Annotated in this window: 112 protein-coding genes, 1 tRNA gene, 3 pseudogenes and 1 riboswitch (1 of these 117 only partly in view); of the genes and pseudogenes, 99 read left to right on the top strand and 17 right to left on the bottom strand. The window is 63.7% G+C overall.

Features of this window, described 5'->3' with window-relative positions; genetic code table 11:
* From rpoB to recQ, 4 genes are all read left to right on the top strand, one after another.
* Positions 1-3,705, top strand: the 3' portion of a protein-coding gene (gene rpoB, locus B0G62_RS25495) for a DNA-directed RNA polymerase subunit beta (protein WP_103706969.1). 402 nt of this gene lie to the left of the window's left edge; the window shows 3,705 of its 4,107 coding nt (coding positions 403-4,107); its start codon lies beyond the left edge, outside the window; its stop codon occupies positions 3,703-3,705.
* Between the two features lie 21 nt (positions 3,706-3,726).
* On the top strand, positions 3,727-7,977 hold the full coding sequence (rpoC, locus tag B0G62_RS25490) for a DNA-directed RNA polymerase subunit beta' (protein WP_103706968.1): 4,251 nt from the start codon (positions 3,727-3,729) through the stop codon (positions 7,975-7,977).
* A 294-nt stretch (positions 7,978-8,271) separates the two neighbouring features.
* Entirely contained in the window at positions 8,272-8,598 is a 327-nt protein-coding gene (locus B0G62_RS25485; RefSeq protein ID WP_103706967.1) for a hypothetical protein, read from the top strand.
* Positions 8,599-8,740: 142 nt separating this feature from the next.
* Positions 8,741-10,588 (top strand): DNA helicase RecQ, encoded by a 1,848-nt coding sequence (gene recQ, locus B0G62_RS25480; protein WP_103706966.1) that lies wholly within the window; start codon positions 8,741-8,743, stop codon positions 10,586-10,588.
* 19 nt (positions 10,589-10,607) lie between these two features.
* Here recQ and B0G62_RS25475 read toward each other — a convergent pair whose 3' ends face one another.
* Positions 10,608-11,633: a P63C domain-containing protein gene (locus tag B0G62_RS25475; protein WP_103706965.1), complete on the bottom strand. Its 1,026-nt coding sequence runs from the start codon at positions 11,631-11,633 to the stop codon at positions 10,608-10,610.
* Positions 11,634-11,998: 365 nt separating this feature from the next.
* On the opposite strand from B0G62_RS25475, the gene rpsL reads away from it, so the two are divergent.
* The 35 genes from rpsL to dsbD all read left to right on the top strand — a co-directional run bounded on the left by rpsL (position 11,999) and on the right by dsbD (position 33,937).
* Positions 11,999-12,379 carry a 30S ribosomal protein S12 gene (gene rpsL, locus B0G62_RS25470; protein WP_027821136.1) on the top strand — a complete coding sequence of 127 codons (381 nt, stop codon included), beginning with the start codon at positions 11,999-12,001 and terminating at the stop codon, positions 12,377-12,379.
* Positions 12,380-12,564: 185 nt separating this feature from the next.
* Positions 12,565-13,035, top strand: coding sequence for a 30S ribosomal protein S7 (gene rpsG / locus B0G62_RS25465; RefSeq protein ID WP_006053291.1), 471 nt, complete (start codon positions 12,565-12,567; stop codon positions 13,033-13,035).
* A 150-nt stretch (positions 13,036-13,185) separates the two neighbouring features.
* Positions 13,186-15,288, top strand: coding sequence for an elongation factor G (fusA, locus tag B0G62_RS25460; protein ID WP_103706964.1), 2,103 nt, complete (start codon positions 13,186-13,188; stop codon positions 15,286-15,288).
* Positions 15,289-15,379: 91 nt separating this feature from the next.
* A complete protein-coding gene (gene tuf / locus B0G62_RS25455; RefSeq protein WP_017333531.1) occupies positions 15,380-16,570 on the top strand; it encodes an elongation factor Tu in 1,191 nt (396 codons plus the stop codon).
* 138 nt (positions 16,571-16,708) lie between these two features.
* A complete protein-coding gene (gene rpsJ / locus B0G62_RS25450; RefSeq protein WP_017777154.1) occupies positions 16,709-17,020 on the top strand; it encodes a 30S ribosomal protein S10 in 312 nt (103 codons plus the stop codon).
* 199 nt (positions 17,021-17,219) lie between these two features.
* On the top strand, positions 17,220-17,879 hold the full coding sequence (rplC, locus tag B0G62_RS25445) for a 50S ribosomal protein L3 (RefSeq protein ID WP_027819356.1): 660 nt from the start codon (positions 17,220-17,222) through the stop codon (positions 17,877-17,879).
* Complete coding sequence (gene rplD, locus B0G62_RS25440; RefSeq protein WP_027819355.1) at positions 17,879-18,499, top strand: 50S ribosomal protein L4; 621 nt, start codon at positions 17,879-17,881, stop codon at positions 18,497-18,499. The genes rplC and rplD overlap by 1 nt, the downstream gene beginning before the upstream one ends.
* Positions 18,496-18,810 (top strand): 50S ribosomal protein L23, encoded by a 315-nt coding sequence (rplW, locus tag B0G62_RS25435; RefSeq protein ID WP_027819354.1) that lies wholly within the window; start codon positions 18,496-18,498, stop codon positions 18,808-18,810. The genes rplD and rplW overlap by 4 nt, the downstream gene beginning before the upstream one ends.
* Positions 18,811-18,812: 2 nt before the next feature.
* Positions 18,813-19,640, top strand: a complete 828-nt coding sequence (gene rplB / locus B0G62_RS25430; protein WP_103706963.1) for a 50S ribosomal protein L2 — start codon at positions 18,813-18,815, stop codon at positions 19,638-19,640.
* 10 nt (positions 19,641-19,650) lie between these two features.
* Positions 19,651-19,926, top strand: coding sequence for a 30S ribosomal protein S19 (rpsS, locus tag B0G62_RS25425; RefSeq protein WP_027797286.1), 276 nt, complete (start codon positions 19,651-19,653; stop codon positions 19,924-19,926).
* A 12-nt stretch (positions 19,927-19,938) separates the two neighbouring features.
* The gene (gene rplV / locus B0G62_RS25420) at positions 19,939-20,268 is read left to right on the top strand and encodes a 50S ribosomal protein L22 (protein ID WP_004199272.1); all 330 of its coding nucleotides are present in this window, start codon (positions 19,939-19,941) and stop codon (positions 20,266-20,268) included.
* 11 nt (positions 20,269-20,279) lie between these two features.
* Positions 20,280-21,071, top strand: coding sequence for a 30S ribosomal protein S3 (gene rpsC / locus B0G62_RS25415; RefSeq protein WP_027797287.1), 792 nt, complete (start codon positions 20,280-20,282; stop codon positions 21,069-21,071).
* A 2-nt stretch (positions 21,072-21,073) separates the two neighbouring features.
* Positions 21,074-21,490, top strand: coding sequence for a 50S ribosomal protein L16 (gene rplP / locus B0G62_RS25410; RefSeq protein ID WP_103706962.1), 417 nt, complete (start codon positions 21,074-21,076; stop codon positions 21,488-21,490).
* Between the two features lie 10 nt (positions 21,491-21,500).
* On the top strand, positions 21,501-21,695 hold the full coding sequence (gene rpmC, locus B0G62_RS25405) for a 50S ribosomal protein L29 (protein WP_027819350.1): 195 nt from the start codon (positions 21,501-21,503) through the stop codon (positions 21,693-21,695).
* Positions 21,692-21,964 (top strand): 30S ribosomal protein S17, encoded by a 273-nt coding sequence (gene rpsQ, locus B0G62_RS25400; RefSeq protein WP_027819349.1) that lies wholly within the window; start codon positions 21,692-21,694, stop codon positions 21,962-21,964. Before rpmC ends, rpsQ begins: the two co-directional genes overlap by 4 nt.
* 346 nt (positions 21,965-22,310) lie before the next feature.
* On the top strand, positions 22,311-22,679 hold the full coding sequence (gene rplN / locus B0G62_RS25395) for a 50S ribosomal protein L14 (protein ID WP_006998478.1): 369 nt from the start codon (positions 22,311-22,313) through the stop codon (positions 22,677-22,679).
* Positions 22,680-22,688: 9 nt separating this feature from the next.
* Positions 22,689-22,997, top strand: a complete 309-nt coding sequence (gene rplX / locus B0G62_RS25390) for a 50S ribosomal protein L24 (protein WP_103706961.1) — start codon at positions 22,689-22,691, stop codon at positions 22,995-22,997.
* Between the two features lie 16 nt (positions 22,998-23,013).
* Positions 23,014-23,553 carry a 50S ribosomal protein L5 gene (rplE, locus tag B0G62_RS25385; RefSeq protein WP_028206519.1) on the top strand — a complete coding sequence of 180 codons (540 nt, stop codon included), beginning with the start codon at positions 23,014-23,016 and terminating at the stop codon, positions 23,551-23,553.
* A gap of 7 nt (positions 23,554-23,560) precedes the next feature.
* The gene (rpsN, locus tag B0G62_RS25380; protein WP_027819346.1) at positions 23,561-23,866 is read left to right on the top strand and encodes a 30S ribosomal protein S14; all 306 of its coding nucleotides are present in this window, start codon (positions 23,561-23,563) and stop codon (positions 23,864-23,866) included.
* Positions 23,867-23,880: 14 nt separating this feature from the next.
* Positions 23,881-24,276 carry a 30S ribosomal protein S8 gene (gene rpsH / locus B0G62_RS25375; protein WP_027819345.1) on the top strand — a complete coding sequence of 132 codons (396 nt, stop codon included), beginning with the start codon at positions 23,881-23,883 and terminating at the stop codon, positions 24,274-24,276.
* A gap of 18 nt (positions 24,277-24,294) precedes the next feature.
* Positions 24,295-24,825 carry a 50S ribosomal protein L6 gene (gene rplF / locus B0G62_RS25370; protein ID WP_103706960.1) on the top strand — a complete coding sequence of 177 codons (531 nt, stop codon included), beginning with the start codon at positions 24,295-24,297 and terminating at the stop codon, positions 24,823-24,825.
* Positions 24,826-24,837: 12 nt separating this feature from the next.
* Positions 24,838-25,203, top strand: a complete 366-nt coding sequence (gene rplR / locus B0G62_RS25365) for a 50S ribosomal protein L18 (RefSeq protein WP_027819343.1) — start codon at positions 24,838-24,840, stop codon at positions 25,201-25,203.
* A gap of 14 nt (positions 25,204-25,217) precedes the next feature.
* Positions 25,218-25,736: a 30S ribosomal protein S5 gene (gene rpsE / locus B0G62_RS25360; protein ID WP_027819342.1), complete on the top strand. Its 519-nt coding sequence runs from the start codon at positions 25,218-25,220 to the stop codon at positions 25,734-25,736.
* 11 nt (positions 25,737-25,747) lie between these two features.
* Entirely contained in the window at positions 25,748-25,930 is a 183-nt protein-coding gene (gene rpmD / locus B0G62_RS25355) for a 50S ribosomal protein L30 (RefSeq protein ID WP_010106952.1), read from the top strand.
* A gap of 30 nt (positions 25,931-25,960) precedes the next feature.
* Positions 25,961-26,395, top strand: coding sequence for a 50S ribosomal protein L15 (rplO, locus tag B0G62_RS25350; RefSeq protein ID WP_028222618.1), 435 nt, complete (start codon positions 25,961-25,963; stop codon positions 26,393-26,395).
* Positions 26,396-26,454: 59 nt separating this feature from the next.
* Entirely contained in the window at positions 26,455-27,801 is a 1,347-nt protein-coding gene (secY, locus tag B0G62_RS25345) for a preprotein translocase subunit SecY (protein ID WP_103706959.1), read from the top strand.
* Positions 27,802-27,807: 6 nt separating this feature from the next.
* Positions 27,808-28,026, top strand: coding sequence for a translation initiation factor IF-1 (infA, locus tag B0G62_RS25340; protein WP_004521905.1), 219 nt, complete (start codon positions 27,808-27,810; stop codon positions 28,024-28,026).
* Positions 28,027-28,046: 20 nt separating this feature from the next.
* Complete coding sequence (gene rpmJ / locus B0G62_RS25335) at positions 28,047-28,163, top strand: 50S ribosomal protein L36 (RefSeq protein WP_027819338.1); 117 nt, start codon at positions 28,047-28,049, stop codon at positions 28,161-28,163.
* A 41-nt stretch (positions 28,164-28,204) separates the two neighbouring features.
* Positions 28,205-28,570, top strand: coding sequence for a 30S ribosomal protein S13 (gene rpsM / locus B0G62_RS25330; RefSeq protein WP_103706958.1), 366 nt, complete (start codon positions 28,205-28,207; stop codon positions 28,568-28,570).
* Positions 28,571-28,598: 28 nt separating this feature from the next.
* Positions 28,599-29,003 carry a 30S ribosomal protein S11 gene (gene rpsK, locus B0G62_RS25325; protein WP_006052224.1) on the top strand — a complete coding sequence of 135 codons (405 nt, stop codon included), beginning with the start codon at positions 28,599-28,601 and terminating at the stop codon, positions 29,001-29,003.
* 165 nt (positions 29,004-29,168) lie between these two features.
* Positions 29,169-29,792, top strand: a complete 624-nt coding sequence (gene rpsD, locus B0G62_RS25320) for a 30S ribosomal protein S4 (protein ID WP_103706957.1) — start codon at positions 29,169-29,171, stop codon at positions 29,790-29,792.
* Positions 29,793-29,916: 124 nt separating this feature from the next.
* Positions 29,917-30,894 (top strand): DNA-directed RNA polymerase subunit alpha, encoded by a 978-nt coding sequence (locus B0G62_RS25315; RefSeq protein ID WP_103706956.1) that lies wholly within the window; start codon positions 29,917-29,919, stop codon positions 30,892-30,894.
* A gap of 124 nt (positions 30,895-31,018) precedes the next feature.
* On the top strand, positions 31,019-31,411 hold the full coding sequence (gene rplQ / locus B0G62_RS25310) for a 50S ribosomal protein L17 (protein WP_027819334.1): 393 nt from the start codon (positions 31,019-31,021) through the stop codon (positions 31,409-31,411).
* A 272-nt stretch (positions 31,412-31,683) separates the two neighbouring features.
* Positions 31,684-31,995, top strand: coding sequence for a divalent-cation tolerance protein CutA (gene cutA, locus B0G62_RS25305; protein WP_244193371.1), 312 nt, complete (start codon positions 31,684-31,686; stop codon positions 31,993-31,995).
* Entirely contained in the window at positions 31,988-33,937 is a 1,950-nt protein-coding gene (dsbD, locus tag B0G62_RS25300) for a protein-disulfide reductase DsbD (protein WP_103706954.1), read from the top strand. Before cutA ends, dsbD begins: the two co-directional genes overlap by 8 nt.
* Positions 33,938-34,038: 101 nt before the next feature.
* Here dsbD and hemB read toward each other — a convergent pair whose 3' ends face one another.
* Together hemB and yihA are read right to left on the bottom strand one after the other, a co-directional pair.
* Positions 34,039-35,037, bottom strand: coding sequence for a porphobilinogen synthase (hemB, locus tag B0G62_RS25295; RefSeq protein WP_103706953.1), 999 nt, complete (start codon positions 35,035-35,037; stop codon positions 34,039-34,041).
* Positions 35,038-35,389: 352 nt separating this feature from the next.
* Positions 35,390-36,049: a ribosome biogenesis GTP-binding protein YihA/YsxC gene (gene yihA, locus B0G62_RS25290; RefSeq protein WP_103706952.1), complete on the bottom strand. Its 660-nt coding sequence runs from the start codon at positions 36,047-36,049 to the stop codon at positions 35,390-35,392.
* A gap of 236 nt (positions 36,050-36,285) precedes the next feature.
* On the opposite strand from yihA, the gene B0G62_RS25285 reads away from it, so the two are divergent.
* The 5 genes from B0G62_RS25285 to msrQ all read left to right on the top strand — a co-directional run bounded on the left by B0G62_RS25285 (position 36,286) and on the right by msrQ (position 42,506).
* Positions 36,286-36,951, top strand: a complete 666-nt coding sequence (locus tag B0G62_RS25285) for a c-type cytochrome (protein WP_103706951.1) — start codon at positions 36,286-36,288, stop codon at positions 36,949-36,951.
* 197 nt (positions 36,952-37,148) lie between these two features.
* Positions 37,149-39,353, top strand: coding sequence for a cytochrome c biogenesis protein ResB (locus tag B0G62_RS25280; RefSeq protein WP_103706950.1), 2,205 nt, complete (start codon positions 37,149-37,151; stop codon positions 39,351-39,353).
* A gap of 65 nt (positions 39,354-39,418) precedes the next feature.
* Positions 39,419-40,651, top strand: coding sequence for a c-type cytochrome biogenesis protein CcsB (gene ccsB, locus B0G62_RS25275; protein WP_103706949.1), 1,233 nt, complete (start codon positions 39,419-39,421; stop codon positions 40,649-40,651).
* Positions 40,652-40,793: 142 nt separating this feature from the next.
* Complete coding sequence (msrP, locus tag B0G62_RS25270; RefSeq protein WP_103706948.1) at positions 40,794-41,804, top strand: protein-methionine-sulfoxide reductase catalytic subunit MsrP; 1,011 nt, start codon at positions 40,794-40,796, stop codon at positions 41,802-41,804.
* Positions 41,805-41,816: 12 nt separating this feature from the next.
* Positions 41,817-42,506: a protein-methionine-sulfoxide reductase heme-binding subunit MsrQ gene (msrQ, locus tag B0G62_RS25265; protein ID WP_103706947.1), complete on the top strand. Its 690-nt coding sequence runs from the start codon at positions 41,817-41,819 to the stop codon at positions 42,504-42,506.
* 95 nt (positions 42,507-42,601) lie between these two features.
* On the opposite strand, the gene lysA is transcribed toward msrQ, so the two are convergent.
* Positions 42,602-43,873: a diaminopimelate decarboxylase gene (lysA, locus tag B0G62_RS25260; protein ID WP_103706946.1), complete on the bottom strand. Its 1,272-nt coding sequence runs from the start codon at positions 43,871-43,873 to the stop codon at positions 42,602-42,604.
* A gap of 43 nt (positions 43,874-43,916) precedes the next feature.
* The gene (lptM, locus tag B0G62_RS25255) at positions 43,917-44,240 is read right to left on the bottom strand and encodes an LPS translocon maturation chaperone LptM (protein ID WP_103706945.1); all 324 of its coding nucleotides are present in this window, start codon (positions 44,238-44,240) and stop codon (positions 43,917-43,919) included.
* Positions 44,241-44,293: 53 nt separating this feature from the next.
* Here lptM and cyaY point away from each other — a divergent pair, with 53 nt between their 5' ends.
* On the top strand, positions 44,294-44,611 hold the full coding sequence (gene cyaY / locus B0G62_RS25250; RefSeq protein ID WP_103706944.1) for an iron donor protein CyaY: 318 nt from the start codon (positions 44,294-44,296) through the stop codon (positions 44,609-44,611).
* A 78-nt stretch (positions 44,612-44,689) separates the two neighbouring features.
* On the opposite strand, the gene B0G62_RS25245 is transcribed toward cyaY, so the two are convergent.
* Complete coding sequence (locus B0G62_RS25245; protein WP_103706943.1) at positions 44,690-47,155, bottom strand: penicillin-binding protein 1A; 2,466 nt, start codon at positions 47,153-47,155, stop codon at positions 44,690-44,692.
* Between B0G62_RS25245 and B0G62_RS32745 the strand changes: the two genes are divergently transcribed.
* From B0G62_RS32745 to ugpQ, 9 genes and pseudogenes are all read left to right on the top strand, one after another.
* Positions 47,046-47,276 (top strand): twin-arginine translocation signal domain-containing protein, encoded by a 231-nt coding sequence (locus B0G62_RS32745; RefSeq protein WP_407671242.1) that lies wholly within the window; start codon positions 47,046-47,048, stop codon positions 47,274-47,276. The genes B0G62_RS25245 and B0G62_RS32745 overlap by 110 nt on opposite strands.
* A gap of 180 nt (positions 47,277-47,456) precedes the next feature.
* The gene (locus tag B0G62_RS31445; RefSeq protein WP_146055353.1) at positions 47,457-48,536 is read left to right on the top strand and encodes a type IV pilus biogenesis protein PilM; all 1,080 of its coding nucleotides are present in this window, start codon (positions 47,457-47,459) and stop codon (positions 48,534-48,536) included.
* The gene (locus B0G62_RS25230) at positions 48,533-49,231 is read left to right on the top strand and encodes a fimbrial assembly protein (protein ID WP_103706940.1); all 699 of its coding nucleotides are present in this window, start codon (positions 48,533-48,535) and stop codon (positions 49,229-49,231) included. The genes B0G62_RS31445 and B0G62_RS25230 overlap by 4 nt, the downstream gene beginning before the upstream one ends.
* Positions 49,228-50,133, top strand: a complete 906-nt coding sequence (locus B0G62_RS25225) for a hypothetical protein (RefSeq protein WP_103706939.1) — start codon at positions 49,228-49,230, stop codon at positions 50,131-50,133. Before B0G62_RS25230 ends, B0G62_RS25225 begins: the two co-directional genes overlap by 4 nt.
* A complete protein-coding gene (locus B0G62_RS25220) occupies positions 50,130-51,719 on the top strand; it encodes a type IV pilus secretin PilQ (protein ID WP_103706938.1) in 1,590 nt (529 codons plus the stop codon). The genes B0G62_RS25225 and B0G62_RS25220 overlap by 4 nt, the downstream gene beginning before the upstream one ends.
* 152 nt (positions 51,720-51,871) lie before the next feature.
* On the top strand, positions 51,872-52,426 hold the full coding sequence (locus tag B0G62_RS25215; RefSeq protein ID WP_103706937.1) for a shikimate kinase: 555 nt from the start codon (positions 51,872-51,874) through the stop codon (positions 52,424-52,426).
* Positions 52,427-52,539: 113 nt separating this feature from the next.
* Positions 52,540-53,622 (top strand): 3-dehydroquinate synthase, encoded by a 1,083-nt coding sequence (gene aroB, locus B0G62_RS25210; RefSeq protein WP_103706936.1) that lies wholly within the window; start codon positions 52,540-52,542, stop codon positions 53,620-53,622.
* 238 nt (positions 53,623-53,860) lie between these two features.
* Positions 53,861-54,985, top strand: a pseudogene (locus B0G62_RS25205) (deoxyguanosinetriphosphate triphosphohydrolase); the annotation flags it as partial.
* 44 nt (positions 54,986-55,029) lie between these two features.
* The gene (ugpQ, locus tag B0G62_RS25200) at positions 55,030-55,788 is read left to right on the top strand and encodes a glycerophosphodiester phosphodiesterase (RefSeq protein WP_103706935.1); all 759 of its coding nucleotides are present in this window, start codon (positions 55,030-55,032) and stop codon (positions 55,786-55,788) included.
* Between the two features lie 68 nt (positions 55,789-55,856).
* Here ugpQ and B0G62_RS25195 read toward each other — a convergent pair whose 3' ends face one another.
* Positions 55,857-56,234 (bottom strand): ElaB/YgaM/YqjD family protein, encoded by a 378-nt coding sequence (locus B0G62_RS25195; RefSeq protein WP_103706934.1) that lies wholly within the window; start codon positions 56,232-56,234, stop codon positions 55,857-55,859.
* A gap of 421 nt (positions 56,235-56,655) precedes the next feature.
* The gene (locus tag B0G62_RS25190; RefSeq protein WP_103706933.1) at positions 56,656-57,381 is read right to left on the bottom strand and encodes an OmpW/AlkL family protein; all 726 of its coding nucleotides are present in this window, start codon (positions 57,379-57,381) and stop codon (positions 56,656-56,658) included.
* A gap of 188 nt (positions 57,382-57,569) precedes the next feature.
* Here B0G62_RS25190 and B0G62_RS25185 point away from each other — a divergent pair.
* From B0G62_RS25185 to thpR, 4 genes and pseudogenes are all read left to right on the top strand, one after another.
* Positions 57,570-58,271, top strand: a pseudogene (locus B0G62_RS25185) (transposase); the annotation flags it as partial.
* 665 nt (positions 58,272-58,936) lie between these two features.
* Positions 58,937-63,637, top strand: a complete 4,701-nt coding sequence (locus B0G62_RS25180) for a glutamate synthase-related protein (protein ID WP_103706932.1) — start codon at positions 58,937-58,939, stop codon at positions 63,635-63,637.
* Between the two features lie 139 nt (positions 63,638-63,776).
* Complete coding sequence (locus B0G62_RS25175) at positions 63,777-65,243, top strand: glutamate synthase subunit beta (protein WP_103706931.1); 1,467 nt, start codon at positions 63,777-63,779, stop codon at positions 65,241-65,243.
* 156 nt (positions 65,244-65,399) lie between these two features.
* Positions 65,400-65,993 (top strand): RNA 2',3'-cyclic phosphodiesterase, encoded by a 594-nt coding sequence (gene thpR / locus B0G62_RS25170; RefSeq protein ID WP_103706930.1) that lies wholly within the window; start codon positions 65,400-65,402, stop codon positions 65,991-65,993.
* A 30-nt stretch (positions 65,994-66,023) separates the two neighbouring features.
* On the opposite strand, the gene B0G62_RS25165 is transcribed toward thpR, so the two are convergent.
* The 3 genes from B0G62_RS25165 to B0G62_RS25155 form a co-directional block, all read right to left on the bottom strand.
* Positions 66,024-67,379, bottom strand: coding sequence for a D-amino acid dehydrogenase (locus tag B0G62_RS25165; protein WP_103706929.1), 1,356 nt, complete (start codon positions 67,377-67,379; stop codon positions 66,024-66,026).
* Between the two features lie 46 nt (positions 67,380-67,425).
* Positions 67,426-68,742 carry an MFS transporter gene (locus B0G62_RS25160; RefSeq protein ID WP_103706928.1) on the bottom strand — a complete coding sequence of 439 codons (1,317 nt, stop codon included), beginning with the start codon at positions 68,740-68,742 and terminating at the stop codon, positions 67,426-67,428.
* Between the two features lie 361 nt (positions 68,743-69,103).
* Positions 69,104-70,861, bottom strand: coding sequence for an ABC transporter ATP-binding protein/permease (locus B0G62_RS25155; protein ID WP_103706927.1), 1,758 nt, complete (start codon positions 70,859-70,861; stop codon positions 69,104-69,106).
* 314 nt (positions 70,862-71,175) lie between these two features.
* A riboswitch (TPP riboswitch) is annotated at positions 71,176-71,289 on the top strand.
* Between the two features lie 213 nt (positions 71,290-71,502).
* Between B0G62_RS25155 and B0G62_RS25150 the strand changes: the two genes are divergently transcribed.
* From B0G62_RS25150 to tatC, 28 genes are all read left to right on the top strand, one after another.
* Entirely contained in the window at positions 71,503-72,735 is a 1,233-nt protein-coding gene (locus tag B0G62_RS25150; protein WP_103706926.1) for an FAD-dependent oxidoreductase, read from the top strand.
* Between the two features lie 106 nt (positions 72,736-72,841).
* Positions 72,842-73,039, top strand: coding sequence for a sulfur carrier protein ThiS (thiS, locus tag B0G62_RS25145; protein WP_103706925.1), 198 nt, complete (start codon positions 72,842-72,844; stop codon positions 73,037-73,039).
* Between the two features lie 86 nt (positions 73,040-73,125).
* Positions 73,126-73,938: a thiazole synthase gene (locus tag B0G62_RS25140; protein ID WP_103706924.1), complete on the top strand. Its 813-nt coding sequence runs from the start codon at positions 73,126-73,128 to the stop codon at positions 73,936-73,938.
* Positions 73,938-75,059 (top strand): thiamine phosphate synthase, encoded by a 1,122-nt coding sequence (thiE, locus tag B0G62_RS25135; protein WP_103706923.1) that lies wholly within the window; start codon positions 73,938-73,940, stop codon positions 75,057-75,059. The genes B0G62_RS25140 and thiE overlap by 1 nt, the downstream gene beginning before the upstream one ends.
* 182 nt (positions 75,060-75,241) lie before the next feature.
* Positions 75,242-76,063: an ABC transporter ATP-binding protein gene (locus B0G62_RS25130; protein ID WP_407671241.1), complete on the top strand. Its 822-nt coding sequence runs from the start codon at positions 75,242-75,244 to the stop codon at positions 76,061-76,063.
* Positions 76,060-76,836 carry a lipid asymmetry maintenance ABC transporter permease subunit MlaE gene (mlaE, locus tag B0G62_RS25125; protein ID WP_103706921.1) on the top strand — a complete coding sequence of 259 codons (777 nt, stop codon included), beginning with the start codon at positions 76,060-76,062 and terminating at the stop codon, positions 76,834-76,836. The genes B0G62_RS25130 and mlaE overlap by 4 nt, the downstream gene beginning before the upstream one ends.
* A 94-nt stretch (positions 76,837-76,930) precedes the next feature.
* A complete protein-coding gene (mlaD, locus tag B0G62_RS25120) occupies positions 76,931-77,542 on the top strand; it encodes an outer membrane lipid asymmetry maintenance protein MlaD (protein ID WP_103706920.1) in 612 nt (203 codons plus the stop codon).
* A gap of 12 nt (positions 77,543-77,554) precedes the next feature.
* A complete protein-coding gene (locus B0G62_RS25115; RefSeq protein WP_103706919.1) occupies positions 77,555-78,547 on the top strand; it encodes an MlaA family lipoprotein in 993 nt (330 codons plus the stop codon).
* 211 nt (positions 78,548-78,758) lie between these two features.
* Complete coding sequence (locus tag B0G62_RS25110) at positions 78,759-79,400, top strand: MlaC/ttg2D family ABC transporter substrate-binding protein (protein ID WP_103706918.1); 642 nt, start codon at positions 78,759-78,761, stop codon at positions 79,398-79,400.
* Positions 79,397-79,669 (top strand): STAS domain-containing protein, encoded by a 273-nt coding sequence (locus B0G62_RS25105; RefSeq protein ID WP_103706917.1) that lies wholly within the window; start codon positions 79,397-79,399, stop codon positions 79,667-79,669. The genes B0G62_RS25110 and B0G62_RS25105 overlap by 4 nt, the downstream gene beginning before the upstream one ends.
* Positions 79,670-79,943: 274 nt before the next feature.
* Positions 79,944-80,879 carry an ABC transporter ATP-binding protein gene (locus B0G62_RS25100; RefSeq protein WP_103706916.1) on the top strand — a complete coding sequence of 312 codons (936 nt, stop codon included), beginning with the start codon at positions 79,944-79,946 and terminating at the stop codon, positions 80,877-80,879.
* Positions 80,876-81,640 (top strand): ABC transporter permease, encoded by a 765-nt coding sequence (locus B0G62_RS25095; RefSeq protein ID WP_103706915.1) that lies wholly within the window; start codon positions 80,876-80,878, stop codon positions 81,638-81,640. The genes B0G62_RS25100 and B0G62_RS25095 overlap by 4 nt, the downstream gene beginning before the upstream one ends.
* A 26-nt stretch (positions 81,641-81,666) precedes the next feature.
* Positions 81,667-81,906: a BolA family protein gene (locus tag B0G62_RS25090; RefSeq protein ID WP_103706914.1), complete on the top strand. Its 240-nt coding sequence runs from the start codon at positions 81,667-81,669 to the stop codon at positions 81,904-81,906.
* 108 nt (positions 81,907-82,014) lie between these two features.
* The gene (gene murA / locus B0G62_RS25085; protein ID WP_103706913.1) at positions 82,015-83,277 is read left to right on the top strand and encodes a UDP-N-acetylglucosamine 1-carboxyvinyltransferase; all 1,263 of its coding nucleotides are present in this window, start codon (positions 82,015-82,017) and stop codon (positions 83,275-83,277) included.
* Complete coding sequence (hisG, locus tag B0G62_RS25080) at positions 83,274-83,972, top strand: ATP phosphoribosyltransferase (RefSeq protein ID WP_103706912.1); 699 nt, start codon at positions 83,274-83,276, stop codon at positions 83,970-83,972. The genes murA and hisG overlap by 4 nt, the downstream gene beginning before the upstream one ends.
* Positions 83,973-84,097: 125 nt before the next feature.
* Positions 84,098-85,414, top strand: a complete 1,317-nt coding sequence (hisD, locus tag B0G62_RS25075) for a histidinol dehydrogenase (RefSeq protein ID WP_103706974.1) — start codon at positions 84,098-84,100, stop codon at positions 85,412-85,414.
* Between the two features lie 300 nt (positions 85,415-85,714).
* Positions 85,715-86,791 (top strand): histidinol-phosphate transaminase, encoded by a 1,077-nt coding sequence (hisC, locus tag B0G62_RS25070; RefSeq protein ID WP_103706911.1) that lies wholly within the window; start codon positions 85,715-85,717, stop codon positions 86,789-86,791.
* A 72-nt stretch (positions 86,792-86,863) separates the two neighbouring features.
* On the top strand, positions 86,864-87,451 hold the full coding sequence (gene hisB, locus B0G62_RS25065) for an imidazoleglycerol-phosphate dehydratase HisB (protein ID WP_103706910.1): 588 nt from the start codon (positions 86,864-86,866) through the stop codon (positions 87,449-87,451).
* 100 nt (positions 87,452-87,551) lie between these two features.
* Positions 87,552-88,193 carry an imidazole glycerol phosphate synthase subunit HisH gene (gene hisH, locus B0G62_RS25060; protein WP_103706909.1) on the top strand — a complete coding sequence of 214 codons (642 nt, stop codon included), beginning with the start codon at positions 87,552-87,554 and terminating at the stop codon, positions 88,191-88,193.
* 172 nt (positions 88,194-88,365) lie between these two features.
* Positions 88,366-89,118, top strand: coding sequence for a 1-(5-phosphoribosyl)-5-[(5-phosphoribosylamino)methylideneamino]imidazole-4-carboxamide isomerase (gene hisA / locus B0G62_RS25055; RefSeq protein ID WP_103706908.1), 753 nt, complete (start codon positions 88,366-88,368; stop codon positions 89,116-89,118).
* A 222-nt stretch (positions 89,119-89,340) separates the two neighbouring features.
* Complete coding sequence (gene hisF, locus B0G62_RS25050) at positions 89,341-90,114, top strand: imidazole glycerol phosphate synthase subunit HisF (RefSeq protein ID WP_103706907.1); 774 nt, start codon at positions 89,341-89,343, stop codon at positions 90,112-90,114.
* 4 nt (positions 90,115-90,118) lie between these two features.
* Positions 90,119-90,544 (top strand): phosphoribosyl-AMP cyclohydrolase, encoded by a 426-nt coding sequence (hisI, locus tag B0G62_RS25045; RefSeq protein WP_103706906.1) that lies wholly within the window; start codon positions 90,119-90,121, stop codon positions 90,542-90,544.
* Positions 90,541-90,909: a phosphoribosyl-ATP diphosphatase gene (locus B0G62_RS25040; protein WP_103706905.1), complete on the top strand. Its 369-nt coding sequence runs from the start codon at positions 90,541-90,543 to the stop codon at positions 90,907-90,909. The genes hisI and B0G62_RS25040 overlap by 4 nt, the downstream gene beginning before the upstream one ends.
* 140 nt (positions 90,910-91,049) lie before the next feature.
* The gene (locus B0G62_RS25035; RefSeq protein ID WP_103706904.1) at positions 91,050-91,409 is read left to right on the top strand and encodes a DUF4870 family protein; all 360 of its coding nucleotides are present in this window, start codon (positions 91,050-91,052) and stop codon (positions 91,407-91,409) included.
* Positions 91,410-91,449: 40 nt separating this feature from the next.
* Positions 91,450-91,818, top strand: coding sequence for a histidine triad nucleotide-binding protein (locus B0G62_RS25030; RefSeq protein ID WP_103706903.1), 369 nt, complete (start codon positions 91,450-91,452; stop codon positions 91,816-91,818).
* 177 nt (positions 91,819-91,995) lie between these two features.
* Positions 91,996-92,238 (top strand): Sec-independent protein translocase subunit TatA, encoded by a 243-nt coding sequence (gene tatA / locus B0G62_RS25025; protein ID WP_103706902.1) that lies wholly within the window; start codon positions 91,996-91,998, stop codon positions 92,236-92,238.
* 98 nt (positions 92,239-92,336) lie between these two features.
* Positions 92,337-92,921, top strand: coding sequence for a Sec-independent protein translocase protein TatB (tatB, locus tag B0G62_RS25020; RefSeq protein ID WP_103706901.1), 585 nt, complete (start codon positions 92,337-92,339; stop codon positions 92,919-92,921).
* Between the two features lie 57 nt (positions 92,922-92,978).
* Positions 92,979-93,758, top strand: a complete 780-nt coding sequence (gene tatC, locus B0G62_RS25015; RefSeq protein WP_103706900.1) for a twin-arginine translocase subunit TatC — start codon at positions 92,979-92,981, stop codon at positions 93,756-93,758.
* A gap of 87 nt (positions 93,759-93,845) precedes the next feature.
* Here the strand turns inward: tatC and B0G62_RS25010 are convergent, their stop codons facing one another.
* Complete coding sequence (locus B0G62_RS25010; RefSeq protein WP_103706899.1) at positions 93,846-95,063, bottom strand: Do family serine endopeptidase; 1,218 nt, start codon at positions 95,061-95,063, stop codon at positions 93,846-93,848.
* A 19-nt stretch (positions 95,064-95,082) separates the two neighbouring features.
* On the opposite strand from B0G62_RS25010, the gene B0G62_RS25005 reads away from it, so the two are divergent.
* The 7 genes from B0G62_RS25005 to B0G62_RS24975 all read left to right on the top strand — a co-directional run bounded on the left by B0G62_RS25005 (position 95,083) and on the right by B0G62_RS24975 (position 100,328).
* The gene (locus B0G62_RS25005; RefSeq protein WP_103706898.1) at positions 95,083-95,829 is read left to right on the top strand and encodes a Nif3-like dinuclear metal center hexameric protein; all 747 of its coding nucleotides are present in this window, start codon (positions 95,083-95,085) and stop codon (positions 95,827-95,829) included.
* Between the two features lie 286 nt (positions 95,830-96,115).
* On the top strand, positions 96,116-96,736 hold the full coding sequence (gene petA, locus B0G62_RS25000) for a ubiquinol-cytochrome c reductase iron-sulfur subunit (RefSeq protein ID WP_103706897.1): 621 nt from the start codon (positions 96,116-96,118) through the stop codon (positions 96,734-96,736).
* Complete coding sequence (locus B0G62_RS24995) at positions 96,736-98,130, top strand: cytochrome b (protein ID WP_103706896.1); 1,395 nt, start codon at positions 96,736-96,738, stop codon at positions 98,128-98,130. The genes petA and B0G62_RS24995 overlap by 1 nt, the downstream gene beginning before the upstream one ends.
* 24 nt (positions 98,131-98,154) lie before the next feature.
* Positions 98,155-98,931 carry a cytochrome c1 gene (locus tag B0G62_RS24990; RefSeq protein WP_181315638.1) on the top strand — a complete coding sequence of 259 codons (777 nt, stop codon included), beginning with the start codon at positions 98,155-98,157 and terminating at the stop codon, positions 98,929-98,931.
* A 112-nt stretch (positions 98,932-99,043) separates the two neighbouring features.
* Positions 99,044-99,655: a glutathione S-transferase N-terminal domain-containing protein gene (locus B0G62_RS24985; protein ID WP_027797364.1), complete on the top strand. Its 612-nt coding sequence runs from the start codon at positions 99,044-99,046 to the stop codon at positions 99,653-99,655.
* An 84-nt stretch (positions 99,656-99,739) separates the two neighbouring features.
* Positions 99,740-100,234: a ClpXP protease specificity-enhancing factor gene (locus tag B0G62_RS24980; RefSeq protein ID WP_103706895.1), complete on the top strand. Its 495-nt coding sequence runs from the start codon at positions 99,740-99,742 to the stop codon at positions 100,232-100,234.
* Between the two features lie 18 nt (positions 100,235-100,252).
* Positions 100,253-100,328, top strand: a tRNA-Thr gene (locus B0G62_RS24975).
* 18 nt (positions 100,329-100,346) lie between these two features.
* On the opposite strand, the gene B0G62_RS24970 is transcribed toward B0G62_RS24975, so the two are convergent.
* On the bottom strand, positions 100,347-102,791 hold the full coding sequence (locus B0G62_RS24970) for a type IIG restriction enzyme/methyltransferase (protein ID WP_167401335.1): 2,445 nt from the start codon (positions 102,789-102,791) through the stop codon (positions 100,347-100,349).
* 239 nt (positions 102,792-103,030) lie between these two features.
* Between B0G62_RS24970 and B0G62_RS24965 the strand changes: the two genes are divergently transcribed.
* The gene (locus B0G62_RS24965; RefSeq protein WP_103706893.1) at positions 103,031-104,176 is read left to right on the top strand and encodes a methyltransferase; all 1,146 of its coding nucleotides are present in this window, start codon (positions 103,031-103,033) and stop codon (positions 104,174-104,176) included.
* A 145-nt stretch (positions 104,177-104,321) separates the two neighbouring features.
* Here the strand turns inward: B0G62_RS24965 and B0G62_RS24960 are convergent, their stop codons facing one another.
* Complete coding sequence (locus tag B0G62_RS24960; protein WP_103706892.1) at positions 104,322-104,642, bottom strand: DNA-binding protein; 321 nt, start codon at positions 104,640-104,642, stop codon at positions 104,322-104,324.
* A gap of 383 nt (positions 104,643-105,025) precedes the next feature.
* On the opposite strand from B0G62_RS24960, the gene B0G62_RS24955 reads away from it, so the two are divergent.
* A complete protein-coding gene (locus B0G62_RS24955; protein WP_103706891.1) occupies positions 105,026-105,886 on the top strand; it encodes a class I SAM-dependent methyltransferase in 861 nt (286 codons plus the stop codon).
* A 33-nt stretch (positions 105,887-105,919) separates the two neighbouring features.
* Here the strand turns inward: B0G62_RS24955 and B0G62_RS24950 are convergent, their stop codons facing one another.
* Both B0G62_RS24950 and B0G62_RS24945 read right to left on the bottom strand, forming a co-directional pair.
* Entirely contained in the window at positions 105,920-106,507 is a 588-nt protein-coding gene (locus B0G62_RS24950; RefSeq protein WP_103706890.1) for a DUF1415 domain-containing protein, read from the bottom strand.
* A gap of 10 nt (positions 106,508-106,517) precedes the next feature.
* On the bottom strand, positions 106,518-107,195 hold the full coding sequence (locus tag B0G62_RS24945; RefSeq protein WP_103706889.1) for a TetR/AcrR family transcriptional regulator: 678 nt from the start codon (positions 107,193-107,195) through the stop codon (positions 106,518-106,520).
* A 198-nt stretch (positions 107,196-107,393) separates the two neighbouring features.
* Here B0G62_RS24945 and B0G62_RS24940 point away from each other — a divergent pair, with 198 nt between their 5' ends.
* The 3 genes from B0G62_RS24940 to B0G62_RS24930 all read left to right on the top strand — a co-directional run bounded on the left by B0G62_RS24940 (position 107,394) and on the right by B0G62_RS24930 (position 110,890).
* Positions 107,394-108,677, top strand: a complete 1,284-nt coding sequence (locus B0G62_RS24940; protein WP_103706888.1) for an MFS transporter — start codon at positions 107,394-107,396, stop codon at positions 108,675-108,677.
* A 154-nt stretch (positions 108,678-108,831) separates the two neighbouring features.
* Positions 108,832-109,434, top strand: a complete 603-nt coding sequence (locus B0G62_RS24935; RefSeq protein WP_103706887.1) for a nitroreductase family protein — start codon at positions 108,832-108,834, stop codon at positions 109,432-109,434.
* Positions 109,435-109,627: 193 nt separating this feature from the next.
* The gene (locus B0G62_RS24930; protein WP_103706886.1) at positions 109,628-110,890 is read left to right on the top strand and encodes an Hsp70 family protein; all 1,263 of its coding nucleotides are present in this window, start codon (positions 109,628-109,630) and stop codon (positions 110,888-110,890) included.
* Between the two features lie 160 nt (positions 110,891-111,050).
* Here the strand turns inward: B0G62_RS24930 and B0G62_RS24925 are convergent, their stop codons facing one another.
* Positions 111,051-111,254 carry a cold-shock protein gene (locus B0G62_RS24925; RefSeq protein ID WP_027819263.1) on the bottom strand — a complete coding sequence of 68 codons (204 nt, stop codon included), beginning with the start codon at positions 111,252-111,254 and terminating at the stop codon, positions 111,051-111,053.
* A 437-nt stretch (positions 111,255-111,691) separates the two neighbouring features.
* Here B0G62_RS24925 and B0G62_RS24920 point away from each other — a divergent pair.
* A pseudogene (locus B0G62_RS24920) lies at positions 111,692-111,903 on the top strand (amino acid:proton symporter); the annotation flags it as partial.

The raw sequence follows: 111,903 nt of genomic DNA, 5'->3' as shown, positions 1-111,903 counted from the left end.
ATGACGCCTACTGGCTCGTTCGTCATCAACGGCACGGAACGTGTCATCGTCTCGCAGCTGCACCGCTCGCCTGGCGTGTTCTTCGAACACGACAAGGGCAAGACGCACAGCTCGGGCAAGCTCCTGTTCTCGGCTCGTATCATTCCTTACCGCGGTTCGTGGCTCGATTTCGAGTTCGACCCGAAGGACGTGCTGTACTTCCGCGTCGACCGTCGCCGCAAGATGCCGGTCACGATCCTGCTGAAGGCCATTGGCCTCACGCCGGAACAGATCCTCGCGAACTTCTTCGTGTTCGATAACTTCACGCTGATGCCGGAAGGCGCGCAGATGGAGTTCGTGCCGGAGCGTCTGCGTGGCGAAGTCGCGCGTTTCGACATCACCGATCGTGACGGCAAGGTCATTGTCCAGAAGGACAAGCGGATCAACGCCAAGCACATTCGCGACCTCGAAACCGCGAAGACCACCTTCATTTCGGTGCCCGAAGATTATCTGCTCGGCCGCGTTCTCGCGAAGAACGTCGTCGACGGCGACACGGGCGAAGTCATCGCCAACGCGAACGACGAAATCACCGAAGGCGTGCTCGACAAGCTGCGCGAAGCGAAGATCAAGGACATCCAGACGCTCTACACGAACGATCTGGATCAAGGTCCGTACATCTCGTCGACGCTGCGTATCGATGAAACCGCCGACAAGATGGCCGCGCGCATCGCGATCTACCGCATGATGCGTCCGGGCGAGCCGCCGACCGAAGAAGCGGTCGAGGCCCTGTTCAACCGTCTGTTTTACAGCGAAGAAGCGTACGACCTCTCGAAGGTGGGTCGTATGAAGTTCAATCGCCGCGTCGGCCGTGACGAAATCGTCGGCCCGATGACGCTGCAGGACGACGACATCCTCGCGACCATCAAGATCCTCGTCGAGCTGCGTAACGGCAAGGGCGAAGTGGACGACATCGACCACTTGGGCAATCGTCGTGTGCGTTGCGTGGGCGAACTCGCGGAAAATCAATTCCGCGCGGGTCTCGTGCGTGTCGAACGTGCAGTCAAGGAACGCCTCGGCCAGGCCGAAAGCGAAAACCTGATGCCGCACGACCTGATCAACTCGAAGCCGATTTCGTCGGCGATTCGCGAGTTCTTCGGTTCGTCGCAGTTGTCGCAGTTCATGGACCAGACCAACCCGCTGTCGGAAATTACCCACAAGCGCCGTGTATCGGCACTTGGCCCGGGTGGTCTGACGCGTGAGCGCGCTGGCTTTGAAGTCCGTGACGTGCACCCGACCCACTACGGCCGCGTGTGCCCGATTGAGACGCCGGAAGGTCCGAACATTGGTCTGATCAACTCGCTCGCTCTGTACGCGCACCTGAACGAATACGGCTTCCTCGAAACGCCGTATCGCAAGGTCGTGGACAGCAAGGTGACCGACCAGATCGACTACCTGTCGGCGATCGAAGAAGGCCGTTACGTGATCGCTCAGGCGAACGCGGCAGTGGCCGAAGACGGCACGCTGACCGACGAACTCGTGTCGTCGCGTGAAGCGGGCGAAACGCTGATGGTCACGCCGGACCGCATCCAGTACATGGACGTGGCGCCGTCGCAGATCGTTTCGGTGGCAGCCTCGCTGATTCCGTTCCTCGAGCACGATGACGCGAACCGCGCACTGATGGGTTCGAACATGCAGCGTCAGGCCGTGCCTTGCCTGCGTCCGGAAAAGCCGGTCGTCGGTACGGGTATCGAGCGCACGGTTGCGGTCGACTCGGGTACGACGGTTCAGGCGCTGCGTGGCGGCGTGGTCGACTACGTCGACGCCGGCCGTATCGTGATTCGCGTGAACGATGATGAAGCTGTCGCCGGTGAAGTCGGCGTGGACATCTACAACCTCATCAAGTACACGCGTTCGAACCAGAACACGAACATCAACCAGCGTCCGATCGTGAAGATGGGCGACAAGGTTGCGCGCGGCGACGTGCTGGCTGACGGCGCATCGACGGATCTGGGCGAGCTTGCGCTCGGCCAGAACATGCTGATCGCGTTCATGCCGTGGAACGGCTACAACTTCGAAGACTCGATCCTGATCTCGGAGAAGGTGGTGGCCGACGACCGTTACACGTCGATCCACATCGAAGAACTGAATGTCGTGGCTCGCGACACGAAGCTCGGACCGGAAGAAATCACGCGCGACATTTCGAACCTCGCGGAAGTGCAGCTTGGCCGTCTCGACGAGTCGGGCATCGTGTACATCGGCGCGGAAGTCGAAGCGGGCGACGTGCTGGTGGGCAAGGTCACGCCGAAGGGCGAAACCCAGCTCACGCCGGAAGAAAAGCTGCTGCGCGCGATTTTCGGCGAGAAGGCTTCGGACGTGAAGGATACGTCGCTGCGCGTGCCCTCGGGCATGAGCGGCACGGTCATCGACGTGCAGGTGTTCACGCGTGAAGGCATCCAGCGCGACAAGCGTGCGCAACAGATCATCGACGATGAACTGAAGCGCTATCGCCTCGACCTGAACGACCAGCTGCGCATCGTGGAAGGCGACGCGTTCCAGCGTCTCGCACGTATGCTCGACGGCAAGGTCGCGAACGGCGGTCCGAAGAAGCTCGCGAAGGGTACCAAGATCGACCAGGCTTACCTGAGCGACCTCGACCACTACCACTGGTTCGACATCCGCCTCGCGGACGAAGAAGCAGCGGCGCAGCTCGAAGCCATCAAGAACTCGATCGAAGAAAAGCGTCACCAGTTCGATCTGGCGTTCGAAGAGAAGCGCAAGAAGCTCACGCAAGGCGACGAACTGCCGCCGGGCGTGCTGAAGATGGTCAAGGTGTACCTGGCCGTGAAGCGCCGCCTGCAGCCTGGCGACAAGATGGCAGGCCGTCACGGTAACAAGGGTGTCGTGTCGAAGATCGTTCCGATCGAAGACATGCCGTACATGGCCGATGGCCGTCCGGCAGACGTCGTGCTGAACCCGCTGGGCGTGCCGTCACGGATGAACGTGGGTCAGGTTCTCGAAGTGCACCTGGGCTGGGCCGCGAAGGGTCTGGGCTGGCGTATTGGCGAGATGCTTGCGCGTCAGACGAAGATTGCAGAACTGCGTGAGTTCCTCACGAAGATCTACAACGAGTCGGGCCACAAGGAAGACCTCGACAGCTTCAGCGACGAAGACATCTTCGAACTCGCGCGCAACCTGCGTGAAGGCGTGCCGTTCGCGACGCCGGTGTTCGACGGTGCGACCGAAGAGGAAATGGGCAAGATGCTCGATCTGGCGTTCCCGGACGACATCGCTCACAACCTCGGCATGACGCCGTCGAAGAACCAGGTTCGTCTGTACGACGGCCGCACGGGCGAGATGTTCGAGCGCACGGTGACCGTGGGCTACATGCACTACCTGAAGCTGCACCACCTGGTCGACGACAAGATGCACGCGCGTTCGACGGGTCCGTACTCGCTCGTCACGCAGCAGCCGCTGGGTGGTAAGGCGCAGTTCGGTGGCCAGCGCTTCGGTGAAATGGAAGTGTGGGCGCTCGAAGCGTATGGCGCTTCGTACGTGCTGCAGGAAATGTTGACGGTGAAGTCCGATGACGTGACGGGCCGGACGAAGGTGTATGAGAACCTCGTCAAGGGCGACCACGTGATCGATGCGGGCATGCCGGAATCCTTCAACGTGCTGGTGAAGGAAATCCGCTCGCTCGGTATCGACATCGACCTCGACCGCAACTAATCGGACTACGGAGAGAAGGCAATGAAAGCTCTGCTCGATCTATTCAAGCAAGTCCAACAAGAAGAAGTTTTTGACGCGATCAAGATCGGTCTGGCCTCGCCGGACAAGATCCGCTCGTGGTCGTTCGGCGAAGTGAAGAAGCCGGAGACCATCAACTACCGTACCTTCAAGCCGGAACGCGATGGTCTGTTCTGCGCGAAGATCTTCGGGCCGATCAAGGACTACGAGTGCCTGTGCGGCAAGTACAAGCGCCTGAAGCACCGTGGCGTGATCTGCGAGAAGTGCGGCGTTGAAGTCACGCTGGCGAAGGTGCGCCGCGAACGCATGGGCCACATCGAACTGGCCTCGCCGGTCGCGCACATCTGGTTCCTGAAGTCGCTGCCGTCGCGTCTGGGCATGGTGCTCGACATGACGCTGCGCGACATCGAACGCGTGCTGTATTTCGAGGCATACGTGGTGATCGAACCGGGCATGACGCCGCTGAAGGCGCGTCAGATCATGACCGAAGAGGATTACTACAATAAGGTCGAAGAGTACGGCGACGAATTCCGCGCTGAAATGGGCGCGGAAGGCGTGCGCGAGCTGCTGCGCGCGATCAACATCGACGAACAGGTCGAAACGCTGCGCACCGAGCTGAAGAACACCGGCTCGGAAGCGAAGATCAAGAAGTACGCGAAGCGCCTGAAGGTGCTTGAGGCCTTCCAGCGTTCGGGCATCAAGCCCGAATGGATGGTGCTCGAAGTGCTGCCGGTGCTGCCGCCCGAACTGCGTCCGCTGGTGCCGCTGGACGGTGGCCGCTTCGCGACTTCGGACCTGAACGATCTGTATCGCCGCGTCATCAACCGTAACAACCGTCTGAAGCGTCTGCTCGAGCTGAAGGCGCCGGAGATCATCGTCCGCAACGAAAAGCGGATGCTCCAGGAAGCGGTTGACTCGCTGCTCGACAACGGTCGTCGCGGCAAGGCGATGACGGGCGCGAACAAGCGTCCGCTGAAGTCGCTCGCCGACATGATCAAGGGTAAGGGCGGCCGCTTCCGTCAGAACCTGCTGGGTAAGCGCGTGGACTACTCGGGCCGTTCGGTCATCGTGGTGGGTCCGACGCTCAAGCTTCACCAGTGCGGTCTGCCGAAGCTGATGGCGCTCGAACTGTTCAAGCCGTTCATCTTCAACAAGCTGGAAACGATGGGCGTCGCGACGACCATCAAGGCTGCGAAGAAGGAAGTCGAGAACCAGACGGCGGTGGTGTGGGACATCCTGGAAGAGGTGATCCGCGAACATCCGGTCATGCTCAACCGTGCGCCGACGCTTCACCGTCTTGGCATTCAGGCTTTCGAGCCGGTGCTGATCGAAGGTAAGGCTATCCAGCTGCACCCGCTCGTTTGCGCGGCGTTCAACGCCGACTTCGACGGTGACCAGATGGCTGTTCACGTTCCGCTGTCGCTCGAAGCGCAGATGGAAGCGCGCACGCTCATGCTCGCGTCGAACAACGTCCTGTTCCCGGCCAACGGCGATCCGTCGATCGTGCCGTCGCAGGATATCGTGCTGGGCCTGTACTACGCCACGCGTGAAGCGATCAACGGCAAGGGCGAAGGCATGACGTTCACGGGCGTGTCGGAAGCGATCCGCGCGTACGAGAACAAGGAAGTCGAGCTGGCCTCGCGCGTGAACGTGCGTATTACCGAAATGGTCCACAACGAGGACAAGTCGGAAGGCGCACCGGCATTCGTGCCGAAGATCACGCTGTACGCGACCACGATCGGCCGTTCGATCCTGTCGGAAATCCTGCCGCCGGGTCTGCCGTTCTCGGTGCTGAACAAGCCGCTGAAGAAGAAGGAAATTTCGCGTCTGATCAACACGGCATTCCGCAAGTGCGGTCTGCGCGAAACGGTGATCTTTGCTGACCAGCTGATGCAGTCGGGTTTCCGCCTGGCCACGCGCGCCGGTATTTCGATCTGCGTGGACGACATGCTCGTGCCGCCGCAGAAAGAAACCATCGTCGGCGAAGCCGCGAAGAAGGTGAAGGAATACGACCGTCAGTACATGTCGGGCCTCGTCACCGCACAGGAACGCTACAACAACGTGGTCGACATCTGGTCGAACACGTCGGAAGCGGTCGGCAAGGCGATGATGGAGCAGCTCGCGACGGAACCGGTTATCGACCGCGACGGCAAGGAAACGCGTCAGGAATCGTTCAACTCGATCTACATGATGGCCGACTCGGGCGCGCGGGGTTCCGCAACGCAGATTCGCCAGCTTGCGGGTATGCGCGGCCTGATGGCGAAGCCGGACGGCTCGATTATCGAAACGCCGATTACCGCGAACTTCCGCGAAGGTCTGAACGTGTTGCAGTACTTCATCTCGACCCACGGTGCACGTAAGGGTCTGGCTGATACGGCACTGAAGACCGCGAACTCGGGTTACCTGACGCGTCGTCTCGTCGACGTCACGCAGGATCTGGTGGTCGTCGAGGAAGATTGCGGCACGTCGAACGGCGTCGCGATGAAGGCGCTCGTGGAAGGCGGTGAAGTCGTCGAAGCGCTGCGCGACCGTATTCTCGGCCGTGTGGCGGTGGCGGACGTCGTCAATCCTGAAACCCAGGAAACGATCTACGCTTCGGGCGACCTGCTCGACGAAGACGCGGTCGAAACGATCGAAAGCCTCGGCATCGACGAAGTGCGCGTGCGCACGCCGCTGACCTGCGAAACGCGTTACGGCCTGTGCGCATCGTGCTACGGCCGCGATCTGGGTCGTGGTTCGCGCGTGAACGTCGGCGAAGCTGTCGGCGTGATCGCAGCACAGTCGATCGGCGAACCGGGCACGCAGCTCACGATGCGTACGTTCCACATCGGTGGTGCGGCATCGCGTGCAGCAGTGGCTTCGTCGGTCGAAGCCAAGAGCAACGGTACGGTCCGCTTCACGGTGACGATGCGTTACGTCACGAATGCGAAGGGCGAGCAGATCGTCATTTCGCGTTCGGGCGAAGCCATCATCACCGACGATCACGGCCGCGAGCGCGAGCGTCATAAGGTGCCGTACGGCGCGACGCTGCTGCAGCTCGACGGCGACGCGATCAAGGCAGGCACGCAGCTCGCCACGTGGGATCCGCTGACGCGTCCGATCATCACCGAGTACGGTGGTACGGTGAAGTTCGAAAACGTCGAAGAAGGCGTGACGGTTGCCAAGCAGATCGACGATGTCACGGGTCTGTCGACCCTCGTCGTGATCGACGTGAAGCGCCGTGGTTCGCAGGCTTCGAAGAGCGTGCGTCCGCAGGTCAAGCTGCTCGACGCGAACGGCGACGAAGTCAAGATCCCGGGCACGGAGCATTCGGTGCAGATCGGCTTCCAGGTCGGCGCACTGATTACCGTGAAGGACGGTCAGCAGGTTCAGGTGGGTGAAGTGCTCGCACGTATCCCGACCGAATCGCAGAAGACGCGTGACATTACCGGTGGTCTGCCGCGTGTGGCGGAACTGTTCGAAGCACGTTCGCCGAAGGACGCAGGTATCCTGGCGGAAGTCACGGGTACGACGTCGTTCGGTAAGGACACGAAGGGCAAGCAGCGTCTCGTTATCACGGACCTCGAAGGCAATCAGCACGAGTTCCTGATCGCGAAGGAAAAGCAGGTGCTGGTCCACGATGGTCAGGTCGTCAACAAGGGCGAAATGATCGTGGACGGCCCGGCCGATCCGCACGACATCCTGCGTCTGCAGGGTATCGAAGCGCTGTCGCGTTACATCGTTGACGAAGTGCAGGACGTGTACCGTCTGCAGGGCGTGAAGATTAACGACAAGCACATCGAAGTGATCGTGCGTCAGATGCTGCGTCGTGTGCAGATCACCGACAACGGGGACACGCGCTTCATCCCGGGCGAGCAGGTCGAGCGTTCGGACATGCTGGACGAAAACGACAAGATGAACGCCGAGGACAAGCGCCCGGCAACGTACGAGAACGTGCTGCTCGGTATTACGAAGGCATCGCTCTCGACGGATTCGTTCATCTCGGCGGCATCGTTCCAGGAAACGACGCGCGTGCTGACCGAAGCGGCGATCATGGGCAAGCGCGACGATCTGCGCGGCCTGAAGGAAAACGTCATCGTCGGCCGTCTGATTCCGGCTGGTACGGGTCTCGCCTTCCACAAGGCGCGCCGTGCGAAGGAATCGTCGGATCGCGAGCGTTTCGACCAGATCGCAGCGGAAGAAGCGTTCGAATTCGGTACGCCGGAAACCCCGGCCGCCGAAGTGCCGGAACAGCCGCACACGACGGACGAGTAAAGCGGGAGGCGGCACAAGCCGCTTCTTGCAGCGCTCGCATCGTAGATGCGTCACAAAAGCCGTCTGGTTCACGCCAGACGGCTTTTTTATTTGGCCGATCGGTTAGGTGTTCTGTATATGGCTGGCGGCCGGTCGCCTGCTTTACGGTTCGCGTGTGCGACCTCGCGCCGCAGCGCGGGCGAGGTCGCTGCGCGCTGCGGCGTCGCGTGCTAACGTAGCGCGCCAAGTCCGGCTGCGCGAGTCATTTCGGACTCCCGTGCAGGCGGCATTTATCTGAATCTGGAGGCGGTAATCATGTGGTTTGTCGGGATCGGTCTCATCCTGAATCTGGTGGCGTGCATCGCCAATTTTTCGCATCTGCTGCACTTCGTCGGCAACGAACAGGCCGCCAACTTCTTCGCGACGTTCCTCGTCCTGTGGGCGTTCCTGATCATCGGCTTCATCATGCAACTGGCGCGCAAGGTACGCATGGGCGCGTTGCTGCTCACGCTGGGCTCGCTCGTGTTCATGGTGGGCAGCGCCGTGCTGTTGCCGTTTGGTTTGCTCGTCGCGGTGTCGTTCGTCGCGGGGATCGTGACGATCATCGGTGCGCTGAAGGTCATGCGCCGGCGCGAGGCCTGAGCGCGGCTCGCGTCACCGCTTCTTCGTTTTTTCGCTGTTTTACCCTGGCCGGACGGCCAATCTTCGAGGTCGCGGCGCTCAGGGGGGCGTCCGGGTTGGTAAAATCCGGTCCACCGTCTCCGCTCCCTCTGCCGCCGCCTTCATGTCCCGCTCCCTCGAAATCCTCAACGAAGTCTTCGGTTATCCTGCTTTTCGAGGGCAGCAAGGCGAGATCGTCGAACACGTCGCGAATGGCGGCGATTCGCTCGTGCTCATGCCCACCGGCGGCGGCAAATCGCTGTGCTACCAGATTCCGGCGCTCGTGCGCCACGAGGCCGGGCACGGCGCGGGCATCGTCGTCTCGCCGCTGATCGCGCTGATGCAGGATCAGGTGGCAGCGCTCACCGAAGTCGGCGTGCGCGCCGCGTATCTCAATTCCACGCTCAGCGGCGCCGAGGCCGCGGCCACCGAGCGCGCGCTGCGCGAGGGCGATCTCGATCTGCTCTACGTGGCGCCCGAGCGCCTGATGACCGCGCGCTTTCTCGATCTGCTCGAACGCTCGCGCGTCGGCCTGTTCGCGATCGACGAGGCGCACTGCGTCTCGCAATGGGGGCACGATTTCCGCCCCGAATACATCCAGCTTTCCGTCCTGCACGAGCGCTTCCCGGACGTGCCGCGCATCGCGCTCACGGCGACCGCCGACGCGATCACGCGCGACGAGATCGTGCATCGTCTCGCGCTCGACGACGCGCGCATCTTCGTCTCCAGCTTCGACCGGCCGAACATCCGCTACCGCATCGTCGAAAAGGACAATGCGCGCACGCAGCTGCTCGACTTCATCCGCGCGGAACATACGCGTGCGGACGGCACGACCGACGCCGGCGTGGTCTATTGCCTGTCGCGCCGCAAGGTCGAGGAAACTGCGGAATGGCTCAAGGGGCAGGGCGTGCGCGCGCTGCCCTATCACGCGGGCATGGAATTCGAGGTGCGGCAAAAGCATCAGGAGCTGTTCCAGCGCGAGGAAGGCGTGGTGATGTGCGCGACCATTGCCTTCGGCATGGGCATCGACAAGCCGGACGTGCGCTTCGTCGCGCACCTGGATTTGCCCAAGAGCGTGGAAGGCTACTACCAGGAAACCGGCCGCGCGGGCCGCGACGGGCTGGCGGCCAATGCGTGGATGGCCTACGGCCTGGGCGACGTGGTGCAGCAGCGCAAGATGATCGACGAATCCGACGCCGACGATCAGCACAAGCGCGTGCAGACGGGCAAGCTCGATGCGCTGCTCGGCTTGTGCGAGACGGCCACATGCCGGCGCGTGCGCCTGCTCGCGTACTTCGGCGAAGAGAGCAAGCCCTGCGGCAACTGCGATACGTGTCTTGAGCCGCCCGCCACCTGGGACGCGACGCGCGAGGCGCAAATGGCGCTGTCCTGCGTGTTCCGCGCGCAGCGCGCGAGCGGCTTTAACTTCGGTGCGGGGCATCTGATCGACATTCTGCGCGGCAACCGCAGCGAAAAGATCCTCCAGCGCGGGCACGAGAAAATTTCCACCTTCGGCATCGGCGCCGCGCTTTCTGAGCCCGAATGGCGCGCGATTTTCCGGCAGCTGGTGGCGTTCGGCTATCTCACCGTCGATCACGACGGCTATGGCGCGCTCGTGCTCACGGAGGCGAGCAAGCCCGTGCTCAAGGGCGAGCAGAACGTCACGATGCGCCGCTACGTGAAGCCCACGCGCACGCGTGCGTCGTCGAGCCGCACGAGCGAGCGTGCCGATCCGACTCTGGGCATGAGCCCGCGTCAGCGCGCGCGCTGGGATCGCCTGCGCCTGTGGCGCACCGAGACCGCGAAGAGCGAGGGCGTGCCCGCCTACGTGATCTTCCATGACGCCACGCTGGCGGAAATCGCGCGCAACGGTCCCGAGTCCGTGGACGAGTTGCGCGATATCGCGGGCATCGGCGCGCGCAAGCTCGAGCGCTTCGGCGAGGAGCTGGTCGAAGTCGTCGGCGACGACTGAAATAACTCACGATCCAGTGTCAGTTATCCTCTTTCTCTGCGTCTTCAAAATTCAATGGCAGTGTCGAGCCGTAACGTGGATGGACGATATCGACATTCGCAAAGAAATCCTTAGAGGTTTTCGATAATTTCAGGATCGAAACAATCGAGGAGAGGTGCTCACGAAGCTTGGGGTGTCCAATATCTTGCGTTAGCCATCGATGGAGATGCGCTTTCCTTTCGGCGCGCGAGGCAAGCCGCTTGAGCTCGGGGAGCAATTCTGGAGCTAGGCGTGAATAGACAACCTCGTTTGTGATTTTGCCGATAAATGACGGTCTCCACGATTTGTTCCCTTCTGGGGGAAACGGCAACTTATATAGGCGAAAGAGGTGCTCGTAGTAATCCGGTGGGAACGTCTTAACGTACGGTTGGAGTTCTTTAGCTACGAACGCTTCTAGAATTTTGGCGAGCGCATCCCGTTCGCGGTCCTTTTGATATCCGGTTGCCTCGTCAACGAGCGCGATGATGCCAACGCGAGCAAAGCCACGTACCAAAAGCTCTGCTTGCGCACCGATATGCTCCTGTTGTTTCATTAGAAGCCCCTCTGCTCTGGCCCCCAACACGACATCACATAGGTCGGCTAGTACAGTCGCCTCATAGCCGTAGGCTATTTTTCCACCTAAATTGAATTTAATCGGGTCTTTTAGTCTCTCGGCTAAAGCAACGCTGCGCGCAGACAACGTGTTGTTTTCCTTGAACTTTTCAGCGAGAGAGAGCGCAAATGCGGCCAGTCGCTGCTCGCCACCGGTTCCGCCGCCGGTCGACATCCCAATACCAGCTTGAAGCCCCCGTTGAGATAGCACCCGGATGCCATTTTCTAGGACGTAGCAGGGGATTTGAGCATCCCCAATCGTCAGAGGATGGTCCGTAGAGCCGTGCGTCACTTTCGGCAACGAGGCGAGTTCCTTCTTCGCTGCCGCAGCTCGAGTGGCGATCTCCTTTCGGCGCTCGGGACTGAGAGACGCAGCGCGAGCTGCGGCGCCGACTGCTTTTCCTTTAGCTTCCAAGGCTTTCTCCTATTGTTTGATGGGGTGAAAGTACATTTGCAAGATTAAACTTGCAAATGTACTTTTGCAAGATTTTATGGGAATTCTTGTCGTGGGCCATCCTCTGTGGATTGGTCAAGAGGTGAGGGCGAGCAAGGAACATGAGGAAATAGCCACATCGACAACTTTTTTCTCTGTCGTCCGAAATGCTGCAACCCGTTGACTCGCTTGGTATTTTCGGAATATCATGCTGGGTTCCGGTCTTTGGGATGTGCGCGCTCGTCGCGTGTTTCCGGGCCCGGAGTTCTCGTAGGAGTTTAGATGCATGGTTTTCCGCTTTGCCCGGAAATAAATGCATCGATTTTGTTCAATTTCAGGAATAAACAATGCCAACCATCAATCAACTGGTTCGCAAAGGCCGCACTTCGGAAGTCACGAAGAGCAAGTCGCCGGCCCTGCAGGACTGCCCGCAGCGTCGCGGCGTGTGCACGCGTGTGTACACGACGACGCCGAAGAAGCCGAACTCGGCACTCCGTAAAGTCGCCAAGGTTCGTCTGACGAACGGCTTCGAAGTCATTTCGTACATCGGTGGTGAAGGCCACAACCTGCAGGAACACTCGGTTGTGCTGATCCGCGGCGGCCGTGTGAAGGACTTGCCGGGTGTGCGTTACCACATGGTTCGCGGCTCGCTGGATACCCAGGGCGTCAAGGATCGTAAGCAGGCTCGTTCGAAGTACGGCGCGAAGCGCGCGAAGGCTGCGAAGTAAGAGTCGAGCGTCGTCTGCGCTTTCGGGCGCTGGCGATAAAAGCGACAGGTGCCGGATTGGCCGGTGCTGTCGAGTAAGTGGTCACCCGACCAGGCTGGTAAGTCGTAATGGATGAATCGGGTTAGTTGGTGGCCGCGGAGCGTTGAGTTTATCCACGCTTCAACTGAAAAGTTAAAGGAAGAAACATGCCGCGTCGTCGCGAAGTCCCCAAGCGGGAAGTGTTGCCGGATCCGAAGTTCGGCAACGTTGATGTAGCCAAGTTCATGAACGTGCTGATGCTCTCCGGCAAGAAGTCGGTTGCCGAGCGTATCGTGTACGGCGCTTTCGAACAGATCCAGACCAAGGGTGGCAAGGACCCGCTGGAAGTGTTCACTGTCGCGCTCAACAACGTGAAGCCGGTGGTGGAAGTGAAGAGCCGCCGCGTTGGTGGTGCGAACTATCAGGTTCCGGTCGAAGTGCGCCCCTCGCGTCGTATGGCATTGGCGATGCGTTGGCTGCGTGAAGCCGCGAAGAAGCGTAGCGAGAAGTCGATGGCCCTGCGTCTGGCAGGTGAGCTCTCCGAAGCGGCCGAAGGCCGTGGCGGCGCGATGAAGAAGCGCGACGAAGTTCACCGGATGGCAGAAGCGAACAAGGCGTTCTCGCACTTCCGTTTCTAAGAGAAAACCCCTTCTGGGGTTGGCTCAAAAGACGGAAAAAATTCCGGGCGGGTGCGCTTATCAAGCGCCTCGCCCGTTTGTGTTCAGGCGCGTTGGGATCGAATCCGTTCAGGATCGACCCCGGCGCGCACCTCCCGATAGAGGATCAAAGTGGCTCGCAAGACTCCTATCGAGCGCTACCGTAACATCGGTATTAGCGCTCACATCGACGCCGGCAAGACGACGACGACCGAGCGCATTCTGTTTTACACCGGCGTGAACCACAAGATTGGTGAAGTTCACGACGGCGCTGCGACCATGGACTGGATGGAGCAGGAGCAGGAGCGTGGCATCACGATTACCTCCGCTGCTACGACCGCGTTCTGGAAGGGCATGGGCGGTAACTACCCCGAACACCGCATCAACATCATCGACACCCCGGGCCACGTCGACTTCACGATTGAAGTCGAGCGCTCGATGCGCGTGCTCGACGGCGCATGCATGGTCTACTGCGCAGTGGGCGGCGTTCAGCCCCAGTCGGAAACCGTGTGGCGTCAGGCTAACAAGTACAAGGTTCCCCGCCTCGCGTTCGTCAACAAGATGGACCGTACCGGCGCGAACTTCTTCAAGGTCTACGACCAGCTGAAGACGCGTCTGAAGGCGAACCCGGTTCCTGTCGTCGTGCCGATCGGCGCGGAAGACACGTTCACGGGCGTGGTCGACCTCATCAAGATGAAGGCGATCATTTGGGACGAAGCCTCGCAAGGCACGAAGTTCGACTACGTCGATATCCCCGCTGAACTCGTTGACTCGTGCAACGAATGGCGCGAAAAGATGATCGAGTCGGCTGCTGAAGCCAGCGAAGAGCTGATGGAAAAGTACCTCGGCGGCGACGAGCTGACCGAAGCGGAAATCGTCAAGGCGATCCGCGACCGGACCATCGCTTGCGAAATCCAGCCGATGCTGTGCGGCACCGCGTTCAAGAACAAGGGCGTGCAGCGTATGCTCGACGCCGTGATCGACTTCCTGCCGTCGCCGGTGGACATTCCCCCGGTTACGGGCGAACTCGAAAACGGCGATAAGGCAGAGCGCCGTGCAGCCGACGACGAGAAGTTCTCGGCACTCGCGTTCAAGATCATGACCGACCCGTTCGTCGGCCAGCTGATCTTCTTCCGCGCGTACTCGGGCGTCGTCAACTCGGGCGACACGGTGCTGAACTCGACCAAGGGCAAGAAGGAGCGCCTCGGCCGTATTCTGCAGATGCACGCGAACAACCGCGAAGAAATCAAGGAAGTTCGTGCAGGCGACATCGCCGCAGCCGTTGGCCTGAAGGAAGCGACCACGGGCGATACGCTGTGCGACCCGGCGAACCCGATCATCCTGGAACGCATGATTTTCCCGGAACCGGTGATTTCGCAGGCCGTCGAGCCGAAGACCAAGGCTGACCAGGAAAAGATGGGCCTCGCCCTGAACCGCCTGGCACAGGAAGACCCGTCGTTCCGCGTCCAGACGGACGAAGAATCGGGCCAGACCATCATTTCGGGTATGGGCGAGCTCCACCTCGAAATTCTGGTCGACCGTATGAAGCGTGAATTCAACGTGGAAGCGACCGTCGGCAAGCCGCAGGTTGCGTACCGCGAAACGATCCGCTCCACGGCGAAGGACGTCGAAGGCAAGTTCGTCAAGCAGTCGGGCGGTCGCGGCCAGTTCGGTCACGCTGTCATCACGCTTGAGCCGAACGAGCAGGGCAAGGGCTACGAGTTCCTGGATGAGATCAAGGGCGGTGTGATTCCGCGTGAATTCATCCCGGCAGTGGACAAGGGTATCCAGGAAACGCTGAAGGCAGGCGTGCTGGCGGGCTTCCCGGTCGTCGACGTCAAGGTTCACCTGACGTTCGGTTCGTACCACGACGTTGACTCGAACGAAAATGCGTTCCGCATGGCCGGCTCGATGGCGTTCAAGGAAGCCATGCGCAAGGCTCAGCCGGTCATCCTCGAACCGATGATGGCCGTCGAAGTCGAAACGCCGGAAGACTACATGGGCAACGTGATGGGCGACCTGTCGGGCCGTCGCGGTATCGTCCAGGGCATGGAAGACATGGTTGGCGGCGGCAAGATCGTTCGCGCCGAAGTGCCGCTGTCGGAAATGTTCGGCTACTCGACGTCGCTGCGCTCGCTGTCGCAAGGCCGCGCAACGTACACGATGGAATTCAAGCACTACGCAGAAGCACCGCGTAACGTGGCCGACGCGATCATTAGCGCGAAGGCGAAGTAAGCATCGGCGCTCATTTGAGCACGCAGCGGATCGGGCAGGTGCCCGGTCCGCATCGCACAGTCGTTCACCACTTTTTTGAAAGAAGAGAAACATGGCAAAAGGTAAATTCGAGCGGACCAAGCCGCACGTGAACGTTGGCACGATCGGTCACGTTGACCACGGCAAGACCACGCTGACGGCAGCGATCACGACGGTTCTGACCAAGAAGTTCGGCGGCGAAGCGAAGGCATACGACCAGATCGATGCAGCGCCGGAAGAAAAGGCACGCGGTATTACCATCAACACCGCACACGTCGAGTACGAAACGGCTAACCGCCACTACGCACACGTCGACTGCCCGGGCCACGCTGACTATGTGAAGAACATGATCACGGGCGCGGCACAGATGGACGGCGCGATCCTGGTTTGCTCGGCTGCTGACGGCCCGATGCCGCAAACGCGTGAGCACATCCTGCTGGCACGTCAGGTTGGCGTTCCGTACATCATCGTCTTCCTGAACAAGTGCGACATGGTCGACGACGCCGAGCTGCTCGAGCTGGTCGAAATGGAAGTGCGCGAACTTCTGTCGAAGTACGACTTCCCGGGCGACGACACGCCGATCGTGAAGGGTTCGGCTAAGCTGGCGCTGGAAGGCGACACGGGCGAGCTGGGCGAAGTGGCGATCATGAACCTGGCCGACGCACTCGACACGTACATCCCGACGCCGGAGCGTGCAGTTGACGGCGCCTTCCTGATGCCGGTTGAAGACGTGTTCTCGATCTCGGGTCGCGGCACGGTGGTGACGGGTCGCGTTGAGCGCGGCATCGTCAAGGTCGGCGAGGAAATCGAAATCGTCGGTATCAAGCCGACGGTGAAGACGACCTGCACGGGCGTGGAAATGTTCCGCAAGCTGCTCGACCAGGGTCAGGCAGGCGACAACGTCGGTATCCTGCTGCGCGGCACGAAGCGTGAAGACGTGGAGCGTGGCCAGGTTCTGGCCAAGCCGGGTTCGATCACGCCGCACACGCACTTCACGGCTGAAGTGTACGTGCTGAGCAAGGACGAAGGCGGCCGTCACACGCCGTTCTTCAACAACTACCGTCCGCAGTTCTACTTCCGTACGACGGACGTGACGGGCTCGATCGAGCTGCCGAAGGACAAGGAAATGGTCATGCCGGGCGACAACGTGTCGATCACGGTGAAGCTGATCGCTCCGATCGCGATGGAAGAAGGTCTGCGCTTCGCCATCCGCGAAGGTGGCCGTACCGTCGGCGCCGGCGTCGTCGCGAAGATCATCGAGTAAATCGAGTAGAATAGTCGGCTTGCTGTAGAAGTTGATGTACCAGGGACCGGTCCCGCGACGCCTTGTCGCGGGACCGGTCCTGCGCTCTTTATATCGTCTGGCGGCGCAAGTCCGCCTCGCTCTTTCCAAGGAATCATCATGCAGAACCAAAAAATCCGTATCCGTCTGAAGGCTTTCGACTACCGTCTGATCGACCAGTCGGCTGCTGAAATCGTCGATACGGCGAAGCGCACGGGCGCCATCGTCCGCGGTCCGGTGCCGCTGCCGACGCGTATCCAGCGTTTCGACATTCTGCGCTCGCCGCACGTCAACAAGACGTCGCGCGACCAGCTCGAAATCCGCACCCACCTGCGCCTGATGGACATCGTCGATCCGACGGACAAGACCGTTGACGCGCTGATGAAGCTGGACTTGCCGGCTGGCGTGGACGTCGAAATCAAGCTGCAGTAAGAGTCTCGGGCGCGGTGAGGATAGCCTGATCGCGCTAAGTCTTTGATTGCTTGCGGAAATCGCAAGAGGACGTTATACTTGACGTCTTTTCGCGCATTTGCGCAAAAAATCGGTGTGACTTTGTGAACCTTTACCTCGCAAACATGCCGGTACTTTGTAAATTAGCCCCGACCAATCGCAGTCGGGAATGGAGAAAACGATGAGCCTTGGACTCGTAGGTCGCAAGGTTGGCATGACGCGCATCTTCACGGCTGACGGGGATTCGATTCCCGTGACCGTGCTGGACGTGTCCGACAACCGCGTGACGCAGATCAAGACTGTTGAAACCGACGGCTACACGGCCGTGCAGGTTGCGTTCGGTACGCGCCGCGCTTCGCGCGTGACGAAGCCGATCGCAGGTCATCTCGCCAAAGCCGGCGTTCAAGCCGGTGAAATCCTCAAGGAATTCCAGATCGACGCCGCCAAGGCTGCCGAGCTGTCGAATGGCGCCGTGATCGGTGTGGATCTCTTCTCGGAAGGCCAGAAGGTCGACGTGCAAGGCACCTCGATCGGTAAGGGCTACGCCGGTACCATCAAGCGTTACAACTTCGCTTCGGGTCGTGCTTCGCACGGCAACTCGCGCTCGCACAATGTGCCGGGCTCGATCGGTATGGCGCAGGATCCGGGTCGTGTTTTCCCGGGTAAGCGCATGACCGGTCACATGGGTGACGAAACCGTGACGGTGCAAAACCTCGAAATCGCCCGTATCGACGCAGAGCGCAAGCTGCTGCTCGTGAAGGGTGCTGTCCCGGGTGCAAAGGGCGGCAAGGTTTTCGTGACGCCGGCTGTCAAGGCCCGCGCCAAGAAAGGAGCGCAATAATGGAACTGAAGCTCCTGAACGCTAATGGTCAGGATGGCGCAGCAGTTAACGCGTCGGACGTCGTGTTCGGCCGTGACTACAACGAAGCGCTGATTCACCAGATCGTTGTCGCCTATCAGGCGAACGCGCGCAGCGGTAACCGCGCGCAGAAAGACCGTGAGCAGGTCAAGCACACCACCAAGAAGCCGTGGCGTCAGAAGGGTACGGGCCGCGCTCGTGCCGGTATGTCGTCGAGCCCGCTGTGGCGTGGCGGTGGTCGCATCTTCCCGAATTCGCCGGAAGAAAACTTCGCTCACAAGGTCAACAAGAAGATGCATCGCGCAGGCCTCTGCTCGATCTTCTCGCAGCTGGCCCGTGAAGGCCGCATCTCGGTCGTCGAAGAGTTTTCGCTCGAAGCGCCCAAGACGAAGCTGCTGGCCGAAAAGTTCAAGGCCATGGGTCTCGAATCCGTGCTGGTCATCACCGACACGGTCGACGAGAACCTGTTCCTGGCGTCGCGCAACCTGCCCCACGTGGCAGTCGTTGAGCCGCGCTTTGCCGACCCGCTCTCGCTGATCTACTTCAAGAAGATCCTGATCACGAAGGCTGCGGTTGCCCAGATCGAGGAGTTGCTGTCATGAGCGAGATTCGCAAGAACGATCATCGTTTGATGCAGGTCCTGCTCGCACCGGTGATCTCCGAAAAGGCGACCCTGGTGGCTGAGAAGAACGAACAAGTCGTCTTCGAAGTCGCGCCGGACGCGAACAAGCAGGAAGTCAAGGCTGCTGTCGAGCTGATGTTCAAGGTTGAAGTCGAGTCGGTGAACGTGCTTGTCCAGAAGGGCAAGGCCAAGCGTTTCGGCCGTTTCAACGGCAAGCGCAAGGACGTCAAGAAGGCGTACGTGTGCCTGAAGCCCGGCCAGGAAATCAACTTTGAAGCGGAGGCCAAGTAATCATGGCAATCGTGAAAGTTAAGCCGACTTCGCCGGGTCGCCGCGCGATGGTCAAGATCGTCAACAAGGACCTCCATAAGGGTGCGCCGTTCGCAGCGCTGCTCGAAAAGAAGTCCTCGAAGGCCGGTCGTAACAACAACGGTCGTATCACGACGCGTCACCAGGGTGGTGGTCACAAGCAGCACTACCGTCTGATCGATTTCCGTCGCAACAAGGACGGCATCGCAGCGAAGGTCGAGCGTCTGGAATATGACCCGAACCGTAGCGCGAACATCGCGCTGGTTCTGTACGCAGACGGCGAGCGCCGCTACATCATCGCGCCGAAGGGCGTGACGGTTGGCACGCAGCTGATGTCGGGTTCGGAAGCGCCGATCCGCGCAGGCAACACCCTGCCGATCCGCAACATTCCGGTCGGTACGACGATCCACTGCATCGAAATGCTGCCGGGCAAGGGCGCGCAGATCGCGCGTTCGGCTGGTACGTCGGCAATGCTGCTGGCACGCGAAGGCATCTACGCGCAGGTTCGTCTGCGTTCGGGTGAAATCCGTCGCGTCCACGTCGAATGCCGCGCAACGATCGGTGAAGTCGGCAACGAAGAGCACAGCCTCCGTCAAATCGGTAAGGCTGGCGCGAACCGCTGGCGCGGTATCCGCCCGACGGTCCGTGGCGTTGCAATGAACCCGGTCGATCACCCGCACGGTGGTGGTGAGGGTAAGACTGCTGCAGGTCGCGATCCGGTGAGCCCGTGGGGCACGCCGACGAAGGGCTACCGCACCCGCAGCAACAAGCGCACGACGAGCATGATCGTCCAGCGCCGTCACAAGCGTTAAGGAGTAGGCAATGGCACGTTCTATTAAGAAAGGTCCGTTCTGCGACGCCCATTTGCTGAAGAAGGTTGAGGCGGCTGCAGCAACGCGCGACAAGAAACCTATCAAGACCTGGTCGCGTCGTTCGACGATCCTGCCGGACTTCATCGGCCTGACGATCGCCGTTCATAACGGCCGTCAACACGTTCCCGTGTATGTCACGGAAAACATGGTCGGCCACAAGCTTGGCGAGTTCGCACTGACCCGGACGTTCAAGGGTCACGCGGCCGACAAGAAGGCCAAGAAATAAGGGGCTATCAAGATGGAAGTGAAGGCAATTCATCGCGGTGCCCGCATCTCGGCGCAGAAAACGCGCCTTGTGGCTGACCAGATCCGCGGTCTGCCGGTCGACAAGGCACTGAACGTTCTGACGTTCTCGCCCAAGAAAGCGGCAGGCATCGTGAAAAAGGTTGTGCTCTCGGCAATCGCCAATGCAGAGCACAACGAAGGCGCCGATATCGACGAGCTCAAGATCAAGAGCATCTACGTCGACAAGGCTGCTTCGCTGAAGCGTTTTACCGCACGCGCAAAGGGTCGCGGTAACCGCATCGAGAAGCAATCGTGTCACATCACTGTGACGGTCGGGAATTAAGGAGCCATACGATGGGACAGAAAATTCATCCGACTGGCTTCCGTTTGGCCGTCAGCCGCAATTGGGCTTCGCGTTGGTACGCGAACAACAACAATTTCGCGGCGATGTTGAAGGAAGACATCGGTGTTCGTGAATACCTGAAGAAGAAGCTGAAGAACGCTTCGGTGGGCCGTGTTGTGATCGAGCGTCCGGCAAAGAACGCTCGCATCACGATTTACAGCTCGCGTCCGGGTGTGGTTATCGGCAAGAAGGGCGAGGACATCGAACTCCTCAAGGCCGAACTGCAAAAGCGTATGGGCGTGCCGGTTCACGTCAACATCGAAGAAATCCGCAAGCCGGAAACCGATGCGCAACTGATCGCCGACTCGATCACGCAACAGCTCGAGCGCCGCATCATGTTCCGTCGCGCAATGAAGCGCGCGATGCAGAACGCGATGCGTCTGGGTGCCCAAGGCATCAAGATCATGAGCGCCGGCCGTCTGAACGGTATCGAAATCGCACGTACCGAATGGTACCGCGAAGGTCGAGTGCCGCTTCACACGCTGCGTGCTGATATCGACTACGCAACCTCGGAAGCGAAGACGACGTACGGCATCATCGGCGTGAAGGTTTGGGTCTACAAGGGCGACACGCTCGGCCGCAACGACGCACCGGTGGTGGAAGAAGTCGCCGAAGAAAAGCGTCCGCGCCGCAACGCGCGCCCGGGCGATCGTCGTCCGCGCCGTGATGGCGAAGGCGCGCCGGGTGCCCGTCGTGGCGCACCGCGCCGTGGCGCCGGTGGTGACGGCAAGAGTGGAGAATAACGATGCTGCAACCGAAACGCAGGAAGTATCGCAAAGAGCAGAAGGGTCGTAACACCGGCGTCGCAACGCGCGGCAACGCGGTTTCGTTCGGTGAGTACGGTCTGAAGGCTATCGGTCGTGGTCGCCTGACCGCACGTCAGATTGAATCGGCACGTCGTGCAATGACGCGTCACATCAAGCGTGGCGGCCGCATCTGGATCCGTATCTTCCCGGACAAGCCGATCTCGCAAAAGCCGGCGGAAGTGCGTATGGGTAACGGTAAGGGTAACCCTGAGTACTACGTCGCTGAGATTCAGCCGGGCAAGATGCTGTATGAAATGGATGGTGTGTCCGAAGAACTGGCCCGTGAAGCCTTCCGTCTGGCTGCAGCCAAGCTGCCGCTGAAGACGGTCTTCATGGTTCGCCAGCTCGGCGCCTAAGGAGTGATTGATGAAGGCATCTGAACTTCTTCAGAAAGACAAGGCCGCGCTCGACCAAGAGCTGTCGGACCTCTTGAAGGCGCAATTCGGCCTGCGCATGCAACTCGCGACCCAGCAGCTCACGAACACGAGCCAGCTGAAGAAGGTTCGTCGCGACATCGCACGTGTGCGGACCGTCCTGACTCAGAAGGCGAACCAGAAATGAACGAAAGCGTGAAAACCTCGCTTAAGCGGACGCTGGTCGGCAAAGTCGTCAGCAACAAGATGGACAAGACGGTCACCGTCCTGGTCGAGCGCCGCGTCAAGCACCCGATCTACGGCAAGTACGTCGTGCAGTCGAAGAAGTACCACGCTCACGACGAAGCGAACACGTACAACGAGGGTGACCTCGTTGAAATCCAGGAGACCCGTCCTCTCTCGAAGACGAAGGCCTGGACCGTGTCGAAGCTGCTCGAAGCGGCTCGCATCATCTAAAAAGTGATGCAACATCCCGGAGAACCTCTCTCCGGGATGTAGAAGTTGTTGAAATCGCTAAAGATTTCGCTTGCTAGACCAAGATTATCGAGTTATAGTCTTGGTCTTCCCTCTTTATGGGTTCGCTGTTGGCAAAGCAGTGGGCGGAAGTAGTGAGGGAAGTGGTTCGGGCGCCAGTCCGGATCTGCAAGATTCACCGGAATGCGATGGCCGGTTTCGTTTGCCGTCGCTGCTGTTCTAACCCAAGCAGCTGAGCGGTCGTTCTAGTGGCGGCGCGGCTGACGGGACCAAGACTGACCGGATGTGCCATGGTGGCGCGACCGGATTAAGTTGGGAAAGATAAACCATGATCCAGACCGAAACTCGGCTTGAAGTAGCCGACAACACGGGTGCGCGTGAAGTCATGTGCATCAAGGTGCTCGGCGGCTCGAAGCGTCGTTATGCCAGCATTGGCGACATCATCAAGGTGACCGTCAAGGAAGCAACGCCGCGCGGGCGCGTGAAAAAGGGCGAAATCTACAACGCTGTTGTGGTTCGCACCGCCAAGGGCGTGCGCCGTCAAGACGGCTCGCTGATCAAGTTCGATGGCAACGCCGCCGTGCTTTTGAATACCAAGCTTGAGCCGATCGGCACCCGCATTTTCGGGCCGGTTACGCGTGAGCTGCGTAGCGAACGATTCATGAAGATCGTTTCGCTGGCGCCGGAAGTGCTGTAAGGAGTCGCGATGAACAAGATTCGCAAGGGTGACGAAGTCATCGTCGTCACTGGCAAAGACAAGGGCAAGCGCGGCGTCGTGCTGGCTATCGGCGCAGAGCGCGTCACTGTCGAAGGCATTAACATCGCGAAAAAGCATGTTAAGCCGAACCCGATGAAGGGTACGACGGGTGGCGTGGAAGCCAAGGCTATGCCGCTGGCTATCTCGAACGTCGCATTGGTCGACGCGAACGGCAAGCCGTCGCGCGTGGGCATCAAGGTCGAAGGGGACAAGAAGGTTCGTTTCCTGAAGACGACCGGTGCTGTCCTGAGCGCCTGACGCTGCGGAGTAAAAAATGGCACGTTTGCAAGAATTTTATAAAGAGAAGGTCGTTCCCGGCCTGATCGAGAAGTTCGGTTACAAGTCGGTCATGGAAGTGCCGCGCCTCACCAAGATCACCCTGAACATGGGTGTCGGTGAAGCCGTCGCTGACAAGAAGGTCCTTGAGCACGCCGTTGGCGACCTCACGAAGATCGCCGGCCAGAAGCCCGTCATCACCAAGTCGCGTAAGGCAATCGCTGGTTTCAAGATCCGCGAAAGCTACCCGATCGGTACGATGGTCACGCTGCGCGGCAACGCGATGTACGAATTCCTGGACCGTTTCGTGACGGTTGCGCTCCCCCGCGTGCGCGACTTCCGTGGCGTGTCGGGCAAGGCGTTCGATGGCCGTGGTAACTACAACATCGGTGTGAAAGAGCAGATCATTTTCCCCGAAATCGACTACGACAAGATCGACGCGCTGCGTGGGCTGAACATCAGCATCACGACGACCGCGAAGACCGACGAAGAAGCAAAGGCACTGCTCGCCGGCTTCAAGTTCCCGTTCAGAAACTGAGGTTACCGTGGCTAAACTGGCACTGATCGAACGTGAAAAGAAGCGCGCTCGTCTGGCAGCTAAATTTGCGCCCAAGCGCGCAGAGCTGAAGGCGATCATCGACGACCAAAGCAAGTCGGAAGAAGAGCGTTACGCAGCTCGCCTCGAACTGCAACAACTGCCGCGCAACTCGAACCCGACCCGCAAGCGTAACCGCTGCGCGATCACGGGTCGTCCGCGTGGCACGTTCCGCAAATTCGGTCTCGCACGTAACAAGATTCGTGAAATCGCGTTCCGTGGTGAGATCCCTGGCATCACCAAGGCGAGCTGGTAATAGGAGAAACATAAATGAGCATGAGTGATCCTATCGCCGATATGCTGACTCGCATCCGCAATGCGCAGATGGTCGAGAAAGTTTCGGTTGCTATGCCCTCGTCGAAAGTGAAGATTGCGATTGCGCAGGTTCTGAAGGACGAAGGTTATATCGACGACTTCGCGGTGAAAACCGAAGGTGCGAAGTCGGAATTGAACATCGCGTTGAAGTACTACGCTGGCCGTCCCGTTATCGAGCGCATCGAACGCGTCTCGAAGCCGGGTCTGCGCGTGTACCGCGGCCGCAACGACATCCCGCAGGTCATGAATGGCCTGGGTGTTGCGATCGTCTCGACGCCCAAGGGTGTGATGACGGACCGCAAGGCGCGCGCTACTGGCGTCGGCGGCGAAGTTATCTGCTACGTCGCTTAAGACCTAAGGAGAAGAAACATGTCTCGAGTAGGTAAGAGCCCGGTCGCGCTGCAAGGCGCAGAAGCGACGCTCAGCGACGAGAAGATTACCGTCAAGGGCGCGCTGGGTACGATTTCGCAAGCTGCGAACCGCCTCGTGAAGGTGGTGAGCGAAGACGGCGCGCTCAAGTTTGAGCCGACGGACGACAGCCGCGAAGCAAACGCGATGTCTGGCACGATGCGCGCGATCGTCGCGAACATGGTGCAAGGCGTGACGAAGGGTTTTGAGCGCAAGCTGACGCTGGTTGGCGTCGGTTACCGTGCTCAAGCGCAAGGCGACAAGCTGAACCTGTCGCTGGGTTTCTCGCACCCGGTGGTGCACCAGATGCCGGAAGGCGTCAAGGCCGAAACCCCGTCGCAAACGGAAATCGTGATCAAGGGGATCGACAAGCAGAAAGTTGGCCAGACCGCCGCAGAAGTGCGCGGTTATCGCCCGCCGGAGCCCTACAAGGGCAAGGGTGTGCGTTACGCCAACGAGGTTGTGATCCTCAAAGAAACGAAGAAGAAGTAAGGGTGCGCAATCATGGATAAGACTCAATCTCGCCTGCGCCGCGCTCGTCAGACGCGTCTCAAGATCGCTGAGCTGCAGGTCGCGCGTCTGGCCGTGCATCGCACGAACACGCACATCTATGCGCAAGTGTTCTCGCCCTGCGGCACCAAGGTGCTGGCCAGCGCGTCGACGCTTGAAGCCGAAGTGCGTGCGCAACTGGCTGACCAGTCGGGCAAGGGCGGCAACGTCGCTGCAGCCTCGCTGATCGGCAAGCGTATTGCAGAAAAGGCTAAGGCCGCCGGCATCGAATCCGTCGCCTTTGACCGCTCGGGTTTCCGCTATCACGGCCGCGTCAAGGCGCTGGCTGATGCTGCGCGCGAAGCCGGGCTCAAGTTCTAAGGAAGGAATTCGTCATGGCAAAGATGCAAGCGAAAGTTCAGGCTGACGAACGCGACGACGGCCTTCGCGAAAAAATGATTTCGGTCAATCGCGTGACCAAGGTCGTGAAGGGTGGCCGTATTCTCGGCTTCGCCGCACTGACCGTGGTTGGCGATGGTGATGGCCGCGTCGGTATGGGCAAGGGCAAGTCGAAGGAAGTGCCCGTTGCTGTCCAGAAGGCGATGGAACAAGCTCGTCGCAACATGTTCAAGGTGCCCCTGAAGAACGGCACCCTGCAACACGAAGTGCACGGCAAGCATGGCGCATCGGTCGTCCTCCTCGCTCCGGCGAAGGCAGGTACGGGCGTGATCGCCGGCGGCCCGATGCGCGCAGTGTTCGACGTGATGGGCGTGCAGAACGTCGTGGCCAAGAGCCACGGTTCGACGAACCCGTACAACCTCGTTCGTGCCACGCTGGACGGTCTGCGCAAGCAGTCGACGCCGGCTGACATCGCGGCGAAGCGCGGCAAGTCCGTCGAAGAAATTCTGGGCTAAGGGTGGGCACCATGTCTGAAAAAACTGTCAAGGTTCAGCTCGTCAAGAGCCTGATTGGGACCCGCGAAACGCACCGTGCCACTGTGCGCGGTCTCGGCCTGCGCCGCCTGAACTCGGTTTCCGAGCTGCAGGACACGCCGGCAGTGCGCGGCATGATCAACAAGGTCTCGTACCTCGTCAAGGTCATCGGCTAAGCGCTCGACCAGGACTCCAGGAGTTTGAAAATGGAATTGAATAACCTGAAGCCGGCAGAAGGCGCGAAGCACGCAAAGCGTCGCGTTGGTCGCGGCATCGGCTCCGGCCTCGGCAAGACCGCTGGCCGTGGTCACAAGGGTCAAAAATCGCGTTCGGGCGGCTTCCACAAAGTCGGCTTCGAAGGCGGTCAGATGCCTCTGCAGCGTCGTCTGCCCAAGCGTGGCTTCACCTCGCTGACGAAGGAATTCGTTGGTGAAGTGCGCCTCGCGGACATCGAGAAGCTGCCGGTCGACGAAATCGATCTGTTGGCTCTCAAGCAGGCAGGCCTCGTTGGCGAAATGACCCGTTCCGCAAAGATCATCGCCACCGGCGAGATCAAGCGCAAGGTCGTGGTCAAGGGCCTGGGTGCGACGAAGAACGCGCGTGCTGCGATTGAAGCAGCAGGCGGTTCTTTTGCCGAGTGATTGTGAGTGGTGCGTGCGGGCTTGCCCGCCGTCACTAACTTCTGCATCGGAGAAGCTACTTGGCTAACAGCCCGAGTCTCGCAAAAACCGGTCGCAGCGCTCCGAAGTTCGGCGACCTGCGTCGGCGTGCAATGTTCTTGCTGCTGGCGCTGGTCGTTTATCGCATCGGCGCGCACATTCCGGTGCCGGGCATCGACCCGGACCAACTGGCGAAGCTCTTCCAGAGCCAGTCAGGCGGCATCCTTGGCATGTTCAACATGTTCTCGGGCGGCGCACTGTCTCGCTTCACGATCTTCGCGCTGGGTGTGATGCCGTATATTTCGGCGTCGATCATCCTGCAGCTGATGGCGATTGTCTCGCCGCAGCTCGAGGCGCTGAAGAAGGAAGGGCAGGCTGGACAACGCAAGATCACGCAGTACACGCGGATCTTCACGGTAGTGCTGGCGACCTTTCAGGCCTTCGGCATTGCAGTTGCGCTGGAAAACCAGCCGGCGCTCGTGATCGATCCGGGCATGGTGTTCCGTCTGACGACGGTCGTCACGCTGGTGACCGGCACGATGTTCCTGATGTGGCTTGGTGAGCAGATCACGGAACGCGGGCTTGGCAACGGTATCTCGATCATCATCTTCGGCGGGATCGCAGCGGGTTTCCCGAACGCGATCGGCGGTCTCTTCTCGCTGGTGCAAACCGGTTCGATGGGCCCGATCTCGGCGATCATCATCGTGGCGCTGATCGCAGCCGTGACGTACCTGGTGGTGTTCATCGAACGCGGCCAGCGCAAGATCCTCGTGAACTATGCGAAGCGTCAGGTTGGCAACAAGATTTACGGTGGGCAGTCGTCGCACCTGCCGCTCAAGTTGAACATGTCGGGCGTGATTCCGCCGATCTTCGCATCGTCGATCATCTTGTTCCCGGCAACCATCCTGAACTGGTTCAGTTCGGGATCGCGATCCGGTTGGTTCGCGGACACGCTGCACAACGTGGCCGAAGCCCTCAAGCCTGGCCAGCCCGTGTACGTGTTGCTGTATGCGTTGGCGATCGTCTTCTTCTGCTTCTTCTACACCGCTCTGGTGTTCAATAGCAGGGAAACGGCCGACAACCTGAAGAAGAGTGGCGCGTTCGTACCTGGCATCCGCCCGGGCGATCAGACGGCACGCTATATCGACCGCATCCTCACGCGTCTGACGCTGGCCGGTGCGATCTATATCGTGTTCGTTTGCCTGTTGCCGGAGTTTCTGGTGCTGCGCTGGAATGTGCCGTTTTATTTTGGTGGCACGTCGCTGCTGATCATTGTCGTCGTCACAATGGACTTCATGGCGCAGGTGCAGTCGTACGTTATGTCGCAACAATATGAATCGCTGCTCAAGAAGGCGAACTTCAAGGGCGGTGGAGTCCCGATGCGGTAAGGACATATGGCCAAAGACGATGTAATCCAGATGCAAGGCGAGGTCATCGAAAACCTCCCCAACGCAACCTTCCGGGTGAAGCTGGAAAACGGCCATGTCGTTCTGGGGCATATTTCCGGGAAAATGCGGATGCACTACATCCGTATTCTTCCGGGCGACAAGGTGACGGTTGAGTTGACGCCTTACGATCTGTCGCGTGCGCGGATCGTGTTCCGGGCGAAGTGATTTAGAAAAAGGGTAATATCATGAAAGTGATGGCATCGGTAAAGCGCATTTGCCGTAACTGCAAAATCATCAAGCGCAACGGCGTCGTTCGCGTGATCTGCAGCTCGGACCCGCGCCACAAGCAGCGTCAAGGCTGATCAGCGCGCTTTTGCTTGCGCTTTTTGTTTGAGGAAAAACAATGGCTCGTATTGCAGGGGTTAACATCCCGAACCACCAGCACACTGAAATCGGCCTGACGGCAATTTTCGGTGTTGGCCGCACGCGTTCGCGCAACATCTGCGTGGCAGCGGGTGTGCCGTTCAACAAGAAGGTCAAGGACCTGAACGACGCGGATCTCGAAAAGCTGCGTGAGGAAGTGGGCAAGTTTGTTGTCGAAGGCGATCTGCGCCGCGAAACGACGATGAACATCAAGCGCCTGATGGACCTCGGCTGCTACCGTGGCGTGCGCCATCGCAAGGGTCTGCCCCTGCGTGGCCAGCGTACGCGTACCAACGCACGTACGCGCAAGGGTCCGCGCCGCGCAGCACAGTCGCTGAAGAAGTAAGCGGTTCTGACAGTTACAGGAAAACGTAATGGCTAAGGCTTCGAACAACTCCGCGGCGCAACGCGTTCGCAAGAAGGTTAAGAAGAACGTCGCCGAGGGCGTGGTTCACGTTCACGCGTCGTTCAACAACACGATCATCACGATCACCGACCGTCAAGGCAACGCGCTTGCCTGGGCAACGTCGGGCGGCCAGGGCTTCAAGGGTTCGCGTAAGTCGACTCCCTTCGCAGCTCAGGTTGCAGCTGAATCGGCTGGCCGTGTTGCTATGGAATACGGCGTCAAGAACCTCGAAGTGCGTATCAAGGGCCCCGGCCCGGGTCGCGAATCGGCGGTGCGCGCGCTGCATGGTCTTGGCATCAAGATCACCGCGATCTCCGACGTTACGCCGGTCCCGCACAACGGCTGCCGTCCGCCGAAGCGCCGTCGTATCTAAGGCGTCGCGCTTGCCGACTGCCTGAGCCGCCGGTAACGGCGTCCCAGGCTCTCGGCGCTATTGAATTGACTAAGCCCACCGTTCGGTCCAAAGGGTCGAACTAGCGCGAGCCGCGGGGTCTCCCCGTTTCAGGCTTTGCGTGATTAATTATCGAAGGAAAGCAACGTGGCACGTTATATCGGCCCGAAGGCCAAGCTGTCCCGCCGTGAAGGCACCGACCTCTTCCTGAAGAGCGCACGCCGCTCGCTCGCTGACAAGTGCAAGCTTGACAGCAAGCCGGGCCAGCACGGCCGCACGTCGGGCGCTCGTACGTCCGACTACGGCACGCAGCTGCGCGAAAAGCAAAAAGTGAAGCGTATCTACGGCGTGCTCGAGCGTCAGTTCCGCCGCTACTTCGCGGAAGCGGACCGTCGCAAGGGCGCCACCGGCGAAAACCTGCTGCAACTGCTCGAATCGCGTCTCGACAACGTCGTGTACCGCATGGGCTTCGCATCGACCCGCGCTGAAGCGCGTCAGCTCGTGAGCCACAAGGCTCTGACGCTGAACGGCGTCGTCGCGAACATCCCGTCGATGCAAGTGAAGGCAGGCGACGTCGTTGCTGTTCGCGAAAAGGCGAAGAAGCAAGTGCGTATCGCTGAAGCGCTTTCGCTGGCAGAGCAAGGCGGCATCGCAGGTTGGGTTGCAGTCGACGCGAAGAAGTTCGAAGGTACGTTCAAGAGCGTGCCGGAGCGCAGCGACATCGCTGGCGACATCAACGAAAGCCTGATCGTCGAATTGTATTCGCGTTAATCGAATTGACGGCCGGGGTAGCCTCTGTGCTTCGCGCAGGAGGTGGCCTCGGCTGTTTTTTTCAGGTTGTGGCCATCTCAGCCTTATCGGTGTAACGAGCCGAGGGTATTGAAAAGGAAAACCTATGCAAACCAGTTTGTTGAAACCCAAGATCATCGCTGTGGAATCGCTCGGCGACAACCACGCGAAAGTGGTCATGGAGCCGTTCGAACGCGGTTATGGCCATACCTTGGGTAACGCGCTTCGGCGCGTGCTGCTGTCGTCGATGGTGGGCTACGCGCCGACCGAAGTGACGATCGCAGGCGTCGTGCACGAATACTCGACGCTCGACGGTGTGCAAGAGGATGTGGTCAACCTGCTGTTGAACCTGAAGGGCGTGGTCTTCAAGCTGCATAACCGTGACGAAGTGACGGTTACGCTGCGCAAGGAAGGCGAAGGCGTTGTCACCGCTGGCGACATCGAACTCTCGCACGACTGCGAAGTCATCAACCCGGAACACGTCGTTGCGCATCTGACGAAGGGCGGCAAGCTCGACGTGCAGATCAAGATCGAGAAGGGCCGCGGCTACGTGCCGGGCAACGTGCGCCGTTACGGCGACGATTCGGCCAAGATCATCGGCCGCATCGTGCTGGACGCGTCGTTCTCGCCGGTTCGCCGCGTGAGCTACGCCGTGGAAAGCGCGCGTGTCGAACAGCGTACCGACCTCGACAAGCTCGTGATGAACATCGAAACCAACGGCGTGATCTCGCCTGAGGAAGCGATCCGCCAGTCGGCGCGCATCCTCGTGGATCAGCTGTCGGTGTTCGCTGCACTGGAAGGCACCGAAACGGCGGCGGAAGCTCCGTCGCGCGCGCCGCAGATCGATCCGATCCTGCTGCGTCCGGTGGACGATCTCGAACTCACGGTTCGCTCGGCGAACTGCCTGAAGGCCGAGAACATCTACTACATCGGCGACCTGATCCAGCGTACCGAGAACGAGCTGCTCAAGACCCCGAATCTGGGTCGCAAGTCGCTCAACGAGATCAAGGAAGTGCTCGCTTCGCGCGGTCTCACGCTCGGCATGAAGCTCGAAAACTGGCCGCCGGCTGGTCTCGACAAGTAAGAAGTCTGGCACGGACGCGGATTTTCCTTTAAAATCCGCGTCTTGCCTTTTTCACGTACCGGCCCGTGCCTCATAAAGAGGCGATAGAAGAGCTGGACTAAAACTTTGTTTCAAGGAAATTGAAATGCGTCACCGTCATGGTCTGCGGAAACTGAACCGCACGAGCAGCCACCGTCTGGCAATGCTCCGTAACATGTCCAACTCGCTGATCGAGCACGAAGTCATCAAGACGACGCTGCCGAAGGCGAAGGAACTGCGTAAGGTCGTCGAGCCCCTCATCACGCTGGGCAAGAAGCCGTCGCTCGCAAACCGTCGTCTGGCGTTCAACCGCCTGCGCGATCGTGACTCGGTCACGAAGCTGTTCGACGTGCTCGGTCCGCGTTTCGCGAACCGTCCGGGCGGCTACCTGCGTATCCTGAAGTTCGGTTTCCGTGTTGGCGACAACGCACCGATGGCACTGGTCGAACTGCTCGACCGTCCGGAAGTCACGGAAGAGAACATCCAGGAAGCGGAATAAGCTTCTAGTCGCTCGATCCACGGATTGAGCGGCGCGCGAAAAAGCCAGGCCTAGCCTGGCTTTTTTGTTTTCTGCGCCGGAATAAACGGCGCGGTGCGGCGTTTGCCACCATAGCGGCGCCGCAGGCACCGACTTTGGCACATACACAAAGCCAAACGGCGCCGGTGGTACGATAGCGTTCTGCCTTTTTGAGTCCCGCCATCTTGAGCAGCATGCGGGACGTCCTGCCGGAGTTCGTCGTGACCCTCAATGTGACCCCGAGTGTGACTCTGATGCTGACCACGGTGCCCGACGAGGACACCGCCGCGAAGCTGTCGAAGGCGGTGCTTGAGGCGCGCCTCGCAGCCTGTGTGACACGCCTGGGCGCAGTGCACTCCGAGTATCACTGGCAGGGCAAGATCGAGTCCGGCGACGAGATCCAGTTGCTCTTCAAGACGAGCCTCGCGCGCGCGGCCGAGCTCGAACAGTTCATCCAGACCCAGCATCCCTACGAGACGCCCGAGATTCTCTCGTGGCAGGTCACGGCGTCGAGCGCCTACGGCCAGTGGGTCCATGCCGAGACACAGCGCCCCATTCATGTCTAAACGTTTCGATCGGCGCTTGCGCGCCGTGCCATACGCCTCGTTTCTGGCTTTCCTCGCACTGATGGGCTGCCTGCTGCCGCTGTTGTTTGGCGCAGCGCCCGCGTACGCCGACGACGATTTTCTGCCACCCGATCAGGCCTTCACGTTCAGCGCGAGCGAAGCGCCGGGCATGGTCGACGTGCACTTCAAGATCGCCGACGGCTACTATATGTACCGCGAGCGCTTCGCCTTCGCGACCCGCAACGGTACGGCGACGCTGGGCGACGCACAGATTCCGCCCGGTCACGTGAAGTTCGATCCGACCTTCAACAAGAACGTCGAGACCTATCGCAACGAACTGACGATCCAGGTGCCGGTGAAGTCCGCGAGCGGTGCATTCGATCTCGCCGTGACCTCGCAGGGTTGCGCCGATGCGGGCATCTGCTATCCGCCGGCCGAGCACGTCTATCACGTGAGCGGCGCGGCGCTGCAAGCCGCTGGCGCCAACCCAGGCGCGGCGGCAACGGCAGCAGCCGATCACGCCCAACCCTGGTACGAGCGCGCGACCAGCGCGGACTACGCGCAGTCGCTGCTGCAAGGCGGCGGTTTCTTCGCCGTGGTCGGTCTCTACTTCGTCGCGGGCATGGTGCTGAGCCTGTTGCCGTGCTCGTATCCGATGATCCCGATCCTCTCGGCGATCATCGTCGGCGAGGGCGCCAGGGTAACGCGCGGGCGCGGCTTTGCGCTGTCGTTCGTCTACGTGATCGGCATGGCGCTGGTCTATACGGTCCTCGGCATCGCCGCCGCGCTGGTCGGGCAGAGCCTGGGCGCGTGGCTGCAAAACCCGTGGGTGCTGGGCGCGTTCGCGATACTGCTGACGGCTTTCGCCGTCATGCTGATCGCCGGTTACGACATCGCGCTGCCGCAGCGCTGGCAGGATGGCGCCTCGCGCGCGTCGCAGGGCCGCTCGGGCGGGAAGTTCGCCGCTGTCGCGCTGATGGGGGCACTGTCGGCGCTGGTGGTCGGCGCCTGCATGACCGCGCCGCTGTTCGCGGTGCTCGCGTTCATCGCGCACACGGGTAACGCCGTGCTGGGCGGTGCGGCGCTTTTTGCCATGGGCATCGGGCTTGGCGTGCCGCTCATGATTCTCGGCCTCGGCGCGGGCACGCTGCTGCCGCGCGCAGGCACGTGGATGGACGGCGTGAAGGTCTTCTTCGGCGTCGTGCTGCTCGCGGCTGCGCTCTGGATCGTCTGGCCGGTGCTGGGCGCGACCGCACAGATGCTGCTCGCCGCGCTGTGGCTGCTGCTGGCCGCCGCCTCGCTCGGTCTGTTCACGCCGAACGCGGGCCCGGCCAACGTCTGGCGCCGTCTTGGCCGGGGCGTGGGCGCGGCGTTCGCGATCTGGGCCGCGACGCTCATCGTCGGGCTCGCGGCGGGTTCGACCGATCCGTTGCGCCCGCTAGCCGTGCTGGCCGCGCACGAAGGCGGCGCGGTTGCCGGCACGCAGGGCGCGGGCGCGCAGGCCGATGCGCTGACCTTCGCGCCGGTGCGCTCTTCCGGTCAACTCGACGCGGCGCTCAAGACGGCGGGCAAGCCGTCGATGCTCGACTTCTATGCCGACTGGTGCGTGAGCTGCAAGGAGATGGAGAAGTTCACCTTCAGCGATCCGCGCGTGCAGGCGCGCCTGGCGCAATTGGGTCTTTTGCGCGCGGACGTGACGGCCAATAGCACCGACGATCAGGCGCTGCTCAAGCGCTTCGGGCTGTTCGGGCCGCCCGGCATCATCTTCTTCGATACGAAAGGCAACGAAGTGCTGCGCGTGGTCGGCTACGAGAACGCGGATAAATTCCTCGCGCGCCTCGATCGGATTGCGGCGCCGGCGGCAGGTGCGGATGCGCAAACGCCTTCGGCATCGACGGTGCCCTCGCGCAGCCTGCTCAATCTTTCCAGCGGACAATCGTAAGCAGATCGAACGATTCGCACCGTATCGGCAATACAAACGAAAAGGCACGTCTTACGACGTGCCTTTTTCATGGCGTACTACCTTGGCGCAGCTTGTTCAGCTCACTTTTGCGCGCGCAACAACCGCGCGGCGTCCAGCGCGAAGTACGTGAGAATGCCGTCGGCGCCGGCGCGCTTGAACGCGAGCAGTGATTCCATCATCGCCTTGTCGTGATCGAGCCAGCCGTTTTGCGCGGCGGCCTTGAGCATCGCGTATTCGCCGCTCACCTGGTACACGTAGGTCGGGAAGCGGAACTCGTCCTTCACGCGGCGCACGATATCGAGGTACGGCATACCGGGCTTGACCATCACCATGTCCGCGCCTTCCTCGATGTCGAGGCGCACTTCGCGCAGCGCTTCGTCCGAGTTCGACGGGTCCATCTGGTAGGTCATCTTGTTGCCCTTGCCCAGATTCGACGCCGAGCCCACCGCGTCACGGAACGGACCGTAGAACGCCGAAGCATACTTGGCTGAGTAGGCCATGATCTTCGTGTGGATGTGGTTCTCGCTTTCGAGCATCTCGCGGATCGCACCGATGCGACCGTCCATCATGTCCGACGGCGCGACGATATCGACGCCTGCTTCGGCCTGTGCACGCGCCTGCGCCACGAGGATCTCGATGGTCTGGTCGTTGATGACGTAGCCGTTCTCGTCGAGCACGCCGTCCTGGCCGTGGCTCGTGTACGGATCGAGCGCGACATCGCACAGCACGCCCAGGTCCGGGAAGCGCTTCTTGAGTTCGCGCACCGCGCGCGGGATCACGCCATCGGGGTTGGTCGCCTCGATGCCGTCGGGCGTCTTCAGCGACGGGTCGACGGCGGGGAACAGCGACAGCACCGGGATGCCCAGCTCGACGCATTGTTCGGCCACGCCCATCAGGAGATCGATCGAGACGCGCTCGACACCGGGCATGGACGGCACGGCTTCGCGCACGTTCTCGCCCGCGACGACGAACACGGGATAGATCAGATCGTTGGTGGTGAGGATGTTTTCGCGCATCAGGCGGCGCGAGAAGTCGTCGCGACGCATGCGGCGCGGACGATGATGCGGGTAGAAGCTCATGGCGGCGGATTATCTTGAAACAAAACGCGCTTTTGGAGCGCAGGAAACTTTTCAGGACAATGGTATATCATACCGATCGAGCGAGGCGCCTTGCGCCAGACTCCCCGCTTCTCCTCCCTGAGCGGGTGCCTGTCGTTTTTCGATAAGGCTGTTTAGCCCGCCGGCACTTACGGCGGGTTTTTTTATGCGCCGCAAAAAATTGCGTTTTACATGGAATTTGCCCGCTAAATGAGCAGACGCAGGCGGCCACCCAGCCACAGCTATGTGGGCTTGCGCACGCTTGGGGACAGAAAGCCGGAGAGAGGGGACGGGGCGGCCAGGAACCGGCCGCCGCCGGGGACTTCGGGTGTGATCAGGAAGCGGGTGCTTCCGTTTCGCCGAGATTGGCCTGCGGGATGATCCAGCTTTCGATGACGGCGTGCGCCTCATCCAGGCCAACCCGCTTGAGCGCCGAAAAGAGCTGCGCGCTGAGCTTGCCTGCGTAGCCCTGATTGCGGTATTCGTCCAACGCCTTGTTCGTATTGCGCAGCGCCAGCACGCACTCTTGACGTGTCAATTTGTCGCACTTCGTCAGCAGTGCGTGAATCGGTTTGCCGGACGGCTCGAACCACTCGATCATGCGGCGGTCGAGGTCGGTGAGCGGGCGGCGCGCGTCCATCATCAGCACGAGGCCGGTCAATTGCGCACGCGTCTGCAGATAAGCCGCGAGCAGTTGCTGCCAATGCTGCTTGGCCGCTTCCGGCACTTCTGCGTAGCCGTAGCCCGGCAGGTCGACCAGATAGCCGGAAGGCTCGTCTTCCGGACCCACCGAGAAATAGTTGATGTGCTGCGTGCGGCCAGGCGTCTTCGACGCGAAGGCGAGGCGCTTCTGGTTGCACAGCAGATTGATCGCGGTGGATTTGCCTGCGTTCGAGCGCCCGGCGAAGGCGACCTCGGGCCGCGCCGTGGCGGGCAGGTCGCGCAGATGATTCACCGTCGTGAAGAAACGGGCTTGATGCAGCAGGAAGGCCATCGTGAGGACCACATTATGAAATAGCGAGGCGGGCGGTCCGCCAAGCCCGGCGAAGCCCGGGGAGGATCTGGAGATATCGGGGGCAGGCCCGACTGGCGCCGTGGCGCCTTGCGCGCTATTGTACAATGCGACGGTTTACTGAATACCCGTGAGGCCGGCGCGGGCCTTTCGAGGTAGATCGGTCGCTGTCGTAGTTTGCAGAACCTGATTCCCACAAGACGAAACAAGGTGCGCGAATGAATCGACTGAGCAAGTCCTTGAAGGTACTCGAATTTGCGATAGCGGCAGGTCTCACAGCAGGTGTTTCGATCATGGCGATGGCGGCGGACCCGGCGACTCCGGCCAAGCCCGACCTCGCGCGGGGGCAGGCAATCGCGGCGCAGGTCTGCGCGGCATGCCACGCGGCCGACGGCAACAGCACGGGCGGCGCCTATCCCAAACTGGCGGGTCAACACGCCGACTACCTCGTCAAAGAACTCAAGGATTTCAAGCCGCAGCCCGGTGGCAAGCCCCCTGCGCGTAATAATGCGATTATGGCTGGCTTCGCCAGCGCGCTTTCCGGTCAGGATATGATCAACGTCGCTGCCTGGTTCGCCTCGCAGACGCCCAAGCCCGGCTTCGCGCGCGACGCGAAGACCGTGCCGGAAGGCCAGAAGATCTGGCGCGCCGGCATCGCCGATAAAGGCGTGCCCGCCTGCGCGGCCTGCCACGGGCCGACCGGCCAGGGCATTCCGGTTCAGTATCCGCGTCTTTCGGGCCAATGGTCGGACTACGTGGTGGCGCAGTTGCAGGCATTCCAGCAGGGCACGCGCAACAATAACGAGCCGATGCGCCAGATCGCGCACCGTCTCTCGGACGACGAGATCAAGGCCGTTGCCGATTACGCGGCCGGTCTGCATTGACCCGGTATTGACCTGGCATTCGTGTAGGGTCAAGCGGGTAGGGTCAAGCGGGTAGGGTCAAGCGGGCGATCGAAGAACAAGAAAAGGGTGTGGGCGCCGTGCGGATGCGGCGGTCCTGCACCCTTTTTTGCTGTCATGCACCCGGGGCGCGTGACGGTCGGATGGAACAAGAAGCGGGAACGAGAAGCGGAGTTTGAATGAGCGTTACCACCGAGGGTCTGCAGTTGAATGTCCGCCAGAAGGCGGTAAGAAGCGCCATCGAGCTGCTCAGTTCGATGCGCTTCGCCATTGCACTGCTGGTGGTGCTGGCGATCGCGAGCATCATCGGCACGGTGCTCACGCAGGACGACCCGTACCCGAACTACGTCAACCAGTTCGGTCCGTTCTGGGCCGACATCTTCCGCTCGCTGAGCCTCTACACGGTCTATAGCGCGTGGTGGTTCATGACCATCCTGGGCTTTCTGGTGGTGTCGATCTCGCTGTGCGTGATCCGCAACGGCCCGAAGATGATCGCCGACATGCGCAGCTGGAAGGACAAGGTCCGCGAAGGCAGCCTGCGCGCGTTCCATCACAAGGGCGAGTTCGCGCTCGAAGGGGCGAGCCGCGAGCAAACCGCCGCGAAGCTCGGCAAGCTCATGCAGCGCATGGGCTACCGCTTCGTCACGCGCGAGACCGAAGGCGCGACGCTGATCGCGGGCAAGCGCGGCGCGCTCACCAAAATCGGCTATATCTTCGCCCACCTGGCGATCGTGGTGATCTGTCTGGGCGGCCTGCTCGACAGCAATCTGCCGATCAAATTCCAGATGTGGCTGTTCGACAAGTCGCCGATCCGCAGCAATGCCGTCATCAACGACATCGCGCCCGAACATCGTCTTTCGCAGTCGAATCCGACCTTCCGCGGCTACGCGTGGGTGCCCGAAGGCCAGTACGTCTCGACGGCGATCCTGAACCAGCCCGACGGCTCGCTGATCCAGGATCTGCCGTTCTCGATCCAGTTGAACAAGTTCATCGTCGATTACTACTCGACGGGCATGCCCAAGCTGTTCGCGAGCGACATCGTCGTGATCGATCACAAGACGGGCCAGCGCATTCCGGCGCGCATCGAGGTGAACGAGCCGTTCACGTACGACGGCGTGTCGATCTACCAGTCGAGCTTCCAGGACGGCGGCTCGCAGATGCAGATGACCGCGTGGCCGATGAGCGGCGCGAGCGCGAAGAGCTTCCCGTTCGGCGGCACGATCGGCAACTCGGCGCCGCTCAAGCTGCCCGCAGGGCAGAGCGTGCCGGGTGTCGACGGCCAGACCATCGAATTCGCGGATTTTCGCGCCATCAACGTCGAAAACGTCTCGAACGGCAGCGGTCAGAACGACGTGCGCGGCGTGGCGCATCAGACGCTCAAGGAAGCGTTCGACGAGCGGCTCGGCTCGGGCGCCAAGACCTCGAAGCCGCTCGATCTGCATAACGTCGGGCCGTCGGTGCAATACAAGGTGCGCGACAAGGACGGCCAGGCGCGCGAGTACAACAACTACATGCTGCCCGTCGATGTGGGCGGCGAGCGCATGTTCCTCGCCGGTATGCGCGAGAACCCGGACGAGCCGTTCCGCTATCTGCGCATTCCCGCCGACAGCGGCGGCACCATGACGGAGTGGATGCGGCTGCGCGCCGCGTTCGAAGACCCGGCGCTGCGCGCGCAGGCCGCGCACCAGTTCGCCGCTCGCTCGGTCCCCGATTCGAATCGCGATCTTCAGAAGCATCTGGAAGACAGCGCCTCGCGCGTGCTGACGCTTTTCTCGGGCACGGATCCGTCGATGCAAGGCGCACCGCCGTCGCAGATGGGCGGCTTCCAGGCGGTGGCGGGCTTCATCGACAAATCGGTGCCGAAGGATCAGCAGGAAAAGGCCGCGGGCCTGCTGCTGCGCATGCTCGAAGGCTCGACCTGGGATCTCTGGCAGCTCGCGCGCGCCCAGGCCGGCGAACCGGCGCTCACGCCCGACGCCCAGTCCGCGCGCTTCGTGCAGGACTCGATCAACGCCGTTTCGGACAGTTTCCTGTACGGATCGCCCGTCTATCTACAGCTCGATTCATTCAAGCAGGTGCAAGCTTCGGTATTTCAGTTGACGCGCGCGCCGGGCAAGAAAGTCGTGTATCTTGGCAGCCTGTTGCTCGTGCTCGGCATCTTTTCGATGTTCTACGTGCGCGAGCGCCGTCTGTGGTTCTGGCTGAAAGAGCGCAGCGGGACGCACGGACAGGGCGTCGACGTCATCATGGCGATGTCGACCGCGCGCCGCACGCTCGACTTCGAGAAAGAGTTTGCCCGCACCCGTGAAGTGGTCTCGCGCACCCTGGGCGCCCAGCCCGGGAATTCAGGCGCAGATGACGGCGGGACGGACCGTAACGCTTGATCCACGCGATCCACGCGCCTTTTAAGGCGCACTTTACGGACACTCAAGATCAACACGGTAAGCCCATGGACTTGACTCAGGTTTCTTCTTCGGCAAAGACCCGCCGCGCCGATCGCGCGGCGGCGGCAGCGGCTCAGGACGTGCGCGGCGCGTCCGATTTCAACGATCCGCTGTTCGACGAACGCCCCTTTCTGCGCCGCCTGACGGCGATCGACTGGCTGTTCGCGCTGGCGATGGTGGCGGGCGCGGGTTTCGCGCTCTCGCGCTACCACGCGCACATGAACTACTACGACAAGCTCGTGCTGTGCGGCACGGTGCCGGCGCTCGTCGTGCTCGGCTGGCGCTGGAAGCCTTCGCGCCTCTTGATGGCCGCGATCGCCGTCATGTCGATCGGCGCGATCCAGATCTACCAGGGGGATCTCGCGCGCGCCGATCAGGCCTTCTTCCTCAAGTATTTCCTCTCCAGCCAGTCGGCCATCCTGTGGATGAGCGCGCTGTTCGTGCTCGCCACACTGTTCTACTGGATCGGCCTGCTGTCGCGCTCCGAGACGGGCGGTGCGATCGGCACCCGGCTCACGTGGGCGGCGGTGCTGATGGGCTTCACCGGCCTGATGGTGCGCTGGTACGAGTCCTATCTGATCGGCGCGGATGTCGGCCATATCCCTATCTCGAACCTCTACGAAGTGTTCGTGCTGTTCAGCCTGATCACGGCGCTCTTCTACCTGTACTACGAGAAGCACTACGCCACGCGTGCGCTTGGCGCGTTCGTGCTGCTCGTGATCAGCGCGGCCGTGGGCTTCCTGATGTGGTACTCGATCTCGCGCGACGCGCAGCAGATCCAGCCGCTCGTGCCCGCGCTGCAAAGCTGGTGGATGAAGATCCACGTCCCGGCGAACTTCATCGGCTACGGCAGCTTCGCGCTCTCGGCGATGGTGGGCGTCGCCTACATCATGAAGGAGCGCGGCGTGCTGGCGGATCGTCTGCCCGCGCTCGAAGTGCTCGACGACGTCATGTACAAGTCGATCGCCGTCGGCTTTGCGTTCTTCACGATCGCCACGATCCTGGGCGCGCTGTGGGCCGCGCAGGCCTGGGGCGGCTACTGGAGCTGGGACCCGAAGGAAACCTGGGCGCTGATCGTCTGGCTCAACTACGCGGCCTGGCTGCATATGCGGCTGATGAAGGGGCTGCGCGGCGGCGTGGCGGCCTGGTGGGCGCTCACCGGCCTGCTGGTCACGACCTTCGCCTTCCTGGGCGTCAATATGTTCCTGTCGGGCCTGCATAGTTACGGCAAGCTGTAACCGCATCGGATCTCGGAACGAACTAACCGCCGGACGCCTCGCGCTCCGGCGGTTTTTTTCGTGCTGGCGGGAAGGATTCCGGTTGGCGCGCGTTAGCCGCTTACAGGTCGTTGAAAATTTGGGATCGACAGGAGTATCGGAAATGTGGATCAAGCGCAGCAGCCGGATCATCCTCAACGGCGACGACATCGCCGCGCACGAGATCACGCCGCAAAAAGTGTTCGAACAGCGCCGCCGCTTCATGAAGGCGGCGGGCGCGCTCGCGCTCGGCGGCGTGGGCGCCGGGCTGGGTGTCTTCGATCCGCGCGCCGCCTTTGCCGAATACGCCTCGCCCGACCCGAAGGCCATCAAGCTCGCCGCGAAGACCAACGCGAAATTCGTCGCGCTCGACAAGTCCACGCCGTTCAAGGACGTCACGACCTATAACAACTTCTACGAGTTCGGCACCGACAAGGGCGATCCGGCGCAGAACGCGCACACCCTGCGGCCGCGCCCGTGGAAGGTGAGCGTGGAGGGCGAGATCAAGAACCCCAAGGTCTACGATATCGACGACATCCTCAAGCTCGCGCCGCTCGAAGAGCGCGTGTACCGCCATCGCTGCGTGGAAGGCTGGTCGATGGTGATTCCGTGGATCGGCATCTCGCTGTCCGAGCTGATCAAGCGGGCGCAGCCCACCGGCAACGCGCGCTACGTGCAGTTCATCACGCTCGCGGACCGCTCGCAGATGCCGGGTCTGGCCGAGCCGATCCTCGACTGGCCGTACTCCGAAGGGCTGCGCATGGACGAGGCGATGAATCCGCTCGCGCTGCTCACCGTCGGGCTTTACGGCCAGGTGCTGCCGAACCAGAACGGCGCGCCCGTGCGCATGGTGCTGCCGTGGAAATACGGCTTCAAGAGCGCAAAGTCACTGGTGAAGATCCGTTTCGTGGAGAAGCAGCCGCCGACGAGCTGGAACACCTACGCGTCGAACGAATACGGCTTCTTCTCGAACGTGAATCCGAATGTCGATCACCCGCGCTGGAGCCAGGCGAGCGAGCGGCGTATCGGCGAGGACGGCTTTTTCACGCCCAAGCGCAAGACGCTGATGTTCAACGGTTACGGCGATCTGGTGGCGTCGATGTATCAGGGCATGGATCTGCGCAAGAACTTTTGACGGGATCAGGCGATGGAATCGACGACCACGGCGGCACGCAGCGCGAAAGGCGCGCAGCAGGCGAGCGCCACGAACGCGAGGAGCGCAACGTCAGGCCCGCGCTGGCTGCGCTGGGCGAAAGTCGCGGTGTTCGTCGCGGCGTGGTATCCGCTCGCGCGCATTGTGTTCTTTGGCGTGACGGACCGGCTGGGCGCCAATCCGATCGAGTTCATCACGCGCTCGACCGGCCTGTGGACGCTCGTGTTCCTTTGCATCACGCTGGCGGTCACGCCGTTGCGTCGGCTCACCGGCTGGAACGTGCTGCTGCGCTTTCGGCGCATGTTGGGCCTTTACGCGTTTTTCTACGCGGCGCTGCATTTCACCACCTACATCTGGTTCGACAAATGGTTCGACGTGGCCGCGATGCTCAAGGACATCGGCAAGCGGCCCTTCATCACGGTGGGTTTCGCGGCCTTCGTGCTGCTGATTCCGCTGGCCGTCACCTCGACCAAAGCGATGGCGCGCAGGCTCGGCCGCCGCTGGCAGAGTCTGCACCGGCTGATCTATGCGATCGGCGTGCTCGCGATCCTGCATTTCTGGTGGATGAAATCCGGCAAGCACGATCTGGCGCTGCCGAAAATCTATGGCGCGATCATGCTGGCGCTGCTTGGCTGGCGGCTGGCCGTGTGGCTGACGGCGCGCGTCAGGGCGCGGGGCGCGTAGGCGCATCGCCACGAAAGCGCGCAGGCAATAAAAAAGCGACGCACAAGGCGTCGCTTTTTTCATGGCGCGCAGACAAGCCGCGCTACGACCCAACCTCAATCCGGCAGCAAATGCTCGCCCGCGAAAAGCTGCTGCACGGTCTCGCGCTCGCGCGCGACGTGTACGCGCGTGCCGTCGACCAGCAGTTCGGCCGCGCGCGGACGCGTGTTGTAGTTCGAGCTCATCGTGAAACCGTAGGCGCCCGCCGAGCGGATCGCCAGCACGTCGCCCGCTTCGAGCGCGAGCGTGCGGTCGCGGCCCAGCCAGTCGCCGCTTTCGCACACCGGGCCGACGATGTCGTACGCGTGAGCGTCGCCCGCGCGCGGCGTGACCGGCTCGATGGCGTGATACGCCTCGTACATCGCGGGACGCGCGAGATCGTTCATCGCCGCATCGACGATGGCGAAGTTCTTTTCCGCGCCCGGCTTCAGGAATTCGACCGTCGTGAGCAGGATGCCCGCGTTGCCGACCAGCGAGCGGCCCGGCTCGAACCAGACCTCGCGCGACTTGCCGGTCTTCGCGCCATGCGCTTCGATGCGATCGAGCACCGTGCGCACGAACGCGCCGATATCCGGCGGCGTTTCGTCGTCGTAGCGGATGCCGAGGCCGCCGCCCACGTCGATATGATGGATCGCGATGCCGTCCGCTTCGATCTGGTCGACGAGTTCGAGCAGCTTGTCGATGGCGTCCAGGTACGGCGCGACTTCGGTGATCTGCGAGCCGATATGGCAGTCGATGCCGACCACCTGAAGATTCGGCATGGCGGCCGCCGCGCGGTAGGTCGCGCGCGCGTCTTCAAAGGCGATGCCGAACTTGTTCGACTTCAGGCCCGTGGAGATGTAGGGGTGCGTCTTCGCATCGACGTCCGGGTTCACGCGCAGCGACACCGGCGCCTTCTTGCCGAGCGCGCCCGCCACCGCGTTCAGGCGGTCGAGTTCGGGAATCGATTCGACGTTGAAGCACTTCACGCCCGCTTCGAGCGCCGTCTTCATTTCGTCGCCATGCTTGCCCACGCCCGAGAACACGGTGTTCTGCGCTTTGCCGCCCGCGGCCAGCACGCGGGCGAGTTCGCCGCCCGAGACGATGTCGAAGCCCGCGCCTTCGCGCGCGAACACGTTGAGCACGGCAAGATTGCTGTTCGCCTTGACCGCGACGTGCACCGCGGCGCGGCGGCCCGCGCAGGCATCGGCGTAGGCGTGCCACGTCGCGCTGAGCGCCGCGCGCGAGTAGACGTAGAGCGGCGTGCCGTGCTGCGCGGCGAGATCGGCGGCGGACACGCCTTCGACGAAGAGCGTGCCGTCGACGCGGTGGAAAGCGGGCTGAGTCATGCGGAGATCGTGTTGCGGGTGATGGGGCTGCTGGAACGGCGGCTTACTGCGCCGGTGCCGCAGCGGAAGCCGGCTGCGCAGCGGAAGCCGACGCGGGGGCGGAATTCAGTTCGGGGTCCGGGGACAGCGAAAGCGGCGTGCCCGAGGTGTCGGGAATCGTGCCGACCAGGGCGTCCGAGGCTGCGCGCGCCTGATCATCAGGTTGAACTGCGGGCTGCGTCTCGAAGTTGGGCTTCTGCGGCAACGGCGGCACGGTCGGCATGTAGAGCGGGCCCTTCTGGCCGCAACCCGTGAGCGACACTGCGCCAAGCGCGAAAGCGGCTAGAATCGCGGCGGACGTCGAAACGCGGGATGCCCGAGCGCGCATCCGGGAATTGACACGCATAATTGTCCCTGAATGATTAACTGGTGGAGTTTAGCATGGCAGATAGTGACTACCTGAGCCGCGCGGAGGCCGTGCTGGCGGCGGTGGAACGCGCTGTGGACGAGGCCGATGCCGACATCGAACTCGAACGCAGCGGCAACGTTCTGACGCTCGAATTCGAGAACCGCACGAAGATCATCATCAACCTCCAGCCGCCGATGAAGGAAATCTGGATCGCCGCGAAAGCGGGCGGATTCCATTACCGCTTCATCGACGGGCAGTGGCTCGACACGCGCACGGGCACCGAGTTCTTCTCGGCGCTCACCGCTTATTCGACCGAGCAGGCCGGCGAGCCGGTGACGTTCGTGCCGTGACGATGCGCTGATGCATTGGCGTAAATGAAAACGGGCACCCTTGGGTGCCCGTTCTGCTTTCAGGACCGACCGCGTGCCTCAATGCCCGCGGAACAGGTTCATGATGTCTTCCTTCTCCTTGGCGTTGACCTGCTGAGGCTCCGGCGCCGCACCCGCATCGGCGGCATCGCCGCCCGAAGCCGAACCGCCGCTTGCCGCGGCTTCCAGCGCCGCCTGGCTGATGCCCACCGTCGAGACGAAGCCGTGCCCTGGGGTGGCATCGGCGTAATACAGTTCGTCGCCGAGCATGACGATGCCGTCGGGCATCGGCATCTTGTAGTCGGGCACGCCGTTGAGCGCCTTCTGCATGTAGTCGATCCACACAGGCAGGGCGAGACCGCCGCCGGTCTCCCGGTCGCCCAGGCTGCGCGGATTGTCGTAACCGATCCACGCGATCGCCGCGAGCGTGTGCTGATAACCCGCGAACCACGCGTCGCGCGAGTCGTTGGTCGTGCCGGTCTTGCCGCCCAGGTCGGTGCGCTTCAGGGCATTCGACTTCGCGCCCGTGCCGCGCTGCGCGACGCTCTGCAACAGGCTGTTCATGATGTAGGCGTTGCGCGGATCGATCGCGCGCGGCGCGTTTTCGCCCGCCACGAGCGGCTGCGCCTGCGCGACCACCACGCCGCGCTGATCGGTGACTTCGGCGATCAGATACGGATTCACGCGATAGCCGCCGTTGGCGAACACCGCATAGCCGCCCGCCATCTGCAGCGGCGTGACGAGGCCCGCGCCCAGCGCCATCGGCAGATAGGCCGGATGGCGGTCGGCGTCGAAACCGAAGTGCGTGATGTACTGCTGCGCGTACTTCGTGCCGATGTGGTTGAGGATGCGGATCGACACCAGGTTCTTCGACTTCATGAGCGCGGTGCGCATGCTCATCGGGCCGTCGAAGCCGCCGCCGTAGTTCTTCGGCTCCCACGCCTGGCCGCCCGTTTCCGCGGCGCTGAAGAACAGCGGCGCGTCGTTGATGACGGTAGCCGGCCCCAGGCCCTTGTCGAGCGACGCCGAATAGATGAACGGCTTGAAGCTAGAACCCGGCTGGCGCCACGCCTGGGTGACGTGGTTGAACTTGTTCTTGTTGAAGTCGAAGCCGCCCACCAGCGCGCGGATCGCGCCGTCCTGCGGCACCACCGAGACAAACGCGCCTTCGATCTGCGGCAACTGCGTGATCGACCATTCGCCCGCGTTGTTGCGCGCCACCCGGATGATCGCGCCGGGGCGGATTTTCTGGCTCGGCTGCGCGCGCGTGCTCAGGTTGTATTGCGCGAAGCGCAGGCCGTCGCCGGCGATGCTGGCGGTGTTGCCGTCCATGAAGGTCGCCTGGACTTCCTTCGGACTGGCCGCCGTGACCACGGCTGCAACCAGTTCGCCGTTGTCGGGGTGTTCGAGCAGCGCGTCGTCGATGGCCTGTTCGCGGTCGTCGGCGTCGCTGGGCAGGTCGATGAAGGCTTCAGGCCCGCGATAGCCGTGGCGCCGCTCGTAGTCCATCAGCCCCTTGCGCAGCGCGCGATAGGCGACGTCCTGATCGGCGGAATCGATCGTCGTGACGACGTTCAGACCACGCGTGTAGGCTTCTTCGTGGTACTGCGCGTACATCATCTGACGCACCATTTCCGCCACGTATTCGGCGTGGACGCTGAATTCCTTGCCCTGGCCCTTGACCACGAGCGGTTGCGCCGCGGCCTCGTCGTACTGCTCCTGGGTGATGTAGTGCAGCTCCAGCATGCGCTGAAGGATGTACTCCTGACGGACCTTGGCGCGCTTCGGATTGACGACCGGGTTATAGGCCGACGGCGCCTTGGGCAGACCGGCGAGCATCGCGCATTCGGCGAGCGTCAGGTCTTTCAGATCCTTGCCGAAGTACACCCGCGCCGCGCTCGCGAAGCCATAGGCGCGCTGCCCCAGATAGATCTGGTTCATGTACACCTCAAGGATCTGATCCTTCGAGAGCTTCGACTCGATCTTGTAGGCGAGCAGCATCTCGTAGACCTTACGCGTGTAGGTCTTTTCGCTCGACAGGAAGAAGTTGCGCGCCACCTGCATGGTGATCGTGCTCGCGCCCTGCGACGCGTGGCCATTGGTGAGCGCGACGATGCCCGCGCGCGCGATGCCGGTCAGATCGACGCCGCCGTGCTCGTAGAAGCGCGCGTCCTCGATCGCGAGAATGGCGTTCTTGAGATTGGCCGGCACGTCCTGGAAATGGACGATATCGCGCCGCTCCTCGCCGAATTCGCCGATCAGCACATGGTCGCGCGTGTAGATGCGCAGCGGCACCTTGGGGCGATAGTCGGTGAGCGCGTCGAGCGAGGGCAGATTGGGCGTGGCGACGATCAGCGCGTAGCCGAGCACCAGCGCCACGCTGGCGAGCGCGCCCGCGATCAATACGAAGAAGCCGATGAGCAGCCGCGCCCACCAGGGCCGGCGGCGCTTTCTGGGCGCGGCGGGGTCGGGCGGCGTGGGCGGTGTGGGCGGCGGAACGGACGAGTCAGGCTGGGCTTCTTGCATACGGACACCGGAAAAACAGTCCCGCGATTATAGCTGCCCGCCCTGGCGCGCTTTCGGAATGCTTACGTCTGCCGAAAAGTGGGGCCGGGGGCGGTGCGTGGGGACTGCGCTGAGGCACTGAAGGTATAGGAGCACTCTAGCCGCGTCTCGAATGCGCGAGAAGGCCGGCGGATCGGCTTATCGCAAACCCGCGCAGAGATTGGCCATCTGGCCGAGTGTTCGGCGCAGGCGCTGCTTCGCACAATTTCTCCCAGGGCGCGCCGCGAATCGTTCGCGGCGCCACGCACAAGGGAGGAAGGCGATGAGCCTGCTCAATCCGCTGTTGTTGGGGGCGCGCCGTTACGCGGCGGGTGTCGATGTGCATGCGCGCGGCGTCACGCTGGTCGTGCTCAGTCAGCGCGTGTTCGGCGGCGGACCGCTGCGCATCGAGTGGCTGGGCCGCGTGCCGCTGGCGCGCGAGGCGCTGTCGGGCGCGGAGATCGTCGATCGCACCGCGCTGGTGGCGGCTTTGCAGGCGGCCTTCGGCGCTTTGCCGCGCGCCTGCGCCGAGGCGTCGCTGCGCTGCGCGATGGCGCTGCCTACGGGCGCGACGTTGATGGCGGCCGTGCCGCTCGCGCGGCTGGCGCGTGGGTCGTTTGTCACGAGCACGAGCAACACAAGCGGCGTAAGGGGCACAAGCGGCACAAGCGGCACAAGCGGCACAAGCAGGGCAGGCGCCATCGCGGATGCCTCGGGTCTCTTCACGGAGCTGGAGCCGCTGGTACTGGCCGAAGCGGAGCGTGTCGCCGGCATCGAGCGCCATGAGCTGGCGGTGGACTGGCGCGTGGGTCCACTCGCGCTCGATTGTGGCGTTGCCTCGGCTCATGAGGCCAGAGTCATGATCGCGGCCACGGCGCGCGCATATCTGGAGTCGCGCATCGAATGCGCGGCGATGGCGGGGGTGGCGCTTTGCGCGATGGACGACGAGGCCCACGCCGCGCTACGCGCCATGCGCCACGCGGCGGCGTTCGAGCTGCCGCCGCACGAGCCATGGGCGGCGCTCTGGGTGGGCGCGGACGGCGTGCACGGCTGGTTCGTCGCCGACGACTGCGTCGCGCGCACGATGCGCTTTCCGGCGCTGGAGCACGCCGATCTCGTCGAGGCGCTGCACGACCTGGCGGGCCGCGAGCAGACCGGCTGCGCGCTCGTCGCCGGTGACATCGGCTTGCTGCAGGGTGTGCATTTCTCGCTTGCCGATATCGGCGACGTGCTCGGCTGCCCGGTGCTGCCGTTCGAATGCGCGCCGCTTGCGGACGCCGACTTTCCGCTCGACGCGCAGCTTCTGCACGACCCGGCGTGCGCGGTGGCTTTCGGGCTTGCGATGCGCGGGGTGCACGAATGAAGACGGCGACGATCGTAAATGCGTGGGAGGGCTTCAACCTGCTGCCGTGGCGGCTTGCAGCCGTGCGGCGCCTGCGCCGGCGGCGCGCGCTCGAATGGCTGTCGGCGCTGCTGATCGGCGGCGCGCTCGGTTGTCTCGCTGCGGGCTGGCAGACGTTCGAGCGTAGTCGGGCCGATGTGCGGCGCGAGGCGATCGAGCAGCAACTGGCGCAACTCGGCGCGCCGCTCGCAGAGGCCAGGCGGCTCGCGCGCGAAGCGAATGAGCGCGCCGCCGCGTTGCGCGAGGCGCAGCTCAAGGCGAAGCCGCTCACGCACCTGTTCGCGCTCATCGAGGCGCTTGCGCGGGTGCGCACGGACGGCGTCGTGCTCGATCAGCTTATTCAGCACGCCGACGAAACCGAACTCCAGGCAAGCGCCACCGATGAAGCCGCCGCGGGCGCGTGGCTCGAACGGCTGCATACGCTGCGGGATATCGAGGCGGTCAACGTGCGCGAAATGAAGCGCGAAACGAGGAAAGAGGCGACGAAAGAAACAACGAGAGAAACAACGAGAGAAACGAGGAGTGAAACCCAAGGCAGGCAGATGCATGGCGTGCCGATCCATGTGGCGGCACGGCTCGTATGGAAAGGCGCGGCGGCGAATGTGCCGAAGCAGGCGGGTGCGGTGCGCGGCGTCGGCGCGAAGGAGGCGAAATGAGCGAATCAAGTTCAAACGCGCCGCTGATGGGGGCGCCAGCTTTCTTTCGCGGTTCCCGACGCGGCATGGGCTTGGCGCTGTTGCATGGCTGGCGGCCTCTGCATGGGTGGAGCGCGCGCCGCCGCGCGAGCGCCGCGTTGATGCTGGGTTTGATCGCCGCCGTGCTGGCGGCCTTCATCTGCGTGACGACGGACGCGGGTGGTGCTGAAACCGCTCATGTCGCGCTAGCCGACGCCCAGACCCGCCTGGTGAGCGCGCGTCAATTGCTGGCGCGTCTGCCTGCCTTGCGACGCGACGCGCGGGACTGGCCCCGGCACCCGCACAACGGCAATGTCGCCGACGACATGCGCAACGTGTCGCAACTCGCGGCGCTTGCCGGTCTTGCGTTGATCGCACTGGAGCCTGCCGCGCCGGGCGGCGCGCAGTCGCAGGCGTTTCGCGCGACCAAGCTCGTGGCGCAAGGGGATTTCACGCAACTGCGCGGGTTCCTCGACGGCCTTGCGGAACTGCCCGAACTCGCGGTGCCGATGGAGTTGTCGCTCAGACGCGGCGCGAGCGGCCTCGCCATTTCGGCGCTGTTGCAGGTGTTCGACGGTTTGCCAGCCGTGGCGTTTGCCGACGACGAGGACGAGGGCGGCGTATCCACCGATCCTTTTGCGGATCGCGCTCAACGCTTCGGGAGCGGCCTGAGCGCGAAGGGCGAAGGTCCGCTGCGGCTCGCGGGCATGCTGGCGGAGCACGGACGCGCGCTCGCGCTGGTCGAGACCGCCGAGGGCACGATGGCTGTGCAGGCCGGCGCAATGCTCGCGGGCGCGCGCGTGCTGGAGGTGAGTCCCTCGCGCGTGGTGCTCGCGCTCGACGGCGCGACGCAGACGCTGGACTGGGCGCGGGAGGCGCGATGATGATGCGGCGCGCGCTTGCCCTGATTCCCGCGTTGGCCGCTTCGGCACTGCACGCGGCGGTGCCGCCACCGCTTCCGGTGTGGCATATGGCGGCGGCGCCGGTCGCGCGCTATGAGGCGCCGCCCTTGCCGGAGGGCGAACCTGCCACGCCCACGCAGTGGGTCGCGAATCCGTTCACCGAAGGCGCGGATGCCGATTCGGCGGCCGAACGTGCGTCCGCCATTACCCCGGCCGCGTCGGAGGCGGCCGCTGCGCAAGCTGCGGCCGAACCGCTCGAAGGCCCGCCGACCCCGCTGCCCAGCGAGGCGCGCCTGAGCGGCCCGAGCGCGGCGCACGACGGCCTGCCGCCCGACCGGCCGATCTCGCTGAACTTCCAGCGCGCCGAACTCACCTCGGTGCTCCATGCGTTCGCGCAGTTCACGAAGCTCAACATCGTCGCAAGCGAGCGCGTGCGCGGCCAGGTCACGCTGCGCCTCGACCGCGTGCCGTGGCGCGCCGCCTTCGACCTGTTGCTCGCCTCGAATGGCCTTGCGCTGGAACGCATTGGCAACGTGCTCTGGGTCGCACCCGCCGCCGACCTTGCCGCGCGCGAGCGTCAGCGTTTCGAGGCGCATGCGCGCGCCGCCGATCTGGAGCCGCTCGCGAGCCGTGCCTTCGAACTGCAATATGCGCGCGCCGAAGACCTGCGCAAGCTGCTGACCGGTTCGGGCACGCAGCGCGCGCTCTCGAAGCGCGGCGCCGCCGTCGCCGACACGCGCACGAATCTGCTTTTCGTCACCGATCTGCCCGCGCGGCTCGACCAGATCGCCGCGCTGATCCATCGCCTCGACGCGCCCGCGCGCCAGGTGCTGATCGAAGCGCGTATCGTCGAAGGCGACCAGGGCTTGTCGCGCGAATTGGGCGTGCGGCTGGGCGTGACATCGGCTGGCGCGGACGGCACCACGCACGGCCTGCACGGCGGCCCGGGCGACAGTGGGGAGAGCGGAAGCAGCAGCGCCGGCAAGATCTTCGACCTCGGCGCGGGCGCGTTGAACGGTTTTGGCGCCGCGCAGCTCGGCCTGACGTTGCTGGCGGCGCGCGCCACGCGTCTGCTCGACATCGAACTGAGCGCGCTCGAAGCCGAAGGGCGCGGGCGCGTCGTATCGAGTCCGCGCGTCGTCACCGCCGATCGCACCAAGGCCGTCGTCGAGCAGGGCACCGAGCTGCCGTATCAGGCGAAAGTCGGGCAGGGCGTTTCGGGCGTGCAATTTCGGCGCGCCAGCCTGAAACTGGAGGTCGAGCCGCAGATCACGCCGGACGGCCGCGTGATTCTCGACCTCGACGTGGCCAAGGACAGCGTGGGCGAGCAGACCGCCGCCGGGCCGGCGATCAACACCAAACACGTGCAGACGCGGGTGGAAATCGAAGACGGCGGAACGGTCTCGATTGGAGGAATCGACGCGAGCGACGACCGGGATGATGTGACGCGCGTGCCGCTCCTGGGCAAAATACCGGTTTTGGGCGCACTTTTTTCGCATCGCGCACACTGGGACAAGCGCAGCGAACTGGTCGTGTTTATCACGCCGCGCGTGGTCAGTGCGGACTGATGGATGTCTGTGCGCGGATCGCGCAAGATTTGGCCCAAAAAGGGAAAAAAGCTGCGCAGGATGGCCGAATGGGGCCAAAGCGCGTGGTCCGCAGGCTCGACAACGCCGCTGCTTTGCCAGTAAGCTGCTGCACCAATCTTTTGTAGGAAACGCTGCAAGTGCGGGACGCAAACGCCAATGTATTTTTCGTAGGGCTCATGGGCGCCGGTAAGACGACCGTGGGCCGGGCGGTCGCGCGCCGGCTTGAGCGTCCGTTTTTCGACTCCGATCACGAGGTCGAAGCGCGCACCGGCGCGCGCATCCCGGTGATCTTCGAACTCGAAGGCGAAGCGGGTTTTCGCGACCGCGAGGCCCAGATGATCGAGGAGCTGAGCGCGCGCGACGGCATCGTGCTCGCCACGGGCGGCGGCGCGGTGTTGCGGCCCGAAAATCGCTCCGCGCTCAAGGAGCGCGGTTTCGTCGTCTATCTGCGCGCCCATCCGCATGATTTGTGGCTGCGCACGCGCCGCGACAAGAACCGGCCGTTGTTGCAGACCGAGGATCCCAAAGGGCGCCTTGAGGCGCTCTACGAGCAGCGCGATCCGCTTTATCGCGAGGTCGCGGACTTCGTGATCGAGACGGGCCGGCCTTCGGTGAACGGCCTCGTCAATATGGTGCTGATGCAGCTCGATATGGCCGGCGTTTTGCGCTCGCCGGCGAGCGAGTAGCACGTTTCCTGCGTGACGGCGTTTGGGCGGCCCGGCGTTCCGCCGTTCTGCCGCCGTCGCGCTCCACGGCTCTGTTGCACCGAAGCGCCCCACACTTTGAACTACTGCCTGGCATGATTACCGTCAACGTCGAACTGGGCGACCGCGCCTACCCCATCCACATCGGCTCCGACCTGATCGGCCAGACGGCGCTGTTCGCGCCGCATATCGCCGGCAAATCGGTGACGATCGTGACCAACACCGTCGTCGAGCCGCTGTACGGCGAGAAGCTGCGCGCCGCGCTCGCGCCGCTCGGCAAGGATGTCCACACTGTCGTGCTGCCCGATGGCGAGGCGTTCAAGAACTGGGAAACGCTCAATCAGATCTTCGACGCGCTGCTCACCTCGCGCGCGGACCGCAAGACCACGCTGATCGCACTGGGCGGCGGCGTGACGGGCGACATGACCGGCTTCGCGGCGGCCTGCTACATGCGCGGCGTGCCCTTCATCCAGGTGCCGACGACGCTGCTTTCCCAAGTCGATTCGTCGGTGGGCGGCAAGACCGGCATCAACCATCCGCTCGGCAAGAACATGATCGGCGCGTTCTACCAGCCGCAGGCCGTGATCGCCGACATTGCCGCGTTGCGCACGCTGCCCGCGCGCGAGCTGGCGGCGGGCGTGGCCGAAGTCATCAAGACAGGCGCGATCGCCGACGCGGAATTCTTCAACTGGATCGAGGCGAACGTCGAAGCGCTCAACCGTTGCGAGCCCGCAGCGCTCGCGCACGCGGTCAAGCGCTCGTGCGAGATCAAGGCGTCCGTGGTCGCCGCCGACGAGCGCGAAGGCGGCCTGCGCGCGATTCTCAATTTCGGCCATACCTTCGGTCACGCGATTGAAGCGGGTCTCGGTTACGGTGAGTGGCTGCACGGCGAGGCCGTGGGCTGCGGCATGGCGATGGCGGCCGATCTGTCGGTGCGCATGGGCATGCTCGACGAGGCATCGCGCGAGCGTCTGGTGCGCGTCATCAAGGCGGCGCATTTGCCGGACGTCGGCCCCGCGCTGGGCGCTGAACGTTACGTCGAGCTGATGCAGGTGGACAAGAAGGCCGAAGGCGGCGCGATCAAGTTCATCCTGCTCAAGCGCTTTGGCGAAACGCATATTGGCCTCGCCCCCGACGAAGCCGTGCAGGCCACGCTGGCGGCCACGGTCAAGGGCTGATGCGCCAGCTCGCCGTGCCGATGTAGTTCCGAAGTTGAGCTGAACGGCGGCCCATGCCCACGAGGCCGTGGCCGTCCACTTTGCGATCCGTGCGGAGGAACCGTTGAGCGACACCCGCAGCGACAAGCGCGGCGCGCTGGCCGATCAGGCCCGCGCCGCAGGCAACAAGGCAGACACGCAGTTATCCGGGCTGTCCCAGGGCGAAGCCGAATCCGGGTTCGAGTCCGAGTCAGAGTTCGAAACGGGGCTGGCGCCCTACGCGGCGCATTCGCCCCAGTCGCGCGGCCGCCGCTTCGCCGAGCCGCCGCCCGCCGCGCGCAGCGAATTCCAGCGCGACCGCGACCGCATCGTCCATTCCACGGCGTTTCGCCGGCTCGAATACAAGACCCAGGTGTTCGTGAATCACGAGGGCGATCTCTTTCGCACGCGGCTCACGCACAGCCTCGAAGTCGCGCAGATCGCGCGGTCGGTGGCGCGCAATCTGCGCCTGAACGAAGATCTCGTCGAAGCGATCTCGCTGGCGCACGACCTCGGCCATACGCCGTTCGGCCATGCGGGGCAGGACGCGCTCAACGAATGTATGCGCGATCACGGTGGCTTCGAGCACAACCTGCAAAGTCTTGCTGTAGTCGACGAGCTGGAGGAACACTATGGCGCGTTCGACGGCCTGAACCTCTGCTTCGAGACGCGCGAGGGCATTCTCAAGCATTGCTCGCGCGAGCATGCGCGAGCGCTCGGCGAACTGGGCGAGCGCTTTCTGCTCGGGCGTCAGCCGTCGCTCGAAGCGCAGATCGCCAACATCGCCGACGAAATCGCCTACAACAATCACGATGTGGACGACGGGCTGCGTTCCGGTCTCATCACGATCGAACAACTGGCCGAAGTCGAACTCTGGCAGACTCATTACGACGCCGCGCGCGCCGAATTCCCGCAGATCGAAGGGCGCCGGCTCGTGCACGAGACCGTGCGGCGCATCATCAATACGCTGATCGTCGATCTGATCGGCCAGACCCGCCGCAATCTCGCCGGGCACGCGCCGCGCTCGCTCGACGACGTGCGCGCCGCGCCGCCGCTGGTCGCGCACAGCGAGCGCATCGCGGCGCAGGCGGCCGCGCTCAAGCGCTTTCTCTACCGCAACCTGTATCGCCACTACCAGGTGATGCGCATGGCGAACAAGGCGCAGCGCGTCGTGAAGGGACTCTTCGACGCGTTCAGCGACGATCCGCGCCTGTTGCCGCCCGCGTACCAGACGCCGAACCCCGCCGCACAGCCGCGCCTGATCGCGCATTACATCGCGGGCATGACCGACCGTTACGCGCTCAAGGAGTATCGGCGTCTGTTCGTCGTCGCCGACGAAGTCTGACGTCCGCCTGGCCGGTCGAATCTCGAAATACCTGGAGTTTTGCGATGAAAACCTGGCCGTATCCGCGCGTCGCCGCCCACCGGGGCGGCGGCACGCTCGCGCCCGAAAACACGCTCGCGGCCCTGTGCGTGGGCGCGGGCTTTGGGCACACGATGGTGGAGTTCGACGCCAAACTGTCCGCCGATGACATCGCCTTCCTGCTGCACGACGATACCGTCGAGCGCACGTCGAACGGGCGCGGGGCGGCGGCGCAACTGCGTTACGCGCAGATTGCGGCGTTCGACGCGGGCAGTTGGTGCGATCCGCGCTTCGAGGGCGAGCACATGCCGACGCTCGCCGAGGCCGCGCAATGCTGTCGCGAGGAAGGGTTGGCGGCAAACGTGGAAATCAAGCCGTGTGCGGGGCGGGACAAGGACACGGGGCGTATCGTCGGCGCGGAAACGGCCAGGCTCTGGCTAAACAGGAAAGCCGCGACCGGTCTGCCGCCGTTGTTGTCGTCGTTCTCGTTCGAGGCTCTGGCGGCTGCGCGCGACGCCGCGCCGGATCTGCCGCGCGGCCTGCTGTTCGAGCGCGTGCCGGACGACTGGCGCGAGCAGACCGGCGCGCTCGCGTGCGTCTCGCTGCACGCGAGCCATCGGCATCTGGATCAGGCGCTCGTCGTGCGCATCAAGGAGGCGGGGCTTTTCATCCTCGCCTACACGGTCAATGAACTGGACCGCGCGCGCGAACTGGCAAGCTGGGGCGTTGACACGATCTGTACCGACCGGATCGATCTGATCGGGCCGCACGCGCTCGACGGCTGAGGGTCGAGGCGCGCGGCTTCCCGGCTCCCGGTTCCTGTGTGTCAGCGCCGGACGTTGAGACTGGCGGCCTAGCGGCAGCGCGCGAGAATCGCGCCGGCGACCAGCGCGATGCCGCCCACGATGGCAATCGCCTGCCACGGATTGGCGTGCACGTAATCGTCGGCATTGTCCATGGCTTCGCCCGCGCGCTCGCGCGCGGCGGTGCGAGCGACTTCAAGACGTTCGCGTGCGGCGTCGAGGCGTTTGCGAACGTCCGCGCGCAGCGCCTGGGCATCGGCTTGCGTGCCTTCGCCGAGGCTCGTTTCCAGTTCGCCGAGCAGGTCTCGCAGTTCGTCGGCGATATCGGCGGCGGCGCTGCGGCCGCGGCGCGCGATGCGCCTGGCATGGCGGCCCGTGCGGGTCCAGGATTCTCCGAGGGCGTCTCGCGTGTTTGGGAATGCGCTCATGAATGGCTCCGTGTTGGCAATCTCAGGGTCTGGGGCTCTGGGCGTCCGCGCAAAAAAGGGCAGGACGGTCGAGAAGGAGTCCGAGTATTGCGCAAATCGGGTGCCCGGCGCGGCAAGGTGCGCAGGAGAAAAATCGTGCATGCCCGTCCGGCGCGGCTGCGCTGGCGATGTGGCGGGCTTTCCCGGGCTTGCGTTGCGCTTTCTTTGCGACAAATGATTACGGGGACAGCACGGTTTTTCCCAGAGGCATAGAATCAGGAAAACCCGTTCCGGTTGTCAGAAAAGTGCTCGGGAACAACCGGTGCTGAATCGGCAGGACATGCGGTAGAGGGAGGCGGAAGCCGCGCTCCGTCGGATGCCGCGACGGCAGGACGGAGGCGGTGAGGGAAGGCGGCAGGCGGTGCCGGAAGCGCGAGGCGCTTCAGAACATGTAACCGACCTTCAGGTACGTCACGAGCGGGTTCAGGTGAATTTTCGCTTCGGCTTTCTGCGAAACCACACCAATGATCGTCTGCTTCTGGGTGTTGAGCGTCGCGATCACGCTGACCGGAATGTACGAGACCGAGAAGCCCGCGAACCAGTGCTTCGTGAAGTTGTAGTTGAAACCGACGTTGAACACCGGCGCCCAGGAACTGTCCGTCGAAACGCTGGTCGGACCCCCAAGCGCAGGGCTGTCGATGAAGTTGCTGTTGGTGATCTTCGCGTCCGTGAACGAAACGTGCGTGACGCCGATGCCAAGATACGGATGGAACTGCGCTTCAGGCTTGTTGAAGTAGTACTTGAACAGAAGCGCGGGGCTCCAGAGTCGGGCGGATCCCAGCTTGCCGAAAGCACTGAGCGAGCCTTCGCCGTCCAGCTCGAACTTGGGAGGAACGCCCAGCTCGACTTCAGTGGCCAGGTGATCGGTGATGAAGTAACCCAGGCTCAAGCCAAAGGTGTCGGAGCTGTTGATGCCGGTGCCCGTGCCCGGGAATGCCTGATTGACCGGACGGCCGGCGACGTCATCGATCTTGAGAGGATCGCTGCCATCCTGCGGCGAGAAATGGAACCACCCCGTTGTAACGTAGAACGTGTTGGCCGATTGCGCGTGAGCCCCCGACATGCAGGCGAGCGCGGCGACTGCTGCCAGCGCCTGTTTTAATTTCATATATGTGCTCCTCCATTAAAGGCCCGCCCATTATGAACACAACGTTTGCAACAAACCATATGCGACCGTTAGAGCTTTTTCCCTAAGCGCCGCGAGGTCTCCGCTTAAGTCGTACGCCCGCGAGAACAAGCGCTGGCGCGGCCTTGGCGGGTCTGCGGGTATTCACCAACGGACCAGGAAAATCGAGCATGGCACGGCTTGCACGTCTTTATGTTCCCGACCAGCCGCAGCATGTGATTCTGCGCGGACTGGATCAGCAGCCCGCATTCGTCGACGACCAGGACTACGAACTGTTCATCGACTGCCTCAAGGCAGCGGCGCGCGATCACCACCTTGCGGTGCATGCCTGGGTTTTGATGCCCGGCGCGGTGCAACTGCTCGTCACGCCATCCGACGAAGCCAGCCTTCCCAAGGCGATGCAGGCGGTCGGCAGGCGCTATGTGGCCCACTTCAACCGCCGTTACGCGCGACGCGGCACGCTCTGGGAAGGGCGTTACCGCGCGACCGTCATCGAGGGCGAGCGCTTCTTTCTGCTGGCGAGCCGCGTCGTCGAACTCGCGCCGGTGCGCAGCGGCCTCGTCGCGGCGGCGGAGGACTATCGCTGGTCGAGCTATCGGCATCACATCGGCCTGACCGTCGACAGCCTCATCACCGACCATCCGCTCTATTGGGCGCTCGGCAATACGCCGTTCGAGCGCCAGCGCGCCTATCGCGAACTCTGCGAGCAGCCTTTCGACGAGCGCGAGACCAATCAGCTGATGCAGGCCACGCTCAAGGGCTGGGTGCTCGGCAGCGATACCTATCGCGACTGGGCTTCGCGCACGGCGAACCGGCGTGTTTCGCCGCTGCCGCGCGGGCGGCCTCGCAAGGTGCGCGAACCGGCTGCGCCGCCCGGGGCGGCTGGCGCCGCGGGCGCACTGGGCGCGACGCCCACGGCGTCGGCCGGAACGACGAGCGCGGGCGCCGTCGCGACGGGCGGAAATGCGGGTGCGAGCACCGGCTCGCAGGGTGCCGCGCATACGCCTTCATCAGGCCCTTTTTCGTCGCCACCGTCGGGTTCGCAGCCCGGATCGAACGCGGGCGGGCACGCCGGCAGCCATCCGGGTAGTGGTAGCGGCGCAACGCCAGGGGCAAATACGGGTGGTCCGAGCGGCCATTCTGCGGGTTCGTCGCCATCGGGCTCTGGCGGGGGGTCCAGCTCGCCGCCGGCCCATCACGGGCACAAGCCTGGCACCGGCACCCATTGATCTCCTTGTAAATCAACGTTTTACGAAGAAAAACGGCATCTCCGGATGCCGTTTTCTTTCGCCCCTTTTTGATGCGTCCCCAATAAAAATGCACCGCAATGCACCATGACGATAATTGGGGTCTAACCATGCAGTTTTATTTGCATGCCCTTGATTCGTCGCGTATATTCGCCTTTCGGCTCTCCTGGACGCACAACGCGGGAAGCCTGCATCGCCCGCGCAACGCCGTACAGCGGTCACGCAAGCGGCGGGAAAACAAAGTACGGAATCAACGGCCATTCCCCTGGCCCCTCTAGGACGGTGTCCCCATGAACGATCACCTGCAGCGCGCCGCGGTGCCCGCCGCGCAAGGTCTGTATGACCCGCAAAACGAACACGACGCCTGCGGCGTCGGCTTCGTCGCCCATATCAAGGGCAAGAAGAGCCACGAAATCATTCAGCAAGGCCTGAAGATTCTCGAAAACCTCGACCACCGGGGCGCTGTCGGCGCCGATCCGCTGATGGGCGATGGCGCGGGCATCCTGATCCAGATTCCGGACGCGTTCTACCGCGAAGAGATGGCCCGTCAGGGCGTGACGCTGCCGCCGTTCGGCGAGTACGGCGTCGGCATGATCTTCCTGCCGAAGGAGCATGCCTCGCGTCTCGCGTGCGAGCAGGAACTCGAACGCACGGTGCGCGCGGAAGGCCAGGTCGTGCTGGGCTGGCGCGACGTGCCGGTCGACCACACCATGCCGATTTCGCCCACGGTGAAGGCCAGCGAGCCGCTGATCCGCCAGATCTTCATCGGCCGCGGCAAGGACGTGATGGTCACGGACGCGCTGGAGCGCAAGCTGTATGTGATCCGCAAGACCGCGAGCCACCGCATCCAGGCGCTCAAGCTCAAGCACGGCAAGGAATACTTCGTGCCGTCGTGCTCGGCGCGCACGGTCGTCTACAAGGGTCTGCTGCTGGCCGGTCAGGTCGGCGTGTACTACCGCGACCTGCAGGATGAGCGCGTGGTTTCGGCACTGGCGCTCGTGCACCAGCGCTTCTCCACGAACACGTTCCCGGCGTGGGAACTGGCTCACCCGTACCGCATGATCGCCCACAACGGTGAAATCAACACCGTGAAGGGCAATGTGAACTGGCTGAACGCCCGTACCGGCGCGATCGCCTCGCACGTTCTGGGCGACGACCTGCCCAAGCTGTGGCCGCTGATCTATCCGGGCCAGTCGGACACGGCATCGTTTGACAACTGCCTCGAACTGCTGGTGATGGCCGGCTACCCGCTCGTCCACGCGATGATGATGATGATCCCGGAAGCCTGGGAACAGCACACGCTGATGGACGAGAACCGCAAGGCGTTCTACGAATACCACGCAGCGATGATGGAGCCGTGGGACGGCCCCGCCGCGATCGCCTTCACCGACGGCCGCCAGATCGGCGCGACGCTCGACCGTAACGGTCTGCGTCCGGCGCGCTACATCGTCACGGACGACGACCTGGTCATCATGGCGTCGGAAGCCGGCACGCTGCTGATCCCCGAATCGAAGATCGTCAAGAAGTGGCGCCTGCAGCCGGGCAAGATGTTCCTGATCGACATGGAACACGGCCGCATCATCGACGACAAGGAACTGAAGGACAACCTCGCCAACGCCAAGCCGTACAAGAGCTGGATCGACGCCGTGCGCATCAAGCTCGACGAAATCGAGCCGAAGGCGGAAGACGTCGCGACCGCGCGCGCCGAAGCCGCCGCGCTGCTCGACCGTCAGCAGGCGTTTGGTTACACGCAGGAAGACCTCAAGTTCCTGATGGCGCCGATGGCGATGTCGGGTGAAGAGGCCGTCGGTTCGATGGGCAACGACTCGCCGCTGGCGGTCATGTCCAACAAGAACAAGACGCTCTACAACTACTTCAAGCAGTTGTTCGCGCAGGTCACCAACCCGCCGATCGATCCGATCCGCGAAAACATGGTGATGTCGCTCGTGTCGTTCATCGGCCCGAAGCCGAACCTGCTCGACACCAACAACATCAACCCGCCGATGCGTCTCGAAGTGTCGCAGCCGGTGCTCGACTTCAAGGACATCGCGAAGATCCGCGCGATCGAGCAGTACACGGGCGGCAAGTTCAGCAGCTATGAGCTGAACATCTGCTATCCGGTGGCCTGGGGCAAGGAAGGCATCGAAGCGCGTCTCGCGTCGCTGTGCGCGGAAGCCGTCGATGCGGTCAAGTCGGGCTACAACATCCTGATCGTGTCGGACCGCCGCGCGGACCGCGACAACGTCGCGATTCCGGCGCTGCTCGCCACCTCGGCGATCCACTCGCACCTGGTCGAGCACGGCCTGCGCACGAGCACGGGTCTCGTCGTGGAAACGGGTTCGGCGCGTGAAACGCACCACTTCGCGCTGCTCGCGGGCTTTGGCGCGGAAGCCGTGCACCCGTACCTCGCGATGGAAACGCTCGCGCAGATGGCAACGGGCCTGAAGGGCGACCTGTCGGCGGACAAGGCTGTCTACAACTTCACCAAGGCAGTGGGCAAGGGCCTGCTCAAGGTGATGTCGAAGATGGGCATCTCCACGTACATGTCGTACACGGGCGCGCAGATTTTCGAAGCCGTCGGTCTGGCTGACGATCTGATCGCCAAGTACTTCAAGGGTACGGCGTCGAAGGTCGGCGGCATTGGCCTCTTCGAAGTGGCGGAAGAAGCGATCCGTCTGCATCACGACGCTTTCGGCGACAACCCGGTTCTCGCCAACATGCTCGACGCGGGCGGCGAGTACGCGTTCCGCGTGCGCGGCGAAGACCACATGTGGACGCCGGATGCGATCGCCAAGCTCCAGCACTCGGCGCGCAGCAACTCGTATCAGACCTACAAGGAATACGCGCATCTGATCAACGATCAGACGAAGCGCCACATGACCTTCCGCGGTCTGTTCGAATTCCGTCTGGACCCGGCGCGTGCGATCTCGATCGACGACGTCGAGCCGGCCAAGGAAATCGTCAAGCGCTTTGCGACGGGCGCGATGTCGCTCGGCTCGATCAGCACCGAAGCGCACGCCACGCTGGCGGTCGCGATGAACCGCATCGGCGGCAAGTCGAACACGGGCGAAGGCGGCGAAGACGAGAAGCGTTATCGCAACGAACTGCGCGGCATTCCGATCAAGAATGGCGACACGATGCGTTCGATCATCGGGCCGGAAGTCGTCAAGGACATCCCGCTGAAGGATGGCGACTCGCTGCGCTCGAAGATCAAGCAGGTCGCGTCGGGCCGCTTCGGCGTGTCGGCGGAGTACCTGTCGTCGGCGGATCAGATCCAGATCAAGATGGCGCAGGGCGCGAAGCCGGGCGAAGGCGGTCAGCTGCCGGGCCACAAGGTTTCGGAGTACATCGGCAAGCTGCGTTACTCGGTGCCGGGCGTGGGCCTCATCTCGCCGCCGCCGCACCATGACATCTACTCGATCGAAGACCTGGCGCAGCTCATTCACGATCTGAAGAACGTGAACCCGGTTTCGTCGATCTCGGTGAAGCTGGTCTCGGAAGTGGGCGTGGGCACGGTGGCAGCCGGTGTGGCGAAGGCCAAGGCCGACCACGTCGTGATCGCCGGTCACGATGGCGGCACGGGCGCGTCGCCGCTGTCGTCGCTCAAGCACGCCGGCACGCCGTGGGAACTGGGCCTCGCGGAAACGCAGCAGACCTTAGTGCTGAACCAGTTGCGCGGCCGTATCCGCGTGCAGGCCGACGGCCAGATGAAGACGGGCCGCGACGTGGTGATCGGCGCGCTGCTCGGCGCCGACGAATTCGGCTTTGCGACGGCGCCGCTCGTCGTGCAGGGCTGCATCATGATGCGCAAGTGCCACCTGAACACCTGCCCGGTCGGCGTCGCGACGCAGGATCCGGTGCTGCGCGCGAAGTTCTCGGGCCAGCCCGAGCACGTCGTCAACTTCTTCTTCTTCATCGCTGAAGAAGTGCGCGAAATCATGGCGCAACTCGGTATCCGCAAGTTCGACGATCTGGTCGGCCGCGCGGATCTGCTCGACACGCGCCGTGGCGTGGAACACTGGAAGGCGAAGGGGCTGGACTTCTCGCGCGTGTTCTATCAGCCGTCGGTGGGCGAAGAAGTCGCACGCAAGCACGTCGATACGCAGGACCACGGCCTGGACCGCGCGCTCGACCACACCCTGATCGAGAAGGCCCGCGCCGCGCTGGACAAGGGCGAGCACGTCTCGTTCATCCAGCCGGTGCGCAACGTGAACCGCACGGTCGGCGCGATGCTCTCGGGCATCGTCGCGAAGAAGTACGGCCACGACGGTCTGCCGGAAGACTCGATCCACATCCAGCTCAAGGGCACGGCGGGTCAGAGCTTCGGCGCATTCCTCGCACGCGGCATCACGCTGGACCTCGTGGGCGACGGCAACGACTATGTCGGCAAGGGCCTGTCGGGCGGGCGCATCATCATCCGTCCGACCAACGACTTCCGCGGCAAGTCCGAAGAAAACATCATTTGCGGCAATACGGTGATGTACGGCGCGCTCGAAGGCGAAGCCTTCCTGCGCGGCGTGGCGGGCGAGCGTTTCGCGGTGCGTAACTCGGGCGCGACGGCCATCGTCGAAGGCACGGGCGACCACGGCTGCGAATACATGACGGGCGGCACGGTGGTCGTGCTCGGCGAAACGGGCCGTAACTTCGCGGCGGGCATGTCGGGCGGTATCGCCTACGTGTACGACCCGGATGGCACGTTTGCCGGCAAGTGCAATAAGTCGATGGTCGCGCTCGATCCGGTGCTGCAACAGGCCGAACAGGAACGCACCGTGGACCGCGCGCTGTGGCACACGGGCCAGACCGACGAAGCGCTGCTCAAGGGACTCGTCGAGCGTCACTTCCAGTTCACCGGCTCGCCGCGTGCCAAGGCGCTGCTGGAAAACTGGGATGCGGCGCGCCGCCAGTTCGTGAAGGTGTTCCCGACGGAATACAAGCGCGCACTGGGCGAAATCGGCGCGAAGAAGGCAAGCCAGGAAGAACTGGCCGCCTGATTCCCGTCTGATTCCAGCACTGACGACTCATAGACGAAGCGCCCGCCGCGCCAGGGTTACGACAACCCGATGATGCGGCGGCGGGCGCGGTCCCCCTCACCGCGATTTTTCGCGAATAGATTAGATAGACGAGAACCTAATGGGTAAGGCAACCGGTTTTCTCGAGTTCGAGCGCCAGCATGAGGCGTACGAAGCACCGCTCACGCGCGTGAAGCACTACAAGGAATTCGTCGCGGCGCTCTCCGACGCCGACGCGAAGGTCCAGGGCGCACGCTGCATGGACTGCGGCATCCCGTTCTGCAATAACGGCTGCCCGGTCAACAACATCATTCCGGACTTCAACGACCTCGTGTTCCGCCAGGACTGGAAGAACGCGATCGAAGTCCTGCACTCGACCAACAATTTCCCCGAGTTCACGGGCCGCATCTGCCCGGCGCCCTGCGAAGCGGCGTGTACGCTCGGCATCAACAACGACCCGGTCGGCATCAAGTCGATCGAGCACGCGATCATCGACAAGGCCTGGGCCGAAGGCTGGGTCGCGCCGCAAGTCGCAAAGCACAAGACCGGCAAGAAGGTCGCGGTCGTCGGTTCGGGTCCCGCGGGTCTGGCCACGGCGCAGCAACTCGCGCGCGCCGGTCATGACGTGACCGTGTTCGAAAAGAACGACCGCGTCGGCGGCCTGCTGCGCTACGGCATCCCCGACTTCAAGCTGGAAAAGTGGCTGATCGATCGCCGCATGCGCCAGATGGAAGCCGAAGGCGTGACCTTCCGTACCAATGTCTTCATCGGCAAGGGCGAGCTGCCGGCGTACATCGGCAACACGGCGAAGGAAACCATCACGCCGGACGAGCTGAAGGAACAGTTCGACGCCGTGGTGATCGCGGGCGGTTCGGAAACGCCGCGCGATCTGCCGGTGCCGGGCCGCGAACTCGAAGGCGTGTACTACGCGATGGAGTTCCTGCCGCAGCAGAACAAGGTCAACGCCGGCGACAAGCTGCCGAACCAGCTGCTCGCCAAGGGCAAGCACGTCGTCGTGATCGGCGGCGGCGATACGGGTTCCGACTGCGTGGGCACCTCGAACCGCCACGGCGCGAAGGGCGTGACGCAGTTCGAACTGCTGCCGCAGCCGCCCGAAGAAGAGAACAAGCCGCTCGTGTGGCCGTACTGGCCGGTCAAGCTGCGCACGTCGTCCTCGCACGAGGAAGGCTGCTCGCGTGACTGGGCGGTCGCGACCAAGCGCCTCGAAGGCAAGAACGGCAAGGTCGAGAAGCTGATCGCCGCGCGCGTCGAGTGGAAGGACGGCAAGATGGTCGAAGTGCCGGATTCGGAATTCGAAATGAAGGCCGATCTGGTGCTGCTCGCGATGGGCTTCACGCAGCCGGCGTCGCCGGTGCTCGAAGCGTTCGGCGTCGAGAAGGATGCGCGCGGCAACGTGCGCGCTTCGACTGAAGGCGAGAAGGCTTACTACACGTCGGTGGACAAGGTGTTCACGGCGGGCGATATGCGTCGTGGCCAGTCGCTGGTGGTGTGGGCGATCCGTGAAGGCCGTCAGTGCGCGCGCTCCGTCGATGCGTATCTGATGGGCAGCACGGAACTGCCGCGTTAAATCCAGTGCGTTCTGTCGGGTTCGACAGAACGTGCGGGAGACGGCAGGAGACAAAGCGCCAAAAAAGCCGGGCATCCGCAAGGATGACCCGGCTTTTTTACGTCCGATGAGCGGCGTACCATGAGCCGATTGCTCGATGGTTTAAGGCTCCCGATCATGTCAGAAGCGCGCGAGATCCCCAGCGAAACCCCCAGCGAAACCCCCAGCGAGAGCACAAGCGAAGCGCAGGAGTGGAAGCGCTGCTTCATCGCGCTCGCGCCCGACGCGCCTTCGCGCGACGCACTGGCCGCGCTCGACGTGCCGCCCAACGCGCGCCGCGTGCCCCACGCGCAGTTGCATCTCACGGTGGCGTTCATCGGCGCGATGTCGTTCGCGCAGGGCGAAGCGCTCGCGCAGCGGCTCGCGGATCGTGCGACGCCATTGCCGCCCGCGCCGGTCACGAAGATCGAATGCTGGCCGGGCCACGCACCGCCGCGCCTGCTGGTGGCCGTGCTGGCGATGTCCGACGCGTTCACGGCGCTCGACTGGCACGTGCGTTCGTCGATGGGCGAGGTGGGGTTGTCGCTCGACACGCGCGCATTTCGTCCGCATGTGACGCTCGCCCGTTTTGCGCGGGATGCGCACGCTGCGCCGCCAACGGGCAGCGGCGCGGCATTGCCGACGTTGCGCTTTACTTCGCTCGTGCTGTATTCGAGCATGCTCGCGAAGCAGGGCGCGCGCTACGAGGCGCTGGCGAGCGTGCCGGTCTAGAGACGTTTGGCGGACGCGTTCAGCGGACGTTCAGCGCCGATAGCGCGCCAGCGTCAAGCCATCGAGATCGATTTCCGGCGCGCGCTGCGCGATGAGATCGGCGACCACGCGCCCCGAGCCCATCGACATCGCCCAGCCCGTCGAGCCGTGGCCGACGTTGAGCCACAAGCCGTCCACGCCCGACGCGCCCAGCAGCGGTGCGCCGTCCGGCACCATCGGCCGGCGTCCGACCCAGAATTGCGCCGACGAAGGCGTCGCCGCGTGCGGGAACCAGTCGTCGAGCACCTTCATGAGCGTCTGCAAGGCCTGCTCGCGCAGCGTCGTGCGATGGTTGCCCAGTTCCGCCGTGCCCGCCACGCGCAGATACGGCCCGAAACGCGTAATCGCCGTCTTGAGCGATTCGTCCATGAGCGCGGCGCGCGGCGCCTTTTGTTCGTCGACCACGGGCAGCGTGGCCGAATACCCCTTCACCGGATAGAGCGGCACACGCACGCCAAGCGGCGCGACCAGCGCCGCGCTCTCGACGCCGAGCGCGACCACCACGGCATCGGCGGCGAGCGTTTGCGGCGCGGCGTTGGCCGCCGGTTCGCCCAGATCGGCGGGGCGCAGCACTTCGGCGGGCGCGCGGCGCTGCTCGCGGCGGTTGCGCGCCTCGCGTCCCGGCACCGGCCGCACGCGCACGCCCGTGACCTTGCCGCCCGTGGCTTCGAGCGCGAGCACCTCGGTATCGAAGACGAATTTCACGCCACGGCTTTCGCACACGGCGCGCAGTTCGCGCGTGAAGCGCGCGCAGTCGCCGGCTTCGTCGTCGGGCAGATAGACGCCGGCCACCGGCTTGACGCGCGACCACGCGAGCCCCGGCTCGATCTGCGCGCAGGCCGCGGCGTCCAGTTCTCGATACGCGATGCCCGCGTCGCGCAGCACGTCGAGCGCCGGCTGGGCGAGTTCGACGTCATAGTCGCTGCGAAAGAGTTGCAGATAGCCCTGGCTGCGCCCGTACTCGAACGCATGCTGCGCGCGGAACGCGTGCAGACAGTTGCGGCTGTAGTAGGCGATGCGCTGCATGCGCTGCTTGTTGACGCGAAAACGCGCGAGGTCGCATTCGCGCAGCCAGCGCGCGATCCAGCGCCATTGCGCGGCGTCGAAAGTCGGCCGGAAGATCAGCGGCGAAGCGGGGTGGAGCAGGTACTTGATGAGCTTGGCCGGCATACCAGGAGCGGCCCACGGCGTGACGTAGCCGGGCGCGATCACGCCCGCGTTGCCGAAGCTCGTGCCGAGCGCGACGCCTGGCTCGCGATCGATGACCGTGACGTCGCAGCCTCGCTCGCTCAGGTACCAGGCGGTGGCGACGCCGATCACGCCGGCGCCGAGGACGATCGTTTTCATGCCGGTCGTAGCGTAGGGAATGGACGGTATTGCAGCACGTTCAGTCTCATGGTGCAGTGGGATCCGCAGAGGGTTGAGCGGGCGCTGGCGCGCGGTTCGTGTCGGCAGCAGGCTCCAGCACCTTGCCTTTGGTTTCGGGCAGACACAGTGCGGAAACGATCACGAGCAGATAGCCCGCGCCGGCCACCGTGCCGATCGCCTTGACGAGCGTGGTGGCATGCGAGAGCGTGCCGACGAGAATCGGAAAAAACGAGCCGAGCCCGCGCCCCAGGTTGTAGCAGAAGCCTTGACCGGAGCCGCGGATCGCATTCGGATACAGCTCGGAAAGATAGGCGCCCACGCCCGCGAAGATGCCCTGCACGACGATGCCGAGCGGAAAGCCGAGCGCGAGCATCGCGCCGTCGGTGATGGGCAGCATCGTGTAGGCCATGCCGAGCGCGAACGAGCCGATGGCGAACAGGATGAACGAGGCGCGCCGCCCGATCTTGTCGCACAGGATCGCGCCGACGATATAGCCCGTGAAGGAGCCGACGATCAGCACGATCAGATAGCCGCTCGTGTTGAATACGGACAGATGGCGCACCGTTTTCAGATAGGTCGGCAGCCAGGTGGTGATCGCGTAGTAGCCGCCGAGCATACCGGTGCACAGCGCGCTGCCGAGCAGCGTCGTCAGCAGATGCGCGGGCGCGAAGATCTGCAGGAAGTGGCCGTGCGTGCGGCCTTGTTCCCGCGCCCGTTCGCGCGCGCGGCGCGTCTCCAGAAAGACCTCGGGGTCGCTTACGTTGCGGCGCACGTAGAGAATCCACAGCGCGGGCAGGATGCCGATCCAGAAGCACGCGCGCCATGCGTAGTCCTCGGGCAGCAGCGCGAAGAATGCCCAGTAGAGAATCGCGGCGGCGGCCCAGCCGAACGACCAGCTGCTCTGCACGGTGCCCACGGCTTTGGCGCGATGCTGCGGCGAGCGGATCGTCTCGGCCATCATGATCGTGACGACCGACCATTCGCCGCCAAAGCCGATGCCCTGCAGCGTGCGCGTGACGAGCAGTTGCCAGAACGAATGCGTGAAGCCGGAAAGACAGGTGAAGAGCGCGAAGGTGGCGATGGTCCATTGCAGCACGCGCACGCGGCCGTAACGGTCGGCGAGGATGCCGGCGAGCCAGCCGCCGATGGCCGAGGAGATCAGCGAACTCGTCGCGATCATGCCCGCTTCGCCCTTGCTCATGCCCCAGGCGGCGATCAGCGACGGGATCAGGAACGAGTAGATCATGAAGTCGAACGCGTCCACCGCATAGCCGCCGAAGCCGGCGTAGAGCGTGCGGCGCTCGCGTTGGTTCAGTTCGCTGAACCATTGAAAAAAGCCCATGGGCCTCGTCTCCCCCGTGTTGTTGTGCCTGCCATGGCCGGGTGGGGCGGCGCATGGCGGCTGTGTCGTCTGCGGCGACGCCGGGTGTGCCGGGCGGCAGGATCGCGCCTATTTTAGGTGCGATGGGCTGTCGAGGCGAGGGGCGTTGAAAGCCCGGTGTGAGGTAAAGGCCGGACGGCTCGCCTGGGCGCGGCCTGAAAATTCGGTAGCGAGCGAATGAAATGCGCTTCGCGGTGTTGCTTGAGCGGGCCGCTTGACCCAGCTTCAGGCCGCCATCGACGTGGATCGTCTGGCCCGGGATATGGCGCGGCGCCGGTAATCAGGACGACGCGCCCTGCGCGCCGCCCGTTGCTTCTGCTGCTTACGCCGCGACGCGCTCTTCGGGCGAGCGCGCGATTTCGAGCGTTTCATGGTGATACGCCTCAAGCGACTCGCGATGCGCGACGCTCACGATCGCGGCCTTCGGCAGGCGTTCGACGAAGAGCTTGTAGAGACGGCCTTCGTTGTCCGGATCGAGCGCGCTGGTCGCTTCGTCGAGGAACAGATAATCGGGCTTGTGCAGCAGCACGCGCGCCCCGGCAAGACGCTGTTGCTCGCCCGGCGACAGCACGCGCGCCCAATGCGCCGATTCGTTCAGACGCTCGGCATAGTCCTCCAGAAGGCAGGCGCGCAGTGCTTCGCGGCAGTCCTCGTCGCTGTAATCGTCGGCGGGCGAGGGGTAGGTGAGCGCGGCCTTGAGCGTGCCGATCGGCAGATAGCTTTGCTGCGGAATGAACATCATGCGCGCATCGACCGGCGCGTCGATCGAGCCTTCGCCGAACGGCCAGAGACCCGCGAGCGCGCGCATCAGCGTGCTCTTGCCCGCGCCCGACGGGCCGCGCACGAGCCAGCGCGAACCCGGCTTGATGGCGATGTCGCGCACTTCCGAAAGCGGCTTTCCATTGGGCAGCGCGAGCTTCAGGTGTTCGGTGGAGAGTTCGCCCGCATCGACGAAATGCAGGTTGATGCCGCCATGTTCCGTGGCCGGCGAGACGCTTTCCTTCAGGCGCGGCGAGTGGACCACGCGCACGAATTCGCGCAGACGGTTCACGGTGGCGCGCCATTCGACGAGGGTGGCATAACTGTTGATGAACCACGAGAACGAGTCGCTCACGGTGCCGAAGGCCTGCGAAATCTGCATCAGCACACCGAACGAGAACGCACCCGCGAAGTAGCGGGGCGCTGCCACCACGAGCGGGAAAATAATGGCGATCTGGCCGTAGATGCTCAGCACGAAGGTGAGGCGCTTCGTGTACTTCATCACGCGCCACCAGTTCTCCTTGATGTGCGCGAAGAGTCCCTGTGCGTTGCCGCGCTCGGTGTCCATGCCGTCGTAGAGCGCGATCTGCTCGGCGTTTTCGCGCAGGCGGATCAGGCCGAAACGGAAATCGGCTTCGACCTTCTGTTGCTGGTAGTTGATCGACACGAGCGGATGGCCGACCTTCTGGATCACGAGCGAGCCGAACACGGCGTAGAGCGCGGCGGCCCACACCATATAACCGGGAATCGTGATGGGCGTTGCGCCCAGCGAGAAGGTGAGGGCGCCGGCGAGCGACCACAGGATCGTGATGAACGAAACCAGCGTCACGACCGTGGAAAGCAGGTCGAGCGTGAGCGAGAGCGTGGTGGTGGCGAACGACTGGAGGTCGTCGCTGATCCGCTGGTCGGGGTTGTCGGCGAGACGGTCGCGCTCGATCCGGTAGAACGCGCCCTGGTCGAGCCACTCGCCAAGAAAGCGCGTGGTGAGCCACTGACGCCAGCGGAACCCGAGCATCTGACGCAGATAGCGCCCGTACACCGCAAGGATGATGAAGCCGAACGCCAGCACGGTGAAGATCATCAGCAGATGCGGGAACTGCTTGACGTCCTTGTTTTGCAGAGCGTTGTAGAAGTCCGCGTTCCAGCTGTTGAGCCGCACGTTGATCCACACGACGAGCAGGTTCATCACGATGATCGCGACGAGCAGGCCCCAGGCGATCAAGCGTTCCTCGGAGACCCAGTAAGGCTTGATCAGGCTCCAGGCCGTGATCTTGTGATGCTCATTCTGTTCCGGCGTGGCGCGGGGAGTGAGGTTGGTCATGTGCGTCCTGATGTTGTGCCGGCCCGCGGCCGGAGTCGACGATGCCCGCCATGCGTGGCGTGATGCCGTGCGCTGAGGTCTGTCAGCGTTGCGATTTTGTTCCGGATTCTGTCCCGTACCGCTTAAGCGAGTCTTAATAGACGACTCGACGACCCGAGCGAGACTGCGCTCGCGCGGCGTGGGATGGGCCGTATTTTTACACTGCTGGCCTGCGCCACGCGGTTCGCGCCGGTTCAGCGCATTGTGCCAGAGCGGAGATTGTGCGCCTGCCCCCGCGGTTTGCGGCGCTCGCGGCTTTTGTGGTCTAATGGCCGTTGACGAAACAGGGGTGCTTCACCGGTATGCCGGGCATGCCACAGTGAGGCTGAGAGAGACCCTTCGCACCCGATCCGGGTAATACCGGCGCGGGAAGTTTCCGGAAAGTCTTGCTGGCGCTATGAATCTGTCGATCAGCCGATATGGGGCGATTATTTAGTCGTTCCTCGATCCGATCGATCTGATTTATTCAGGCGTCCAGATTCCCGCCGGGCAATCCTTGCGGCGCATGTCCTTCTTCGCGCGTCACATCGTTTGCACGGCCGGCTTTGCCAGCCGGTTTCGTCCTTGGGTACGCATCTTGTTTGCCGTACGGAAAGGATACGATGACCGCTGCTTCTTTTTCTTCTTTGCAATCCGATCACTCCCCGAATTCCTCGAATTCCCAGGGTGTCGGCGTTCGTACGTCTGGATCGGCCGCGCCTAAGCCGGCCACACCCGATTTCGCCGTGCTCGGCGGGGGCTTGAGCGGGCGTCTCGTCGCCTGGCGGCTCGCGGGCGCGGGGCATCGCGTGGCGCTCTACGAGCGCGGCGGCCCCGAAGGCGGGGAAGCGGCGGCCTGGGTCGCGGCGGCCATGCTCGCGCCGCTCGCGGAAGCCGCCGTCGCCGAATTGCTGATCACCGAACTGGGCGTGGCCTCGCTCGACACCTGGCCGCGCATTCTGGCCGAGTTGCCCGAGCCGGTGTTCTTCCAGCGCAACGGCACGCTCGTGGTCTGGCATCACGCCGATCGCACCGAAGCGCCGCTGTTCGAGCGCCGCGTGCGCGCCAACGCGCCGCGCGAGCTGGCCGACGCACACTTCACGACGCTCCAGGGCGCGCAGCTCGACGCCGCCGAACCGGCGCTTGCCGGGCGTTTCGCGCGCGGCTGGCTGCTCGACGGCGAAGGCCAGCTCGACAATCGCCAGGCGCTGGCGGCACTCGCGGCGGGCCTCGCGCAGCGCGGCGTGGAAACGCACTGGCACACCAGCGTCGATGACGCCAACCTGCCCCAGGCGCGCGTGACCATCGATTGCCGGGGGCTCGGCGCCAAGCCCGCGCTGCCCGCGCTGCGCGGCATCCGCGGGGAAGTGGCGCGCGTGCACGCGCCGGGCATCGGCCTCACTCGTCCGGTGCGCCTGCTGCATCCGCGCTATCCGCTCTATATCGCGCCGAAGCAGAACGATCTCTACGTGATCGGCGCGACGGAAATCGAGGGCGAGGATCGCTCGCCCGTAAGCGTGCGCTCGGCGCTCGAACTGCTGAGCGCGGCCTTTGCCGTGCATCCGGCGTTCGGCGAGGCGCGCATTCTCGAACTGAACTCGCAGGTCCGCCCAACGCTGCCCGATCATCGTCCGGCGCTGATCTGGGACGGTGACGCGACGCTGCGCGTGAATGGCCTCTACCGCCACGGCTTCATGATCGCGCCCGCCGTCGCCGACGAAGCGGTGCGCGTGGCCGAAGCGCTGCTGGCGGGCCGCCTCGCCGATGCCGACGCCTTCGAGGCACTCCGCGCCGGGTCGCGCTGGGCGTCGATGCTGCACACGACGCAAGGACAAAGCGAGCGCGCCCACGCTTAAAGCGCGCGGCAGCGCGGCTGCAAACGGCTGCAAACAGGAACCGGGGCGCGCGCCGTGCGCCTCGCCACGATTCAACGTAGTTACACGCGTTTTAGACGTTTTTGCCATGGACATTCAGATCAACCAGAAGCCGCTCACGCTGCCCGAGGGCGCGACCGTCGCCGATGCGCTTGCCGCCTTCGGCGCGCGTCCGCCGTTCGCCGTCGCCGTGAATGGCGATTTTGTCGCGCGTGGCCAGCATGGCGCGCGCACGCTGTCGGCGGGCGACCGCCTCGACATCGTGAGCCCGGTGGCCGGCGGCTGATCTTCGGTTCGCGCCGAACCGTCGAACCGTCGAACCCTCGAACGATCCGCCCCCGCGTCCCCGCCATCCGCCAAGGATTCCACGCCATGACCACCCAACCCACCGCCGACGCGCTCACGCTCTATGGCGAAACCTTCCAGAGCCGCGTGTTGCTCGGCACCTCGCGCTATCCGTCGCTGCAATCGCTGGCCGATTCGATGGAGGCCGCGCGCCCCGGCATGATTACCGTCGCGCTGCGCCGCCAGATGAACGACGGTACCGCCGAAGCCGGCTTCTTCGATCTGCTCAAGCGCCATGGCGTGCCGCTCCTGCCGAACACGGCCGGCTGCCTGACCGTCAACGAGGCCGTGACCACGGCCCACATGGCGCGCGAAGTGTTCGACACCGACTGGATCAAGCTCGAACTGATCGGCGACGACTACACGTTGCAACCCGACCCGGTCGGCCTGATCGAAGCCGCCGCGCGGCTCGTGAAGGACGGCTTCAAGGTGCTGCCGTACTGCACCGAGGACCTCGTGATCGGCCGCCGCCTGCTCGACGCGGGCTGCGAGGCGCTGATGCCGTGGGGCGCGCCGATCGGCACCGGCAAGGGCGTGATCAATCCCTACGGCCTGCGCGTGCTGCGCGAGCGGCTGCCCGACGTGCCGCTGATCGTCGATGCGGGTCTCGGCCTGCCGTCTCACGCGGCGCAGGTGATGGAGTGGGGCTTCGACGGCGTGCTGCTCAATACGGCCGTGGCGCAGGCGACGCATCCCGAGGCGATGGCGCGCGCGTTCGCGCTGGGCGTGGAGGCGGGCCGCACGGCGTATCTCGCCGGGCCGATGGCCGAACGCGAAGCCGCCGTGGCGAGCACGCCGGTGGTCGGCATGCCGTTCTGGCACCAGGATGGAGGCAAGTGATGACCGATACGACCGATAAGCTGCAATTCAAAGACCGCGAACTGTTCTGGCCGCCGGCCGACGAGTTGACCGAAACCGCCGAGCGCATCCGCGCGAAGCTCGGTGACTGGCCGGCTACGCTCGCGCCCTGGCGCCTGTGCCTCACGCCGCCGGACGCGCCCAATGGCGGCGATCTGATCATCGTGACCGACGCCGCGCCGCACCTGGCGAACATCGCGCGCTGGATGACCGAAGGCGCGGGCGTGATCGAGGCGAAGGGCGACGATCCGCAAGCCGCGCTCGTTACGCTGCATCTGGGCGGCGAGCGTTATGCGCTGGCAGGTTCGCAGGCCGAAGACTGGATCCCCGCGCTGGCCGCGTTCCTCGACTGCGGTTTCGATCCGCACGACGCACTCGTGCTGGCGCTCGCCTGGCGCGACGGCGACGAGCAGAAGGCCGACGCCTGGCCGGTCGATATCGCGCGCTTTCCGCGTGTGCTGGGCTTGCCGGACGCGCCTGCGCGGCCGTTCGCGACCTGCCCGCAAAAGCTCGGCCTGTACCCGGTGCTGCCGAGCGCCGACTGGGTCGAACGCGTGCTCGACTTCGGCGTGAAGACCGTGCAACTGCGCAGCAAGCAGACTGACTCGCCGGAACTCACGCGCGAGATCGAGCGCTGCGTCGCGGCGGGCCGCAAGCATGACGCGCAACTCTTCATCAACGATCACTGGCAGGCCGCGCTGGCTGCGGGCGCCTACGGCGTCCACCTTGGCCAGGAAGATCTGCGCGAGGCCGATCTGAACGCGCTGGCCGCAGCGGGTATTCGCCTCGGCCTGTCCACGCACGGCTACTTCGAAATGCTCACGGCGCTGCACTTCCGCCCGAGCTATATCGCGTGCGGCGCGGTGTTCGCCACCACGACCAAGTCGATGCCGACGGCCCCGCAGGGCATGAAGCGCCTCGCGCGCTACGTGCAGTTGCTCGACGGCGTGGTGCCGATGGTCGCGATCGGCGGCATCGACGGCGCCGTGCTGCCGGACGTGCTCGCCACCGGCGCGGGCAGCGCGGCGGTCGTGCGCGCGGTCACCGAGGCCGCCGACCCGGCTGCCGCCGTTGCTGCGCTGCGCAAAGCGTTTACGCAATAATGGCCCGGCCTCGCCGCAAGCCGCGCACCCCGGTCTAATCGGCGCGCGAAGCGGCGAGGAACGAGCGGCAACGGGCGCCGGACGGCGCCGTTGCCACATCAAAGGGTCATGGGCGCGTCACGGCATCAATTTCACGATGGCCCTATAATCCCGCCTTCGTGTAAATGGACTTGTCAGCTTACGTGCCCTCATCCTCTGAGACCCTTCTGGAGCTGCGCGACGTCGACTTCGGCTATAGCGACCGGCTCGTCCTGTCCGGACTGAACATGCGCTTTGGCCGCGGTCAGGTGGTCGCGGTCATGGGCGGCTCGGGCGGCGGCAAGACCACGGTGCTGCGGCTGATCGGCGGGCTCGTGCGCGCGCAGCGCGGCCAGGTGCTGTTTCAGGGCCAGGACGTTGGCGCGCAAACGCGCGAAGGCCTCTACGCGCTGCGCCGCAAGATGGGCATGCTGTTCCAGTTCGGCGCGTTGTTCACGGACATGTCCGTGTTCGAGAACGTCGCCTTCGCCCTGCGCGAACACACCGATCTGCCCGAAGAACTGATCCGCGACCTCGTGCTCATGAAGCTCAATGCCGTGGGCCTGCGCGGCGCGCGCGACCTCGCGCCTTCGGAGATCTCGGGCGGCATGGCGCGCCGCGTGGCGCTGGCGCGCGCGATTGCGCTCGACCCCGAACTCATGATGTACGACGAGCCCTTCGCTGGACTCGACCCCATTTCCCTCGGCATTACGGCGAACCTCATCCGCACGCTGAACGACGCGCTCGGCGCGACGTCGATTCTCGTCACGCACGACGTACCGGAGTCGTTTGCCATTGCCGACTATGTCTACTTCGTCGCGAACGGCAAAGTGCAGGCGCAGGGCACCCCTGCGGAGCTGCGCGCCTCGACCGATCCGATCGTGCGTCAGTTCATCGACGGCGCGCCGGACGGCCCGTTCCGCTTCCATTACCCGACGAACGTGCCGCTCGACGCGGACTTCGGCATTGGCGGAGGCCGCTCATGATCGGCGCCATCAGCTCGGTCGGCCGCGGCGTGCTCGACTCGATCACGCGCGCGGGCCATGCCACGCGCTTTTTCGTGCGTCTCGTGCTGGAATTTTTCCCGCTCCTGCGCCGACCGCGTCTTGTCACGAAGCAGATCCACTTCGTCGGTAATTATTCGCTGCTGATCATCGCGGTGTCCGGCCTGTTCGTTGGTTTCGTGCTGGGTCTGCAGGGCTATTACACGCTCAATCGTTACGGCTCGGAACAGGCGCTCGGCCTGCTGGTGGCGCTCTCGCTCGTGCGCGAACTCGGCCCCGTGGTCACGGCGCTGCTGTTCGCGGGCCGCGCGGGCACGTCGCTGACGGCCGAAATCGGCTTGATGAAGGCGGGCGAGCAACTGACGGCCATGGAAATGATGGCGGTCGATCCCGTGCGTATCGTGGTCGCGCCGCGCATGTGGGCGGGGGTGATCGCCATGCCGATCCTGGCGGCGATCTTCAGCGCAGTCGGCATTCTGGGCGGCTACGTCGTGGGCGTGCTGCTGATCGGCGTGGACGCGGGTGCGTTCTGGTCGCAGATGCAAGGCGGCGTCGATGTCTGGGCGGACGTGGGCAACGGCGTGATCAAGAGCCTTGTGTTCGGCTTCGCCGTGACCTTCACCGCGCTGTACCAGGGTTACGAAGCGAAGCCCACGCCCGAAGGCGTGTCGCGCGCGACGACCAAGACCGTCGTGTACGCGTCGCTCGCGGTGCTCGGCCTCGACTTCCTGCTTACCGCGCTGATGTTCAGCTAAAGCTCGGGCCCGAAACACGCCAGCCTGAAGGCGGCGTGCGGGCCACGCGGCAGGCGCCTGAAACCCGGCGCCGCCGCAACGGATTCTCATTGGGATGACGATGAAAAAGACTGCTCTCGACTTCTGGGTCGGCCTGTTCGTGGTGCTGGGCTTCATTGCGCTGCTGTTTCTCGCGCTGAAGGCCGGCAATATGAGCTCGCTTTCGTTCCAGCAGACCTACACCGTGAAGCTCAAATTCGACAACATCGGCGGCCTCAAGCCGCGCGCGCCCGTCAAGAGCGCGGGCGTGACCGTGGGCCGGGTGGCGTCGATCGGCTTCGACAGCAATACCTATCAGGCGCTCGTCACGATCAACCTGGACCAGCAGTACCCGTTCCCGAAGGACACGTCGGCGAAGATCCTGACGTCGGGCCTGCTCGGCGAACAGTACATCGGTCTGGAGCCGGGCGGCGACACCGAAATGCTCAAGAGCGGCGACACTATCGCCATGACCCAGTCGGCGATCGTGCTCGAGAACCTGATCGGTCAGTTCCTCTATAGCAAGGCGGCCGATTCGGGCGCCTCGAAATCTGGCAGCGGCGCGGGTAGCGGCGCAGGCAACGGGGCCGCGAACGGGGCGGCAGGCGGGGCAGCGGGCGGCGAAAGTGCCGCACCCGCGCCCGCACCGGCGCCGGCGCGGTCCGGCTCCGGCGCGGCGGCCCAATAAGGAGAATAAGAGATGATCACCACACGCATGCGCGCCATCACGATCGGCGTTGCGGCGCTCGCGCTGACGGCATGCTCGACGGTGCAGACGCCGTCGAAGGACGATCCGTGGGAAGGCTTCAACCGCACGGTCTACACGTTCAACGACAAGGTGGACCAGTACGCGCTCAAGCCGGTCGCCAAGGGTTACGTGAAGATCACGCCGCAACCCGTGCGTGACAGCGTGACGAACTTCTTCGCCAATATCGGCGACGTCTACAACGCCGCCAACAACTTCCTGCAGTTGAAGATCACCGACGGCGTCGAAGACATCATGCGGATCGTGATCAACACGGTCTTCGGCGTGGGCGGCCTGTTCGACGTGGCGACGCTCGCGAAGCTGCCCAAGCACAACCAGGACTTCGGTTTGACGCTTGGCCACTACGGCGTTCCGGCCGGCCCGTATCTCGTGCTGCCGTTGTTTGGTCCGAGCACGGTGCGTGACGGCGTGGGTCTGGTGGGCAACTACTTCATCAACCCGGTCAGCTATATCGATCCGGCGGCCGTGTCCTGGGGTCTCTACGGCCTGAACGTCGTCAGCACGCGCGCGAACCTGCTGGGTGCGAGCGACCTGCTCGAAGGCGCGGCGATCGACAAGTACTCGTTCGTGCGCAACACCTATCTGCAGCGCCGCCGCTACCAGCTCTCGGACGGTCACGTGCCCGATTACGGCGATGGCGCGCCGCCGCCGAACTACGGCGAGCCTGACGAAGGCGCTGCCGGGGCGGCTGCGGCCATGCCGGCGTCGGGCACCGCGCGTGCGGCTACCCCGAACGCGGCCAGCATGGCGCCGGCCTACCCGAACGGCGCGCCGACCGCTCCGGCCACGCTCGAGGGTCCGGCAGGCGTGACGGCGCCCGCTTCCGGTGCCGAGGCGCCAAACGGCGCTTCCGCGACCAATGTGCCCGGCGACCAGATGGTGCCGCCGGCGCGCATCGGCTATCCGGGCATGCTGCGTCTACATTGAGCGCAGGTCGATCAAGGCATCCGGCGCGGCGCGGCAGCAATGTTTCCCGATATTGCGGCCCGTCGCGCCGACGCCCCGTTAGCCCACGTCTGACGTAACAAGTCGATACGCTTGTCGCAGTTTCCTGGCACTTCTTGACTCAGCGCGATAGAACTCGCGTGATATCGTTGGCGTCCAACGGGGCGTATTTCCCCTACTTGCAGGACTCGATATGAAAAAATTCTTTCTGTCTCCGCTTTTTGCCATGTTTTTTGCGTTTGCCGGGTTTGCAGGTTCTGCATCCGCGCAGACGGTCGACACCAGCAATCCTGACGCCATGGTCAAGACGATCACGCAGCAGGTGATGGACCAGGTCAAGGGCGACAAGTCGATTCAATCCGGCGACATCGGCAAGATCACGCAACTCGTGAACGAGAAGATCCTGCCGTACACGGACTTCCGCCGCACCACCCAGCTCGCGATGGGCCGCAACTGGCGCGCCGCCACGCCCGACCAGCAACAGCAGGTCATCGAGCAGTTCAAGACGCTGCTGATCCGTACGTACTCGGGCGCGCTCGCCCAGGTCCGCGATCAACAGATCGAATACAAGCCGTTCCGTGCGAGCCCGGACGATACCGATGTCGTGGTCCGCTCGACGGTGCTGAACAACGGCCAGCCGATCGAACTCGACTATCGTCTCTACAAGACGCCGCAAGGCTGGCGCGTCTATGACATCAACGTGCTCGGCGCATGGCTGATCCAGGCGTACCAGCAGCAGTTCCAGGAAAAGATCCAGCAGGGCGGTGTGCAAGGCCTGATCTCGTTCCTCACGCAGCGTAACCAGCAACTCGCCGCAGGCAAGGCCGCTTCGTGAGCGAGCGCTTCGCCACGGGCGCCACGCTGACCCACGAGAGCGCGACCGCCGCGCTCTCGGCGGGTCTCGCCCAGATCAAGGCGGGCGCCACCGCCGTCGATTGCACCGCGCTCACGCAGTTCGACTCGTCGGCGCTTGCCGTGCTGATCGCCTGGCAGCGCGCCGCGAACGAACGCGGCGCCACCCTCAGCGTCCTCAATCTGCCCACCGCGCTCGCGGCTCTCGCGCGCGCCTACGGCGTCGATACGCTCCTGCACGAGCGACATTGACGCGCGCCGGTCTTGCGGCGCGCCGCTTCGGCTCATCGCCGGGAGCGTCGCCGCAAGCCGTCGCATTTCCAGTCTCCCTGTTCAGACCAGGTCGGGTCGGGCTTTCCGACTTGGCCTATAATCAAACGTTTTTTGGGCGTTGCCCCGGGTTCCGGAGGCGGCGAAGGCGTTTCAGGCAACTGAAAGCCGTCCCTAATAAGGTTTCCCCGCGGTCCTCCCCGCAGCATTGATGCACTTACCGGCCGCGCCGTTCAAAACGGGCGGCGTCTGAGTCATGCCAGCCATAGAAATCCGCAACGTCAAGAAGCGCTACAAAGAGCTTCAGGCGCTCAAGGGCGTCAGCTTCACGGTCGAAGAAGGCGAGTTCTTCGGGCTGCTCGGCCCGAACGGCGCGGGCAAGACGACGCTCATCAGCGCGCTTGCCGGCCTCGCGCGAGCCGATGAAGGCACGATCGCCGTGCGCGGTCACGATGTCGTCAGCGATTACCGCAATGCGCGCCGCAACCTGGGCGTCGTGCCCCAGGAACTCGTATTCGATCCGTTCTTCACGGTGCGCGAGACGCTGCGCATCCAGTCCGGCTACTTCGGCCTGCGCCATAACGATGCGTGGATCGACGAAGTCATGGCCAATCTCGATCTCACCGAGAAAGCCGACGTCAACATGCGTGCGCTCTCGGGCGGCATGAAGCGCCGCGTGCTGGTCGCGCAGGCGCTGGTGCACCGCCCGCCGGTGATCGTGCTCGACGAGCCGACCGCCGGCGTGGACGTCGAACTGCGCCAGACGCTCTGGAAGTTCATCGCGCGCCTGAACCGCGAAGGCCACACGATCGTGCTGACCACGCACTACCTCGAAGAAGCCGAGGAACTCTGCGACCGCATCGCCATGCTGCGTCGCGGCGAGGTGGTGGCGCTCGAACGCACCAGCACGCTGCTGCAGCGCTTCGCGGGCATGCAGCTTTATCTGCGCTTTTCGGCCGGCGCGCTGCCCACGGAGCTGCGTTCGCTCGAAGTCGACATGTCGAACCTGCCCAACGGCAACGTCAACCAGCATCTGCTGCGCCTGTCGAGCTACGACGAGGTCGAGCGCATCCTGTCGCTGTGCCGCGCGAACGGCTGCAAGCTCGAAGAGATGGAAGTGCGCAAGGCGGATCTCGAAGACGTCTTCGTGCAGGTGATGAACGGTCCGGAAGTGATCGAGGGGCTGGCATGAGCGGCTATAGTGGATTCAGTACGCTGTTTTACAAAGAAGTGCTGCGTTTCTGGAAGGTCGCCTTCCAGACCGTGCTGGCGCCGGTCATCACCGCGCTGCTCTATCTGACGATCTTCGGCCACGCGCTGCGCGGGCACGTCGAGGTCTATCCGGGCGTGGAATACACGAGCTTCCTGATTCCGGGCCTCGTGATGATGAGCGTGCTGCAGAACGCCTTCGCCAATTCGTCGTCTTCGCTGATCCAGTCGAAGATCACGGGCAATCTCGTATTCGTTCTATTGCCGCCGCTGGCTGCATGGGAGATGTTTGGGGCTTACGTGCTCGCCTCGATCGTGCGCGGCCTCGCCGTTGGCGCGGGCGTGTTCGTCGTGACGATCTGGTTCATTCCGATGAGCTTCGCCGCGCCGCTCTACATCATCGCCTTCGCGGTGCTCGGCTCGGCGATCCTCGGCACGCTCGGCCTGATCGCCGGGATCTGGGCCGAGAAGTTCGACCAGCTCGCGGCGTTTCAGAACTTTCTCATCATGCCGCTCACGTTCCTTTCGGGCGTGTTCTATTCGACGCATACGCTGCCGCCGGTCTGGCGCGAGGTGTCGCGGCTTAACCCGTTCTTCTACATGATCGACGGCTTCCGTTACGGGTTCTTCGGTCTGTCCGATATCAACCCGCTCGCGAGCCTCGCGATCGTTTTCGTCTTTTTCGTGGTGCTGGCCACCGTTGCGATGCGTCTGCTCGCAAGCGGTTACAAGCTGCGCCACTAAGTGAAATTCAGGCAGGAGCATTAACCATGTTGTCTTCGGAACAGCTCAAGCAGTACATCCTGGCCGGGCTTGCGTGCGAGCATCTGGAGGTCGAGGGCGACGACGGCACGCACTTCTCAGCGATCGTCGTTTCGTCGGCGTTCGAGGGCAAGCGTCTGATCCAGCGCCATCAGCTCGTCTATGCGGCGCTCGGCGATCGCATGCGTCAGGAAATCCACGCGCTCAGCATGAAGACGCTCACGCCCGCCGAATGGCAGAACGCATAATCTGGAATCTCAGTGCGAATCACCCAGGATAAAGGCGCCGCAGCCAGCGGCGCCGCTCATCAAGACGCGACCCATCAAGCCGGCCGCACCGATCAGGAAACTTCAGGCATGGACAAACTCGTCATCGTCGGCGGGCAAAAGCTCGCGGGGGAAGTCATCGTTTCCGGCGCGAAGAACGCTGCGCTGCCGATTCTGTGCGCGGGCCTCCTGAGCGCGGAACCCGTCCATCTGGACAACGTGCCCGACCTCCAGGACGTGCGCACCACGCTCAAGCTGCTCAGCCAGATGGGCGTGCGCACCGAGCAGGACGGCACGCGGGTGCAGCTCGACGCCTCGAAGGTCACGAGCCTCGTGGCGCCGTATGAACTGGTCAAGACCATGCGCGCCTCGATCCTCGTGCTCGGGCCGCTGCTCGCGCGCTTCGGCGAGGCCAAGGTGTCGCTGCCGGGCGGCTGCGCCATCGGCGCGCGTCCGGTCGACCAGCACATCAAGGGCCTGCAGGCGATGGGCGCCGAGATCAACATCGAGCACGGCTTCATCGAAGCCCGCGCGAAGCGCCTGAAGGGCGCGCGCATCGTCACCGACATGATCACGGTCACCGGCACGGAAAACCTGCTGATGGCCGCCGTGCTGGCCGAGGGCGAGACCGTCATCGAAAACGCCGCGCGCGAGCCGGAAGTGGGCGACCTCGCGCACCTGCTGGTGGCGATGGGCGCGAAGATCGACGGCATCGGCACCGACCGCCTCGTCATCCAGGGCGTGGACAAGCTGCACGGCGCGCAGCACACCGTCATTCCCGACCGCATCGAAGCGGGCACGTTCCTGTGCGCGGTCGCGGCCGCGGGCGGCGACGTCACGTTGCGCAACGTGCGTCCGGATACCCTCGACGCCGTCACCGACAAGCTCCGCGAAGCGGGCGTGTCGATCGAAGAGGGCGACGACTGGATGCGCGTGCGCATGCACGAGCGCGCGCGCGCCGTGAATCTGCGCACCTCCGAATACCCGGCGTTCCCGACCGACATGCAGGCGCAATTCATGGCGCTCAACGCGATCGCGGACGGCACCTCGCAAGTGGTCGAAAACATCTTCGAAAACCGCTTCATGCACGTCCAGGAACTGAACCGCCTGGGCGCGCACATCACCATCGAGGGCAAGACCGCGCTGATCGCGGGTGTCGACAAGCTCTCGGGCGCGAAGGTGATGGCGACCGATCTGCGCGCTTCGGCAAGCCTCGTGATCGCGGGCCTGTGCGCCGACGGCGAAACGCTGATCGACCGCATCTATCACCTCGACCGTGGCTACGACCGCATGGAGGCCAAGCTCACGAAGCTCGGCGCCAACGTCAAGCGCATCAAGGGGAACGAGGCATGAGCACGGTCGTCTCCAAGCCGACTCCGGCAGCGGCCGCGGGCGCGCCGCTGACGCTCGCGCTCTCGAAAGGCCGCATCTTCGAAGAGACGATGCCGCTGCTCGCCGCGGCGGGCGTGCACGTGACCGAAGATCCGGAAACCTCGCGCAAGCTGATCCTGCCGACCACGGACCCGAACCTGCGCGTCATCATCGTGCGCGCGACCGACGTGCCCACGTATGTCGAATACGGCGCGGCCGACTTCGGCGTGGCGGGCAAGGACGTGCTCAACGAGCATGGCGGCGGCGGTCTCTATCAGCCGATCGATCTGGATATCGCGCGCTGCCGCCTGTCGGTGGCCGTGAAGAACGGCTTCGACTACGCCAACGCGGTGCGCCAGGGCGCGCGCCTGCGCGTGGCGACCAAGTACACCGAGGCCGCGCGCCAGCATTTCGCGGCCAAGGGCGTGCACGTCGATCTGATCAAGCTGTACGGTTCGATGGAGCTTGCGCCGCTGGTGGGTCTGGCCGATGCGATCGTCGATCTGGTCAGCACCGGCGGCACGCTGCGCGCGAACGACCTGGTCGAGGTCGAGGAGATCATGGAGATCTCGTCGCGCCTCGTCGTGAATCAGGCGGCGCTCAAGCTCAAGCGCGCCGCGCTGCGGCCTTTCCTCGACGCGTTCGAACGCGCGTCGCGCGGCGAACAGGCCGCTTAAGGCGTGATGTCGTGCGAGCGCTGGACGCTCGCGCCAGGCACGCCCAATCCGCGCCGCTCGCGCGCCACGCATCTCAAAAGGCGTCGCGCGCGCCCCGCGCATCATTGACACGGATGGATATCAGCATGGCTATCACGATTCGCAAACTCGATTCCAGCGCGGCAGGCTTCAAGAAGGCGCTGCATGCGGTGCTCGCGTTCGAGGCGAGCGAAGACGAGGCGATCGAGCGCTCGGTGGCGCAGATCCTGGCCGACGTGAAAGCGCGCGGCGACGCCGCCGTGCTCGAATACACGCAGCGCTTCGACCGTCTGGACGCAAAGAGCGTCGCGGCGCTCGAACTGCCGATCAGCGAACTCGAAGCGGCGCTCGAAGGCCTGCCGCCCAAGCAGCGCGCGGCGCTCGAAGCGGCGGCGGCGCGCGTGCGCGGCTATCACGAGAAGCAGCGTATCGAGTGCGGCTCGCATAGCTGGCAGTACACCGAATCGGACGGCACCGTGCTCGGCCAGAAAGTGACGCCGCTCGATCGCGTCGGCCTCTACGTGCCGGGCGGCAAGGCGGCGTATCCGTCGTCCGTGCTGATGAACGCGATTCCGGCGCGTGTCGCGGGCGTGCGCGAGATCATCATGGTCGTGCCGACGCCGGACGGCGTGAAGAATCCGCTCGTGCTCGCCGCGGCGCTGATCGCCGGCGTCGATCGCGTGTTCACGATCGGCGGCGCGCAGGCGGTGGCCGCGCTCGCCTACGGCACGGATACCATCCCCGCCGTCGACAAGATCTGCGGCCCCGGCAACGCCTACGTGGCGTCGGCCAAGCGCCGCGTGTTCGGCACGGTCGGCATCGACATGATCGCCGGCCCGTCGGAAATCCTCGTGATCTGCGACGGCACGACCGACCCGCGCTGGGTGGCGATGGACCTGTTCTCGCAGGCCGAGCACGACGAACTCGCGCAATCGATCCTGCTGTGCCCGGACGAAAGCTTCATCAAGCGCGTGGAAGCCGCCATCGACGAACTGCTGCCGACCATGCCGCGCGCCGACGTGATCGCGAAGTCGCTCACGGATCGCGGCGCGCTCGTGAAGGTGCGCGACATGGCCGAAGCCTGCTCGATCGCCAACGACATCGCGCCGGAGCATCTGGAAATCTCGGCGCTGGAGCCGCAGAAGTGGGGCGCCGAAATCCGCCACGCGGGCGCGATCTTCCTTGGCCGCTATACGAGCGAGAGCCTCGGCGACTACTGTGCGGGGCCGAATCATGTGCTGCCTACGTCTCGTACCGCACGTTTCTCGTCGCCGCTGGGCGTCTATGATTTCATCAAGCGTTCGAGCCTGATCGAAGTCAGCGCGGAGGGCGCGCAGACGCTCGGCGAGATTGCCGCGGAACTGGCCTACGGCGAAGGCCTGCAAGCCCACGCGCGCAGCGCCGAATACCGCATGAAGCACTGATGCGGACTTGATGCGAAATTGATGTGAAGCGCGCCGCCCGGTGCGTCCGGACGGCGCGTTGGCGCGGCCCGGCCGTGCCCGATTATTGGGATGTTCGCAGGCAGTGACGGATATCGTTGGCGGCATTCGATGCCTGGAACACCGAAGTAGCCGTATGCACCATGGCGCGTAACGAGTTCGCAAGAGCGGCGCGCAAGACCGCACGCACGAGACCAGCCAGACCACAATAACCAGGACGGCCCACGCAGTTCCTGAGCCGCCCGATCCGGCTCGCCGCGCATCAGCGCGAGCCATGCAGACATGACGACACCTCAAGACATTATCCGCCCCGACGTCCTCGCCATGACGAGCTATCCGGTGCCTGACGCCACCGGCTTCCTGAAGCTCGACGCGATGGAGAACCCATTCCCGCTGCCCGCCGATCTGGCCGCGCGGCTGGGCGAGCATCTCGCGGGCGTCGCGCTCAATCGCTATCCCGCGCCGCGCCCCGAGGCGCTGATGGCGAAGCTCAAGGCCGCCATGCGCGTGCCGCCCGATTGCGACGTGCTGCTCGGCAACGGCTCGGACGAGATCATCAGCATGGTCACGATGGCGTGCGCCAAGCCTGGCGCCAAGGTGCTCGCACCGGTGCCCGGCTTCGTGATGTATGCGATGTCGGCGAAGTTCGCGCAGGTGGAGTTCGTCGGCGTGCCGCTGAACGCCGATTTCACGCTCGACATCGATGCCATGATCGCGGCAATCGGCGAGCACAAGCCGGCCGTCATCTGGCTCGCGTATCCGAACAACCCGACCGGCACGCTGTTCGCCGATGCCGACATCGAGCGCATGATCGCCGCCGCCGCCGGCGTGAACGCGCTCGTGGTGATCGACGAGGCGTACCAGCCGTTCGCGCAGCAGAGCTGGATGGCGCGCGCGGGCGAGTTCGACAACGTGGTCGTAATGCGCACGATGTCCAAGCTCGGGCTGGCGGGCATCCGTCTGGGCTATCTCGCCGGCCGTCCGGTGTGGCTCAACGAGTTCGACAAGGTGCGCCCGCCGTACAACATCAACGTGCTCACCCAGGCCGCCGCGGGCTTCCTGCTCGACCACCTCGATGTGCTCGACGCGCAGGCCGCGCAGCTGCGCGCAGGCCGTGCGCAACTGGCCGCCGAAGTCGCGCGACTGCCGGGCGTCGAAGTGTTCGAAAGTGCGGGCAATTTCCTGCTCGTGCGCGTGCCCGATGCGCCCGCCGTGTTCGATACGCTGCTGACAGCGCGGGTGCTGGTCAAAAACGTGAGTAAAATGCACCCATTGCTGGCGAATTGCGTGCGCCTGACCGTCGGGACCCCCGACGAGAACGTGCAGTTGCTCGCCGCCCTGAAGCTTGTGCTCAAGTGAACCGTCCCCACTGTTCCTGAGCGGGTCCCCTCTGTAATCCCTCCTGTTACGGGCTGTTTGAAGGAATTTGCCATGCGCGTCGCGCAAGTCGTTCGCAACACCAGCGAAACGCAAATCAGCGTGAAAATCAATCTGGACGGCACCGGCGAGCAAAAGCTCGCGACCGGCGTGCCGTTTCTCGACCACATGCTCGACCAGATCGCACGACACGGTCTGATCGATCTCGAAGTCGAGGCGCATGGCGACACGCATATCGACGACCACCATACGGTGGAAGACGTCGGCATCACGCTCGGTCAGGCCGTCGCCAAGGCGATCGGCGACAAGAAGGGCATTCGCCGCTACGGCCACGCCTACGTGCCGCTCGATGAAGCGCTTTCGCGCGTGGTGATCGACTTCTCGGGCCGTCCGGGCCTCGAATTCCACGTGCCGTTCACGCGGGCGCGCATCGGCAGTTTCGACGTCGATCTGTCGATCGAATTCTTCCGCGGCTTCGTCAATCACGCCGGCGTGACGCTGCATATCGACAATCTGCGTGGCCTGAACGCGCACCATCAGCTGGAAACCGTGTTCAAGGCCTTCGGCCGCGCGCTGCGCCAAGCCGCCGAATTCGACGAGCGTCAGGCGGGCAAGATTCCGTCGACGAAGGGCAGCCTTTAATCGGCGCTTGAATCCGCGCTTGAGTCAGTGCTTGAGTCCGCATGGCCGCGGGCAGATTGCCGGATTAGCCAGATACCAGGACGGACGGTCCTGAATCGAGATGAAAACTTCAATTGCGATTGTGGATTATGGGATGGGCAACCTGCGTTCGGTGGCCCAGGCGCTGAAACAGGCGGCGCCCGAAGCCGATGTGCAGATCGTCGAGCGTCCGGAAGCGATCCGCGCGGCCGATCGCGTGGTGCTGCCGGGGCAGGGCGCGATGCCCGACTGCATGCGCAGCCTCGCCGAATCCGGTTTGCAGGACGCCGTGATCGAAGCTTCGCGCAGCAAGCCGTTGATGGGCGTGTGCGTGGGCGAGCAGATGCTGTTCGACTGGAGCGCCGAAGGCGACACGGCGGGGCTCGGTCTGCTGCCGGGCAAGGTGGTGCGTTTCGATCTGGCAGGCCAGCTTCAGGACGACGGCTCGCGCTTCAAGGTGCCGCAGATGGGCTGGAACCGTGTGCGCCAGTCGCGCGCGCACGCGCTCTGGGACGGCGTGCCCGACGACAGCTTCTTCTACTTCGTGCACAGCTACTACGTGGTGCCCGCCGACGCGGCGCACACCGTAGGCGAAACGCCGTATGGCGCCGCCTTTACCTCGGCCGTGGCGCGGGATAACATCTTCGCCACCCAATTCCACCCGGAAAAGAGCGCCGCCGCGGGCCTGCGCGTGTACCGCAACTTCGTGCACTGGAACCCGTAATTCACTGGCGGCGCTGACGGCCGGGCACACTGACCCTGTGCGCCCTGGCCGACTTTCATCAGCAAGGCCGCCGAAAGAGTTGTACTAAACTAGCGAAACGGCGTCGGATCGGGCCTTTTTTCCGCCGATGCCGGCTGATTTCAACCACACTTCCAGATATCACCCGATAGCTATGCTGCTGATTCCGGCCATCGATCTCAAAGACGGTCACTGCGTTCGCCTGAAACAAGGCGATATGGACCAGGCGACTATTTTCTCCGAGGAACCGGCGGCCATGGCCCGACATTGGGTCGAGCGCGGCGCGCGCCGTCTGCACCTCGTCGACCTGAACGGCGCGTTCGCGGGCAAGCCGAAGAACGAAGATGCGATCCGCGAGATCATTCGCGAAGTCGGCGACAAGATCCCCGTCCAGCTGGGCGGCGGTATCCGCGACCTCGACACGATCGAGCGTTATCTCGACGACGGTCTGTCCTACGTGATCATCGGCACCGCTGCCGTGAAGAACCCGGGCTTCCTCCAGGAAGCGTGCACGGCGTTCGGGGGCCATATCATCGTCGGCCTCGACGCGAAGGACGGCAAGGTTGCGACCGATGGCTGGAGCAAGCTCACGGGCCACGAAGTCGTGGACCTCGCGCGCAAGTTCGAGGACTACGGCGTCGAATCGATCATCTACACCGACATCGGCCGCGACGGCATGCTGCAAGGCATCAACATCGAAGCGACGGTGCGCCTGGCGCGCGCGGTGAAGATTCCGGTCATCGCGAGCGGCGGCCTGTCGAACCTCGCCGACATCGACGCGCTGTGCGAAGTCGAAGACGAAGGTGTCGAAGGCGTGATCTGCGGCCGCGCGATTTATTCGGGCGACCTCGATTTCGCGGCGGCGCAAACGCGCGCGGACAGCCTGCGCGAATCCGACGACGCGTAAGCGTCGCGCACACGGCCTCCGTCACGGAGGCCTTTTGTTTTTATGCGGCCGGCGCACGCGTGGCGCGGGTTTCGTGCCCGCCAGGTTCGCGCCAGGCGGCAAAGCGCGACAATGGAAGCGCCGCGTGCATGACGCATTGCGTCCGGTCGCGCGAGGCGGCCCCCATGTCGCTCTCATGTCGCCCGCGACCGATATCAACCGACTGGCAACTTCGGCAAGATCATGGCTCTACCCAAACGCATCATCCCCTGTCTCGACGTGACCGCCGGACGGGTCGTCAAGGGCGTCAACTTCGTCGAGCTGCGCGACGCGGGCGACCCCGTCGAAATCGCGCGCCGCTACGACGAACAGGGCGCCGACGAACTCACCTTCCTCGACATCACCGCCACTTCCGACGGGCGCGACCTGATCCTGCCGATCATCGAAGCGGTGGCCTCGCAGGTCTTCATTCCGCTGACGGTCGGCGGCGGCGTGCGCGCCGTCACCGACGTGCGCCGCCTGCTCAACGCGGGCGCGGACAAGGTCGGCATGAACTCGTCGGCGGTCGCGAACCCGCAGCTCGTGCGCGATTCGGCGGACAAGTACGGCTCGCAATGCATTGTCGTGGCGATCGACGCCAAGCGCACCTCGGCGCCGGGCGAACCGGCGCGCTGGGAGGTGTTCACGCATGGCGGTCGTAAGGCCACGGGTCTGGACGCCGTCGAATGGGCGCGCAAGATGGCCGAGTTTGGCGCGGGCGAAATCCTGCTGACCAGCATGGACCGCGACGGCACCAAGAGCGGCTTCGACCTCGACCTGACGCGCGCCGTGTCGGACGCGGTGCCGGTGCCCGTGATCGCCTCGGGCGGCGTGGGCGGCCTGCAGGATCTCGCCGACGGCGTCGTCAAGGGCCACGCGGATGCGGTGCTCGCGGCGAGCATCTTCCACTACGGCGAGCACACCGTCGGCGAGGCCAAGCGCTTCATGGCCGATCAGGGCATTTCGGTGAGGATGTAACGCCATGAACGCAACGACCTCGACTTCGATTGAAAACGCCGGCTGGCTCGACAAGGTCAACTGGGACGCCAACGGCCTCGTGCCGGTGATTGCCCAGGAAGCCGCGACCGGCGACGTGCTGATGTTCGCGTGGATGAACCGCGAGGCGCTCGCGAAGACCGTCGAGACGCGCCGCGCGGTGTACTTCTCGCGCTCGCGCCAGCGCCTGTGGTTCAAGGGCGAGGAATCGGGCCACGTGCAGCATGTGAGCGAGATTCGCCTCGACTGCGACGAAGACGTCGTGCTGCTCAAGATCGAGCAGGTGTCCGGCATCGCGTGCCACACGGGCCGCCATTCGTGCTTTTTCCAGCAATTCGAAGGCACCGTCGACGAAGGCCGCTGGGTCGCCGTCGATCCCGTGCTGAAAGACCCCGAACACATCTACAAATGACGCAACTGAATAGCAATGACACGCTGCTGCGCCTCGCGGCCGTGATCGACAGCCGCAAGGGCGGCGACCCGGACTCCTCCTACGTTGCGCGCCTGTTCCACAAGGGCGACGACGCGGTGCTCAAAAAGGTCGGCGAAGAGGCCACCGAAGTCGTGCTGGCCGCGAAGGACGTGCGCCAGGGCGGCGCGCCGAAGGCGCTCGTCGGCGAGATGGCCGATCTGTGGTTCCATTGCCTCGTCACGCTTTCGCACTTCGACCTGAGCCCCGCCGATGTGCTGGCGGAGCTGGAGCGCCGCGAAGGGCTGTCGGGCCTGGAGGAGAAGGCGCTGCGCAAGAGCCAGGAGCGCGAGGCGAGCGGCGATTGAATCGCCACGCCGTCGTAACCATACCGCTTCAGGCAACTGACTTCGAGCAGGCTTGTCGAAAGCATTGAGGCTCGTCCAGCCCGGACGAGCCTTTGTCGACAGGAGACGCCACGTATGTCCACGCCCGGCGGTTACCCGCCTTGCGCGATCCGCTTGACGCGGATCGTCTGCGCAGCCTGCGCACCCTCACGCATGTGCTCTACGGGCTTTACGCGTTCTACTGGCTCACGGGCGGCGTGACCGTGCTCGTGGCGATCATCATCAACTACCTCAAGCGCGACGAAGCGGCGGGCACGCCCTACGAGCAGCACTTCACCTGGCAGATCCGCACCTTCTGGTACGGCCTCGCGGGGCACCTGATCGGCATAGCGCTGTTCGTCGTGGTGATCGGCATTCCGATTCTGTGGGCTGTCGCAATCTGGACGTTGTACCGTATCATCAAAGGCTGGCTGTATCTGCACGACAACAAGCCGCTGGCCGATCCGCGCGCGTGGTTCTGAGGATCCACCCGCAAGTCCGGCGCGGCTGCCCGGGAGCCTCATGAGTCACGACCGCAGCACCTGTCTCTTTTGCAAGATCGCCGATGGCCAGATTCCGAGTACGCGCGTGTATGAGGACGACGAATTCGTCGCTTTCCGCGATATCCGGCCCGCTGCGCAGACCCATGTGCTGGTGATTCCGCGCGACCATATACCGACCCTCGCCGATTGCGGCGAAAGCGAGGCTCCGCTGCTTGGTAGAATGTTTGTACTGGTGGCGCGGCTCGCGAAAGATCTGGGCGTGTCGTACACCGGCGGCGAAACCGGCTTTCGCACCGTGGTGAATACGGGTCCGGGCGGCGGTCAGGAGGTCTACCACCTGCACGCGCATCTGCTGGCCGGGCCGCGTCCGTGGCAGCGCATGGGCTGATTCTCAAGCCGTTGCACGTAAGCCACGGGCCTTTCTGAAAAGGCGGCTGAAAAAGGGCAGAATGCCACGCAGCCGAAATACCTTACAGGCAACATTTCCAGCGTGAAGCGCGTCCTCGCGCTAACGTTTTCTCGCCGCGAATACAGCGCGGCGCCGGGGTTAAGGAGAGTTTTGATCATGGGTTCGTTGAGCATCTGGCACTGGCTGATCGTGTTGTTGATCGTGGCGCTCGTCTTCGGCACGAAGAAACTGCGCAATATCGGCAGCGATCTGGGCGGTGCGGTGAAGGGTTTCAAGGAAGGTATGCGCGACGGCGAGCAGCCGGGCGCGGACGCGCAAGCGCGCGAGCTGCCCAAGAACGGCGGCACGGTCGACGTCGACGCCAAGGACAAGACCCCGCGTTCGAACGACTACCGCTAGGCGCGGCAGCCGTCGATGACCGCTGGTGACTCGCTGGTGACTGTCCATTCCCGCGTGTTCTGTTTGAATCGCCCCAAGGCTGACGGAAAGCTCCATTCATGCTCGATCTGGGTCTAACCAAGATGGCGCTGATCGGCGTCGTCGCGCTGGTCGTTCTCGGACCGGAGCGGCTGCCGCGCGTCGCGCGCACGGCGGGCGCCCTGTTCGGCCGCGCGCAGCGCTATATCAACGACGTCAAGGCGGAAGTCACGCGCGAGATCGAACTGGACGAACTGCGCCGCATGAAGGGCGAGTTCGAGCAGGCCGCGCAGAACGTCGAGAAAAACGTTCACGAGAATCTGCGCAAGCACGAGACCGAGCTGAACGACGCCTGGAACCAGGGCACGAGTGTTTCGCCGAGCATTGCTGGCGGCGCCGCTGATTCGTCCGTTGCGTCGCTCGAAGGCGCGGCGTTTGATGTTTCCGCTACGCCTGGCATCGCCGATGGTTCCAGCGCCACCGCCTGGCGCTCCGGCAACGCCGGCGCCGTCACTTCGAAACGTAAAAACTGGCGCGTCAAGCAGGCCGCGGCTCCCGTCTGGTACAAGCGCGCCACGCTGCGGCGCACGCGCGTGCAGTCGGGCGCGGCGCGCGTCGCGCAGCATACGCCGGCCAGTCTGCGCCGTCCGGTGCGTTTTTTCTGACCCGCCGATGCCGCATTCGAGTTCGAACTTGTCCATCTCCAACCCCCGAGGGCCGGTGTGAGCGACCCCCAACAAAAACAGGACGAGGGCACTGAAGAGACCTTCATCTCGCACCTCGTCGAATTGCGCGACCGCATCATGCGCGCGGGCATCGCCGTGATCGTGGTGTTTGTCGGTCTCGTCTACTGGGCGCCTGACATTTTCAGGCTGCTGGCCCGTCCGCTCATGAACAACCTGCCGAAAGACGGCAAGATGATCGTGACCGACGTGACCGGCTCGTTCTTCGTGCCGATGAAGGTGACGATGCTGGTGGCCTTCGTGATCGCGCTGCCGGTCGTGCTCTACCAGATCTGGGCGTTCGTGGCTCCTGGCCTCTATCAGCACGAGAAGAAGCTGGTCGCGCCGCTGGTGGCGAGCAGTTACACGCTGTTCCTGTGCGGCATGGCGTTCGCGTATTTCGTGGTGTTTCCGACCATTTTCCGCGTGATGGCGCACTACAACGCGCCGCTCGGCGCGGAGATGACGACCGATATCGACAATTACCTGAGCTTCGTGCTGACGATGTTCATCGCCTTCGGCGTGACGTTCGAGGTGCCGATCGTCGTCGTGATTCTGGTGCGCATGGGTCTCGTCACGGTCAAGAAGCTCAAGGAAGTGCGGCCTTATGTGATCGTCGGCGCGTTCATCATCGCCGCCGTCGTGACGCCGCCGGACGTGTTCTCGCAGCTGATTCTGGCGTTGCCGCTGATCGTGCTGTACGAGGCCGGGATCATCGCGGCGCGCATCTTCGTCGGCACCGGCGAGAAGGCGCAAAGCGAAAGCGAAGCGACGAGCTGATCGACTTCGCCGCATCGATGAGAAAAAGGCCGCGAACGGTAACGTTCGCGGCCTTTTGCATTGCGCGCGGCCTGGTGTGACGTGGCGTCAGCCGCCGTCGTCGTCGCCTTCGCCGTCCTCGTTGGCCGGCTGCTTGGGCGGCGGCGGGCGCTTGCCGATCATCACGTCGAGATCCATGTCCTTGTTCTTGCGCACGAGATGAACCTTGGCGTCGGAGCCGGGCTTGATCTGCGCGATGACGTTCAAGAGGCGCGTGGTGTCGGTGATTTCCTCGCCGTTCACGGACAGCAGAATGTCGCCCGGCTTGATGCCGGCCTTGTCCGCCGGGCCCCCTTGCAGCACACCCGCGACGATCGCGCCCGACTTCTGGTTGATGCCGAACGATTCGGCGATCTCGGGCGTGAGATCCTGCGGCTCGACGCCGATCCAGCCGCGCGTGACCGAGCCCGTCGTGATGATGCTTTCCAGCACGCTGCGCGCGGTGGAGACGGGAATCGCGAAGCCGATGCCCAGCGAGCCGCCCGAGCGCGAGTAAATCGCCGTATTGATGCCGAGCAGGTTGCCGTTCACGTCCACGAGCGCGCCGCCCGAGTTGCCGGGGTTGATCGGCGCGTCGGTCTGAATGAAATTCTCGAACGTGTTGATGCCCAGGTGATTGCGCCCAAGCGCGCTGATGATGCCCATCGTGACCGTCTGGCCCACGCCGAACGGGTTGCCGATGGCGAGCACGACGTCGCCCACGCGCGTCTGATCCATGCGCCCGAGCGTGATGGTGGGCAGGTTCGGCAGATTGATCTTGAGCACGGCAAGATCGGTTTCCGGGTCGATGCCGATCACCTTGGCGTTGGTGGTGCGGCCATCGGACAGCGCGATTTCGATCTGATCCGCGCCGTCGATCACGTGCTGGTTCGTTAGAATGTAACCATCCGGACTGACAATGACACCTGAGCCGAGGTTCGCCGCAGGCTGCTCCTGCTGCTTGCGGTTGTTGTTTTTATCGCCGAAGAAGTAGCGAAATAGCGGGTCGTTCTGGCGCGGATCGGGTGGCAGCGACCCATCCTTGCTCGAAAACACGTTGACGACCGCGGGCATCGCTTTTTGCGCGGCGTCCGCATAGGAACCCTGGGCGGACCCGCCGCCGATGCCTGGCGCCACCTCGCGTAACGCGACGATCGGCTCGGCGAGCTGCTTGCCGAATTGCCCCTGGTGCTGAAGCCATTGCGGCTTGAGCGTCGCGATGATGAACATCAACGCCAGCAGGACCGTCACCGCCTGGGCGAAGAACAGCCAAAAGCGTCTAAGCATCTGAAGATTAGAGGATTATATGGATCGGATCGAACTGGAATTGTATCTGAACAATCTTCTGGAAACCGCGCGGTTCAAGGACTACTGCCCCAATGGCCTGCAGGTGGAAGGCCGCAAGCGCGTGGAAAAGATCGCGACCGGCGTGACCGCCTCGCTGGCTTTTCTCGAAGCCGCGCTGGAGTGGGGTGCCGACGCCGTACTGGTTCACCACGGCTATTTCTGGAAGAACGAGGCGCCGCAGATCACGGGCCGCAAGTATCGCCGCCTGAAGACGCTGCTTGCCAACGACCTCAATCTGTTCGCCTACCATCTGCCGCTCGACAGCCATCCCGAACTCGGCAATAACGCGCAGTTGGGCGCGAAATTCGGCTGGATCGGCGAACAACGCTTCGGCGAGCAGGATCTGGGCTGGATGGCGACGCTGCCCATGCCGATCACGCTTGCGCACTTTACCGCCGAAGTCGAGCAGACGCTCGGCCGCACGCCGCTCGTGCTGGGCGACCCGGACTGGCAACTGCGCCGGGTGGCGTGGTGCACGGGCGCGGCGCAAGGCTTTTTCGATGCGGCCATCGACGCGGGCGCCGACGTCTTCCTCACCGGCGAGATCTCCGAGCAGACCACCCACACGGCCGCCGAAAGCGGCGTCGCGTTCCTCGCGGCGGGCCACCACGCCACCGAGCGTTTCGGCGTGCAGGCCGTGGGCACGCATCTGGCCGAAGCCTTCGACATCGAACATCTGTTCATCGACATCGATAATCCGGTCTGAGTACGCGGCAAATATCCGTAGCGCATGAATCGTTTCGTTGTCGGGTAATTCGCGATGAAGCGATTGATGCATCGCAGCGTATCGCCGTATTCGCCGGGCATTTACAAAGTCATCAGAAAATGTCCCCGTTTATTCGGGGAAAACCCCGAGATATCAAGGACTTCGCGCGCTTTCTGGTAACCGCCCCTTGTAAATGGCAACTCCATTCGCGCACACTAGCGTTCGGCAGCACCGCGGGTAAGCAACGGCGTGACGGAAAAATCCAACTCAGAAGTGGGGCGATGTGATGCGAGACAAAGATAATGACCGCGTCGATGGCAGCCGCCGTACCTGGCTGATTGCGACGTCCGTAGCAGGTGGCATAGGAGGCGTTGCCACTGTCGTACCCTTCGTAGGCTCGTTTGCACCATCCGAAAAAGCCCGCGCCGCCGGCGCGCCTGTCGAGGCCGACATCAGTGGCCTCGAACCCGGTTCGATGATGACCGTGGCCTGGCGCGGCAAGCCCGTGTGGATCCTGAACCGCACCGACCGCATGATGGCCGACGTCAAGAAGGCCGATCCGGGGCTCGCGGACCCGAACTCCGAGCATCCGTTTTCCATGCCGATGCCCGAGTACTGCCAGAACGAATACCGCTCGCGTCCCGAGCACAAGAACATTCTCGTGGCCGTCGCCGTCTGCACCCACCTGGGCTGCACGCCGACGGCACGCTTCCAGGAAGGCCCGCAGCCGAACCTGCCCGACGACTGGCCAGGCGGCTTCCTGTGCCCGTGCCACGGCTCCACCTACGACCTTTCCGGCCGCGTGTTCAAGAACAAGCCCGCGCCGCAGAACCTCGACATCCCGCGCTACATGTTCGCGTCACCGACGACGATCGTGATCGGCCGTGACGAAAAAGGAGAAGCGTGATGGCTACGGGAACCGACAAGGAAGTGGTGGCGTCCGAAGCATCCGGCTTGCAAGGCTGGATCGACAAGCGCTTTCCGATGACCGCGACGTGGAAGGCGCACGTCTCCGAGTACTACGCGCCGAAGAACTTCAACTTCTGGTACTTCTTCGGCTCGCTCGCGCTGCTGGTGCTGGTCAACCAGATCGTCACCGGCATCTTCCTCACCATGAACTACAAGCCCGATTCGACGCTCGCATTCGCGTCGGTCGAGTACATCATGCGCGAGGTGCCGTGGGGCTGGCTGATCCGTTACATGCATTCCACGGGCGCGTCGATGTTCTTCGTGGTCGTGTATCTGCACATGTTCCGCGGCCTCCTGTACGGCTCGTACCGCAAGCCGCGCGAACTCGTCTGGATCTTCGGCTGCGCGATCTTCCTGTGCCTGATGGCCGAAGCCTTCTTCGGCTATCTGCTGCCGTGGGGGCAAATGTCGTTCTGGGGCGCGCAGGTGATCGTGAACCTGTTTTCGGCGATTCCCTTCATCGGCCCGGATCTGTCGCTGTGGATTCGCGGCGACTATGTGGTGTCCGACGTCACGCTCAACCGCTTCTTCGCGTTCCACGTGATCGCGATTCCGCTCGTGCTGGTCGGGCTGGTGGTGGCGCATATCGTGGCACTGCACGAAGTAGGGTCGAACAACCCCGACGGCATCGAGATCAAGGAGAAAAAGGACGCGAATGGCATTCCGCTCGACGGCATCCCGTTCCATCCCTATTACTCGGTGCACGACTTCATGGGTGTGTGCATCTTCCTGATGATCTTCGCGGCGATCATTTTCTTCGCGCCGGAAATGGGCGGCTACTTCCTCGAAGCGAATAACTTCATCCCGGCGAACCCGCTGCAGACGCCGCCCGAGATCGCGCCGGTCTGGTACTTCACGGCGTTCTACGCGATGCTGCGCGCGACCACCGACCCGTTCAAGATCGTCCTGATGATCGTGATCGCGCTGCTTGGCCTGTTCGCGCTGCTGCGCGCGCGCGGCAAGTGGCGCGTGGGTTTGCCGGTGCTGGCGCTGCTCGTGATCCTGGCGATGGCCTTCACCGAATCGAAGTTCTGGGGCGTGGTGGTGATGGGCACGGCGGTGATTTCGCTCTTCTTCCTGCCGTGGCTCGATCGCGCGCCGGTGAAGTCGATCCGCTACCGGCCGTTGTTCCACAAGGTTTTCCTCGGCGTCTTCGTGGCGGCGTTCCTGACGCTTGGTTTTCTCGGCACGCGTCCACCGTCGCCCGCGTCCACGCTGATCGCCCAGATCTGCGCACTGGTTTATTTCGCTTTCTTCCTCGGCATGCCGTTCTGGACGCCGCTTGGCACATTCAAGCAGCCGCCCGAGCGCGTGCGCTTCAAGCCCCATTAATCTGCGAGCGAGGAAGACATGATGATGAAATTGCTCTTTTCGACGCTCGCGCGGGCGAGCGTGCGCACGGGCCTGGCGATGGCCTGCGTATGGTCGTTTGGGGTCGGATCGGTAACGGCGCAGGAAAACATTCCCCTCGACCGCGCTCCCGATAACGGCGAAAATCTTGCTTCGCTGCAACACGGCGCGCAATTGTTTGTAAACTATTGCCTGAATTGCCACAGTGCGAATCTGATGCGCTACAGCCGGTTGCAGGATCTCGGCATTCCGCAGAAGCAGATCGAAGATAATCTGTTGTTTACGACGGACAAGGTCGGCAACACGATGTCCATCGCGATGCGCCCGGACGACGCCAAATCGTGGTTCGGCGTGCCGCCGCCGGACCTCTCCGTGGAGGCTCGCGCAAAAGGGCGCGACTGGCTGTACACGTATCTGCGCAGCTTCTACCGCGACGACACGCGCCCGACCGGCTGGAACAACATGGTGTTCGAGAACGTGAGCATGCCGCACGTGCTCTGGCAGTTGCAGGGCGTGCGCACGGCGAAGTTCGAAGATACGGTGGATGAAGAAACGGGGGAGAAGGTCCACCGCTTTGTGGGGTACCAACAGGTCACGCCAGGGAAGCTTTCGCCGGTAGATTATGATTCTGCCGTGGCCGACCTGGTTGCGTACCTCGGCTGGATGTCCGAGCCGGAGCAGCGCACCCGCAAGCAGCTTGGGGTCTGGGTGCTCCTGTTTCTCGGCGTCCTGAGCTTTTTCGCGTGGCGACTGAACGCTGCGTACTGGAAAGATATCAAATAGGCACGTCCTGACCGACGTGGGCCGGATGACGACGCGCCGCCTGACAGTCTGATGACGGTCGGGCGGTGTTTTCGCCCGCTGGCCTTTTGGGTTTATTGAGGAAATGTAAATCATGATGGTTCTGTACTCCGGCACTACCTGCCCGTTCTCCCAGCGCTGCCGGCTGGTGTTGTTCGAAAAGGGCATGGACTTCGAAATCCGCGACGTCGACCTGTTCAATAAACCGGAAGACATCGCAGTGATGAATCCGTATGGTCAGGTGCCGATTCTGGTCGAGCGCGACCTGATTCTGTACGAATCGAACATCATCAACGAGTACATCGACGAGCGCTTCCCGCACCCGCAGCTGATGCCGGCCGATCCGGTCCAGCGCGCGCGCGCCCGCCTGTTCCTGCTCAACTTCGAGAAGGAGCTGTTCGTGCACGTGAGCACGCTCGAAAACGAAAAGGGCAAGGCTGCCGAGAAGAACCACGAGAAGGCACGTCTGGCGATCCGCGATCGCCTCACGCAGCTCGCGCCGATCTTCCTGAAGAACAAGTACATGCTGGGCGAAGAGTTCTCGATGCTCGACGTCGCGATCGCGCCGCTGCTGTGGCGCCTCGACCACTACGGCATCGAACTCTCGAAGAACGCCGCGCCGCTGATGAAGTACGCCGAGCGTATCTTCAGCCGTCCGGCCTATATCGAAGCGCTGACGCCGTCGGAAAAGGTGATGCGCCGCTAAGTTGGCGTAGTTGCAACAGGAGGCGTGCGCGTTGGTGGTGTCCGGTGAAACCGGTCGATGCGCCGCCTCTTCAGAGGATTGTTGATGCAAGAGATTTCCACCAAGCCGTATCTGCTGCGTGCGCTGTACGAGTGGTGCACCGACAACGGTTTCACGCCGCATATCGCGGTGCGGGTCGACAACCACACGCGCGTGCCGCGCCAGTTCGTGCGCGACGGCGAGATCGTGCTGAACATCAGCTTCGAGGCCACCAGCCAGTTGCAGATGGGCAACGAGATGATCGAGTTCAACGCCCGTTTTTCCGGCAAGTCGCACAAGATCGAAGTGCCGGTGCCGAACGTGCTGGCGATCTATGCGCGCGAGAACGGCCAGGGCATGGCGTTCCCGGTCGAAGCGCCGGCGGGCGACGCCAACGACGTGCTGCCGTCCGCACAGGATGAGCACGAAGATGTGCCCGGCGGTCCCGCCGAAGCCGTGCCTCAGGAGGCCAGCGCCGACGAAACCACGGCACCCGCTCCTGAAAAAGGCGACGATGGTGCAGCAAAGGGCAGTAAGGGTCACCTCAAGATCGTGAAATGAAGTAGAATCACGGGCTACGCCGGCTTAGCTCATCTGGTAGAGCAGTTGATTTGTAATCATCAGGTGGCGGGTTCGAGTCCTGCAGCCGGCACCAAAATACTTCGAGAAAGGGTTACAGCCCACAAGCTGTAACCTTTTTTTCGTTTCTGGATTCGCTTTTGGCCTTCTTCTCGGCACGGCGACTAGCCGGCTGTTCGACTAGCGCGATATCGCTGTCATCGAGGCCATACGCCGCGTACAGCACGCTGTCGATCTCGCGAGCGAGTGCTTCGCCTTGTGCCTGCGCGCCGGCCTGCATCAAGCTCATCACCTCGTCGACCTTGCGTGCGATGCTTGCGCGCAAGAGCGCATCGCCGGGCACGGGCAGCGCATCGAGCATCGCCTTGGTGAACGCCACGCCGCCGTTGTAGCTCGACGCCCCGAAGCGCGCGCGCGTAACGAAACCCGCGAGCGGACAGTTCAGCACCGCCGCCGCGAATTTCAGCAGGTCTTCGTCGTCGCTGCGCAGGATCAGCGTCGTCTTGCCGGGCAGCGTGTCGCCATGGAGATCAAGCGTGGCGTGCAGATGCGTGAGGCCTTTCACGATCACCTTTTTCGCGGCGGTCTTTGCGCGATAGCCGTTCGCGAACGCGGCCTCGAAGCGCTCCCGTTCAACCACGGGTTGCGCATAACTGCGTCCGAGGTACGTCATCGGCTTGCTGGCCCAGCGCGAGACGTAGCGGCCCAAAGTGCCGGTATTCACCACGCGGTAGTGTCGCGAAGCATCGAAGCGCTCGCGCATCTCGTCGATCAAGGGCGCGAGGCGATACGCGTCCGCGGTCGCGCACGCGTTTTCGCAGCGCAGCAGCGAGCCGAGCGCCGGATGCGCGCGCGTGAGACGCTGCACGAAGGCGTAGTGCGGCGAGAGCAGGCAGTCGAGTGTCCACGGCGCCTCGAGTTCGCATTTGTTCGCCGTGGCAAGCGGCCTGAGCGATGCGCCCTCCAGGCGCGCCGTTTCGATGGTCTGCGTGCCCGCCTGCCGATAGAGCGTCACGATCGAATCGACCAGCGCGCGCTCGAACACGTCGCGGCCCAGCGTGACGATGCGCTCGATCTTGTCGAGATGACGCGCGCGAAACGCCGCGCCGAACGGCCGCGCGAGCCACTTGTCAGGCGTGAGGCACGCCATCGCGCCGTGTGGCGCGAGCAGCGCGAGGCCCAGTTCCATGAACGGGATGTAGAGATCCCAGTTGCCGCGCGCGCTCGGCCAGCGTTGCGCGAGCGCTTCGCGCAGCGGCTTCTGGCCTTCGTTGATCATGCGCTCGGAGTCGATATACGGCGGGTTGGCGACGATCGCATCGAAACCCGCGAAGCGTCCATCGGCGTCGCAGACCGACGGGAATGCCCGGTGCCACGCGAAGTCGTCGCTCGTCAGCGGTTCGCGGTCGATGCTGGCCATCACCGCATTGCCTTTATGGAGGTTGACCGAGAAGTCCGGCAGCGCGCAGAAGCGGCCTTCGTCGTCGTATCCGGCGTCGGCGAGCAGTTCGAATGCGAGACGCAGGCGCGCGAGGCCGAGCGCGCCTTCATCGATATCCACGCCGAAGAGATTCTGTTCGACGATGGCGCGCTTTTCACGCAGGCGCGGGGTGTCGCTTTCGCCTGCGCTGTCGGCGAACAGGCCGAGTCTGGCCTTGATTTCCATCAGCGAGTCCAGCGCACAAACCAGCAGATGGCCGGTTCCCACGGCGGGGTCGCAGATGCGCAGTCCGGCGAGGATCGAGCGCGCTTCGGCGCGATCCTCGACTTCGATTCGTTCGCATAGCTGATCGAGCGTCGTGCAATGCCAGCTTTTCAGGCGATTGAAGCGTCCCAGCACGGCGCGCGAGATGGCTGCATCGGCGAGCATCTTTGCCACGCTGTCGGGCGTGTACCATGCGCCGTCGCGATAGCCGTTGAGTCTTTCGAAGATCCAGCCGAGCGCAGCGGTTTCGCCGGCGAATTCGAACGTGTCGAAAAAATCGAGAAACTCGCCGATGGGATGCTGCGCCAGGGTCGCGTCGAACGACGCAAGGTCGGCAGGCTCGAACAGCGCCGATGGCAGGCAGGGCAGGTGCGGATAGTGGCGCGGCTTGTCGCCCGGTCCCGCACTGAAAACATCGCGGCAAAGGGCGGCGAATTCTCCATAAGACGCCATGCGACGGTGGCTCAGGAAGGCATACGCCGGATCGTGTTCATGGAGCGCGAGTAGTCGCGCTTCCAGCAGCTTGAGCAGCACCAGGCGCCCGAGCCACGCGATGCACAGCCGCCATGCCGCGTGAAAAGCCGCTTCGGGCGCATGGTTGCCATGCGCTTCGACGTGCGCGATCGCCTGTTCGATCAGCGCGTCGGGCATTCGGTCATCGGGTGCGCAGCGCACGACAACGGCCTTGCCGCGTTCGACCTGCTCCCGCAGGCCGACGATACGCAGCAGTCCCGCATAGAAATCCGCGTCGAGTCCCGCTCGGGGCGCGCCGATGTTGCGTACGCTCTGCTTGCGCGCGGGTCTTTGGCGCGTCGTCGGATTTGTCTCTGACATATTCTGTTGGGTGGCGCCGTTGCGCGGACTGGCGGTCATTCTACTGGGACGGCATGTGCCATCTGGCTTAAGCCGTTCGGCGGAATCGACGCCCGCGCATTGCTGGGCGATGATGCCGGAACGCTTCGCGATAAGCGTCGTGATCCACTTTGCAGCCAGGCGCTGGACCTTGCTCTGCTATAACATGGCGCCGCATCAGAGGCACGCCGTCACGGTGAGCCGTTAAGCATTCAGGACTTATGACCGACTTTCCCACCTTGAGCTGGCCCGACACGGATGGCCCCCGCACCGTCCGCTGGCGTTCGGAGGCAGGCATCCCCGCGCCGAAGCGTGTCGTCGTCGCCGATGACCGCACCACGGCCGACGTCGCCTATCGTCTTGCCTGCGAAGGCACCGCGCTGCTGTGGCGCGGCGACTATCAGAATGCGCGCCAGTTGCTGCAGGCGATGGCGCGCCGCGCCGAGCGCAAGCCGCGCAAGGGCGCGCCGAAGCCGGCCACGTCGCTCGAAGCGTTCCACTTGCATCGCCAGGCGCAGGCGCAGCGTGCGCGCACGCTCGGCATGGTGCTGCTGCCGCTCGAAGGCGACTATTCGGTTGCACTGCGCCGCGCGCCCGACGTCAAACTCGCGTGCGAGGAGGCGTGGGGCGCGCCGGACGGCGAACCGTCGGCGGTGTCGCTGCGCGAAGTGCTCGGTTTGATCGGCGCGCATGAGTGGCGCAAGAAGGGCGTGGCGATCCCGGCGCTTGGCGGTGCGCACGTGCATCCGTACTACGGCGTGTTTTCGCCGGTGCGTGGCGAATATCTCGATCTGATCGCGCGCGTGCCGTTGCCGTCGGTGGCGAAGGCGTTCGACATCGGCACGGGCACGGGCGTGATCGCCGCCGTGCTGGCCGGGCGCGGTGTGAAGCACGTCGTCGGTACCGATCAGGACGCGCGTGCGCTCGCTTGTGCGCGGGAGAACCTGGACCGGCTCGGCTTCGGCAAGCAGGTCGAGGTGGTGGAGGCCGATCTGTTCCCGCCGGGACGCGCGCCGCTCGTCGTCTGTAATCCTCCGTGGGTGCCGGCGCGGCCCGCGTCGCCGATCGAATACGCCGTGTTCGATCCGGACAGCCGTATGCTGCGCGGCTTTCTTGCCGGGCTCAAAGACCACCTGGAACCCGGCGGCGAAGGCTGGCTGATCCTGTCCGATTTCGCCGAGCATCTGGGCCTGCGCACGCGCGAGGAATTGCTGGAGATGGTCGCGCAGGCGGGACTCGAAGTCGCCGGACGTGAGGACATTCGCCCGCGTCACCCGAAGGCGAGCGACCCCTCCGATCCGTTGCACAACGCACGCGCGGCCGAAGTCACGTCGCTGTGGCGACTCAAGGTGCGTGAGGGGAGCTGAGGTGCGTAGCGAATAATTCGGGGATCGAAGAAAAGCGGTGAGATGCCGCTGGTTCAAGCGGCGGCATAGGGTGAAATAAGCGTGAAGGATAAGCGCGCGGACCGACCTCGGATCGGGCGCGCGCTTTGGCCTGCATTAACTCGCGTCAACCAGGATAGGCCTCATCGACGCGCAAGCCTGCGAGCTTGAAGATCACCCGCAGCGTTTGCGGTTTGATGTCGCGGCGCGCGGCCAGCGCCGACATCACGAAATCGAGCACTTTGGCGTATTTCAGCAGGATCAGGCAATTCTCCAGATCCGATGCTCCATCGCGCATATCCTCGGCGAGCCGCAGCATCTCGACCGAGATGTCGCGTGCCATTTCCAGTTCCAGTTGCTGCTTTTCCGTCCACTCGGGCACTTCTACGAGCCGGGCTAGCATTTCCTGGAATTTTTGCTCAGCGTTACCGTCGGGTATCGTGTTCATTGCATGCCCCATGCAAGGTCGCGCAGCACCGTGCGTCTAGCGCCAGGCGTCTGCGTCGTACCTGATTTATCGCTGGCGGCACATCCGTCAGCGACCTCCCATGCGCGCACTTCCGATGCTTTGCCGGCGTGTCGCGCCCCAAAAACGGTCCTTTCTGGACATCGGCATGACGTGAATAGCGTCGCCGTGTCTTTTTTAATCAACCCCTCCCTGCCATCCGGACGTGGGTCAGCGTGCCGGATGCTCCAACGATCGTATGAATGAGCCGCTCGGGCTGGCGGCCTCTTCCTGCTTTTTCCGTAAAATGACAGATATATTTGTGTCGTTCCGTCGCCTACCGCACGTAGGCCGGTAAAAGACGCCTCTCTTTTCAAGCCGCCGCGATGTCCAGCAAGACTTACGAAATCCGTCCGAACCAGTCGATCGAGCTTCTCAAGGAGCTCCATATCCTCACCCGTGACGGGAAGATGAACCAGGACAGCCGCCGCAAGCTGAAACAGGTCTATCACCTGTTCCAGTTCATCGAGCCGCTGCTCAAAGACCTCAAGCAGGATGGCCGCGACGTGACGCTTGTCGATCATGGTGCGGGCAAGTCCTACCTGGGTTTTATTCTCTACGATCTCTTTTTCAAGGAACTGCGCGACAAGTCGCATATCTTCGGCATTGAGACGCGCGACGAACTCGTTGTGCGCTCGCGCGAACTCGCGCAGCGTCTGGGCTTCGGCGGGATGTCGTTTTTGAATCTGTCGGTGGCCGATTCGACCACCTCGACGGAGTTGCCGCCGACGGTCGATATCGTCACGGCGTTGCACGCGTGCGACACCGCGACCGACGATGCGCTGCGCTTCGCGCTCAAGAAGCACGCGCGCTACATCGTGGTGGTGCCGTGCTGTCAGGCGGAAGTGGCGGGTGTATTGCGGCGCAACAAGGGCAAGTCGCTCGGCCAGGCGCTCACGGAAATCTGGCGCCATCCGCTGCATACGCGCGAGTTCGGCAGCCAGATCACCAATGTGCTGCGCTGTCTGCAACTGGAGGCGCACGGCTATCAGGTGAGCGTGACCGAGCTGGTGGGCTGGGAGCACTCGATGAAAAACGAGCTGATCATCGCCCAGTACAAGGATCTGCCGCGCCGCCGGCCGACGGAGCGGCTCAACGAGATTCTCGATACCTTCGGGCTCGCCGACCTGCGCGAGCGTTTCTTCTCCGATGAAGGCGAGCCGGCAGCCGAGGCCAGCACGAGCTGACCGCCAGTCAGCCCGCGCAATGCCAGGCGCGGTTTAGTCTTCCCCGCGCCTGGCCATCCATTCACGCCAGCCCTTCGGCCCCAGGCGCCGCAGCGTTTCCTGATTGCGTTCGTAGATGTCGGCGGCGTCCGGGAAGGCGTCCACCGCGCGCTCGATGCTGTCCTCGCGCAGCAGGTGCAGGATCGGATACGGCGCGCGATTCGTGTAGTTCTCGATGTCGTCGGGCTCGGTGTCCTCGAACTGATATTGCGGATGGAAGCTCGCGATCTGCAGCGTGCCGTCGAGGCGCAACTGGCCAAGCAGCCGGTCCGCGAAATGCAGCGCGTCGTTGTATTCGAGGAAGTCGGCGAGCGCGTGCGGCAGGATCAGCAGCGTCGTGTCGATCTCGGCCGGGTCGGCGTCCGCGAGCGTGCGCAGTTCCGTTTCGAGATCGGTGAGCACGCCTTCCAGATCGGTCGCTTCGCTGATCGCGTAGCGGATCTGCCCCTTCACATGGACGCTCTTCGCAAACGGGCACAGGTTCAGGCCGATCACGGCGCGCGTGAGCCAGTGGCGGGTGGCGTCGATGATGTCGGCGTGTCCGGGCGTGTTGCCCGCAGTCGAGGAAGCGGTGTCGTTCATGGCCGCGATTTTACTCGCGGCTTCGGGCTTCCAGATCGATCGTCTTGCCGCATGCCGCCTCGATCAGCAGCTTCGCCATGCGCGGCGCGGCGAGTATCGGCCCGCAGCCGGGGCCATAGGTCTGGCTCGCAGCGTAGACGCCTTCGACCAGCAAGCCCAGTTCATCGGCGAGCGCGGCGGGGTCGCTCGCGTTGGCCGCGCGCGCAAGCTCGCTCAAGCGCGCCATGAGCCGGGTCTTGTTGCCGATGACGCTGCGGCGTGCGGGATGCTCCACGTCGGGAAACTCGGCCGCGACATTCACGAACGGGCAGCCGCGATACTCCGGCGCCGAAGCGCGCTTCGCCAGATCCTCGAAACATTGCAGCAGTTGCCGCGCGGCGTCGCCGGGATGTTTGGCGACGCTCGCCTCGAAACGCTCGAAGAAGCGCGCGTCGCAACGTTTCAGATAGGCAACCACCAGATCGTCCTTGGACGAGAATTGCCGGTACAGGCTCATCTTGTTCACGCCCGCGCGCTCGACCACGGCTTCCACGCCCACCGCGCGCACGCCCTCCTGATAGAACAGCTCGTCGGCGGCGCGCAGCAGTTGCTCCTGCGCGCGCGGGCCAGCCGTCTGGGTGCGCGTGGCGGCGGTGCGAGGGGCATGAGGGACGTGAGAGGCACGAGGGGTATCGGGGCGCTTGGACATGGCGGGCATCTCGTCATCGGGGTTACGCTTGACATGTTACCGAGCGGTCACTACTATCGCAACACACTTGTGACCGATCGGTAACAATCCGGCGTTGACGGATGCGCACCGCAATCGGTCGAACAGCGGGTCGAACCGCGGGTCGAACAACGGGCAGACGCAGATAAAAGCCCGGCGCAGCATCAACAAGGAGCATGGATGAACTGGGCAGCGAGAATGGTCGGCGGGCGCTTCCACTATGGATGGCTCGTCGTGGCGGTGGTGTTTCTGGTGCTGCTGGCGGCGGCCGGCACCCGCGCGACGCCGAGCGTGATGATGGTGCCGCTCGAACATCAGTTCGGCTGGAGCCGCGCGACGATCTCGCTGGCGATTTCGGTCAACATCGCGCTCTATGGGCTGATGGGGCCGTTCGCGGCGGCGGCGATGCAGCGCTTCGGCGTGCGGCCCACGGTGCTCACGGCCCTCGGCACGATGGCGGCGGGCGTCGCGCTTTCTTCGCTGATGACGCATCCGTGGCAGATGATCCTGATCTGGGGCGTGATGGTGGGCGGCGCCACGGGCGTCGCGGCGCTCTCGCTTTCGGCCACCATCGTCACACGCTGGTTCACCACGCATCGCGGCCTGGCGATGGGCATTCTCACCGCAAGCTCGGCCACGGGCCAGCTCGTGTTCCTGCCGTTCCTCGCGGCCATCGCCGAAAAGCACGGCTGGCAACTGGTCGTGCTGGTGGTGGCGATCGCCGCCGCCGTGGTGCTGCCGCTCGTCGCGTTTCTGCTGCCGGAGCGCCCGGCCAGCCTTGAGCTGCGCCCGTTCGGCGAGCCGCACGATGCGCCCGTCGTCCCGCCGGCGCCGCAGCAGAATCCGCTCACGCTGGCTTTCGGCGCGCTCGCCTCGGCCAGTCGCACACGCGACTTCTGGCTGCTGTTCTTCAGCTTCTTCATTTGCGGCGCGAGCACCAACGGTTATGTGGGCACGCACCTGATCGCCATGTGCGGCGATTACGGCATGACGGAAGTGCAGGGCGCGTCGCTGCTCGCGACCATGGGCATCTTCGACCTGTTCGGCACGACGCTGTCGGGCTGGCTCTCCGATCGCTTCAACAGCCGTGTGCTGCTGTTCTGGTATTACGGGCTGCGCGGGCTCTCGCTGATCTATCTGCCGCACGCGTTCGGCATCGACTTCTTCGGGCTGCCGATCTTCGCGGTGTTCTACGGACTCGACTGGATCGCGACCGTGCCGCCGACGGTGCGCCTCGCCACCGACGTGTTCGGCAAGGAGCGTGCGCCGATCGTCTTCGGCTGGGTGGTGGCGGGCCATCAGCTTGGGGCGGCGTTCGCGGCGTTCGGCGCGGGGCTGCTGCGCTCCAGTCTGGGCACTTATACGATCGCGTCGATGATCTCGGGCGGGCTGTGTCTGGTGGCGTCGTTTCTGGTGCTGCGCATCAATCGCGGCGCGCGCGCGGTGGGCGTTCAGGCCGCGTGAACGCCGGCAGCGTGCCATCGATGTGCAAACAGCGTGCGGCTTGCGCACGAACTGCCGCATCCGCATGACATTCGATGCTTGAGCGCGTTTTGTGCAGCGCGGGTATGCTGATGGCCCCGGGCGAGCGCCCGCTATCCTCAAGGACAGACAAGGCATGACGAAGCACAAACCCGCACCGACAGCCGTGCCCATCCACGAATTGATCGCCGGCCGCTGGAGTCCGCGCGCCTACTCGAACGAGCCGGTGTCGCCCGAGGCGCTGCATGCGGTGATCGAGGCCGCACGTTGGGCGCCGTCGGGATACAACCTGCAGCCGTGGCGCTTCATCGTGTTCGACCGCACGGCGGACGAAGCCGCGTTCAAGCGCGCCTTCGGCACACTCGTGCCGTTCAACCAGCAGTGGAACGCGCCCGCGCCGATCCTGATCGCCGTGACGGCGCAGACGCTCAACGCCAAGGGCGAAGTCAACCGCACGGCGCAGTACGACGCGGGCGCGGCGGCCATGTCGCTGGTGCTGCAGGCGCACGCGCTGGGTCTCGCCGCACACCAGATGAGCGGTTTCGACGTGGACGCGTTCCGCAAGGAGTTCGGCCTGCCGAACGACGTGGAGCCGCTCGCGATCATTTCGATCGGCCATTATGGCGATGCGGAAAAGCTCGAACCGGTGCTGCGCGACCGCGAAAAGGCGGAGCGCACGCGCTCGGCGGTGGGCGAGATCGCCTACGCGAACGCCTGGAAGCAGCCGTTCAAGGGCTAAGCGGCGATAAAGCGCGGCGGCGTTAAAACTCCGCTGCCACGCTGCAAAATGCAAACGCGCGGCGTCGTCCGCGCGTTTCGTCTTCGGGGTCGCATCAAGGCCTTGCGGTTGCCCCGCGCCGCGCTTTCGTGATACAAAGCCCGTCCTCCCAGCCTTTCCTCATCGCGCGTGCCTCGTGCCGTGCGTCATTGCCATGACCCCGTTTTGCGCGATCGACTTCGGTACTTCCAATTCGGCCGTGGCGCTGCCTGGCGCCGCTCCCGGCGACGCGATGCGGCTCGCGCCCGTGGAAGGCGCTCACACCACGCTGCCCACTTCGGTGTTCTTCAACACCGATGAGCACACGCGGGAATTCGGCCGCGCGGCGCTCGCCGCCTACATCGACGGTTTCGACGGGCGCCTGATGCGCTCGATGAAGAGCATCCTCGGTTCGCCGCTGGCGGAGAGCACGACCGATCTCGGCGATGGCAGCGCGATGCGCTACACGGAGATCATCGCGATCTTCCTCGACCACCTCAAGCGCAGCGCCGAGCGTTGCTCCGGTGCGCCGATCACGCGCGCGGTGCTGGGCCGTCCGGTGTTCTTCGTCGACGAAGATCCGCGTGCCGACCAACTCGCCCAGGATCAGCTCGAAGCGGCGGCGCGCTCGGTGGGCTTCAAGGACATCCACTTCCAGTACGAGCCGATCGCGGCGGCATTCGACTATGAATCGCGTCTGACGGAAGAGGGTCTCGTGCTCGTGGCCGACATCGGCGGCGGTACGTCGGACTTTTCGCTCGTGCGTGTCGGACCGCAGCGCATGACGCGTCTGGAGCGCAAGGACGACGTGCTCGCGCACCACGGCGTGCACGTGGCCGGCACGGATTTCGACCGCCGCGTGGAACTGGCGACGATCCTGCGCGAACTCGGTTATCAGGCGCTCGATCCGGAAGGCCGCGAGCTGCCGAACCGCGTTTATTTCGACCTGGCGACCTGGCACCTGATCAACACGATCTACACGCCCAAGCGCGCGGCCGAACTCAAGCTGATGCGCCATCTGTATACGAACACCGCGCAGCACGATCGCCTGATGCGTGTGGTCGAGTGGCGTCTGGGGCACGCGCTGGCGGCGCGCGCGGAAGAAGCGAAGATCGGCGTGTCGGCGGGCGGCGAAACCATGATCGATCTGGAGCAGGTGGAAACCGATCTGCGCCTGGCGTTCGACGACGCGCAACTGGTCGAGGCGGGCCGCGAGGAAACGCGCCGCATCGTGCAGGCGGCGCGCGACACGGTGCAGGCTGCCGGCGTGGCGCCGGGCGCGGTGAACGCGCTGTACTTCACGGGCGGCTCGACGGGCTTGCTGTTCCTGACCCAGGCGCTCGCCGAGGCGTTTCCGCAGGCGCAAGCCGTGTTCGGCGACCGGCTCGCCAGCGTGGCGACGGGGCTGGGCATTCACGCGCAGCGACTGTTCGGCTGAACGGCGCGCGGGAATATCAAGCAGGCAGGAAGGGGATGTGAGGAGGCAGCGATAAAACCGTGGGCGACAAAAAACCCCACTTTCGAGTTGAAGAGTGGGGTTTTTCTGTAAGCTTGCCAGTCAGGATCAGAGGTAAATCCTGACGGTCAAAGACGGTGACTTAGACCGGCTTGATGTTGGCAGCTTGCTTGCCCTTCGGGCCCGTACGCACTTCGAATTGAACCTTTTGGTTCTCTTGCAGCGTCTTGAAGCCGTCGATCTTGATTTCCGAGAAGTGAGCGAACAGATCTTCGCCACCGCCGTCCGGCGTGATAAAGCCAAAGCCCTTAGCGTCATTGAACCACTTGACGGTACCGGTTTCCATATTACTTTCCTAAAAATGAATGAAGGCCGAAGCCACAACAAAGAGGTGCACGAAAATCAAGGAAGGGGTATGGGACCAACCGGAGTACCGTTGATGGGCGAACTACGAAAGACCTATTCACACTCGCCGCTTGAAATCCTGCTCGAACTTTATACGGCTTATTGAGTTGAAGGTCAACTAGGACCCAGGGAATCTCCATAGTTTTTTGGGTCGGGGTCGAAACAAAGTCTTACAAAGCTTGCTAAGTTGCTGTTTTTTTTGTAGTGGCAGAAGATTTCTGCGGCCTTTTGGCGGTGCAACCGTTAAACTACGCGCCGCGCATGAGTTGCGCCTACGGGCGCAATCGCCTTCGCGCGCAGGTGCGACTGCCGCTGGAACCCCGCCCGCACAACAGACGGGGCATGCGGTGTTGAACTGCTCTTGATACAGGAGAAGACGTGAAAAGTTCTATTCAACGGAACATCGGCCCGTTCGCGCTGATGTTTACCGGCCTCGGGTCGATCATCGGCTCCGGCTGGCTGTTCGGCGCGTGGAAAGCCGCCAAGATCGCCGGACCCGCTGCGATCTGCGCGTGGGTGATCGGAGCCGTGGTCATTCTGGCCATCGCACTCACCTATGCCGAACTCGGCGCGATGTTCCCGGAATCGGG

It is taken from the genome of Paraburkholderia eburnea (genome assembly GCF_002917095.1).
Classification (GTDB): domain Bacteria; phylum Pseudomonadota; class Gammaproteobacteria; order Burkholderiales; family Burkholderiaceae; genus Paraburkholderia; species Paraburkholderia eburnea.
This window is presented reverse-complemented; position numbering and strand designations above follow the sequence as displayed.

What these genes read in the sequence shown, in the direction of transcription:
- rpoC (WP_103706968.1), top strand. Translation starts at nt 3,727, where the DNA reads ATGAAAGCTCTGCTCGATCTATTCAAGCAAGTCCAACAAGAAGAAGTT.
- B0G62_RS25485 (WP_103706967.1), top strand. Translation starts at nt 8,272, where the DNA reads ATGTGGTTTGTCGGGATCGGTCTCATCCTGAATCTGGTGGCGTGCATC.
- recQ (WP_103706966.1), top strand. Translation starts at nt 8,741, where the DNA reads ATGTCCCGCTCCCTCGAAATCCTCAACGAAGTCTTCGGTTATCCTGCT.
- rpsL (WP_027821136.1), top strand. Translation starts at nt 11,999, where the DNA reads ATGCCAACCATCAATCAACTGGTTCGCAAAGGCCGCACTTCGGAAGTC.
- rpsG (WP_006053291.1), top strand. Translation starts at nt 12,565, where the DNA reads ATGCCGCGTCGTCGCGAAGTCCCCAAGCGGGAAGTGTTGCCGGATCCG.
- tuf (WP_017333531.1), top strand. Translation starts at nt 15,380, where the DNA reads ATGGCAAAAGGTAAATTCGAGCGGACCAAGCCGCACGTGAACGTTGGC.
- rpsJ (WP_017777154.1), top strand. Translation starts at nt 16,709, where the DNA reads ATGCAGAACCAAAAAATCCGTATCCGTCTGAAGGCTTTCGACTACCGT.
- rplC (WP_027819356.1), top strand. Translation starts at nt 17,220, where the DNA reads ATGAGCCTTGGACTCGTAGGTCGCAAGGTTGGCATGACGCGCATCTTC.
- rplD (WP_027819355.1), top strand. Translation starts at nt 17,879, where the DNA reads ATGGAACTGAAGCTCCTGAACGCTAATGGTCAGGATGGCGCAGCAGTT.
- rplW (WP_027819354.1), top strand. Translation starts at nt 18,496, where the DNA reads ATGAGCGAGATTCGCAAGAACGATCATCGTTTGATGCAGGTCCTGCTC.
- rplB (WP_103706963.1), top strand. Translation starts at nt 18,813, where the DNA reads ATGGCAATCGTGAAAGTTAAGCCGACTTCGCCGGGTCGCCGCGCGATG.
- rpsS (WP_027797286.1), top strand. Translation starts at nt 19,651, where the DNA reads ATGGCACGTTCTATTAAGAAAGGTCCGTTCTGCGACGCCCATTTGCTG.
- rplV (WP_004199272.1), top strand. Translation starts at nt 19,939, where the DNA reads ATGGAAGTGAAGGCAATTCATCGCGGTGCCCGCATCTCGGCGCAGAAA.
- rpsC (WP_027797287.1), top strand. Translation starts at nt 20,280, where the DNA reads ATGGGACAGAAAATTCATCCGACTGGCTTCCGTTTGGCCGTCAGCCGC.
- rplP (WP_103706962.1), top strand. Translation starts at nt 21,074, where the DNA reads ATGCTGCAACCGAAACGCAGGAAGTATCGCAAAGAGCAGAAGGGTCGT.
- rpmC (WP_027819350.1), top strand. Translation starts at nt 21,501, where the DNA reads ATGAAGGCATCTGAACTTCTTCAGAAAGACAAGGCCGCGCTCGACCAA.
- rpsQ (WP_027819349.1), top strand. Translation starts at nt 21,692, where the DNA reads ATGAACGAAAGCGTGAAAACCTCGCTTAAGCGGACGCTGGTCGGCAAA.
- rplN (WP_006998478.1), top strand. Translation starts at nt 22,311, where the DNA reads ATGATCCAGACCGAAACTCGGCTTGAAGTAGCCGACAACACGGGTGCG.
- rplX (WP_103706961.1), top strand. Translation starts at nt 22,689, where the DNA reads ATGAACAAGATTCGCAAGGGTGACGAAGTCATCGTCGTCACTGGCAAA.
- rplE (WP_028206519.1), top strand. Translation starts at nt 23,014, where the DNA reads ATGGCACGTTTGCAAGAATTTTATAAAGAGAAGGTCGTTCCCGGCCTG.
- rpsH (WP_027819345.1), top strand. Translation starts at nt 23,881, where the DNA reads ATGAGCATGAGTGATCCTATCGCCGATATGCTGACTCGCATCCGCAAT.
- rplF (WP_103706960.1), top strand. Translation starts at nt 24,295, where the DNA reads ATGTCTCGAGTAGGTAAGAGCCCGGTCGCGCTGCAAGGCGCAGAAGCG.
- rplR (WP_027819343.1), top strand. Translation starts at nt 24,838, where the DNA reads ATGGATAAGACTCAATCTCGCCTGCGCCGCGCTCGTCAGACGCGTCTC.
- rpsE (WP_027819342.1), top strand. Translation starts at nt 25,218, where the DNA reads ATGGCAAAGATGCAAGCGAAAGTTCAGGCTGACGAACGCGACGACGGC.
- rpmD (WP_010106952.1), top strand. Translation starts at nt 25,748, where the DNA reads ATGTCTGAAAAAACTGTCAAGGTTCAGCTCGTCAAGAGCCTGATTGGG.
- rplO (WP_028222618.1), top strand. Translation starts at nt 25,961, where the DNA reads ATGGAATTGAATAACCTGAAGCCGGCAGAAGGCGCGAAGCACGCAAAG.
- infA (WP_004521905.1), top strand. Translation starts at nt 27,808, where the DNA reads ATGGCCAAAGACGATGTAATCCAGATGCAAGGCGAGGTCATCGAAAAC.
- rpmJ (WP_027819338.1), top strand. Translation starts at nt 28,047, where the DNA reads ATGAAAGTGATGGCATCGGTAAAGCGCATTTGCCGTAACTGCAAAATC.
- rpsM (WP_103706958.1), top strand. Translation starts at nt 28,205, where the DNA reads ATGGCTCGTATTGCAGGGGTTAACATCCCGAACCACCAGCACACTGAA.
- rpsK (WP_006052224.1), top strand. Translation starts at nt 28,599, where the DNA reads ATGGCTAAGGCTTCGAACAACTCCGCGGCGCAACGCGTTCGCAAGAAG.
- B0G62_RS25315 (WP_103706956.1), top strand. Translation starts at nt 29,917, where the DNA reads ATGCAAACCAGTTTGTTGAAACCCAAGATCATCGCTGTGGAATCGCTC.
- rplQ (WP_027819334.1), top strand. Translation starts at nt 31,019, where the DNA reads ATGCGTCACCGTCATGGTCTGCGGAAACTGAACCGCACGAGCAGCCAC.
- cutA (WP_244193371.1), top strand. Translation starts at nt 31,684, where the DNA reads ATGCTGACCACGGTGCCCGACGAGGACACCGCCGCGAAGCTGTCGAAG.
- dsbD (WP_103706954.1), top strand. Translation starts at nt 31,988, where the DNA reads ATGTCTAAACGTTTCGATCGGCGCTTGCGCGCCGTGCCATACGCCTCG.
- hemB (WP_103706953.1), bottom strand. Translation starts at nt 35,037, where the DNA reads ATGAGCTTCTACCCGCATCATCGTCCGCGCCGCATGCGTCGCGACGAC.
- yihA (WP_103706952.1), bottom strand. Translation starts at nt 36,049, where the DNA reads ATGGCCTTCCTGCTGCATCAAGCCCGTTTCTTCACGACGGTGAATCAT.
- B0G62_RS25285 (WP_103706951.1), top strand. Translation starts at nt 36,286, where the DNA reads ATGAATCGACTGAGCAAGTCCTTGAAGGTACTCGAATTTGCGATAGCG.
- B0G62_RS25280 (WP_103706950.1), top strand. Translation starts at nt 37,149, where the DNA reads ATGAGCGTTACCACCGAGGGTCTGCAGTTGAATGTCCGCCAGAAGGCG.
- ccsB (WP_103706949.1), top strand. Translation starts at nt 39,419, where the DNA reads ATGGACTTGACTCAGGTTTCTTCTTCGGCAAAGACCCGCCGCGCCGAT.
- msrP (WP_103706948.1), top strand. Translation starts at nt 40,794, where the DNA reads ATGTGGATCAAGCGCAGCAGCCGGATCATCCTCAACGGCGACGACATC.
- msrQ (WP_103706947.1), top strand. Translation starts at nt 41,817, where the DNA reads ATGGAATCGACGACCACGGCGGCACGCAGCGCGAAAGGCGCGCAGCAG.
- lysA (WP_103706946.1), bottom strand. Translation starts at nt 43,873, where the DNA reads ATGACTCAGCCCGCTTTCCACCGCGTCGACGGCACGCTCTTCGTCGAA.
- lptM (WP_103706945.1), bottom strand. Translation starts at nt 44,240, where the DNA reads ATGCGCGCTCGGGCATCCCGCGTTTCGACGTCCGCCGCGATTCTAGCC.
- cyaY (WP_103706944.1), top strand. Translation starts at nt 44,294, where the DNA reads ATGGCAGATAGTGACTACCTGAGCCGCGCGGAGGCCGTGCTGGCGGCG.
- B0G62_RS32745 (WP_407671242.1), top strand. Translation starts at nt 47,046, where the DNA reads ATGAGCAGCCGCGCCCACCAGGGCCGGCGGCGCTTTCTGGGCGCGGCG.
- B0G62_RS25245 (WP_103706943.1), bottom strand. Translation starts at nt 47,155, where the DNA reads ATGCAAGAAGCCCAGCCTGACTCGTCCGTTCCGCCGCCCACACCGCCC.
- B0G62_RS31445 (WP_146055353.1), top strand. Translation starts at nt 47,457, where the DNA reads ATGAGCCTGCTCAATCCGCTGTTGTTGGGGGCGCGCCGTTACGCGGCG.
- B0G62_RS25230 (WP_103706940.1), top strand. Translation starts at nt 48,533, where the DNA reads ATGAAGACGGCGACGATCGTAAATGCGTGGGAGGGCTTCAACCTGCTG.
- B0G62_RS25225 (WP_103706939.1), top strand. Translation starts at nt 49,228, where the DNA reads ATGAGCGAATCAAGTTCAAACGCGCCGCTGATGGGGGCGCCAGCTTTC.
- B0G62_RS25220 (WP_103706938.1), top strand. Translation starts at nt 50,130, where the DNA reads ATGATGATGCGGCGCGCGCTTGCCCTGATTCCCGCGTTGGCCGCTTCG.
- aroB (WP_103706936.1), top strand. Translation starts at nt 52,540, where the DNA reads ATGATTACCGTCAACGTCGAACTGGGCGACCGCGCCTACCCCATCCAC.
- ugpQ (WP_103706935.1), top strand. Translation starts at nt 55,030, where the DNA reads ATGAAAACCTGGCCGTATCCGCGCGTCGCCGCCCACCGGGGCGGCGGC.
- B0G62_RS25195 (WP_103706934.1), bottom strand. Translation starts at nt 56,234, where the DNA reads ATGAGCGCATTCCCAAACACGCGAGACGCCCTCGGAGAATCCTGGACC.
- B0G62_RS25190 (WP_103706933.1), bottom strand. Translation starts at nt 57,381, where the DNA reads ATGAAATTAAAACAGGCGCTGGCAGCAGTCGCCGCGCTCGCCTGCATG.
- B0G62_RS25180 (WP_103706932.1), top strand. Translation starts at nt 58,937, where the DNA reads ATGAACGATCACCTGCAGCGCGCCGCGGTGCCCGCCGCGCAAGGTCTG.
- B0G62_RS25175 (WP_103706931.1), top strand. Translation starts at nt 63,777, where the DNA reads ATGGGTAAGGCAACCGGTTTTCTCGAGTTCGAGCGCCAGCATGAGGCG.
- thpR (WP_103706930.1), top strand. Translation starts at nt 65,400, where the DNA reads ATGTCAGAAGCGCGCGAGATCCCCAGCGAAACCCCCAGCGAAACCCCC.
- B0G62_RS25165 (WP_103706929.1), bottom strand. Translation starts at nt 67,379, where the DNA reads ATGAAAACGATCGTCCTCGGCGCCGGCGTGATCGGCGTCGCCACCGCC.
- B0G62_RS25160 (WP_103706928.1), bottom strand. Translation starts at nt 68,742, where the DNA reads ATGGGCTTTTTTCAATGGTTCAGCGAACTGAACCAACGCGAGCGCCGC.
- B0G62_RS25155 (WP_103706927.1), bottom strand. Translation starts at nt 70,861, where the DNA reads ATGACCAACCTCACTCCCCGCGCCACGCCGGAACAGAATGAGCATCAC.
- B0G62_RS25150 (WP_103706926.1), top strand. Translation starts at nt 71,503, where the DNA reads ATGACCGCTGCTTCTTTTTCTTCTTTGCAATCCGATCACTCCCCGAAT.
- thiS (WP_103706925.1), top strand. Translation starts at nt 72,842, where the DNA reads ATGGACATTCAGATCAACCAGAAGCCGCTCACGCTGCCCGAGGGCGCG.
- B0G62_RS25140 (WP_103706924.1), top strand. Translation starts at nt 73,126, where the DNA reads ATGACCACCCAACCCACCGCCGACGCGCTCACGCTCTATGGCGAAACC.
- thiE (WP_103706923.1), top strand. Translation starts at nt 73,938, where the DNA reads ATGACCGATACGACCGATAAGCTGCAATTCAAAGACCGCGAACTGTTC.
- mlaE (WP_103706921.1), top strand. Translation starts at nt 76,060, where the DNA reads ATGATCGGCGCCATCAGCTCGGTCGGCCGCGGCGTGCTCGACTCGATC.
- mlaD (WP_103706920.1), top strand. Translation starts at nt 76,931, where the DNA reads ATGACGATGAAAAAGACTGCTCTCGACTTCTGGGTCGGCCTGTTCGTG.
- B0G62_RS25115 (WP_103706919.1), top strand. Translation starts at nt 77,555, where the DNA reads ATGATCACCACACGCATGCGCGCCATCACGATCGGCGTTGCGGCGCTC.
- B0G62_RS25110 (WP_103706918.1), top strand. Translation starts at nt 78,759, where the DNA reads ATGAAAAAATTCTTTCTGTCTCCGCTTTTTGCCATGTTTTTTGCGTTT.
- B0G62_RS25100 (WP_103706916.1), top strand. Translation starts at nt 79,944, where the DNA reads ATGCCAGCCATAGAAATCCGCAACGTCAAGAAGCGCTACAAAGAGCTT.
- B0G62_RS25095 (WP_103706915.1), top strand. Translation starts at nt 80,876, where the DNA reads ATGAGCGGCTATAGTGGATTCAGTACGCTGTTTTACAAAGAAGTGCTG.
- B0G62_RS25090 (WP_103706914.1), top strand. Translation starts at nt 81,667, where the DNA reads ATGTTGTCTTCGGAACAGCTCAAGCAGTACATCCTGGCCGGGCTTGCG.
- murA (WP_103706913.1), top strand. Translation starts at nt 82,015, where the DNA reads ATGGACAAACTCGTCATCGTCGGCGGGCAAAAGCTCGCGGGGGAAGTC.
- hisG (WP_103706912.1), top strand. Translation starts at nt 83,274, where the DNA reads ATGAGCACGGTCGTCTCCAAGCCGACTCCGGCAGCGGCCGCGGGCGCG.
- hisD (WP_103706974.1), top strand. Translation starts at nt 84,098, where the DNA reads ATGGCTATCACGATTCGCAAACTCGATTCCAGCGCGGCAGGCTTCAAG.
- hisC (WP_103706911.1), top strand. Translation starts at nt 85,715, where the DNA reads ATGACGACACCTCAAGACATTATCCGCCCCGACGTCCTCGCCATGACG.
- hisB (WP_103706910.1), top strand. Translation starts at nt 86,864, where the DNA reads ATGCGCGTCGCGCAAGTCGTTCGCAACACCAGCGAAACGCAAATCAGC.
- hisH (WP_103706909.1), top strand. Translation starts at nt 87,552, where the DNA reads ATGAAAACTTCAATTGCGATTGTGGATTATGGGATGGGCAACCTGCGT.
- hisA (WP_103706908.1), top strand. Translation starts at nt 88,366, where the DNA reads ATGCTGCTGATTCCGGCCATCGATCTCAAAGACGGTCACTGCGTTCGC.
- hisF (WP_103706907.1), top strand. Translation starts at nt 89,341, where the DNA reads ATGGCTCTACCCAAACGCATCATCCCCTGTCTCGACGTGACCGCCGGA.
- hisI (WP_103706906.1), top strand. Translation starts at nt 90,119, where the DNA reads ATGAACGCAACGACCTCGACTTCGATTGAAAACGCCGGCTGGCTCGAC.
- B0G62_RS25040 (WP_103706905.1), top strand. Translation starts at nt 90,541, where the DNA reads ATGACGCAACTGAATAGCAATGACACGCTGCTGCGCCTCGCGGCCGTG.
- B0G62_RS25030 (WP_103706903.1), top strand. Translation starts at nt 91,450, where the DNA reads ATGAGTCACGACCGCAGCACCTGTCTCTTTTGCAAGATCGCCGATGGC.
- tatA (WP_103706902.1), top strand. Translation starts at nt 91,996, where the DNA reads ATGGGTTCGTTGAGCATCTGGCACTGGCTGATCGTGTTGTTGATCGTG.
- tatB (WP_103706901.1), top strand. Translation starts at nt 92,337, where the DNA reads ATGCTCGATCTGGGTCTAACCAAGATGGCGCTGATCGGCGTCGTCGCG.
- B0G62_RS25010 (WP_103706899.1), bottom strand. Translation starts at nt 95,063, where the DNA reads ATGCTTAGACGCTTTTGGCTGTTCTTCGCCCAGGCGGTGACGGTCCTG.
- B0G62_RS25005 (WP_103706898.1), top strand. Translation starts at nt 95,083, where the DNA reads ATGGATCGGATCGAACTGGAATTGTATCTGAACAATCTTCTGGAAACC.
- petA (WP_103706897.1), top strand. Translation starts at nt 96,116, where the DNA reads ATGCGAGACAAAGATAATGACCGCGTCGATGGCAGCCGCCGTACCTGG.
- B0G62_RS24995 (WP_103706896.1), top strand. Translation starts at nt 96,736, where the DNA reads ATGGCTACGGGAACCGACAAGGAAGTGGTGGCGTCCGAAGCATCCGGC.
- B0G62_RS24990 (WP_181315638.1), top strand. Translation starts at nt 98,155, where the DNA reads ATGAAATTGCTCTTTTCGACGCTCGCGCGGGCGAGCGTGCGCACGGGC.
- B0G62_RS24985 (WP_027797364.1), top strand. Translation starts at nt 99,044, where the DNA reads ATGATGGTTCTGTACTCCGGCACTACCTGCCCGTTCTCCCAGCGCTGC.
- B0G62_RS24980 (WP_103706895.1), top strand. Translation starts at nt 99,740, where the DNA reads ATGCAAGAGATTTCCACCAAGCCGTATCTGCTGCGTGCGCTGTACGAG.
- B0G62_RS24970 (WP_167401335.1), bottom strand. Translation starts at nt 102,791, where the DNA reads ATGTCAGAGACAAATCCGACGACGCGCCAAAGACCCGCGCGCAAGCAG.
- B0G62_RS24965 (WP_103706893.1), top strand. Translation starts at nt 103,031, where the DNA reads ATGACCGACTTTCCCACCTTGAGCTGGCCCGACACGGATGGCCCCCGC.
- B0G62_RS24960 (WP_103706892.1), bottom strand. Translation starts at nt 104,642, where the DNA reads ATGAACACGATACCCGACGGTAACGCTGAGCAAAAATTCCAGGAAATG.
- B0G62_RS24955 (WP_103706891.1), top strand. Translation starts at nt 105,026, where the DNA reads ATGTCCAGCAAGACTTACGAAATCCGTCCGAACCAGTCGATCGAGCTT.
- B0G62_RS24950 (WP_103706890.1), bottom strand. Translation starts at nt 106,507, where the DNA reads ATGAACGACACCGCTTCCTCGACTGCGGGCAACACGCCCGGACACGCC.
- B0G62_RS24945 (WP_103706889.1), bottom strand. Translation starts at nt 107,195, where the DNA reads ATGTCCAAGCGCCCCGATACCCCTCGTGCCTCTCACGTCCCTCATGCC.
- B0G62_RS24940 (WP_103706888.1), top strand. Translation starts at nt 107,394, where the DNA reads ATGAACTGGGCAGCGAGAATGGTCGGCGGGCGCTTCCACTATGGATGG.
- B0G62_RS24935 (WP_103706887.1), top strand. Translation starts at nt 108,832, where the DNA reads ATGACGAAGCACAAACCCGCACCGACAGCCGTGCCCATCCACGAATTG.
- B0G62_RS24930 (WP_103706886.1), top strand. Translation starts at nt 109,628, where the DNA reads ATGACCCCGTTTTGCGCGATCGACTTCGGTACTTCCAATTCGGCCGTG.
- B0G62_RS24925 (WP_027819263.1), bottom strand. Translation starts at nt 111,254, where the DNA reads ATGGAAACCGGTACCGTCAAGTGGTTCAATGACGCTAAGGGCTTTGGC.